This window comes from Pseudomonas sp. P9_31 (genome assembly GCF_034008235.1).
Taxonomy (GTDB): Bacteria; Pseudomonadota; Gammaproteobacteria; order Pseudomonadales; family Pseudomonadaceae; genus Aquipseudomonas.
On sequence record NZ_CP125375.1, the window covers coordinates 2068720 to 2184062 of the forward strand.

Here is a 115343-nt window from a genome sequence, read left to right on the forward strand (position 1 = left end):
GAATTGCGCGACGATCTGCTGCCAGCCGGCGCTTTCGAGCGCGGCGTCAGTCAGATCAGTCGGGGTAGTGAGGGCTTTGCCGCGATTGAGCCAGACGTCTGGAGCATCGTCGTCAGCGGTCAAACGCAACAAAAACGAGCCGGCCACGGTTGGAGTCTGGCTTTGGCCGAAGTAAGCCTTGGCGTCCAGTAACTGCCAGGCATGACCGCCACGGCTGACAGAGCTGGCATCCTGGGCAAACGGCGCGAAACCTTCATCGGCGAGCGTGGCGGGTCTGGGCAGCGCCTGCTGTTCCTGACGCAACAGATGGATTTCATCCAGCGTAACCCGCAGGTCGGCGTAGATGCCTTGCTCGGATGCGCTCAGGTCGCGACGGGCATCCAGTTGATGGCTGCCAACGCTGCTCACCTCCCGGGACTCGCCGCGCCAGGCGACCACCGAGCCGGCAACCGCCTGGATCATCAGGCACAACAGCATTACGTAGAGGGTTTCATGGCCGGCACCGGCCGGGCGAACAACTTGGGTGGTTGGTGTCGTCATGCTCAGGGCGCCTCGATGTCGGCTTGGTCGATCTCGACGACGTGGCCGGGACCGGCGTCGAACAGCACATAGAACTCGGCGCCGGGTTTCTTGAACGTCAGGGTCGAATCGGCACCGAGTTTGCCCGGCACCAGAATGGTTTCGTCGTAGCCGATCACATCCAGGGTCACGCCCGGCGCGCCGCTGCCGTCGGAGAAACCGCCAGTGCAACGGATCTGCTCGGCGTCGATGGCCTTGCATTCGCACATCGGGTTATGGGCCAGAACGCTGGTGCTGAAGGCGGCGCCGAGCACCAGTAAAACGAGGCGAAAAGCGTTGATCATGGTTTGCCACCTTGTGTGTTCAACCACGCGACGGTGGCCGGGGATGCCTGGCTCAGGGGGATGGACGCTTGGTGCATGGCGCCGTCCCAGCCTTCCATGGTGATCCACAGCTCAGCGTCGTTTTTGGTCTTTTCGGCTATCGGCAGCGCGGCGCCCATGCGGTACGGTGTGCCGAAGAAAATCACCCCGGCGGCGCGCAAGCTGCGCGGTTTGCCAATGCGCAGGTAAGTCGCCTTGACCTGATCGCGACAACTGTCGCAGAGCGCTGCGTTGAAGGACTTCAGGTAGCCGGCCGGGCCGTCGGATACGGGGGCTTCGCTGCGCAACTCGGCCAGGCGCAGGCTCCAGGGGCCGACCTGAACCTCACCGATGTCCCGCTCACCCAGGCCGGTGTCACCGCGAAGCAGTGCCGCGTCGGCGAAGTATTTGGGCATGAACCCCAGCGGCACCAGCAACAGCAGCACATTGATGTGGAAGCGCCAGGTGTGCCAGAAACGGCTTAGCGGCGAGCGCGGTTTTTCTGCTGCGACCTGGCTCATCGGCTGACCTGCGTGACTTCGCGGCCCATGGCCGGCTGACTGGCCACCGCAATCCGTGGACGCTTGTTGCTGCGCTTGAGGGCATTGGCCGTGGCCAGGGCGGTGCGTTTGGTCCAGATCAGCAGGCCGCTGAGGACCATCATGCTCAGGATCAAGCCGAAGAAGAACCAGATCAGTTTGATCCAGATGCCGCCGAAATCGCCGGTGTGCAGTGGGCGCATGGATTCGGTCACCAGCTCCAGACCCGAACGGTCCGACAGCAGGCGCGTGGCGGAGATGTCACCGGTGTACGGGTTGACCTCGGCGCTCTGGTAGATCAACGGGTACCCGCTGCGTCCGCTCACCGAAAGGTGGCTATAGGCATTGGCGGGGAGGCTGACAGAGCTGTCTTCCAGACCGGGAATGCGTTCCTTGGCCTCGCGGATCGCGCTTTCCAGACTGATCATCGGCGCCGGTGCACCATCGACGGTGAGCGGCACGCTCTCACGCGGGACGACGGGCGCGACCGGTGCGGTAGAAATCGAAATATGGTTATCGAACAGGATCGCCTCAATCATGAACCAGGTGCTGGTGACGGAAATCACCGCAATGAACCAGATCGACCAGATGCCGCTGAGCCGGTGAAAGTCGCCCCAGAAAATCCGTGCGCCATGACGAATGCGCAGGGTCGGTCGCAGGAAGCCTTTCCAGAACCGTTTGTAGACCACAAGCCCGGTCACCAGCGAAGCCAGCATCGGCAGCCCGAGGAACGACACCAGATACCAGCCCCAGCTGTAGCCGTTGGTGAACGGCACCAGCCACCAGCCATGCAGTGCGCGAGTAAAGGCCTGAAAGTTGAATTGGGGAGCAGTGCCCTGAATCACCCCGCTGTAGGGGTTCACATAGACCGTCACCGAGCGCCCGTCCGGGTAACTGACCTTCACGTCCAGGGCGAAATGCGACTCGTCGGGGCGGTTGATACGCTCGACCAGCGTTTGGGGTTCGGCCTTTTTGATGGCGGCGATGATCTGGTCATAGCTGAGCAGCGGCGCGTCGTCCGAAGGCGGGCTGGCGCGCATTTGCGGGTTGGCCAGCCAGACGATTTCCTGACTGACCACCGCCAGGGTGCCGGTCACACAGACGATCAATACAAAAAACCAGATGGGCAGCGCCAGCCAGCTATGGACCAGAAACCAGAGTTTTGAGCGGGATTTCTTCGACATGATTAAAGGTCTTGTTTCGATGAGAGGACCGCTGCTGTGGGCTTCCCAGCGTTGCGGTCCACGAAAAGTCCGATCGTGGCTTTTGCCTACGCGACCGACTGCATCTAAATAAGACGTATGAGCATCGAAAATCCCGAAAGGGGATATGAAAGTAAATGTTTCGTGTTTCTGCCTGGCGTGGGAGGAGGCTTGTTTGCGAAAGCGGTCTGACAGTCAACATTGATGTTGAATGGGATGGCTCCTTCGCGAGCAAGCCCGAACACTCACTGAAAAACTTAACCCTGTTTAAACATCTCCTTGGCCCGCTGTTCGATCTGCTCCTGAGTCAAATCCTCCTTGCGCGTAGCCAGAAACCACAAATGCCCATAGGGATCCTTCAAGGTCCCCGAACGGTCGCCGTAAAACTGATCCTTGACCTCGGACACCACCGTGGCACCGGCATCGATTGCCTGTTTATAGGACTTGTCCACATCGTTCACATACAAATGCAGCCCCACGGACGGCGATGTGTCCGGGTTGCTCAATGGCCCCTGATCGCACGGTGTGCCCAGCATGATCGGGCAGTCGCCGATGCGCAGTTCGGCATGCCCGATGCCACCATCGGGCATGGCCAGGCGCATGACTTCGGTGGCGCCAAAGGCCTTTTTGTAGAAGTCGATGGCTTCGGCAGCTTTCTGAATGCCCAGGTAAGGGGTGATGCTGTGATAACCCTCTGGAATGGGTTTGACGCTCATGACGGCTCTCCTTTTTATTGTGGGGGGTAAGGTGTTCCTTCGCCGATTTCCGATCGAACAACTATAGGTCAACCCCTCCCCCGCAACCGGGTGCCCGACGAGCAGTAGCGCTACAAAGCGCCGGGATTCTGAAACCTCATTGGCTGACAGGACGCCTTCGCGAGCAAGCCCGCTTGCACTGCACGCTGATCGGCTAGATCGACAACTGCATCAAACGCTCGCCCTGCAGGTTTTCCGTGGGGCGGCGTTTGTTCACCGCCAGTTCGCCGATCTTGATCAGCCGTGTGCGGGTCACATTGCGGCTCAACCCCAGCAGGGCAGCGGTGTGCACCTGGTTGTAGTGGCTGAAGCGATAGGCCGCCCGTAACAACGCATCTTCGACTTTCTCGTGCAGCGCGCCGGCCTGTTCCTCGAAGAGCTTTTGAAAGGCCCGATCGAGCAAGGCTTCCGGTGAGTCGTCGACGCTGGCGTGGTGGTCGTCCTGACGTTCGATGCGCATGTTCGACAGGCGCAGGTCATCGCGCTCGATCACACCGTTGCGGCAGATCAGCAGGGTGTGATGAATGACGTTTTCCAGTTCGCGGATGTTGCCCGGCCAGCTGTAACTGCGCAGTTTGTGTTCGGCTTCCTTGCTGATGGTGATGCTGCCGTAACCCAGGCGCTGGCTGTAGGCTTCGATGAAATGCCGGGTCAGCGGCAGGATGTCGCCGGGGCGCTCGCGCAACGGGCTCAGTTCCAGACTGACCACGTCGAGGCGGTAATACAGATCTTCGCGAAAGTGCCCGGCGTTGATGGCTTTTTCCAGTTGCACATTGGTCGCCGCCAGTACCCGCACATCGATGGGAATGCTCTTGCGCGAACCCAGTCGCACCACTTCGCGCTCCTGTAGCACCCGCAGCAACTTCACTTGAATCGCCATCGGCAGATCGCCGATTTCGTCGAGGAACAAAGTGCCGCCATCGGCCTCTTCGAACCAGCCGGCCTTGGCGCTCAATGCCCCGGTGAAGGCGCCTTTCTCATGGCCGAACAGCTCCGCCTCCACCAGCGATTCGGAGAACGCGCCGCAGTTCACCGCCACGAACGGCCGGTTGCGGCGGGCGCTGAGGTTGTGGATATGCCGCGCCACCAGCTCCTTGCCGGTGCCGGTTTCGCCGATGATCAGCACGCTGGCTTCACTTGGCGCGACCTGCTGCAAGTGCGCGAGCAGGGCTTGGGATTTCGGGTCTTCGAACACCTGCGCCGTGGCGCGGATCGAGGTGGCCAGGGCGGGCGAGGGCGGTAAGGTCAGCAGTTGCATGGGGCAGGCTCCATGAGTTGAAAGCTATGAATAGAAGGTCGGCGTCGGCAGGGACTGGTTCAGTGCCCAGTCACCCAGTTCATGGAGTTTGTAATCCAGCGGATCGTGCAGGGTTTGCGTGCGCAGGTTGCGCCAGTGACGGTCCAGTCGCAGTGAGGCATGCGTCGAGCGGGCGCCGGTCACTTCGAACAAGCGGCTGCACAGCTCCAGACCGTTGCGGGTCGCGGCAACCTTGGCGGTTGCGATGGCGGTGGCCAGATGTCCGCGTTCCTCGGCGCTGAGGTTAGGGCCCTTGGCCCAGGCCTTGTCGAGCAATTCGGCGGCCCGTGCCACCAGCAGCCGAACGCCTTCCAGAGCCACCCAGAATTCGCCGTAATGGCCGAGCACATAAGGATCCTGACGCACATCCGGAGCGCTGGATTTGTGCCACGGACGGGTTTCGGTGAGGGTGTATTGCCGCGCCTCTTCAAAGGCACCTTCGGCGATGCCGAGGAACATATGGGTGAACGTGAGCTGGGCGATCAATGGGCGCAAGCAGGCAAACGGCGTGCTCAACGGGCCGGGGTCTAGCAGCAGTTCCGACTCTTCGACCCGCACCCGTTCGAACGTGGCGCTGCCGCTGTCGGTCTGACGCTGACCCATGTTGTTCCAGTCGTTGTGCAGCGTGATGCCGCTGCGCCCGCTGGGAATCGCGGCGATCAACAGCTTGCCGCCGGCACGCTCGTCGACGGCCGAGGCGATCAGCATTTCCGAGTCGCTGGCGCCGGAGCAGAAACTTTTCTTGCCGGAAAACTCGCGCCAGCCACCGAGATTTTTTACCACGGTGCGGGTATCCAGCGGGTTAAGCGCGTTGCCCCAGAACCAGTTCTTGCGCGCCGTCTGTTCAAACCACGGCTGCCACTGCTCGGGCCGGGCGAACAGGCGCACGGTGGCGAGCATCAGGTGATGAAAGCCGAAGACATGGGCGATCGAACTGTCGACCTTGGCGAACTCGCGCACGATGGTCAGGGTTTCGCTCCAGCTGGCGCCAAGGCCGCCGTATTGGGTGGGAATGCTTAATGCGAGCAGGCCGCTGTGGCGCAAGGCGTCACGTTCGGCTTTTGGCGTTCCGCCGCGTTCATCGCGCTCGACAGCAGTCAGGGCAAACTCGCCAGCCAGTTGGCGGGCGGTCTGCAAAGGGGGCAACAGGGCGCTTAGCGGCTTGGCAGTCACACGGGGTTCCTCATGGAGTTCGGCGCAATCCCCTGTGGGAGCGGGCCGTGGCTTTGGCGGGCAGCACATCATTGGCGATCATTTCGCCAAACGGCCCGGTAAGGTTGGTGACGCCTCGTCCGGCCAGGCTGGCATACGGCTCGGGCAGCAGCGGAAACACCAGTTCGGCAAAGCGATAAGCCTCTTCAAGATGCGGGTAGCCGGAGAAGATGAAACTGTCGATCCCCAGGTCCGCGTATTCCTTGATCCGTGTGGCGACTTGCTGCGGATCGCCCACCAATGCCGTCCCGGCACCGCCACGCACCAGACCGACGCCGGCCCAGAGGTTGGGGGCGATTTCCAGGTTGTCGCGACGGCCGTCATGCAGCGCGGCCATGCGCCGCTGGCCTTCGGAGTCGAAGCGTGAGAACGATTTCTGCGCCGCCGCGATGGTCTCGTCGCTGATGTGCTCGATGAGTTTACCGGCGGCTTTCCAGGCCTCTTCGGCGGTTTCGCGGACGATCACGTGCAAGCGAATCCCGAACTTCACCGTACGACCGTTGCGCGCCGCGCGCTCACGCACGTCGGCGAGCTTTTCAGCCACGGCGGCGGGTGGTTCGCCCCACGTCAGGTAGACGTCGACCTGTTCGGCAGCCAGGTCATGAGCCGCCTCGGACGAACCACCGAAATACAGCGGCGGATAAGGTTTCTGCACCGGTGGATACAGGGCCTTGGCATTCTGCACCCGCAGGTGTTTGCCTTCGAAATCCACCGCTTCGCCTTGCAGCACGCCACGCCAGATCTTCAGGAATTCGTCGGTGACTTCGTAGCGTTCGCTGTGATCGAGAAAACTGCCGTCGCCACGGTTTTCATCCGGATCGCCGCCGGTCACCACATTGATCAGCAAGCGGCCGTTGGACAGGCGATCCAGGGTCGCGGCCATCCGCGCCGAGACCGTCGGCGAGATGATCCCCGGACGGATCGCGACCAGATACCGCAGGCGTTCAGTCAACGGCACCAGGGCCGAGGCGATCACCCACGAGTCCTCGCAGGAGCGTCCGGTGGGAATCAGCACACCGTGGTAGCCGAGACTGTCGGCGGCCTGAGCGACTTGTTTCAGGTAGTTGAGCGTCACCGGGCGCGCGCCTTGAGTGGTGCCCAGGTAATGGCCGTCGCCGTGGGTCGGCAGAAACCAGAAAACATCCATGAAGAGATCCTTAGGCGATTTTCAGCAGATTTTTTGGGTGTACGCCGAACAACGGCGCCGCGCGTTCTGCAGCAAGACGAATGCGGGCCTTCAAGGGCTCACTGGTTATTTGGTAATTGGAGAAGTCGGCTTCGGTGGCGTACACGCCAATCGGCAGGGTCAGGGCCTGGAAGAAGCTGAACAGCGGCCGCAACTGATGATCGAGCACCAGCGCGTGACGTTCGCTGCCACCGGTGGCGGCCAGCAGCACCGGGGTGTCGATCAGCGCGTTGAGGTCGATCAGGTCAAACAGATGCTTGAGCAGGCCCGGGTAGGAACCGCGATAAACCGGCGCGGCGACGATCAGCAGATCGGCGCTTTCGATGGCTTGCAACTCGTCCTCGATGTCGACGCTCAGTTCCTGCCGGGACAACGCCGCGCCCAGTGGTCGGGCGATATCGCCCAGTTCGATCAGCTTGCTTTCGATCGGCAACTGCCCGGCCAGCTCGGCCAACAGCGCCTGGGTCAGCACCAAAGTGCGGGACGGACGCCAGGTACCGCCGGAGAGGGCAACGACTTTCAATGGACGCGACATGATCAGTTCCTTTTTCAACAGTTGCTCAGCGAGCAGTGAGTAGTCACCAGCGTTGAGCAAGAGCTGTACCAATCCTTCGGAGCCCCGGTTTACGTGGCTTTCAGCGCGTTTGTTGGCAGGCGCTGTTCGATTTGACGAGGTGTTTGTTGATTGCCTGTTGCCAGGCAAACAGTTGCGTAGGCAACAGTGCGCGAAGCGATGGAGTTGTTTATAAAGACTCTCTGTTATTCCGTAAAAGACCGTAAATTAATATTTATAGGTTGTTTGGGTATATGAGACTTACTGTAGGAGCTGCCGAAGGCTGCGATCCTTTGATCCGATACCCACTATCGAGAGCATTGATTTCTGCCCTTCAGGGCACGCGGGTAGCCTGTGTTCATTGCCCCGAACCAGATATCCGGACGCCCGAAATGAAACCTCTACTCGCCACTTTCTTGTTACTCGCCGTTTCCGTTCTGGCCGGATGTGCCAGCCATGTCTCACCGGAACTGCGGCCCTACACCGCTGAAGAAACCCGGGAGCTGGCGCTGGAGGCCCTGAATCGTCGCGGTTTGTCCTTTGATGAGTACCACGCGAAGAAAGCCGAATTGCTCGGCCAGCCGGCAAAATCGTTCAGTTTCGACAAACAAGGGGAGATGAACGCCGAACGCGCAGTACAGCTGCATGCTCGCCCAAGCTGAGCAGCGACTGTACCGCTAGAACTTTCACGCAACTGTCCGTGGGTTTCCCTCAAGGCGTGCGATAGGGTCAACACCTGACTGGCCCTGATGGACTGCCTCCATGACACTCTCGCTCGATCTGCTGCTGGGCTTTGCCCTGTTTGCCCTTGTCACCTCGATCACCCCCGGCCCCAACAACACCCTGCTGCTGGCCTCGGGCGTGAATTTCGGCTTTAACCGCACCATTCCCCATATGCTGGGCATCACCTGCGGCTTCTTCGTGCTGGTGGTCGCCGTCGGCTTCGGCCTGGGCGCGGTGTTTCAAACCTATCCAGTGCTTTACACCGTATTGCGCTATGTCGGCGCGGCGTATTTGCTGTATCTGGCCTGGAAGATTGCTCACTCCGGGCCGGTAGCCGAGGGTGAACAGGGCGAGGGCAAGCCGATCAGCTATTTGGGCGCGGCTGCGTTTCAATGGGTCAATCCCAAGGCCTGGATCATGGCCATCGGTGCCATCAGCACCTACACGCCGATGCAGGGCTATTTCACCAATGTGATTGTGATTGCCGCGGTCTTTGCTCTGATCAACCTGCCAAGCGTCGGTGTATGGGCCGGTTGCGGCACGTTGTTGCGCAATGTGCTGCGCGATCGCCGCTGGTTGCGGCTGTTCAATTGGGGCATGGCCTTGCTGCTGGTGGCTTCGTTGTATCCGTTGTTGCTCGAAAGTTTTAGCTGATGCATTGCTTCAACCGGTTGCCCGATGCCTGTTAAGCTCGACTGCAGGAGCGTTCCAACGCACTTTTAAATGAAGTTGTTCTTCTTTAACGGCCTCCGATCAGGTATTGCTGTCGTTCTGAAAGTTCGGCGTCGCTCATGAGGCGGCGCTTTGACATTTCCAGTAACGAGCCTTCTGATCCTGGAACACGCTCTGCGAGTCTTTTATGAATAAACGTCCGTTGTATTTCGACTACGCCGCCACCACGCCGGTGGATGAGCGGGTCATCAAGGTCATGGTCGAGTGTCTGGGGTTCGCGGGTAACTTCGGTAATCCAGCGTCCAGCTCCCACGCCTTCGGCCAACAGGCCCGGCAATCGGTCGAGCAGGCACGGCGCCAGGTCGCCGAACTGGTGGGCGCCCAGGCGGAGCAGATCGTCTGGACCTCCGGTGCCACCGAATCCAACAACCTTGCCCTTAAGGGCGTGGCCCAGGCCCGCGGTGTGTCCGGCGGCCACATCATCACCAGCCAGATCGAACACAAGGCCATTCTCGACACGGCAAAACAGTTGCAGGACGCGGGCATAGCCGTGACGTATCTGGTGCCCGATGCCGAAGGCCTGATTACCCCGCAAGCGGTCAGCGAAGCGATGCGTGAGGACACTTTTCTGGTGTCGCTGATGCTGGTCAACAACGAACTGGGCACCGTCAACGACATCCCGGCCATCGGCCAGGTGGTGCGTGATCGTGATGCGTTGTTCCACGTCGATGCGGCGCAGGGCGCGGGCAAAGTGGCAATCGATCTGGCCCGGTGGCCGGTGGATTTGATGTCGTTCTCGGCACACAAGGTCTACGGTCCCAAAGGCGTTGGCGCGTTGTATGTCGGGCCTCGTGCGCAACAACGTTTGCAGGCGCAGATCCACGGTGGCGGTCACGAGGGCGGGTTGCGTTCCGGCACCCTGGCGACGCACCAGATCGCGGCCATGGGCGTGGCCTTCGCGTTGGCGGCCGCGTCGTTCGATGAGGAAAAAGCCACCATCGTCCACCTGCGCGAACGCCTGCTGGAGCAACTGTTGAGCATTCCCGGCATTCGCCTTAATGGCAGCCCGACCCAGCGCATTCCCCATACCCTGAGCCTGACCTTCAACGAAGGTGAGTTCAATTTCGCGGCGTTGAGCGCTTCGATTGCGTTTTCCGCGACGTCGGCCTGCAACTCCGCCAGCAATGCGCCATCCCATGTGCTGCTGGCGTTGGGGCATAACGCCCGCTCGGCCGGTCGCACCATTCGTTTGAGCCTGGGGCGTTTCACCACCGAGCAGGATATCGACCTGGCGGCACAACTGATTAAAGCGGCAGCCGCCAGTGCTCCGGCATTCTGGGCGACGGGTCCTTAAGCGTCGACACTGATCGGCACCGAACAATAATGATGAAGTGGTTAGCAGGAGACACGATGAGTACGCAGCCTTTGACCAATGGGTCGGTGCCCCGGCACCTGGCGCAAACCCGCGCGGTGATGAGCCGGGAGGGCATTCATGCTCTATTGGTGCCGTCGGCCGACCCGCACCTGTCGGAATACCTGCCGGGCTATTGGCAAGGGCGCCAGTGGCTGTCGGGTTTCCATGGCTCGGTCGGCACCCTGATTGTCACGCCGGACTTTGCCGGCGTCTGGGCCGACAGCCGCTATTGGGAACAAGCGAGCAAGGAACTCAAGGGCAGCGGCATCGAACTGGTCAAGCTGCAACCGGGCCAACCCGGCCCGCTCGATTGGCTGGCCGAGCAAACCCCTGAAGGTGGTGTCGTCGCAGTCGATGGCGCAGTGATGGCCGTGGCCGCGGCGCGTACCCTGAGCAGCAAACTTGAAGAACGTGGTGCATGCCTGCGCACTGACATCGACGTGCTGAGCGAAGTCTGGAGTGATCGTCCGAGCCTGCCGAACGAGCCGATTTATCAACATTTACCGCCTCAGGCGACCGTCAGCCGTGGCGAAAAAATCACCCAGTTGCGAGACGTGTTGAAAGAGCGCGGTGCCGACTGGCATTTCATTGCCACCCTCGATGACATCGCCTGGCTGTTCAACCTGCGCGGCGGCGATGTGTCGTTCAACCCGGTGTTCGTGTCCTTCGCCCTGATCAGTCAGCAGCAGGCCACCTTGTTCGTGGCCCTGAGCAAAGTGAGCGCCGAGCTGCGCGTCATTCTCGAACAGGACGGCGTGACCCTGCGCGATTACAGCGAAGTCGCGGCCGCCTTGCGCGCCGTGCCGAGTGGCGCGAGCCTGCAAGTCGATCCGGCGCGGGTCACGGCCGGTTTGCTGGATAACCTGAACAGTGGTGTGAAACTGCTCGAAGGCTTGAACCCGACCACCCTGGCCAAGTCGAAGAAGAGCCTGGCCGATGCCGAGCACATTCGCCGGGCCATGGAGCAGGATGGTGCCGCACTGTGCGAATTCTTCGCTTGGCTGGACGCAGCATTGGGGCGTGAGCGCGTCACCGAACTGACCATCGACGAACAGCTGACCGCAGCCCGCATGCGCCGCCCGGATTATGTGTCGCTGAGTTTCAACACCATTGCCGCCTTCAACGCCAACGGTGCGATGCCGCACTACCACGCCACCGAAGAAGAACACACGGTGATCGAGGGTGACGGTCTGTTGCTGATCGACTCCGGCGGCCAATACCTGGGCGGCACCACCGACATCACGCGAATGGTGCCGGTGGGTACGCCGACTGACGAGCAGAAGCGCGATTGCACTCGGGTGCTCAAAGGTGTGATTGCACTCTCTCGTGCGCAATTCCCGAAAGGCATTCTGTCGCCGTTGCTGGATTCTATTGCCCGCGCGCCGATCTGGGCCGAAAGCGTCGACTACGGTCATGGCACCGGTCACGGCGTCGGCTATTTCCTCAACGTCCACGAAGGCCCGCAAGTCATCGCCTACCAGGCTGCTGCGGCACCGCAAACCGCGATGCAGCCGGGCATGATCACGTCCATCGAACCGGGCACTTACCGTCCGGGCCGCTGGGGTGTGCGAATTGAGAACCTGGTATTGAACCGCGAAGCGGGCAAGAGCGAATTCGGTGAATTCCTGAAATTCGAAACCCTGACTTTGTGCCCGATCGACACCCGCTGCCTGGAACCGTCGCTGCTGACCGAAGACGAAAAACAGTGGTTCAACGCCTATCACGCCGAGGTGCGCGAGCGTTTGAGTCCGTTGCTCGATGGCACGGCCCTTGAGTGGTTGGACGCCCGGACTGCGGCTATTTGAGTGGCTTGAGTCCAGGCGCTGTTTCCGGCGTCTGGCTCATCTCCAGCTATTGCGCACGCAGGGCTTCAAGGACGAAGTCCAGCCGATCCTGACCGAAGAACATCTGACCACCGACAAACATGCTCGGCGCGCCGAATACACCGCGTTGTACCGCGTTCTCGGTATTTTCCTTGAGCGTGGCTTTGACGTCCTCATCGGCGGTCAGCGCCAGCACCTCATTCGGATCGAAACCGTTTTGCGTCAGCACGGCGGCAACGGTCGCTGGGTCATCGAGGCTGCGTCCTTCCACCCACAGGGCGTGAAACAGGCAATCGATAAACGCCTGAAAGCGCTCGGGATGACGCAGTTGCATGCCCGTGACGGCGCGCATCAGCATCAGGGTATTGATGGGGAAGTGCGGGTTGAACTTCAGCGACACACCGTAGCGTTTGGCATAGCGGTCCAGGTCCTGAAACATGTAGCGACCCTTGGCCGGTATGGTCACGGGGGAAGCATTGCCGGTGGCTTTGAAGACGCCGCCCAGTAGCATCGGTTTGTAGATCAGCCGACTATCGGTCTGCTCGCAGATCTTCGGCAGTTGGGTATAAGCCAGGTAGGTGGCGGGGCTGCCAAGGTCGAAAAAGAACTCCACGGTTTTGCTCATGGTCGATGCGCTCTTCTTATGGTTGTGGGGAAGGGCTTACCAGTGTTCATTCCAGGGGCGCAGATCCAGTTCGAAGGTCCAGGCGTCCCGTGGCTGGCTGTGCAGGTACCAATAGTTGTCGGCGATGTGTTCGGGATTGAGGATGCCGTCCTGATCTTTGGTCGCGTACTTTTCTGGAAAACTGTCGCGAATAAAGTCGGTGTCGATGGCGCCATCGACTACGACATGGGCGACATGGATGTTCATCGGTCCCAATTCGCGGGCCATGCTTTGGGCCAGGGCGCGAATCCCGTGCTTGGCGCCGGCGAAGGCTGCGAAACCCGCAGCGCCGCGCAAGCCGGCAGTGGCCCCGGTGAACAGAATCGTGCCCCGTTGACGGGGGACCATGCGCCTGGCTACTTCACGAGCGTTGAGAAACCCTGAGAAACAGGCCATTTCCCAGATCTTGAAATACTTGCGGGCGGTTTCTTCGAGAATGCTGCACGGGACATTGGCGCCGATATTGAAGACGAACGCCTCGATGGGGCCGATCCCGGTTTCGATCTGCTCGATGAGCGCAATCACGTCCTCTTCCTTGCGCGCATCGCAGGCAAAGCCGTGAGCCTCGCCGCCACTCGCCGTGATGGCATCTACCAATGGCTGGAGTTTGTCTGCGCTGCGACGCGTGACGCAGGCGACGAAACCTTCCTGGGCAAAACGTTTGGCAATGGCGCCGCCGGTGGCATCGCCTGCACCGACGACCAGAACGATTTTCTTGTTATTGATAGCGGTGGTCATGGATGTCGCCCTTTGCTGAACGGTCATTGACTGACGAACGTTAGCAGCATCCGGGCGAAGCGCCTATCGGGCTACGCAAACCCGATAGAAGGGGGAAGGTTACTTGCAAATGACGATCATGCTGCGGCTGGTATAACCGGCCGGGTTGAGGCCGAACGGATAGTCACCGGGTTCTTCCACGGTGTCCCCTGACTTGGCGATCACCTTGTAACCTTTGGGTGCGCACGAGTTGGCGGCGCTGCTGTAGCACTTGTCCCACGAGGACGACAGCCCAGAACAGTTGATATGCAGCCCTTTCTTACCGTGTTTGATCTGGGTTTTCGAGGTCGCCGCGCAGCCCGCAACGGCCAGTACGGCGATCAGTATCAAAATTCGTTTCATTGCTGTCCTTATAGAGGCCCCGGATCTTGCGCCCGGGTCTGCCTGCGTTCGCTTTTGCTTGAAGCGTTCTGATATCCCTATCTGAAAAAATCCATGTCTGACACTGAGTTACGTGGCCTAAACATGGCCTAATTGAGCGGCAAATACCAGACCTTCGTCAAATCTCGTCTCAATCCGCTGCGACCGCAGGTTTGGCGGCACTCCCCATGGTCATGGTCGCGCCGACGGAAGCCAGAATGATGCACAGGATAGCCATCCACTGTGACAGGGAGAGGTATTCATGGAGGAACAACAGACCGGACAATGCGCCGAACGCAGGCTCGATGCTCATCAATGTGCCGAAGGTCCGGGCGGGCATCCGTGTGAGGGCGACCATTTCCAGGGTGTAGGGCAGGGCGGTGGACAGAATGGCGACCCCGATGGCTATGGGAATCAACGAGGGTGTCAGCAGCGCAGCGCCAGCATGGACGATGCCGATGGGGGCTACGAACAGTGCGGCAATCATCACGCCCAATGCGGCGGTTTGCACGCCATTGTCGGCACCGGCCTTCTGGCCGAACAGAATGTACAACGCCCAGCAGGCACCAGCGCCAAGGGCATAACCTGCGCCAACCAGATCAATACCTGCACTCGTGGCGCCAGTCGGAATCAACAGCAGTAAACCCACGGCCGCCAGAGCGATCCACAGAAAGTCGATCGCCCGGCGTGAGGCATAAATAGCGACCGCCAATGGGCCGGTGAACTCCAGGGCTACCGCAATACCCAGAGGGACAGTGCGCAAGGACATATAGAAGAGGAAGTTCATGCCGCCCAGCGCCATCCCGTAGACGATAACGGTGCGCAGGGATTTTGCGGTGAGCTTCGCTCGCCATGGTCGCAATAGCAGCAGCATGATCACGCTGGCGAAGATCAGCCGCAGGGTGGTTGTCCCTTGAGCACCGATAACCGGGAACATGCTTTTGGCCAGAGAGGCTCCGGACTGGATCGATGCCATGGCTATTAAGAGCAGGCCAACCGAGAACAGAGTCGAGGCGAGGCTGCGGGGGTGGTCATTCATTGCGTGGCATCGTCCGAAGTAGGAGGCGAGAGTATTGTTTTACGTGTTGGGCAATATACTGCGCATTCGTTGCGGGCGCGTCTATATATAAGCAGGGATTTTGAACATCCTGATAGAAAAGCGTAATTAACGGTTGACGGCAGATTCTGGACGTCTATAATTCGCCCCACTTCCGGCGCAGTCGAAACGGAAAACTCCTTGGTAAACAATGAGTTACGCAGTTTTCGGCAGCGGTTACGCTTCAGTTCATCGAGGCCAGAAGGAGTTGGTAAGGCAGTGTGTTGTCGCCTTATTGACGGTTCGATCTTCTCGGTCGAAAGCGGAGAAAAACAGGTGTTGACAGCAGCGACTAACGCTGTAGAATTCGCCTCCCGCTAACGAGAGATCGGAAGCGCAAGTGGTTGAAGTTGCAAAGGAAACTTTGAAAGCTTCTGAAAATAACCGCTTGACAGCAACAGAGGCTGCTGTAGAATGCGCGCCTCGGTTGAGACGAAAGATCTTAACCAATCGCTCTTTAACAACTGAATCAAGCAATTCGTGTGGGTGCTTGTGGAGTCAGACTGATAGTCAACAAGATTATCAGCATCACAAGTTACTCCGCGAGAAATCAAAGATGTAACCAACGATTGCTGAGCCAAGTTTAGGGTTTCTTAAAAACCCAAAGATGTTTGAACTGAAGAGTTTGATCATGGCTCAGATTGAACGCTGGCGGCAGGCCTAACACATGCAAGTCGAGCGGCAGCACGGGTACTTGTACCTGGTGGCGAGCGGCGGACGGGTGAGTAATGCCTAGGAATCTGCCTGGTAGTGGGGGATAACGCTCGGAAACGGACGCTAATACCGCATACGTCCTACGGGAGAAAGCAGGGGACCTTCGGGCCTTGCGCTATCAGATGAGCCTAGGTCGGATTAGCTAGTTGGTGAGGTAATGGCTCACCAAGGCGACGATCCGTAACTGGTCTGAGAGGATGATCAGTCACACTGGAACTGAGACACGGTCCAGACTCCTACGGGAGGCAGCAGTGGGGAATATTGGACAATGGGCGAAAGCCTGATCCAGCCATGCCGCGTGTGTGAAGAAGGTCTTCGGATTGTAAAGCACTTTAAGTTGGGAGGAAGGGCAGTTACCTAATACGTAATTGTTTTGACGTTACCGACAGAATAAGCACCGGCTAACTCTGTGCCAGCAGCCGCGGTAATACAGAGGGTGCAAGCGTTAATCGGAATTACTGGGCGTAAAGCGCGCGTAGGTGGTTCGTTAAGTTGGATGTGAAATCCCCGGGCTCAACCTGGGAACTGCATTCAAAACTGTCGAGCTAGAGTATGGTAGAGGGTGGTGGAATTTCCTGTGTAGCGGTGAAATGCGTAGATATAGGAAGGAACACCAGTGGCGAAGGCGACCACCTGGACTGATACTGACACTGAGGTGCGAAAGCGTGGGGAGCAAACAGGATTAGATACCCTGGTAGTCCACGCCGTAAACGATGTCAACTAGCCGTTGGGAGCCTTGAGCTCTTAGTGGCGCAGCTAACGCATTAAGTTGACCGCCTGGGGAGTACGGCCGCAAGGTTAAAACTCAAATGAATTGACGGGGGCCCGCACAAGCGGTGGAGCATGTGGTTTAATTCGAAGCAACGCGAAGAACCTTACCAGGCCTTGACATCCAATGAACTTTCCAGAGATGGATTGGTGCCTTCGGGAACATTGAGACAGGTGCTGCATGGCTGTCGTCAGCTCGTGTCGTGAGATGTTGGGTTAAGTCCCGTAACGAGCGCAACCCTTGTCCTTAGTTACCAGCACGTAATGGTGGGCACTCTAAGGAGACTGCCGGTGACAAACCGGAGGAAGGTGGGGATGACGTCAAGTCATCATGGCCCTTACGGCCTGGGCTACACACGTGCTACAATGGTCGGTACAGAGGGTTGCCAAGCCGCGAGGTGGAGCTAATCCCATAAAACCGATCGTAGTCCGGATCGCAGTCTGCAACTCGACTGCGTGAAGTCGGAATCGCTAGTAATCGCGAATCAGAATGTCGCGGTGAATACGTTCCCGGGCCTTGTACACACCGCCCGTCACACCATGGGAGTGGGTTGCACCAGAAGTAGCTAGTCTAACCTTCGGGAGGACGGTTACCACGGTGTGATTCATGACTGGGGTGAAGTCGTAACAAGGTAGCCGTAGGGGAACCTGCGGCTGGATCACCTCCTTAATCGACGACATCAGCTGCTCCATAAGTTCCCACACGAATTGCTTGATTCATTGAAGAAGACGATAAGAAGCAGCCCGAAATTGGGTCTGTAGCTCAGTTGGTTAGAGCGCACCCCTGATAAGGGTGAGGTCGGCAGTTCGAATCTGCCCAGACCCACCAATTTTGCTTGTGTGGGAACGCCTGTAGAAATACGGGGCCATAGCTCAGCTGGGAGAGCGCCTGCCTTGCACGCAGGAGGTCAACGGTTCGATCCCGTTTGGCTCCACCACTACTGCTTCTGTTTGTTGAAAGCTTAGAAATGAGCATTCCATCGTGATGATGGTGAATGTTGATTTCTAGTCTTTGGCTAGATCGTTCTTTAAAAATTTGGGTATGTGATAGAAAGATAGACTGAACGTTACTTTCACTGGTAACGGATCAGGCTAAGGTAAAATTTGTGAGTTTAATCGCGAATTTTCGGCGAATGTCGTCTTCACAGTATAACCAGATTGCTTGGGGTTATATGGTCAAGTGAAGAAGCGCATACGGTGGATGCCTTGGCAGTCAGAGGCGATGAAAGACGTGGTAGCCTGCGAAAAGCTTCGGGGAGTCGGCAAACAGACTTTGATCCGGAGATGTCTGAATGGGGGAACCCACCTAACATAAGTTAGGTATCTTAAGCTGAATACATAGGCTTAAGAAGCGAACCAGGGGAACTGAAACATCTAAGTACCCTGAGGAAAAGAAATCAACCGAGATTCCCTTAGTAGTGGCGAGCGAACGGGGACCAGCCCTTAAGTGGCTTTGAGATTAGCGGAACGCTCTGGAAAGTGCGGCCATAGTGGGTGATAGCCCTGTACGCGAAAATCTCTTAGTCATGAAATCGAGTAGGACGGAGCACGAGAAACTTTGTCTGAATATGGGGGGACCATCCTCCAAGGCTAAATACTACTGACTGACCGATAGTGAACTAGTACCGTGAGGGAAAGGCGAAAAGAACCCCGGAGAGGGGAGTGAAATAGATCCTGAAACCGTATGCGTACAAGCAGTGGGAGCCCACTTTGTTGGGTGACTGCGTACCTTTTGTATAATGGGTCAGCGACTTATTTTCAGTGGCGAGCTTAACCGAATAGGGGAGGCGTAGCGAAAGCGAGTCTTAATAGGGCGTCTAGTCGCTGGGAATAGACCCGAAACCGGGCGATCTATCCATGGGCAGGTTGAAGGTTAGGTAACACTGACTGGAGGACCGAACCGACTACCGTTGAAAAGTTAGCGGATGACCTGTGGATCGGAGTGAAAGGCTAATCAAGCTCGGAGATAGCTGGTTCTCCTCGAAAGCTATTTAGGTAGCGCCTCATGTATCACTGTAGGGGGTAGAGCACTGTTTCGGCTAGGGGGTCATCCCGACTTACCAAACCGATGCAAACTCCGAATACCTACAAGTGCCGAGCATGGGAGACACACGGCGGGTGCTAACGTCCGTCGTGAAAAGGGAAACAACCCAGACCGTCAGCTAAGGTCCCAAAGTTATGGTTAAGTGGGAAACGATGTGGGAAGGCTTAGACAGCTAGGAGGTTGGCTTAGAAGCAGCCACCCTTTAAAGAAAGCGTAATAGCTCACTAGTCGAGTCGGCCTGCGCGGAAGATGTAACGGGGCTCAAACCATACACCGAAGCTACGGGTATCACTTAGGTGATGCGGTAGAGGAGCGTTCTGTAAGCCTGTGAAGGTGAGTTGAGAAGCTTGCTGGAGGTATCAGAAGTGCGAATGCTGACATGAGTAACGACAATGGGTGTGAAAAACACCCACGCCGAAAGACCAAGGTTTCCTGCGCAACGTTAATCGACGCAGGGTTAGTCGGTCCCTAAGGCGAGGCTGAAAAGCGTAGTCGATGGAAAACAGGTTAATATTCCTGTACTTCTGGTTATTGCGATGGAGGGACGGAGAAGGCTAGGCCAGCTTGGCGTTGGTTGTCCAAGTTTAAGGTGGTAGGCTGGAATCTTAGGTAAATCCGGGATTCCAAGGCCGAGAGCTGATGACGAGTGTTCTTTTAGAACACGAAGTGGTTGATGCCATGCTTCCAAGAAAAGCTTCTAAGCTTCAGGTAACCAGGAACCGTACCCCAAACCGACACAGGTGGTTGGGTAGAGAATACCAAGGCGCTTGAGAGAACTCGGGTGAAGGAACTAGGCAAAATGGCACCGTAACTTCGGGAGAAGGTGCGCCGGTGAGGGTGAAGGACTTGCTCCGTAAGCCCACGCCGGTCGAAGATACCAGGCCGCTGCGACTGTTTATTAAAAACACAGCACTCTGCAAACACGAAAGTGGACGTATAGGGTGTGACGCCTGCCCGGTGCCGGAAGGTTAATTGATGGGGTTAGCTAACGCGAAGCTCTTGATCGAAGCCCCGGTAAACGGCGGCCGTAACTATAACGGTCCTAAGGTAGCGAAATTCCTTGTCGGGTAAGTTCCGACCTGCACGAATGGCGTAACGATGGCGGCGCTGTCTCCACCCGAGACTCAGTGAAATTGAAATCGCTGTGAAGATGCAGTGTATCCGCGGCTAGACGGAAAGACCCCGTGAACCTTTACTATAGCTTTGCACTGGACTTTGAATTTGCTTGTGTAGGATAGGTGGGAGGCTTTGAAGCGTGGACGCCAGTTCGCGTGGAGCCATCCTTGAAATACCACCCTGGCAACTTTGAGGTTCTAACTCAGGTCCGTTATCCGGATCGAGGACAGTGTATGGTGGGTAGTTTGACTGGGGCGGTCTCCTCCTAAAGAGTAACGGAGGAGTACGAAGGTGCGCTCAGACCGGTCGGAAATCGGTCGTAGAGTATAAAGGCAAAAGCGCGCTTGACTGCGAGACAGACACGTCGAGCAGGTACGAAAGTAGGTCTTAGTGATCCGGTGGTTCTGTATGGAAGGGCCATCGCTCAACGGATAAAAGGTACTCCGGGGATAACAGGCTGATACCGCCCAAGAGTTCATATCGACGGCGGTGTTTGGCACCTCGATGTCGGCTCATCACATCCTGGGGCTGAAGCCGGTCCCAAGGGTATGGCTGTTCGCCATTTAAAGTGGTACGCGAGCTGGGTTTAGAACGTCGTGAGACAGTTCGGTCCCTATCTGCCGTGGACGTTTGAGATTTGAGAGGGGCTGCTCCTAGTACGAGAGGACCGGAGTGGACGAACCTCTGGTGTTCCGGTTGTCACGCCAGTGGCATTGCCGGGTAGCTATGTTCGGAATAGATAACCGCTGAAAGCATCTAAGCGGGAAACTAGCCTCAAGATGAGATCTCACTGGGACCTTGAGTCCCCTGAAGGGCCGTCGAAGACTACGACGTTGATAGGTTGGGTGTGTAAGCGCTGTGAGGCGTTGAGCTAACCAATACTAATTGCCCGTGAGGCTTGACCATATAACACCCAAGCAATTTGCTGACTCGAAAGAGCACCAGATTGCGGTGTGTGAAGACGCAATGAACCGAAAGTTCGAGAAACACACAAACTATCGCATACCCAATTTGCTGAAGCGTCGAAAGACGGTTCGGTACCCGAATTTCTTGACGACCATAGAGCATTGGAACCACCTGATCCCATCCCGAACTCAGCAGTGAAACGATGCATCGCCGATGGTAGTGTGGGGTTTCCCCATGTGAGAGTAGGTCATCGTCAAGATTAAATTCCGAAACCCCTATCTGCGTATGCAGGTAGGGGTTTTGTTTTGCCCGCAGGAAAGTGCCTTGGCAACAAAGGGATACCCCGATAGCTATCGCTGGTAACAGCCGCATCGTTAATGAAACTTCGGCAGAACACGCTAAGTGACCGCGCCTTTTTTGGTATGGTGCAGCTCGTTTTTAACGGACTGATTTCAAGCCTACGGATCGGCACCCCTCTACAGTCAAAGAGCTGCTGCAGAAATGCCCGAAGCGATACCGATCAAAGACCACGAAAAAGAGAAGCGCCTGGTCAATAAAAGACTGATGGCTTGCGCCTTGTTCGTCGTCGCTATTACCTGCGCGCTGGTGGTGCGCCTGTATGTCCTGCAAGTGGTCGAGTACGACTACCACTCGACGATCTCCGAAAATAACCGTGTACACGTATTGCCGATCGCCCCTACCCGCGGGTTGATCTATGACCGCAATGGCGTAGTTCTGGCGGACAACCGACCCAGCTTCAACCTGACCATCACCCGCGAGCGTGCCTCCGACGTCAAAGAAGAGCTGGATGAGGTGGTCAACCTCCTGCACCTGCCTGCCGAAGACCGCACGGTCTTCGATAAGGCAATGAAACAAGCTAGACATCCCTTCGTACCAGTCACTTTGTTCTACGAACTCAGCGAAGAACAGATAGCCGTGTTGGCGGTCAACGAGTTCCGTCTGCCAGGGATCGACGTGGAGCCGCAATTCGTTCGCCACTACCCGATGGGCGAGCACTTCGCTCATTCGATTGGCTACGTCGGCCGCATCAACGAAAAAGAATCCAAGGCCCTGGATACGGTGGAATACCGTGGCACTCAATCCATCGGCAAGACCGGCATCGAGAAATTCTACGAGCCCGAGTTGCACGGCCACGTCGGTTACGAAGAAGTCGAAACCAATGCGCAAGGCCGCGTTCTGCGAGTGCTCAAGCACACCGATCCGATCCCCGGCAAAAACATCGTACTGAGCCTCGACGTCAAACTTCAGGAAGCCGCGGAAGCTGCATTAGGCGATCGCCGTGGCTCGGTGGTCGCTCTCGATCCGTCAACCGGTGAAGTGCTGGCCATGGTCAGCAAGCCCAGCTTTGACCCGAACCTGTTCGTCACCGGGATCAGCTTCAAGGAGTACGCGGCGCTGCACGACTCCATCGACCGGCCGCTGTTCAACCGCGTACTGCGGGGGCTCTACGCGCCGGGTTCGACCATCAAGCCGGAGGTGGCGATTGCCGGCCTCGACGCCGGGGTCGTCACCCCTCAGACCCGTGTCTTCGATCCAGGTTATTACCAACTCCCGGACTTCGATCATAAGTACCGTAACTGGAACCACAGCGGCGATGGCTGGGTGGACATGGACGCGGCGATCATGCGCTCCAACGACACCTACTTCTACGACCTGGCCCACAAGCTGGGCATCGACCGTCTGCACGATTACATGGCGATGTTCGGCCTCGGCGAGAAGGTCTCGCTGGACATGTTCGAAGAGTCTCCGGGATTGATGCCATCCCAGGCCTGGAAGCGCGCCACGCGCCGTCAACCGTGGTTCCCCGGCGAGACAGTGATCCTCGGGATCGGCCAGGGCTACATGCAGGTCACCCCTCTGCAACTCGCCCAGGCTACCGCACTGATCGCCAACAAAGGTGTATGGAACCGACCGCACCTGGCCAAGAGTGTGGATGGCGTAGCGCCGGTGGATGAGCATCCGATGCCGAATATCCTGCTCAAGGACCCGCGTGACTGGGAGCAGGTCAACCATGGCATGCAGATGGTCATGCACGATGCTCGCGGGATTGCCCGAGCGGCAGCGGAGGGCGCGCAGTACCGCATTGCCGGCAAAAGTGGGACCGCGCAAGTGGTGGCGATCAAGCAGGGTGAGCGCTACAACCGGGCGAAAACCCTTGAGCGCAACCGCGACAACGCCTTGTTCGTCGGTTTCGCCCCGGCCGAACATCCGAAGATTGTCATCTCGGTGATGATCGAAAACGGCGAGGCCGGAGGTCGCGTCGCCGGTCCCGTGGTGCGGCAGATCATGGACGCCTGGCTGCTCGATCAGGAGGGCCACCTGAAGCCGCAATACGCCGCGCCGAGCAAAGCGCCGGGCGACCCTCACGTCTAAACGATCAAGGCTTCGCAGCACAGGCTCACGAATACTGAGCATGTGCTGGAAGCTTTCCAGAAACACGGTTTCGGCCTGACTCATCTTCTGCTCGCGATTCCACAGCAGCTGGATATCGAAATCCACCACCCCGTCTTCGCTCGCGGCACCAGCCTGCTGACCACCAAGCTGCATGGCCGTGGCGACAGTCAGATCAATCAGCCAATCCACAGTGCCGGCGTCACGGTGAGTCCCGGCGATTTGGTGCTGGCGGACGACAACGGTGTGCTGTTTCTCGACTGGCGAACGGTGGCCGCTGTCATCGATCAGGCCTTGGCTTCGGATCGCGCCGAACCGCGCTTGTTGGAGCGGCTGCGCGCCGGTGAGCCGGTGGCGCAGGTTTTGAGCGTGGATGCCTTGTACGGCGTGGCGCGGATGATTCAGGCGATCGAAGGCCTGGCCACCGATTTCGCCCAGACGTGCGTCAGGGCACCGATGTGTTGCTCAATGCTGTGCTGTGCTGTGCTGTGCTGAGCCACCAACGTCGAATAAACGCAATCCACGTGGGAGCGAGCTTGCTCGCGAAGAGGTCCTCAAAGACACCACAGCATCAAACCCCAGGCACCGGACAACTCATATCGCCTTCCTCACACGTTAGGTAGCGTTTGAAGGTTTCGACGCGCGCCTTGGTCAGGTTGGTGGTGCACAGGCTGTAGATTAGCGGATACACACTGCCCCCCGACACCGTAGAGGTCGAAAACTCACACTCAGCATCACGAAACGCCACCCAGTTGCGTTGCGCGCTGACCAGCAGCTTCTTGGCATCGGGATTGTCTTTCAATCGTTTGGTGATCTGTTGGTAAAGCGTGTTCAGCTCTTTATCAGCCGCTTTGTATTGCTCGGCGGCACACTGATTCATGGTGCCCTGGTCGTTCGCATTGGCACAGTCCACGGCATGCGCCACGGTGGTGAACAGCAGCGGCGTCAACGCCAGGAGAAAACGGGGGGGCATGGGGGGCTCGCTGTGGTGATGGAAAGTTGGGGTGCAGTGTAGCGAAGATGGCGGTTTCAGCTCGTAGCAAGGGCGCCTGAAGCCGCGAAGGCGGCAGCATTCTCGCAAGCTAGCCCCAGCAGGGTTTCGCCTGCTGGCTTCCCTGTTCAACCCAGAACTTATGGCCAGAACCGAGGCCGAATATTTCAGGCATGCTTGATGGCGGCACCCGTTTGATACAACTTTTAGGGTGGTCTTATGGTCTTTACAGGCCTACTGTTCAATACAGGAGGTGACTTATGAACCCAGCATCAGATCGCATCGAAAGGAAGATCCTGCTCAAGGTGCCGCGCTCGCAGGTCTGGCGCGTGCTGGCCAATGCCGAAGCCTTTGGGCAGTGGTTTGGCGTGGCGCTCGAAGGTAAGCGCTTTGTCGCTGGCGAGTGGACCCAGGGGCAGATTACTTATCCTGGTTATGAGCACTTGTTGTGGAATGTACTGGTGGAGCGAGTCGAACCGGAGCGGGTGTTTTCGTTCCGCTGGCACCCCTATGCGGTGGAACCGGAAGTCGATTACTCCCAGGAACCCACCACGCTGGTGAAGTTCGAGCTCCAGGATATGGACGAAGGCACGTTGTTGACGGTCGTCGAATCCGGTTTCGATCACATCCCTCAATCGCGCAGGCTCAAGGCGTTCCGCATGGACAGCCGTGGATGGGATGAGCAGATGAACAATATCGAAGAATTTCTGAGAACAAATACCAAGACCCATTAGAGCCAGGGAGGTTGATGGCTGCAGGCCATGAAATTCGTGGCCTCAGCGCGTGATGGCTGACACGTCTAAGGGGTTTCGGAAAGGTGACTATGGCGAATGTCTTACACGCGATAGTAGCTATGTCGTCTATTGCAGATTGGATCCGAAGCGTAATCTAGCCTCATCAACTGAAGCACAGGAAGTGCTCCAGGGTCACGGATGATCGACCATAAGCAAGGATTGCTGCCGACAGGGAGTCGATATGGTCTTGGGAAAAACCCGCTTCGGCGGGTTTTTTTTCGGCTACAGAAAACTGCAAGTTGCTACAAGGGCGGTTTCAGGCGCTGAGTGGTCAATGGCTTACACGGAGCCGCTGGTATGTCGTCTTTTGAGGCTTCACCGATGGGGTTAATCTGGATCCATCAACTGAAGCACAGGACGTGCTCAGGATCACGGATGATCGACCATACGCCAGGATGGCTGCCGACAGGATGTCGCAATGGTCTTGAGAAACCCGCTTAGGCGGGTTTTTTTTCGTCTGCAGAACACTGAATCCAGATCTCCTGTAGCTGCAGCCGAAGGCTGCGCAGCAGTCGTAGACCCCACAAGCACGGTATGCCTGAAACACCGCGGCATCTGAGAGTGACTGGCTGCGGGGACCTTGGTTCCCGCAGCCATTTCTTTCACCGGCAGTCGAGTTTCGCCGCTGCACGTTCGGTGATTTCCGAGCGCAATTTCAGCGACGCGGCAACGCGTTTGCGGGCTTCCTCCAGCACGCTGACTGGCGCTGTCTCAGGGCTGCCCGAAGCAAACGGCGGTGCCGGGGCGTATTCCAGCTGCAGTTGCACCAGTTGCGCCGTGTCTTCATCGAACAGTTCAGCCGCCAGGGTCAGGGCGAAATCGATCCCCGCCGTGATCCCGCCGCCGGTCAGCAGATTGCCGTCGCGCACCACTCGATCCTTCACCGGAATCGCCCCCAAACGCCCGAGCAATTCGTGATACGCCCAGTGCGTGGTGGCGCGTTTGCCCTTGAGCAACCCTGCTGCGCCAAGCACCAGCGCGCCGGTGCAGACCGAGGTGACATACCGCGCCGTGGCAGCCTGAGTCTTGATGAAGGCCAGGGTTTGGTCATCCTCCATCAATGGCCCGACGCCGGTGCCGCCGGGAATGCAGATCACATCCAGCGGCGGGCAGTCGTCGAAGCTGATGGTCGGTTTCAACACCAGCCCGGTACTCGCGGTGACTGGCACCAGATTCTTCCAGATCAGATGCACCTTCACATCCGGCAACGAGGCCAGCACGTCATAAGGGCCGGTCAGGTCCAGTTGTTGGAGCTGTGGAAACAACAAAAATCCGATCTGCAACGTCATGGCGTTTTTCTCCTGATTGGGGTGGACGGCTTCACTGTAGGCTCGTAGGATCTGGCGTATACGCCAATAACCCCACGAATTACGCCAAATATGCCGAACAACCCGAAAACCATTCATGTGCAGGCCTTTGCCAACGTGCAACTGCTCGACGTTACCGGGCCGTTGCAGGTGTTTGCCTCGGCCAACGACATTGCCCGCCAGCAAGGTTTGCCGCCGCCCTATGCGCCGTCGGTGATTGCCAGTGGTGGCGGGGCAGTGATGTCGTCGGCGGGGTTGGCGCTGTTGGCGGAGCCGCTGCCGGATCGGGGCAGCGACACCTTGATCATTGCCGGTGGCTGGGGCGTTTACGCGGCGGCGCAGGATGAGTCGCTGGTGGCGTGGGTGCGTGAGCATGCGATGGAGTGCCGACGGGTGGCGTCGGTGTGCACCGGGGCGTTTTTGCTGGCGGCCAGCGGCTGGCTCGACGGTCGGCGGGTGGTGACGCACTGGACCCGTTGCGAGCAATTGGCGCAGCAGCATCCCAAACTTCAGGTCGAACCCAACCCAATCTTCATCAACGACGGCCCGGTCTGGACCTCGGCTGGGGTCACCGCCGGCATTGACCTGGCCCTGGCCATGGTCGAAGAAGACCTTGGCCGAACCATGGCCCTGGACGTCGCCCGGCAATTGGTGGTGTTTCTCAAGCGTCCGGGTGGCCAGTCGCAGTTCAGCGTGACCTTGTCTTTGCAGAAAGAAGGTAATCGTTTCGACGAACTTCACGCCTGGATCAGCGAAAACCTCACCAAGGACCTCGGCATCCCGACCTTGGCCTTGCAGGCCGGCATGAGCGAACGCAGCTTCGTCCGTCATTACCGCGCCGACACCGGCCAGACCCCGGCCCGGGCCATCGAGCTTATTCGGGTCGAGACCGCGCGACGGCTGCTCAGCGACACCGGTGTACCGATCAAGCGGGTCGCGGTGCAATGCGGGTTTGGCAGTGAAGAAACCTTGCGCCGCAGTTTTCTGCGGGCGATGGGGGTGACGCCGCAGGCGTATCGAGAGCGTTTTTCCGTCAGCGCTCCAGCAGATCCAGTATTGCCTTGAGGGTCTTGTTCATTCGACACTCCATAGGGCTGTAATGGGTTATCCGAACAGCACCTTTTGCCAATATTCTTCACTGATGATCGCTATCGGCACACCACTTTCTCTCAGTTCGACCGCTCTTTTGATCTTGGTCCCGTAAGTGCTATGCAGCCATTGATCATTGCCGATGCTGCCTACCACTAAATAGTGGATCTTCTTGCTGACGGATCCGCCGATAAGCCCACCACGTTCAATAATCAGTGATTCGCACTCCTTGCGCGGACCGTAAGCCATGATCCCGGTAAACAGGAACACTCGGTCAGCCCAACTTAAAGAGGGCGCCGGGTTGTCGAGAGGAAGGCTGGTCGGCGCAGTGAACGTTTGGGCAGAACCAATCGGCAGGCCTGCGAACTGGTGAAGCATCTCCAGTAGTTCGCCAGACTCCTCGGCATCAAGCACGCCGTCGCTCAGCATGCCGGCGAGGCGTTTGTAGAGGATATTCACCACCGGGTCGCCGAGATGGATCAAATGGGTTTCGATCCAGGTCTTTAGAAACTCGGCTTCCTGCTGGTTGATCGTACCGTCGGCAGCGAGCCCGGCGGCGATTCCCACCAGTGCGTCAGCCGAGCGTCGATCAATCCGGGCTTCGTGGAAGAAACCGCTGTTTTGAAATTCCTGATGTAGGTCGACCAAGCGTTCTGCTCCTTAAGCTTCCACGTCTGCCACCTGATTGAAGTACTTCGACCGATCCGGCGTAAACGTCACCACCATTTTGGTCCTGGAACAGGTCAACGCCCGTTCTGCGCTCAGATCAATATCCAGATCTTCCCCGCGCAACCCCTGCCATTGGGCGAGGTATTTGAGGGATCCGTATTTTTCGAGTTTCTTCAGGCTGCGGCTGACGCCACCTTTCCAGCCCAGCACCGGGAGTTCGCCGGTCAGGCATTGGTGGGCGAGGTCGGGGAAGCGGGCGGCGCGTTGGCGGCCGATTTCCCAGCATTTGATCAGGCCTTTGTCGTGGCCCTCCCACAGTTCAGTCCGGTTCAGGCCTGATCGGAGTGGGGTATCGATGCTGCGATGGATGCGCTGAGTCATTCTGGTTCCTTGAATTCGGGTTTTGTTGGACAGCTCCGCTGTACCCGTTGAGCGTGGATGGTAGGGATGGATGTAGGCGCTGGCAACAAGGTATTTCCGGATGTAGGAATGAGTGACTGCGTGTTGATTGGGTGGGTTTGTTTAGTAAATGTAGGTGTTTGCCCTACACGATCCTGTGGTGAGGGGGCTTGCCCCCGTTCGGCCGCGCAGCGGTCGTTAAGCCAGTAAATACGGTGCTTCTGGTGGAATGTGGTTGTGGATTTCAGGGCCGCTGCGCGCCCCAACAGGGGCAAGCTCCCTCGCCACAGGAGGTCAGCTCTATCAGGCAGAGTGTGTTTAAGTTCATCGCGGGTAAGCCTTGATCCTACAAAAAGTGTCGTAAATGTGGATATTTCTGACGAGTTTTGGCGGTTGTAGGTTAGGAAAGGGAGCCGATAGGCTTTGGGGGTTGCTGCAAATTCAGCGACCGGGTTTGGTCACCCGTGCAATGTCAGGCGTGCAAGCGTCAACGTGAGCATGTCGGCGCTTTTTCTTGTGCTTGTCGGTATGCTTCGCGGTGGGCTGTGCGCGGGGCACTTTCGAGTGCGCCGGGTGCCTGACTTCCCGGTTGACCAACCTGCGTACCGCCCACCACCCATCGTTTGGTCACGACGGCGGTGAGCTTCATGAATGTCAGGAGTTACACCATGATAAAAGACAGTCCCAATCCCCCAGAAACCGACAACGTTTCCCCCTACGAATCCCTCGATTCGAAAAAACTCCACGACGCCGCCGAACGCGCGCTCGACCACTACCTCAAGCCACCGCCCAAACAACCCGAAGGCCGCAAGCCAAGCAAGATGTTTCTGGTTGCGCCGGACATGGACAACGAAAGCCTGCTCGCTCATGTCTGCGAATCACTGGCCTCAGCCAGCGTCATGACCAGCGACATTGCCGCGTATGTCGATGCCCCGCAGCGGCATACGCTCCTGGCGATTCAGCAGGTCATCATGCTGGCCGAGCTGGCGGTGAATCGAGTGCTGGATAACGTCGACGTGCCGAAGCCTGCGCCACACAGCTGATCCATTGTGGGAGCGAGCCTGCTCGCGAAAGCGGTGTGTCAGTCGACATCAATGTTGAATGACCAATCGTCATCGCGAGCAGGCTCGCTCCCACAGGGGTAATGTGTCGGGCACAAATAACCGGGGCAATGCAGGGCTTGCTCCCACAAGGGATGTCGGTTACCAGCCTCTTCCCGAATTCACCCAGAAATTCACCGACAACGACGTCGAGACCGACTCCACCTGATGGAACCAGCCTTCGGGTAGAAACAGCAGGTCGCCGGCCTCCAGGGTCACCTGCAGAAACGTCACGTCTTGCGCGCCGGGGAAGCGCTGGTAATCCGGCGCATCCGGGTTGAAATCACAACCGTCGAGCCCGCCCTGGGGAGCCGTCGACCAGGTGCCGAGGGCTTCGCGGTGATGGGGCGCGGCGAGGGTGAAGGTTTTCTGGCCCCAGACTTGAGCGAACAGGTTGTCGGTATCGTCGCGATGCAGCGGTGTCAGCGTGCCTTTGGGGCCGATCCAGATGCGTGGCGGGATGAACAGCGCTTGATCGAAATAGGGCGGGTACTTGATCTGCTCCATCAACTGCGCGGGCAGGATGTTGTTGCCCATGTAAGCCGGTGGTTCGCCATCGGTGCTTTTAACCGCCGGGGTGTCCAGGGAGGCGATGAACTCGGCCATGGAGGTGGAGCGGAAATCCCGTTCAGTAGAGAAGGTTTTCTTCACGTAATCGCCGTGGCGGGTGATGCCTTGCAGTTCGGCGAAATGCACCAGTGACTCTTCGCGGCTGAGCTTGAACAGGGGCCAGTCTTGCAGGGCATCGCTGATCACCAGCGCAATGCCGTGGGGCAGATAGCGTGTCTCGAACTCCAGCACCGACAGCTCGCTGCGTGGCCGGCGCTCCACCGCGCGTTGGGGCGGCAGGCTCGCAGAGACCTTTTCGCTGAAACGCGGCGGGGTCGGGTAACGCTTGTTCATGTCGACCTTTTCCATCACGCCGCCACCATGGCGGGCGTGATCGATGATCTGCGGCAGCATCGTCGCCAGGCCCATGTTGCCGCCGATTTTCAAGCGGCCGCTGGCGAACAGCTCCTCGACGTTGGCGATGCCGCCCATGATCCCGAGAAAATCCTTTTCCGCGACTTCGATGGTCACGTCGGGGCTGGCATGTCGGCCGGCTGCGGTGCGGCTGCTGGCCTTGACCTCGGACCAGTACGCCTGGTGCGGGCCGAACACGAATTGAAAAACCCCTTCGATGCCGACGGCACCGGCATTGGCAAACAGTTTGCCCAGGATGGTCTGCAGGTCCACGGCGATGCCCCTTGTTGGTCGGTCTGAGCTGTTTTTAGTCTGAACAAGGGACGAGCACCTGCAACGGAAATTTAACCGGCGCTGACTAATTTTCGCCGCTTGCGGGCCGTCCTCCCTTACAGACGACTTTTTGAGGTAAACGTGGTGACCAAGCTGACCCTGCTGTGCCTGCCGTATTCTGGCGCCAGTGCCATGGTCTACAGCCGCTGGCGGCGCAAATTGCCGCAGTGGTTGCAGCTGCAGCTGGTAGAGCTGCCGGGGCGGGGCGCACGGTTCGGCGAACCGCTGCACACCGACATGCGCGCACTGGCGATGCAATTGGCCAGGGAGCTGAGTTCGACGCTCAAGGCGCCCTACGCCTTGTTTGGTCATAGCCTGGGGGCCTTGCTGGCATGCGAGATGGCCCACGCCTTTCGTGAGCTGGGCTGCCCGGAACCGGTGGCGCTGTTTGCCTCGGGAACGGCGGCGCCCACGATGCGGGCCGACTACGACCGTGGCTTTGCCGAACCGAAAACCGATGCGCAGTTGATCGAGCAGCTGCGAACACTCAATGGCACCCGCGAAGAGGTGCTGGCCAATGAAGAGCTGATGAGCCTGACACTGCCGATTCTGCGCGCGGACTTTCTGCTGTGCGGACGTTTTCAGCCGGTGCAGCGGCCATTGCTCAAGTGCCCGGTGCACGTGCTGGGTGGCAAGTCCGACAAGGCCACCACCGAGCAGTTGATCGGCTGGAGCAAGGAAACCCATGGCAGCTTTTCGGTGGACATGCTGGCCGGCGGGCACTTCTTCATTCATGAGCATGAAGCCAAGGTGCTGCGGGTGATCAAGGATCAGCTGGAGGTTCATCATCGGCGGCATGCCTTGGCGGCTGTCGGTTAACACGATGCTCCAGTTTGGTGATCTCTGTGGCGAGGGAGCTTGCTCCCGCTGGGTTGCGAAGCGACCCTAAAACCTGCGACCTCGCTGTGTCAGGAATACCGCATTCGCCGGTTTACGACTGCTGCGCAGCCGAGCGGGAGCAAGCTCCCTCGCCACAGGTCTGTGTTCGGCCGTCATTTCTTCGCCGCACCGCCGATTCCAGCCGCTTCGACCTTCCTTCCTGATACTTGTTCTCAAACGCTAATTTTTCCGGTCTGCATTCGTTTTATAGGGACGACGTGCCTTTGTGCTTCCTGCCTACTGATCCGGATGCTAAGAAATGAATGCTGAAGACTCCTTGAAACTTGCTCGCCGGTTTATCGGGTTGCCCCTGGAAAAGCGCCAGATGTTCCTTGCGGCCTTGCACAAGGAGGGCGTGGACTTCGCCCGTTTTCCGATTCCGCAAGGGGTCGAGGCCCAGGACCGGCAAGCGCTGTCCTACGCCCAGCAACGCATGTGGTTTCTCTGGCAGCTGGACCCGCACAGCGGCGCCTACAACTTGCCGGGCGCGGTACGCCTGACCGGGCGGTTGAACCTGCCGGCCCTGGAGCAGGCGTTCGCCAGCCTGGTGGCGCGTCATGAAACCCTGCGCACGGTGTTCCAGCGTCAGGCCGACGAGACTCTGCAACAAGCGCCGACCCGTGCGCCGCTGGTGATCGAGCAGGTCGATTTCAGCGCGCTGCCAGCCCTTGAGCGCGAGCAGGCCGTGGCCGAGGCCGCCCAGCAGCAATCGTTGCTGCCGTTCGACCTGGCCGTCGGGCCGCTGCTGCGGGTCAAGCTGCTCAAGCTCGCCGAGCAGGAGCACGTGCTGCTGCTGACCCTGCACCACATCGTTTCCGATGGCTGGTCGATGAACGTGTTGATCGATGAGTTCATCCGCTGCTACGACGCCCATGATGCAGGCGCGCAACCGCAGCTCGCACCGCTGCCGATTCAGTACAGCGACTATGCCTTGTGGCAACGCCGCTGGCTGGAAGCCGGGGAGCAGGCGCGGCAACTGGAATACTGGCAAGCCCAATTGGGCGACGAGCACCCGGTGCTGGAGTTGCCCACCGATCACCCGCGCCCGGCGATGCCCAGCTATCGCGGCACGCGTTATGAGTTCGGCGTTGATGGCCAACTGACCGAGCAACTGCGAGCCACCGCGCAGAAGCACAACATCACCTTGTTCATGCTGTTGCTTGGCGCTTTCAACGCCTTGCTGCACCGTTACACCGGGCAGACCGACATCCGCGTCGGCGTGCCGATCGCCAACCGCAATCGCGGCGAAATCGAAGGCTTGATCGGTTTCTTCGTCAACACCCAAGTGCTGCGCACCCGGCTCGACGGCCAGACCCGCGTGGCCGATTTGCTCAGTGACATCAAGGAAACCGCCCTCGGCGCCCAAGCCCATCAGGACTTGCCATTCGAGCGGCTGGTGGAAGCGTTGAAGCTGGAGCGCAGCCTCAGCCATACGCCGTTGTTCCAGGTGATGTACAACCATCAGCCGCAGGTGGCGGACATTTCCACGGTGACCACCGCCTCGGGCCTGGAACTGGGCATGATCGAATGGGAAGGGCGCACCACCCAATTCGACCTGACCCTGGACACCTACGAAAAAGCCGGCACGCTGCATGCCGCGCTGACCTACGCCAACGACCTGTTCGATGCGCCGACCATCGAGCGCATGGCGCGGCACTGGACCCATTTGCTGCACGGTATGGTCAACGACAGCCAGCAGCGCATCAGCGATTTGCCGCTGCTTGAAGCTGCGCAATACCAGCGCATCGTCCATGACTGGAACCGCGCGGACCCAGGCTTCGCCGATGATCTGTGTATTCATCAGTTGATCGACCGCCAAGTCGCCGCCCAACCGGACGCGCTGGCGGTCACCTTCGCCAGCCAACAGCTGACTTACGCCGAACTCGATAGCCGCGCCAACCGTCTCGCCCACAAGCTGATCGAGTTGGGCGTGGGCCCGGAAGTGCGGGTCGGCGTGGCGATGCAGCGTTCCGACAGCCTGCTGGTGGCGCTGCTGGCGGTACTCAAGGCCGGCGGCGCCTACGTGCCGTTGGACCCGGATTACCCGGCCGATCGCGTGGCCTATATGCTCGAAGACAGCCGCGCTTTGGTGTTGCTGACCGAGCAGGCCGTTGCGGCAATCTTGAACGTGGCGGTAGGCACCCAAGTGCTGCTGATGGACACCGCCGAGCCGTGGCTGGCCGCTTACCCGAGCCGTGCGCCGGTGACCCGCGTCACGCCGGATAACCTGGCTTACGTGATCTACACCTCCGGCTCCACCGGCAAACCCAAAGGCGTGGCCATCGCCCATCGCAACGTGCTGGCGCTGATCGACTGGTCGCAGTCGGTGTACAGCCGCGACGATATTCAAGGTGTGCTGGCGTCGACCTCGGTGTGTTTCGACCTGTCGGTGTGGGAGCTGTTTGTCACCCTGGCCAACGGCGGTTCGCTGATCATCGCCCGCAACGCCCTGGAGCTGCCGCAACTGCCGGCCCGGGATCAGGTGCGCCTGATCAACACCGTGCCCTCGGCGATCAATGCGTTGCAGCGCGACGGGCAGATTCCGCCGAGTGTGCGCATCATCAACCTCGCCGGTGAGCCACTGAAGCAGAGCCTGGTGGAGGCGCTGTATCAGCAGCCGACTATCGAGCACGTCTACGACCTCTACGGTCCATCGGAAGACACCACGTATTCCACCTGGACTCGCCGCCAGGCCGGCGGCAGCGCCAACATCGGTCGACCGCTCAAACACACCGCCAGCTATTTGCTCGACGCCGATCTGCAACCGGTGCCGCAGGGCGTATCGGCCGAGCTGTACCTGGCCGGCGCAGGCATCACCCGGGGTTACCTGGCGCGGCCGGGCATGACCGCCGAGAAGTACGTGCCGAACCCGTTTGCCAGCAACGGCGAGCGCCTGTATCGCACCGGTGACCTGACCCGCTATCAGGCAGACGGCGCGCTGCAATACGTCGGTCGCATCGACCACCAGGTCAAGGTTCGTGGTTTCCGGATCGAGCTGGGTGAAATCGAAGCGCGGCTGTTGCAGCAGGACGCGGTACGCGAACTGGCGGTGCTGGCTCAGGATGGCGTTAGCGGCCAGCAACTGATCGCCTATATCGTGCCGACCGATGCCGCGGTGTTGGCGGGCAATGCCGATGCTCAAGCGAACCTGCGCGAAACCCTGAAAGCCGCGCTGCGCCAACATTTGCCGGACTACATGGTCCCGGCTTATCTGCTGTTCCTCGAACAATTGCCGTTGACCCCCAACGGCAAGCTCGACCGCAAGGCCTTGCCTGCGGTCGACGTCACCCGGCAGCAACGCGAGCACGTGGCGCCACGCACGGCCCTGGAAAAGTCGCTGGCGGCGATTTGGCAGGACGTCCTGGCCATCGACAACGTCGGCCTGGAAGACAACTTCTTTGAGCTGGGCGGCGATTCCATTGTGTCGATGCAAGTGGTCAGTCGCGCGCGTCAGGCGGGCATCCTGTTGAGCCCCAAAGACCTGTTCCAGCACCAGACCATCCGCAGCCTGGCGCAAGTGGCCCGCAGCGGCGAGCAGAACCTGATCGATCAAGGTCCGGCGGTTGGCGCGGTGGCCCTGGCGCCGGTGCAGCACTGGTTCTTCGATCAAACCATTGCGCAGCGTCATCACTGGAACCAGTCGCTGCTGCTGGTCCCGCGCGAAACGCTGGATGCCGGGGTGCTGGATCAAGCGTTGGCGCAGTTGCTCACGCATCACGACGGTTTGCGTCTGCGTTATGAAAAAACCGACGCCGGTTGGCAGCAGGCTTATGGCGCAGCGTCCGTTGAGTCGGTGTTGTGGCAACGCTCGGCGCAATCGCTCGAAGAACTGAATGCGTTATGCGACGGAGCCCAGCGCAGTCTTGATCTAAGCACCGGCCCATTGCTGCGAGCGTTGTCGGTGGACATGGCCGATGGCACCCAACGGCTGCTGCTGGTCATTCACCACTTGGCGGTGGACGGTGTGTCGTGGCGGGTATTGCTGGAGGATCTGCAGCAGTTCTATCGCCAGGCACGCGACGGCTCGACGCTGATGACGGCGGCGAAAACCAGTGCCTACCAACGCTGGGTGGCGCGTCTGCAAAGCCACCTGCCAACGTTCCACAACAGTGTCGATTATTGGCAGGCCGAATTGCGCGATGCGCCGCAAAACGATTTGCCGTGCGACCGCCCTGACGGCGCACTGCAAAACCGTTTCGAGCAGAAAGTCGAACTGACCTTCGATGCCGAACAAACCCGCAAACTGCTGCAACAGGCGCCGGCGGCTTATCGCACTCAGGTCAATGATTTGCTGCTGACCGCATTGGCGCGGGCCGTGTGCCGCTGGACCGGGCAGGGCAGCACGCTGATCCAGCTCGAAGGGCATGGCCGTGAAGACCTGTTCGACGACATCGATTTGACCCGCACCGTCGGCTGGTTCACCAGCCTGTTCCCGGTCAACCTGATCCCGGCCGGCGATCTCGGCGCATCGATCAAAACGGTCAAGGAGCAACTGCGCGCGGTGCCGGACAAAGGCCTGGGCTACGGCGTGCTGCGCTACCTGGCCGATTCGCAAACGAGCACCGCGTTGGTGGCCCTGCCGCAACCGCGCATCACCTTCAACTACCTGGGGCAGTTCGACCGCCAGTTCGACGAAGCGGCGTTGTTTGTGCCGTCCAGCGAAGGCAGCGGCGCGGCCCAGGATCCGTCGGCGCCGTTGGCCAACTGGCTGACGGTCGAAGGCCAGGTGTACGGCGGTGAGCTGTCGATGAGCTGGGGCTTCAGCCGTGAGATGTTCGACACCGCGACCATTGAGCAGTTGGTTGATCAATACGCTGTCGAACTCAACGGGTTGATCGAGCATTGCTGCACCCTCGAGGCCCCACAGGCCACGCCGTCGGACTTCCCGCTGGCGCGCATCACCCAGGCGCAACTCGATGCACTGCCGGTGGCCGTCGGCCAACTCGACGACCTCTATCCACTGTCGCCGATGCAGCAGGGGCTGTTGTTCCACACCCTGTACGAACAGGCGGCGGGCGAGTACATCAATCAGCTGCGGGTGGATGTGCAAGGCCTCGAGCCCGAGCGTTTCCGCGCGGCCTGGCAGGCCACTGTCGAGTCTCAAGACATTCTGCGCACAGGTTTTGTCTGGCAGGGCGAACTGGAACAACCGGTGCAGATCGTCCACAAACAGGTGCAGTTGCCGTTCACCGTGCTCGACTGGCGTGAGCGTGGCGATCAGGTTCAGGCCCTGAGTGAACGGGCCGATGCTGAACGCCAACAAGGGTTCGACCTGAGCCAGGCGCCGTTGCTGCGACTGGTGCTGGTGCAAACCGCCTCTGATAGTTGGCACCTGATTTACACCCATCACCACATCCTGATGGACGGCTGGAGCAACTCGCAGTTGCTCGGCGAAGTGTTGCAGCGTTACTGCGGTCGCGCGCCGATGGCCACCGGCGGGCGTTATCGCGATTACATCGGTTGGTTGCAGCGTCAGGATGCGCAATCGAGCCAGGACTTCTGGCGTGAGCCGTTGGCCTCCTTGCAAGAGCCGACCCGACTGGCGCGGGTGGTGTTCGGCAACGAAACCCTGAGCGGGCATGGCGACCACTTCCAGACCCTGGACGTCAGTCGCACCCAAGGCCTTGAAACCTTTGCCCGGCAACAGAAAGTCACCCTCAACACCCTGGTGCAAGCCGCGTGGCTGCTGTTGCTGCAACGCTACACCGGTCACGAAACCGTGGCCTTCGGCGCCACGGTGGCCGGGCGCCCGGCAGACTTGCCCGGCATCGAGCAAGCTGTCGGCTTGTTCATCAACACTTTGCCGGTGATCGGCGCGCCGCGTCCGGACCAGAGCGTCGGCCACTGGTTGCAAGCGGTACAGGCGCAAAACCTCAGCCTGCGCGAGTTCGAACACACGCCGCTGGCGGACATTCAGCGTTGGGCCGGGCAGGGTGGCGAAGCGCTGTTCGACAACATTCTGGTGTTCGAGAACTACCCGATTGCCCAGGCGCTGCAACAAGGCGCGGAGCAAGGCGTGGTGTTCGGCGACGTCGCCAACCTTGAGCAAACCCATTATCCGCTGAGCGTCGCCGTGACGCTCGGCCAGACCCTGGCGCTGCATTACAGCTTCGACCGGGCGCATTTTTCCATGCCGGCGATCGAACGCATCAGTGCGCACCTGCTGCAACTGCTGGAGCAGTTCGCCGAGTCGGCCGCACGCAACCTCGGTGAAATCGCCCTGGCCAGCGCCGCCGAACTCGCGCAGCAACAGGCCAGTAACCAGCCGCAACCGTACCCGGTGAATGTCGCCGTGCACCAGCGCATCGCCGAACTCGCCGCCCAGCGTCCGGAACGCACGGCAGTGATCTTCGCCGGCCAGCGGTTCAGCTATGGCGACATCGACCAGCGCGCCAACCAGTTGGCCCACGCCCTGATCGCCCGGGGTGTCGGCCCGGAAAGCCGGGTTGGCGTGGCCTTGCCGCGCAGCGAAGGGGTGATCGTCGCATTGCTGGCGGTGCTCAAGGCCGGCGGTGCCTACGTACCGCTGGACACCAGCTACCCGCGCGAGCGCCTGGCCTATCTGATCGAGGATTCGGGGCTGGCGTTGTTGCTCACCGATTCGTCTGTTTCTGCGCAGTTGCCGGTGGAGGACTCGGTCCCGGTGCTGGAACTCGACCGTCTCGATCTGCGCGGCCAATCCCTCACTGCGCCCAAAGTGCCGCTCGATCCGCAGAACCTCGCTTACGTCATTTACACCTCCGGTTCCACCGGTAACCCCAAAGGCGTGAGCGTTGCCCATGGCCCGCTGGCGATGCATTGCCAGGCCATCGGCGAGCGCTATGAAATGCGCGACAGCGACTGCGAATTCCACTTCATGTCCTTCGCCTTCGACGGCGCCCACGAGCGTTGGCTCACCAGCCTGACCCACGGCGCCTCGCTGCTGATTCGCGACGACAGCCTGTGGACGCCGGAACAGACCTGTAACGCCATGCGCGAACACGGCGTGACGGTGGTGGCGTTCCCACCGGTCTACCTGCAACAACTGGCCGAACACGCCGAGCGTGAAGGCCACCCGCCGAAGGTGCGGATTTACTGCTTCGGCGGCGATGCCGTGCCCAACGCCAGTTTCGAGCGGGTCAAACGCGCGCTCGATCCGGACTACATCATCAACGGCTACGGCCCGACCGAAACCGTGGTCACGCCGCTGATCTGGAAGGCCGGGCGCGACGTGCAGTGCGGCGCGGCCTACGCGCCGATCGGCAGTCGCATCGGTGACCGCAGCGCTTACGTGCTGGACGCCGACCTGAACCTGCTGCCCCAAGGCATGGCCGGTGAACTGTACCTGGGCGGCACCGGCCTGGCCCGGGGTTACCTGAATCGTCCGGGGCTGACGGCGGAGCGCTTTGTCGCTGACCCGTTCAGCGCGGTCGGTGGGCTGCTGTACCGCACCGGCGACCTGGTGCGGCAGCGTGCCGATGGCACGTTCGATTACCTGGATCGCATCGACAATCAGGTGAAGATTCGCGGTTTCCGCATTGAGCTGGGGGAAATCGAAGCGCGCCTGCAAGCCCTCGATGGGGTACGCGAAGCCGTGGTGGTTGCCCAGGAAGGCACCGCCGGCAGCGGCAAGCGCCTGGTGGCTTATGTGGTCGCCGATGCGCTCAATGCCGAACAGGCTGATTTCGCCGACAGCCTGCGCGAGCAACTTAAAGTCGCGCTGCCGGCGCACATGGTCCCGGCGTATTTGCTGCTGCTTGAGCGCCTCCCGCTGACCCCCAACGGCAAACTCGACCGCAAGAACCTGCCCAAGCCGGATGTCAGCCAATTGCAGCAAGCCTATGTGGCGCCGCAAAGCGCACTGGAGCAGCAACTGGCGACGATCTGGCAGGATGTGCTGAAACTCGATCAGGTCGGTTTGAGCGACAACTTCTTCGAACTGGGCGGCGATTCGATCATCTCGATTCAAGTGGTCAGCCGCGCCCGTCAGGCCGGTATCCGCTTCACGCCCAAAGACCTGTTCCAGCACCAGACCATTCAGGCACTGGCCACGGTGGCGCGGTTGGGTGAGCAGGCTCAGGTCATCGATCAAGGGCCGGTGACGGGCGAACTGGCGTTGTTGCCGGTGCAACAGGTGTTCTTCGAACAGGCCATCCCCGAGCGTCAACACTGGAACCAGGCGGTGATGCTCAAGCCGACGCAAACCCTGGAGGCTGCGCTGCTTGAGCAGGCGTTGGGCGCGCTGGTTACGCACCACGATGGCTTGCGCTTGAGCTTCGTCGAGCAGGCCGAGGGCTGGCAGGCGCAATACCGCGCGCCGGGCAGCCAGACCGAGGCGTTGGTCTGGGCGGTCGACGTCGCCGACGCCACGGCACTGGAAGCGGTGGCCAACGAAGCGCAACGCAGCCTGAACCTGCAACACGGGCCGCTGCTGCGCGCAGTGCTGGCGAACCTTGATGACGGCACTGCGCGACTGTTGCTGGTGATCCACCATTTGGTGGTGGACGGCGTGTCGTGGCGGATTCTGTTTGACGATCTGCAAACCGCTTACCGTCAGCTGTTGACCGGCGAGCCCCTGCAATTGCCGGCCAAAACCAGTGCGGCCAAAGTCTGGGCCGAGCACCTGCAAACCTACGCCCGCCGTGCGGAACTGCGCAGCGAACTGGCCTGGTGGCAACAGCAATTGCAAGGCGCCGACGTGGCGTTGCCGGCGGATAACCCCGAAGGCGGGCAACAGAACAAGCACGCACTGACGGTGCGCACGCAACTGAACAAGGCACTGACCCGGCAACTGCTGCAAGACGCTCCGGCGGCTTATCGCACCCAGGTCAACGACCTGCTGCTCACCGCTCTGGCCCGGGTCATGGTGCGCTGGACCGGCACCGACAGCGCGTTGATCCAGCTCGAAGGCCATGGCCGTGAAGAGCTGTTCGACGGCGTTGACCTGACCCGCACCGTCGGCTGGTTCACCAGCCTGTACCCGGCAAAACTGACGCCGGTCGCTGACCTCGGTGGCTCGCTGAAACAGATCAAGGAACAGCTGCGCGCGATCCCGAACAAGGGCCTCGGTTTTGGTGCCCTGGCCCATCTGGGAGACGACGCCGCACGTCAAACCCTCAGCCAATTGCCGGTCCCGTGCCTGACCTTCAACTACCTGGGCCAGTTCGACGGCAGCTTCAGCGCAGCCGACGGCGCCTTGTTCGTACCGTGCAGTGACGCGGCCGGCGATGAACTGGACGCCCGTGCGCCATTGGCCAACCAGTTGGCCCTCAATGGTCAGGTGTATGGCGGCGAACTGAACCTGGGCTGGACCTTCAGCCGCGAACGGTTCAATGAGTCGACCATTCAAGCGCTGGCCGACGATTACGCCCAGGAACTGCAAGCGCTGATCGCCCATTGCTGCGAGGCCGGGCAGCACGGCGTTACTCCGTCGGACTTCCCGCTGGCGCGCTTGAGCCAGGCACAACTGGACGGCTTGCCGCTGGCGCCGCAGTCGATCGAAGACCTGTATCCGCTGTCGCCGATGCAGCAGGGCATGTTGTTCCATGCCGTGTACGAAGAAACCACCGGCGATTACATCAACCAGATACGCCTGGACGTCGACGGGCTCGACCCCGAGCGTTTCCATCAGGCCTGGCAAGCGGCGGTGGATGCCCACGACATTCTGCGCACGCGTTTTGTCTGGCAGGGCGAACTGGAAAACCCGGTGCAAGTGGTCAGCAAACACGCGCAGTTGCCTTACAGCCTGCATGATGTGCGCAGGCATCCGCAGCGCGATCAGGCCTTGCAGACGCTTGCCGACTCTGAACGCCAAAGCCTGAACTTGAACGCGTCGACCTTGTTGCGGCTGGTGATTGCGCGCATCGACGACCACCGTCATCACCTGATCTACACCAACCATCACATCCTGATGGATGGCTGGAGCAACTCGCAGTTGCTCGGCGAAGTGCTGCAGCGTTACAGCGGCCAGTTCAACGCCGCTCACAGCGGACGTTACCGCGATTACATCGCCTGGCTGCAACGCCAGGACTCAGCCGCCAGCGAAGCGTTCTGGACCCCGGCGCTGCAGGCGCTGGAGGAGCCGACGCGCCTGGCCCAGACCGTCGCGAAGCCTCAAGCGTCTATCGAAGCCCAAGGTTATGGCGATCATTTCCAGGTGCTGGAGGCCGATCAAACCTTGCGTCTGGGCGAGTTCGCCCGGGCCTCGAAAATCACCGTCAACACGCTGGTGCAGGCGGCCTGGTTGCTGTTGCTGCAACGCTACACCGGGAAAAACACCGTGGCCTTCGGCGCGACGGTCGCCGGTCGTCCGGCTGACTTGCCGGGTGTCGAGCAACAGATCGGGCTGTTCATCAACACCTTGCCGGTGATCGCCAGCCCTCGGGCCGAGCAATCGCTCAATAGCTGGTTGCAAGCGGTGCAGGCGCAAAACCTGGCCTTGCGCGAGTTCGAACACACCGCGCTGTTCGATATTCAGCGCTGGGCCGGGCAGGGCGGTGAAGCGCTGTTCGACAACATTCTGGTGTTCGAGAACTACCCGATTGACCAGGCCCTGGAGCAGGGCGCCCCGCAAGGGTTGCGCTTTGGTCCGGTGGCCAGTGTCGAGCAGACCAACTATCCACTGACCCTGCTGGTGAGCCTCGACACCCAACTGTCGATGCACTTCAGCTATCAGCGCGGCAGTTTTGCATCGGCGACGGTGGCGCAATTGGCGGCTCATTTGCAGCACTTGTTGAGCCAGATGATCGACACCGGTGAACGCTGCCTCGGCGAGTTGGTGCTGTTGAATGAGACCGAACAGCAACAGGTCTTGCTGGACTGGAACCGTGCTGACGAAGATTTCGCTCAAGACCTGTGCATTCATCAGTTGATCGACCGCCAAGTCGCCGCCCAACCGGACGCGCTGGCGGTCACCTTCGCCAGCCAACAGCTGACTTACGCCGAACTCGATAGCCGCGCCAACCGTCTCGCCCACAAGCTGAGCGAATTGGGCGTGGGCCCGGAAGTGCGGGTCGGCGTGGCGATGCAGCGCTCGGACAGCCTGCTGGTCGCGCTGCTCGCGGTGCTCAAGGCCGGCGGTGCCTACGTGCCGTTGGACCCGGATTACCCGGTCGACCGCGTGGCCTACATGCTCGAAGACAGCCGCGCCCTGGTGCTGCTGACCGAGCAGGCCGTTGCGGCAACATTAAACGTGGCGGCGCACACCCAAGTGCTGCTGATGGAGCGGATCGAGGCACAACTGGCGGATTATCCGCGCAGCGCCCCGGTCACCCGCGTCACACCGGATAACCTGGCCTACGTGATCTACACCTCCGGCTCCACCGGCAAGCCCAAAGGCGTGGCCATCGCCCATCGCAACGTGCTGGCGCTGATCGACTGGTCGCAATCGGTGTACAGCCGCGACGACATTCAAGGGGTATTGGCCTCGACCTCGGTGTGCTTCGACCTGTCGGTGTGGGAGCTGTTTGTCACCCTGGCCAACGGCGGCTCGCTGATCATCGCCCGCAACGCCATGGAATTGCCGCAATTGCCGGCGCGGGATCAGGTGCGCCTGATCAACACCGTACCGTCGGCGATCAATGCGCTGCACAGTGCCGGGCAGATTCCGCCGAGCGTGCGCATCATCAACCTCGCCGGTGAGCCGCTCAAGCAGTCGCTGGTCGACGCACTTTATGGGCAAGCGACCGTGGCGCATGTCTACGACCTTTACGGCCCGTCGGAAGACACCACCTATTCCACCTGGGCCCGTCGCGAGGCGGGTGGCACGGCGAACATTGGCCGGCCGCTCAAGCACACCGCCAGTTACCTGCTGGATGCCGATTTGCAACCGGTGCCCCTGGGCGTGTCCGCCGAGCTGTACCTGGCCGGCGCCGGCATCACCCGTGGTTACCTGGGGCGGCCGGGCATGACCGCCGAGAAGTACGTGCCGAACCCGTTTGCCAGCCATGGCGAGCGCCTGTACCGCACCGGCGATCTGACCCGTTATCAGGCCGATGGTGTGATCGAGTACCGAGGGCGAATCGACCATCAAGTGAAAATCCGTGGTTTCCGCATCGAACTGGGCGAAATCGAAGCGCGCCTGCTGGCGCAGCCAGCGGTCCGCGAAGTGGCGGTGCTGGCGCAGGAAGCCCTGGGCAATCAGCAACTGGTGGCTTATGTGGTCGCACCACAGCTGGACCTCGATGCCGCCGACGATCAGCAATCTTTGCGCGATGAACTCAAGGCACGGCTCAGGGAGTCTTTGCCGGAATTCATGGTCCCGGCGCACCTGTTGTTCCTCGAACAATTGCCGCTGACGCCCAACGGCAAACTCGACCGCAAGGCGTTGCCGACGGTGGAGGGCGGTCATTTGCAGGTGCGTTATGTCGCCCCGCAGAGCGAGCGGGAGCAGCAGGTCGCGGCGATCTGGCAGCACGTACTGCAAGTCGAGCGTGTCGGCTTGCTGGATAACTTTTTCGAACTGGGCGGCCACTCGTTGCTGGCCGTCAATGTGGTTTCACGCCTGCAACTGGAACTGGGCCTGAAACTGACCCCACAACTGATTTTTCAACACCCCGTACTCACGGATTTCGTCAGCCGTCTGGCAACCGCAGGTGAGCAGGTCGATACGTTGAAACTGAGCAAGCTGGACGCCCTGCTTGACGAAATGGAGGAAGCTTGATGGATACCAATGTCGCTTTGAAGATCGCCCGGCGCTTCATTACTTTGCCGCTCGACAAGCGCAGGGTCTATCTGCAGAAGATGCTCGAGGAAGGTGTTTCGCCGGCGAACCTGCCGATTCCCGAAACCCAGTCGCAGTTCGATCCGGTGCCGCTGTCCTTTGCTCAGGAACGTCAGTGGTTTCTCTGGCAGATGGACCCCGACAGCGCCGCCTACAACATCCCCAGTGCCATGCAGTTGCAGGGCGAGCTTGACGTAGCGGCGCTCGAGCGTGGTTTCAATACGCTGATTACTCGTCATCAAAGCTTGCGCACCACGTTCCGGCAGCAGGATGAGCGGGCGGTGCAGGTGATTCATCCGCACATGAGCCTGACCGTCGCCGTGCATGAACTGGATGAACGCCCCGACGCCCCATCGCCAGACGCGCAGATTCAAGCGTTCGTCGCCGAACAGACCGGGCAGCCGTTCGACCTGGTCAACGGGCCGCTGTTGCGTGTCAGCCTGCTGCGCCTTGGCGCGCAGGAGCACGTGCTGACCCTGACCCAGCACCACATCGCCTCGGATGGCGCCTCGATGCGGGTCATGGTCGACGAATTGCTGCAACTGTATGGCGCCTACCGCCAGGGCCAGGAACTCAGTTTGCCGGCGCTGTCGATCCAGTACGCCGACTATGGCATCTGGCAGCGGCACTGGATGGAAGCCGGGGAGCGCGAGCGGCAGCTGGAGTATTGGCAGACGCACTTGGGCAGCGAGCATCCGGTGCTGGAGTTGCCCACCGATTACCCGCGCCCGGCGATGCAGAGCCTGCGTGGCGCCCGTCATGAGCTGGCGTTGCCGCCGGCTCTGGGCGAGCGCCTGAGGGCGTTGGCCAAAAGCGAAAACGTCACGCTGTTCATGCTGTTGCTGGCGTCGTTCCAGACCTTGTTGCATCGCTACAGTGGCCAGGCCGACATCCGCGTCGGCGTGCCCACCGCTAACCGCAACCGGGTCGAGACCGAGCGGCTGATCGGCTTCTTCGTCAACACCCAGGTGCTCAAGACCGAGTTCGATGCTCAGGCCACGTTCAGCACGCTGCTGGCCCAGGTCCAACAGACCGCGATGGCCGCCCAGGCGCATCAGGACCTGCCTTTCGAGCAACTGGTCGAGGCTTTGCAACCGGAACGCAGCCTGAGCTACAGCCCGCTGTTCCAGGTCATGTACAACCACCAGAGCACCGGCGCCAGCCAAAGTCGGCAGGGCACGGGCGAGTCAGCGCTGACGATCCGCCACTTGCGTCAACCATCGCGCACCGCGCAATTCGACCTGACCCTGGAAACGTTCGACGGCCCCGAGGGCCTCGGCGCACAGCTGACCTACGCCACCGACCTGTTTGACGGCGCGACCATCGAGCGTCTGGCACGGCATTGGCAAAACCTGCTGGGCAGCGTCGTTGCCGATCCGCAGCAGCGGGTGGGGGAACTGGCCCTGCTCGACGAAGCAGAACAACAGCAGGTGCTGGTCGACTGGAACCGCAGCGCCGCCGAATACCCGACTGACCGCTGCATCCATCAGTTGATCGAAGCCCAGGCCCGGCGCACGCCGCAGGCCACCGCGCTGGTGTTCGACGGGCAATCACTGAGCTATGCACAACTCAATCGCCAGGCCAACCAGTTGGCGCACCGGCTGATCGAACTGGGTGTCGGCCCGGATCAGTTGGTCGGTATCGCCATCGACCGCAGCCTGGAAATGCTGATCGGGCTGTTGGCGATTCTCAAGGCGGGCGGTGCCTACGTGCCGCTCGACCCGCAATACCCCGAAGACCGTCTGGCGCACATGATCGAAGACAGCGGCCTGCAACTGCTGCTGACCCAGGCTCATCTGACCGGGCAACTACCGATTCCGGCTGGCGTGCAGACCCTGTTGCTCGACCCGCAAGGCGAGCACGCTCGCGGTTACAGTGAAGCCGATCCGCAGGTATCGATCAACGGTGAACACCTCGCGTATGCGATTTACACCTCCGGTTCCACCGGCAAACCCAAAGGGGTAATGGTGCGCCATCAGGCGCTGGTGAACTTCGTGGTGAGCATGGTCAAGGCGCCGGGCATCGAGGCCCAGGACCGCATGCTGTCGCTGACCACGTTCTCGTTCGATATTTTCGGCCTGGAAATCTACGGCCCGCTGCTCAGCGGTGCCCGCGTGGTGCTGGTGGACAAGCAAACCGCCCAGGATCCGCAAGCGTTGCTGGAGATGATCCGGCAACAGGAAGTCACCGTGGTGCAAGCCACGCCGTCGACCTGGCGTATGTTGCTCGACCACGAACAGGCGCCCATCCTCCAGGGCTGTAAATTCCTCTGCGGCGGCGAAGCGCTGGCCGATGACCTGGCCCAGCGCATGCTCGGCTTGGCGGGGCAGGTCTGGAACCTTTATGGCCCGACTGAAACCACCATCTGGTCGGCGGCCTGGCAACTGACCCGCGAGCAGCGCCAGCCGTACCTCGGCAAACCGATTGCCAACACCACGCTGTACATTTTGGGCGACGATCTGGCGCCGAACCCCGCAGGCTCGATTGGTGAACTGCTGATCGGCGGCGACGGCCTGGCCCGTGGGTATCACGACCGTGCGGCGATGACCGCCGAGCGCTTCCTGCCCGACCCGTTCGGCAACGGCGCGCGGCTGTACCGCACCGGCGACCTGGCGCGCCATCGGCACGACGGCGTGCTCGAATACAGGGGGCGCATCGACCACCAAGTGAAGATCCGCGGTTTCCGCATCGAGTTGGGTGAAATCGAAGCGCGTTTGCTGGAGCAACCAGCGGTTCGCGAAGTGGCGGTGCTGGCGCAGGAAGCCCTGGGCAGCCAGCAACTGGTGGCCTATGTGGTTGCGCCGCAACTGGACCTCAATGCCGCCGACGATCAACTGCGCCTGCGTGATGAACTCAAGGCGCGGCTCAAGGAATGCCTGCCGGAATTCATGGTTCCGGCGCATGTGCTGTTCCTCGCCAGCCTGCCGCTGACCCCCAATGGCAAGCTCAATCGCAAGGCGTTGCCGGCGGTGGACGCCAGCCAGTTGCAGGCGCGTTATGTCGCGCCGCAGAGCGAACGGCAACAGCAAGTCGCCGCGATCTGGCAGGACGTGCTGAAGCTGGATCGCGTGGGCCTGACCGACAACTTCTTCGAGCTGGGCGGGCACTCCTTGCTGGTGACCCAAGTGGTGTCGCGGGTGCGGCGGGTGCTGGACATCCAGGTGCCGTTGCGCAGCTTGTTCGAGTACAGCACCCTGGAGGATTTCGTCCAGGCGCTGGGCGCTGAACCCGGTGAGCAGTCACCGCCGATGACCCGGGTCGACCGTGACCAACCGCTGGCGCTGTCCTTTGCCCAGGAGCGCCAATGGTTCCTGTGGAAAATGGACCCCGACAGCGCCGCCTACAACATCCCGACCGCGCTACGGCTGCGTGGCGAGCTGGACAAAAATGCCCTGCAACGCAGCTTCGAGGCATTGGTGGAACGCCACGAAAGCCTGCGTACGGCGTTCGTCGAGGAAGATGGCCGCACCTGGCAGGTGATCCGCCTGCAAGGTCGCGTGAGCTTTGTCGAGCAACGTCTCGCCGCCAGCGATGAGGCCAGCATCAAGGCCTTCGTCGAGAAGGAGACGCAACGCCCGTTCGATGTACTCGACGGCTCGTTGGTGCGTTTCGTTCTGCTGCAGGTGGGCGAGCAGGATCACGTGCTGATTCTGACCCTGCACCACATCGTCTCCGACGCCTGGTCGTTGCAGGTGATGATCGATGATTTGATGGCCCTGTATGCAGCGATCAGCCAGGGCCGGCCGGCCGAACTGCCACCATTGCCGGTGCAGTACGCCGACTACGCGGTGTGGCAGCGTCAATGGATGGCCGCCGGTGAACGGGATCGGCAATTGATGTACTGGACCGAAAAGCTGGGCAGCGAACAGTCGCTGTTGGAGCTGCCGCTGGATCATCCGCGTCCGGCGCAGCAAAGTTTTCGCGGGGCGCGTCTGCCGATCACCCTCGACGAATCCCTGAGCAATGCCCTGAAGGCGCTGGCCCTGCGCGAAAACGTCACGCTGTTCATGCTGTTGCTCGGTTCGTTCCAGACCTTGCTGCATCGCTACAGCGGCCAGGCGGATATCCGCGTCGGCGTGCCGATTGCCAACCGTAATCGGCTGGAAACCGAGCGGCTGATCGGTTTCTTCGTCAACACCCAGGTGCTGCGTACCGAGTTCGACGGCCAACTGACGGGCGCTCAACTGCTGCAACAGGTGAAGCAGACGGCCATGGCGGCGCAGATGCATCAGGACCTGCCGTTCGAGCAACTGGTCGATGCGCTGCAACCGCAACGCAACCTGAGCCATAGCCCGCTGTTCCAGGCAATGTTCAACCATCGCAGCGAAGCGACCTCAACGCTGGCCGAATCCTTGCCGGGCATCGAGCTTGCAAACCTCAGTTGGGAACACCGCACCGCGCAGTTCGACCTGACCCTGGACACCAGTGATAACCCGCAAGGCCTGCACGCGTCGCTGACCTACGCCACTGATTTGTTCGAGCCATCGACCATCGAGCGCATGGGCCGGCACTGGCTGAATCTGTTGCAAGGCCTGGTCGAGGACATTCACCGTCCGGTGGGGCAATTGCCATTGCTCGATGACCGGGAGCGTCAACTGACGGTCATCGACTGGAACGCCACCGCCGTCGACTACCCGTTGCATCGCAGCGTGCAGGCGCTGATCGAAGAACAGGTCGGTAAAACCCCGCAGGCGTGTGCGCTGGTGTTTGCCGAGCAACGCCTGAGCTACGCCGAACTCAATGCTCGAGCCAACCAATTGGCGCACGCGCTGATCGAGCAGGGCGTCGGCCCGGATGTGCTGGTGGGCATCGCGGTCGAGCGGTCGGTGGAAATGGTCGTGGGCTTGCTGGCGATCCTCAAGGCCGGCGGTGCCTATTTGCCGCTGGATCCGCAATACCCGCAGGAACGCCTGGCGTACATGTTTGAAGACAGCGGCATTCAACTGTTGCTGACCCAGAGCCACTTGCTTGAGCAATTGCCGATCCCGGCCGGCATTCGCAGCCTGGTGCTGGATCAGGACGGCGACTGGCTGGAAGGCCGCAGCGATGCCAACCCTGGCATTGACCTCGACGGCGAAAACCTTGCCTATGTGATCTACACCTCGGGTTCCACCGGTAAACCGAAAGGCGCGGGCAACCGTCATTCGGCGCTGGTCAATCGCCTGTGCTGGATGCAACAGGCCTATCGGCTCGACGCCACGGACAGCGTGCTGCAAAAAACGCCGTTCAGTTTCGACGTGTCGGTCTGGGAGTTCTTCTGGCCGCTGTTGGCCGGCTCGACACTGGTAGTGGCCGCGCCGGGCATTCATCGTGATCCGGCGCAGTTGATCGAGTTGATCACCGCGCAACGCATCACCACGCTGCACTTCGTGCCTTCGATGTTGCAGGCGTTCCTGCAAGACCCTTCGATGGGCGAGTGCACCAGCCTGACCCGGATCGTGTGCAGTGGCGAAGCCCTGCAAGTGGATGCGCAGCAGCAAGTGTTTGCCAAGCTGCCCAACGCCGGGCTGTACAACCTCTACGGCCCGACCGAAGCGGCCATCGACGTCACGCACTGGACGTGCATCGAGGAAGGGCGCGACAGCGTGCCAATCGGCCAGCCGATCGCCAACCTGGGGACTTACATTCTCGATCACGAGTTGTCGCCGGTACCGGTGGGTGTGATCGGCGAGTTGTACCTGGGCGGCGAAGGCCTGGCCAGGGGTTATCACCGTCGCCCTTCGCTGACGGCGGAGCGATTCGCGACCAGCCCGTTCGGTGACGGCCAGCGCCTGTACCGCACCGGCGACCTGGCGCGTTATCGCGCCGACGGGGTGATCGAATACGCCGGGCGCATGGACCATCAGGTGAAAATCCGTGGCCTGCGCATTGAGTTGGGCGAGATCGAAGCGCGCCTGGCCGAACACGACGAAGTCCGTGAAACGGTGGTGATCGCCCAGGACGGCACGCTGTTGGTGGCGTATGTGGTGCCAGCGCGCGGCGCATTGCTGCACGCCGACGATGACGTTCGCAGTGCTTTGCAGCGTAGCCTCAAGGAACACCTGAGCCAGACATTGCCGGACTACATGGTCCCGCAGCATTGGCTGTGGCTGGAAAAAATGCCGGTCAGCCCCAACGGCAAACTGGAGCGCAAGGCGCTGCCCAAGGCCGACACCACGGCCAGCAGCAAGGCTTACGTCGCCCCGATCAGCGCCACCGAGCAGGCGCTGGTGGCGATCTGGCAAAGCGTGCTGGGGCGGCCGCAGGTGGGGATCAGCGACAACTTCTTCGAGCTGGGCGGCGATTCGATCATCTCGATCCAGGTGGTCAGCCGGGCGCGCCAGGCGGGGATTCATTTCAGTCCCAAAGACCTGTTCCTGCACCAGAACGTGCAAAGCCTCGCGGCAGTGGCGAAGGTCGGCGACAGCGGCTTGAGCATCGACCAGGGCCCGGTCACTGGCGACACGCCGTTGCTGCCATTCCAGCAGTTGTTCTTTGAACGCGAGATGGCCGAGCCGCACCACTGGAACCAGTCGGTGCTGCTCAAGTCCGCCAAACCGCTGCACGCCCGACACCTGGAGCGTGCGTTGCAGGCGCTGGTCAGCCATCACGACGCGTTGCGCCTGGCCTTCACCCGCCAGGGCGACAACTGGACCGCGCAGCATCGTTCCCTGGCCGAGCAGCAGGCGCTCTGGCAACAGTCGCCGCTGCTGTGGACCGCCGAGGTCGCCGATGCCGAGGCACTCGAACAATTGGGCGAACAGGCACAGCGCAGCCTCGAACTGGCGAGCGGTAATTTGCTGCGCGCGGTGCTGGCGAACATGGCCGATGGCAGTCAGCGACTGTTGCTGGTGATCCATCACCTGGTGGTCGACGGCGTGTCCTGGCGCATTCTGCTCGAAGACCTGCAACAGGCCTGCGAGCAGTTGCAGGCGGACCAAACGCTCACATTGCCGGCCAAGACCAGCGCCACCCAGGCCTGGGCGCGACGCTTGCAACAACATGCCGACAGCCCGGCGATGCAGGCTCAGCTGACGTTCTGGCAAGGGCAATTGCAGGATTCGCGCAATGACTTGCCCTGCGATCGACCCCAGGGCGAGTTGCACAACCGCCACGCCTTGCATGTACAGACCCGTCTGGACAAAGAGCAGACCCGCCAGCTGTTGCAGGAGGCACCGGCGGCCTATCGCACACAGGTCAACGATCTGTTACTGACGGCGCTGGCGCGGGTGATTGCGGACTGGACGGGTGAAGCCTCGACCCTGATCCAGCTCGAAGGCCATGGCCGCGAGGCGCTGTTCGAAGAGCTCGATTTAAGCCGCAGCGTGGGCTGGTTCACCAGCCTGTTCCCGGTCAGGCTGACCCCGGCGATCACGCCGCAGGACTCGATCAAGACGATCAAAGAACAGTTGCGGGCGATCCCTGATAAAGGCCTGGGCTTTGGCACGCTGCGCTATCTGGGCAATGACAATACCCGGCATGCGCTGCAAGCCTTGCCCGTGCCGCGCATTACCTTCAACTACCTGGGCCAGTTCGATGCCGGGTTCGGCGACGAGGCGGGCGCACTGTTCACCCCGGCCAGCGAATCGGCGGGCGCGGAGCAAAGTCCGCTGGCGCCGCTGGGCAACTGGCTGACCCTCAATGGCCGGGTGTATGGCGGCGAATTGAGTATTGGCTGGACGTTCAGCGGGCAGATGTTCGATCAGTCGACCATCGAGCGATTGGCGCAGGCTTATGCGCAGGAACTGGGTCTGTTAATCGAGCACTGCTGTGAGGCTCGGCATCAGGGGCTGACACCGTCGGACTTCCCGCTGGCCGGGTTGACGCAACGCCAGCTCGATGGGTTGCCCGTGACGCCACGCCAGGTCGAAGACATTTACCCGCTGTCACCGATGCAGCAAGGCATGCTGTTCCACACCCTCTACGAACAGCAGGCCGGCGATTACATCAATCAGCTGTGCGTGGACGTTGAGGGGTTGCAGGTCGAGCGTTTCCGCGAGGCCTGGCAAGCGGCGCTGGATGCCCACGATGTGCTGCGCAGCAGTTTTGTCTGGGACGGTGAGTTCAAGCGTCCGTTGCAGGTGATTCACAAGCAACTGGCCGTGCCGTTCACCTTCCATGACTGGCGCGCCCGGAGCGATGTGGCCCTGGCACTCAGCGAACTGGCGGCCGCGCAGCGCCAGCAGGGTTTTGACCTTGCCGCCGCACCGTTGCTGAACCTGACGGTGGTGCGTCTCGACACCGCGCGTTTTCACCTGATCTACACCAGCCATCACATCTTGATGGACGGCTGGAGCAATTCGCAGCTGCTAGGGGAAGTGCTGCAACGCTACAGCGGCCAGGTGCCGGCGAACACGGCGGGGCGTTATCGCGACTACATCGAATGGCTGACGCAACAGGACGCGCAGGTCACCGAAGGTTTCTGGAAGGGCCAGTTGGCCGAGTTCGATGAGCCGACCCGGTTGGCCAAGGCGCTGGTGTGGACCGGCAGCGATGCCGCCAACACCGCTCAAGGCGAGCACTATCTGACGTTGGACCAGGCGCAGACCGCCGGGCTCAATACGTTTGCACGGGAACAGAAAGTCACCCTCAACACCCTGGTGCAAGCAGCCTGGCTGCTGCTGTTGCAACGCTATACCGGGCTGGACACGGTCAGCTTCGGCGCCACGGTGTCCGGACGTCCGGCGCAACTGACCGGGGTCGAACAGCAGATCGGTCTGTTCATCAACACCTTGCCGGTGGTCGCCAGCCCACGGGCCGAACAGCCGTTGGCGCAGTGGCTGCAACAGGTGCAGGCGCAGAACCTGGCCTTGCGTGAGCAAGAACACACCGCGCTGTTCGACATCCAGCGTTGGGCCGGGCAGGGCGGCGAAGCCCTGTTCGACAACATTCTGGTGTTCGAGAACTACCCGATCTCCGAAGCCCTGCAACAGGGCGCACCGCAAGATCTGCGCTTCGGTGAAGTGGGTAACTTCGAGCAAACCAATTACCCGTTGACCTTGTCGGTCAACCTCGGCGCCGAGTTGTCGTTTCAACTGAGTTTCGATCGTCAGCAGTTCGATGACGCCGCGATTGAACAACTGGCCGGGCATCTCGCGCACCTGCTGTTGCAGATGGTCGAGGCACCTGCAGCCAGTGCCGTGGGCGATCTGGCCCTGGTCTCGACCGCTGTGCGCGAGCCGCTGGCGCTGCCGGTCGATAACGTGTGCGTGCAGCGCTTGTTTGAACTGCAAGCCGAGCGCACACCGCAAGCGCTGGCGCTGATTTTCGACGAGCAACGCCTGAGCTATGCCCAGCTCAATGCTCAGGCCAATCAATTGGCCCGCGTGCTGCTGCAACATGGCGTCGGCCCCGAAGTGCTGGTGGGCATTGCGGTCGAGCGTTCGACGCAGATGATTATCAGCCTGCTGGCGGTGCTCAAGGCCGGGGGCGCCTACGTGCCGTTGGACCCGGAATACCCGGCCGAGCGACTGGGTGCGATGATCGAGGACAGCGGTCTGCGTGTGTTGTTGACCCAAAGTCACCTCGCGGCGGCGTTGCCAGAAGCTGCGGACGTGACCGTCCTGAGCCTGGATCAACTGGATTACCCGACCCAGGCCGACAATCTGCCGGAGCGCAGCGGCCCGCCAAACCTGGCGTATGTGATGTTCACCTCGGGCTCCACCGGGCGCCCGAAAGGGGTCGGCATCACCCACTCGGCGCTGACCCGTCATGCCCGGGTGGCCCTGGATTTCCTCGGCCTCACGCCGCAGGACCGCTCGCTGCAATTTGCCACGTTCAACTTCGATGCCTTTGTCGAGCAGCTTTACCCGGCGCTGATTTGCGGTGCCTCGGTGGTGCTGCGCGGGCCGGACATCTGGGACAGCGAGACCTGGTATCGCGAATTGCTCGACAAGCAGTTCAGCATCAGCGACCTGACCACTGCCTACTGGAATATGTTGGCCAAGGACCTCGCAGCGGCGGGTCATCGTGACTATGGCGCGTTGCGCCAGGTGATCGTCGGTGGCGAAGCCATGCCGCCGGAAGGTGTTGCCGCCTGGGGCCAGGGCGGGCTGGGCCATGTGCGCCTGCTGAACACCTACGGCCCGACCGAAGCGACGGTCAGCGCCACGGTGCTCGATTGCAGCGACTACGTGTCCGGCCGCAGCCCGTTGCCGGTGACCATGCCGATTGGCCGGGCGTTGGGCGGCCGGGCGATTCATGTGCTCGACACCCAGGGCCAACCGGCGCCGGTGGGTGTGGTCGGTGAACTGGTGATTGGCGGTGAGCTGCTCGCACGGGGCTACTTCCAGCGCCCGGAATTGACCGCCGAGCGCTTCATTCCCGACCCGTTCGATCCACTGGGCGGTGGCCGCGTGTACCGCACCGGCGACCTCGCGCGTTATCGCGCCGACGGCGTGATGGAGTACGTCGGGCGGGTCGATCATCAAGTGAAGATTCGTGGTTTGCGCATCGAGCTCGGTGAAATTGAAACCCATCTGCTGAAGGTTCCTGCGGTGCGTCAGGCACTGGTGGTGGCGCAACCGGGTGCCATCGGTCAGCAATTGGTGGCGTACGTGGTGTTCGACGATCCGGCGCACGTCAGTGCCGATTCATCCACGCTGGCGGCGTTGCGCGATGACATCAAGGCACGCCTGAAGGCCAGCCTGCCGGATTATATGGTTCCGGCCCATGTGCTGTTCCTCGAAGGCCTGCCCCTGAGCCCGAATGGCAAGATCGATCGCAAGGCCTTGCCGGGCGTCGATGCCCGTCTGGTGGCGTTGGACTTTGTCGCGCCTGAAGGTGCATTGGAGCAGCAGATCGCTAAGGTCTGGCAGGACGTGCTGGAACTGGATCAGGTCGGCCGCGACGATCACTTTTTCGAACTGGGCGGGCATTCCCTGCTCGCGACGCAAGCGGTGTCGCGCCTGCGCAAACTCACGGCCTGTACGTTGGGCCTGCGCGACCTGTTCAGCCATCCGCGACTCAAGGACCTGGCGGCGTGGATCGCGCAGCAGCAGGGCACAGCTGAGCCGAACGGCCACGGTGTGGTGCTCAAGGCCCATGGCACCCGGCACAGCGCACCGTTGTCGCTGGTGCAGCGTCGCTTGTGGATTGCCGAGCAATTGTCCGGCGGCACCGCGGCCTATGGCATGCCGATGGCCTTGCGTTTGCGCGGTGAGTTGTCGGTGGAACGGCTGATCAGCAGTTTCGCCGAGGTGGTGCGCCGCCATGAAGTGCTGCGCACCGCGTATACCCAGGACGATGAAGGTGACCCGATTGCCGTGATCGCCGAGCAGGTTGAACTGGATTTCCCGGTGATCGATTTGTCCGGTCTGTCCCGCAGTGCCCAGGAAGAGCGGGTGGCACAAGCGGCACTGGAAAACGCGCGCACGCCGATTGATATGGAACACGCACCGCTGTTGCGTGGACGGATCCTGCACCTGGGGCCGACCGAGCATGTGATGCTTTATGCGATGCACCACATCATTTCCGACGGCTGGTCGATGGGCTTGCTGGTCAACGAACTGGTGCAGATTTACCACCGCATCAAGGCCGGTGACCTGACCCCGTTGCCGGCGCTGGACGTGCAGTATTCCGACTTCGCGCTGTGGCAGCAGGAACTGGAGCAGCAAGGCGTGCTGGCGCGTCAGGCCGAGTACTGGAAAGCGCGGCTCGCAGGCTATGACGGGCAACTGAAGTTGCCATCGGACAACCCCCGTGGTTTGACACCGTCCTATGCGGGTGACGCGGTGCAGTTCCAGCTCACCACGCCACTCAGCACGGCCTTGCGCAAGTTGTCCATGGACGCGGGCGTCACGCTGTACAGCACGCTGCTGGCGTCGTTCCAGGTGTTGTTGCACCAGGTCAGCGGCGTTGCGGATGTGTTGGTCGGTGCCGACGTGGCCGGGCGTGAACAGCCGGAGCTTGAGCGGTTGATCGGCTTCTTCGTCAACGTCTTGCCGTTGCGTTCGCAGTTCGACGCCGCCACGCCGTTCGCCCGATTCCTGGGCCAGACCCAGGAATCCCTGCTCGGTGCCATGGAGCGTCAGGACCTGCCGTTCGACATGATCGTCGACGCCTCGGACGTGCCGCGGCACAAGGGCATGAACCCGCTGGTGCAAGTGTTGTTCGTGATGAACAACCTGCCGGGACGCACCCAGGCCATGGGCGGTTTGAGCGTGGAATCGCTGCCGGCGCTGGAGACCCATTCTAAATTCGACATGGCGTTGTTCGTTGACGATGAAGCAGGGCAATTGCTGGGTACTTGGCAATTCGCCACAACCTTGTTCGGACACGAGCGCATTCAGCACCTGGTGAAGGCCTGGATAGCCCTGTTGGAACAGATCGTCGCTGATCAGGACATTCTATTGGGAGCTATCAGCATGCCAGTCGACAATTTAGCGGTGGCCGCCAAGCCTGCCGTCCCCGGACCCAAGGCCGACAAACTCGGCAAGTTCCTCAAGCGCGGTGCCGCCCCGGCGGCCAAGGCCCGACCGGCACCGATACGCGAATCGCTGATCGCCGCGCCACAGCCGTTCCCGCTGCTGCTGGAACCGAACGAGCCGCATTTGGACTTGATCGAGTGGATCAACAACAACCGGCCGCTGATCGAAGAAAAACTCGTCAAGCATGCCGGGATTCTGTTCCGTGGTTTTGAGCTGGATGGCATTCAGGGCTTCGAGGCGTTTGCCGAAGCGATCCAGCCAGGGCTTTACGGCCATTACGGCGATCTGCCGAAGAAAGAGGGCGGCAAGAACACCTACCGCTCCACGCCGTACCCGGAACGCAAGATGATCCTGTTCCATAACGAGAGCTCCCATCAGGACCGCTGGCCGCGCAAGCAGATGTTCTATTGCGAGCAAGCCGCGCCCATTGGCGGAGCGACTCCGGTAGTGGATTGCCGGTTGATGTACGAAAAACTGCCGGCGGACCTGCGCGACAAGTTCGAGGAAAAAGGCCTGCTTTACGTGCGCACCTTCACCGACAACCTCGACGTGTCCTGGCAGCACTTCTTCAAGACCGAAGACCGTGCCGAAGTCGAGGCCCGTTGCCAGGCCGGTGGCATCGAATGGCGCTGGCTCGACAACAACGAATTGCAAACCCGCACCCCAGGCCCGGCCATCATTCGTCACCCGGTGACCGGCGCCAAATCGTTCTTCAACCAGGTGCAACTGCATCACATCTATTGGCTGGAGCCGGACGTGCGGGAAGACCTGTTGTCGATGTTCGGCCTGGACCGCATGCCGCGCCATGTGTTCTACGGCGACGGCACGCCGATCGAAGACGAAGTGATGCAACGCATCGGTGACTTGTACGAAGAATGCGCGGTGCGTTTCGACTGGCAAAAAGGCGACGCCATCCTGCTCGACAACATGCTGGTGGCCCACGCCCGTGATCCGTTCGAAGGCCCGCGCAAGATTGTCGTGGCCATGGGCGACATGTTCGACCGCAGTGCCCTTGAACGCGTAATGAACACCGAGGAAACCGGAGCATGAACGAGGTATCGATGGACCAGCAGGACCTGGGTTACGCCTTGACGCCTGAACAGCAACGGTTGCTGGAGCAGTTGCCCAAGGCCCCGGCCTGTGGCGATGCGCTGCATTTCCTGGAGATCGAGATCCGCGGCGCCCTCGATCCGCAGCGGGTGCAAAACGCACTGGATCGGGTGCTGGCGCAACAGCCAATGCTGGTCGCGCGGCTGGGCAAGGCGCCGGGTTTCCATGGTGTCCGGCAGTTCGTCGGGGGGGCGGAGCGCTTCCCGCTGAGCGTGCAGGCGCGGGTCGATACCCCGGCCGGTATTCAGGCTCAGCTCAGCGAATGGTCGGAGCGTGCTTTTGTCGTCGGTGAGTCCGAGGGCGCGCAAGCGGTGCTCTATCGCCTGGCCGATGATCAATGGAAATTGGTCTTGGGCCTGGCCCGGCACAGCCTCGATGAAAGCGGCGTGCGATTGCTGTATCAGCAATTGGTGCGGGCCTATGGGCAACAGTCGGCGGCGGACGATGAAGAGACCGGTGAGTTCACCCAGTACCTGGAATGGCGCAGTGAAGTGGTGCTCGACGAAGACGCGGCCGATGCACGTACCTACTGGCAGGAGCACCTGCAAGGCGCCGATCCCGATTTGAGTACTCCGTGGCTGGCCTATCGCAACGGGAATCCTGGATTGTCGTCGACCACTGAATTGCTGGCGCTCACACTCGATCCGGCACTGCGCAGCGGTTTGCAGCAAGTGGCCGGGACGTTGGAGCAATCGCCGAGTGTGGTGCTGCAAGCGGCCTGGTGGCTGTTGCTGAGTCGGCTCAGCGGGCATGAACAGGTGCTGGTCGGTGTGCGGCATGACAGTCGCGAAGATTACGAATACTTCAGCGATGCCGTGGGCGTGTTCGAGAAAACCCTGCCGCTGAACCTGCTACTGACGACGAATGCAGCGTTCAGCACCTGGGTGGCGGAGTTGGCGGCGCGTCTGGATGAGCACCGTACTTGGCAGGAATACTGGTCGCCTGAACTGGCGCCGACGGCGGCTCGCCCGGCGTATGGTTTTGCTGTTTGCCGGGCCACGCAAGCCGCGACGTCCGCTGATTTGCAATGGACTCCGCGTTCGACAGTGCGCGATGCACTGTTTGAATTAATGCTTGAACTGGAAACGGACGAGGCGGGCAACGCCCACGCGTTCCACCTGCATTACAACCCGTCCCGCTACTCGGTCCAGGCGATGGAAGGGTTGCTGGCGCAGTTGCGCGTATTGCTCGAAAACATCGTTGCCAATCTTCACGCCGAACTCGGTCAACTGAACGTGTTGGAAGCCGCCGAACAACAGCGCTTGCTGTCGATCAACCCGCCAGCGCGAGCACTGGTCGATAACCGGTTCTTGCCGCAGCGCATTGCCGACTGGGCCCGGACCACGCCGCAAGCCATCGCCCTGACTGACGGCGATCGACGCCTGAGTTACGGGCAGTTGCAGGCGAAGGTCGAGGTGTTGGCCCAGGCATTGAAAGCCCAGGGCATGGCGCCGGGAGCTATCGTCGCGCTGACCTTGCCACGCTCGGCGGAGCTGGTGATCGCCATGCTCGCGGCGTGGCGCATCGGCGCGGCGTACCTGCCGCTGGACCCGCAATGGCCGCAAGCCCGTCAAGCATTGATGCTGGAACAGGCCGGCGCTGCGTTGCTGCTGGTCGACGCCGGGCACATCGCGCAATGGCACGATTATCCGTTGCCTCTGGCGACCGTGGACCGGGTGCTGCAATCGGCCCCGGCGAGCACGTCGGCCATCAGCCTCGACACACAGGGCGATCAGGCCGCGTACGTGCTGTTCACCTCCGGCTCCACCGGTATGCCGAAAGGCGTGGTCATCGAGCACCGGCAATTGCTCAATTACACCGCTCACGTCAGCCAGGCCCTGGGGCTGGAGCAGTGCCAGCAGTTCGGTTTCACCTCCACGGTGGCGGCGGACCTGGGCAACACGGCGCTGTTCGGCGCCTTGTTCAACGGCGCCTCGCTGCATGTGGCCAGCGATGAGCAGATGCAGGACGGCAATTTGTTTGCCGATTTCCTGCAACGGCAAGCCATCGATTGCCTGAAGATCGTTCCGTCGCACCTGGCTGCGCTGCTCGACAGCGAACGCGCGCAACTGCCACGCACGCTGGTGCTGGGCGGCGAGCCGATTGCCCAGGCATTGGTGCAACGGATCGCCGGTTTGCGCAGTGATTGCCGGGTGTTCAATCACTACGGCCCGACCGAGGCCACGGTCGGCGTGCTGGTTCATCCGCTGGATCTGGAGGCGGCGGTGCCTGACGCCGGCGTTCTGTCCCGGGTGTTGGGCAACAATCAGGTGTTTGTACTCGACGATAACCTGCAACTGGCGCCGGTCGGCGTGCTGGGCGAGTTGTACCTCGGCGGCGCGCAGTTGTGTCGCGGCTACGTGAATGTCGAGGCCGATTCGCAAGTGTTTATCCAGAGCCCGTTCAATCCGCAGGAGCGCCTGTACCGCACCGGCGACCTGGCCCGCTATCGCCCGGATCTGGCGATTGCGTTGCACGGTCGGCGCGATCAGCAAATCAAGGTACGGGGTTTTCGCATCGAACTGGCAGAGATCGAAGCCGAGTTACTGCGTTTGCCACAGGTCGCGCAAGCACTGGTGTTGCCGGGGCCGTCCGCGCAAGACGGGATGCTCGCTTTCATCGTGCCGCATCAGGCGCCTTCGGCGACTTTGCTCGATGCCGTTCGCGACGAACTGGCGTTGCGCCTGCCCAGTGTGATGCTGCCGCAGCACTTGCAGTTGATCGACAGCTTCCCGCGACTGGCCAACGGCAAGGTTGACCGCAAGGCCTTGCAACAACTCGCGTCCACCTCGGCTGACGATGGAGGCATGCAGCCCCGCGATGCTCTTGAGCAATTGCTGGTGACGCGCATGGCGCAGTTACTGGGGGGTGAGCGTCTGGGCATCGACCGGGACTTTTTCGCCGCCGGGGGGCATTCCTTGCTGGTGATCAAACTGGTGGCCGGCATTCGCAAGTTGTTGCAGTGCGAAATCCAGCCGGGCGTGGTGTTTGACCATCCGACCGTGGCAGGTCTGGCGGCGGCGTTGCGCTCCCGGGAAAGCAGTCCGGGTCAGTTGGAGAAGATGGCCCAGGCGAGGCTGCGTCTGGACAACATGAGCCCCGAAGAAAAAGCGTTGCTCACCGAAAAAGCCCGGCAACTGCAAAACGCCAAGGCTGCACAAAACGGTTGAAGTAGCAGAAAAAAAAGGCCGACGCCCAATGCGTCGGCCTTTTTTTGAATTTTTTCGCAAATGATAAATAAACTCATTCCGGTTTCTGCACGGTGCTGCGTCTTACTTACGTAAGCAGATAAATCGAGCCGGGCAGGGTAGCCACAGGGTTCAGTTTTTCCCAGCCGTACACATTTTTACCGCTGCCCGGACAAACGATCGAGCCCGGGGAGGGGCCGGTCATCGACTTGCGACGTGTTGTCCGAGATGGCAGCCGATCCAGGCGGTTCACAGGTCCTGGCAGCGGCAGGGCACTCGGTTGCCCATGGATCCTATCCATTTCAATTAAAAATAGAGAGCACGATGTCAGCAATTCATGAGTTGAAACCTCTGTTCAAGGCCTTGGTCATTGCCCGAACCCTGCGATCGCGTCGCTCGTTGGCCGGTCTGGGCATGGCTTGCCTGCTGCCGCTCAGCGCGCAGGTCCACGCCGAAGACTTCACCCTCAACATTCCTGCCCAGCCTTTGCCTCTGGCGCTGCAGGCGTTTGGCACGCAGACCAATCAGCAGGTGATCTACAACGCCGATGACATGGCCGGCCTGCGCAGCACACGCGTCAGCGGCAAGTTGAGCAGCGAAGCGGCGATTGCCCAATTGCTCAAGGGCACGGGCGTGCACTACAGCTTTGAAGGCAACACGCTGATGCTGGTACGCGGCAGTTCGACCGAGGGTCTGGAACTGGGCGCCACCACCATCAACGCGCAACAGGTGGGCGCGACCACCGAAGGTTCGAATTCCTACACCTCGAATGCCGTGACCATCGGCAAGGGCACCCACACCCTCAAGGAAATCCCGCAGTCGGTCACGGTGATGACCCGCAAGCAAATGGATGATCAGGATATCGTCGATCTCAAGGACGCGGCCAACAAGACCACCGGACTGGTCGGAGCCCAAGGCGTTGGCAGAGGTTTGATCCTCTCTTCGCGCGGTTTCCAGATCGATGACTGGCAGTACGACGGTGTGCCGATCCCGCGCAACACTTACGCGCTGGGCAACTGGGCCACGCAGGACTTGATTTTCTTCGACCGCATGGAAGTGCTGCGCGGTGCGTCGGGCTTGCTGCAAGGCACCGGCAGCCCGGGTGGCGCGGTCAACCTGGTGCGCAAGCGCGGTCAGGCCACACCGACCGTGACCCTGACCGGCAAGGCCGGCTCCTGGGATCACTACGGTCTGCAACTGGACGCCGGTGGGCCGTTGAACCAGAACGGCACCATCCGTGGACGTTTCCTTGTCGACCAGGACGACACCCACACGTTCGTTGATTCCGAATGGTACAAGACCACCTCGCTGTACGGCGCGCTGGACTTCGATCTGAGCGAAGCCACTACCGTGGGCGTGGCGGTCAGCCAGTCCGACGGCGAATCGCGCTCGAATGTCCGCGGCTTCCCGCGTTACTCCGACAGTAAACCCATCGACCTGCCGCGCAGCACGTACACCGGGGCGAAGTGGAACCATTCGGATATCGACGTCACCACGCTCTACACCGATCTGGAACACCGTTTCAACGACGACTGGGCCTTCAAGGTCGGCGCCGTGCGCATGACGGAAACCAACAAGGCGAAGAACCAGCGGGTGCAATCCTCCGGCGATGGCATCAATCCCGATGGCAGCGGCGTGCAATACGCTGACTTCGTGACGGACATGGATTCCACCAAAGTCGCTCTGGACATGAACCTCACCGGCAAGTTCGAAGCCTTGTCCATGCCGCAGGAAATCATGGTGGGCGGCAACTATTCCAAATACACCTCGGACGACAAATACGCCCGAACCTTCAATGACAGCTCCGACAATATCTTCGACATTGATCACAACCGTCCGCAGATCAGCTACGAAGGCTTGATCAATAGCCCCGGTGGTCGTGGGACTCCCAGCCAATACGACATCCGCCAGAAAGGCCTGTACGGCAGCTGGCGGGTCAAGCCTGTTGAAGACCTGACCCTGGTGCTCGGCTCGCGGGTCAGTTGGTACGACTACAATTACAAGTCTTCGACCCAGACCGCGACCGGCATTACAGAAGATCCAAAAAGCACCGCCACTGAAACCGGAGAAGTCACGCCCTACGCCGGCATCATTTATGACCTGAGCCGTGAATGGGCGGTCTACGCCAGTTACACCGACGTATATACACCGCAAACCGAACGCGATACCGCCGGCTCGGTACTTAAACCGATTGTCGGCAGTAACTACGAGGTGGGTCTCAAGGGCGAGTTGATGGATGGCCGGATCAATACATCCGTGGCCCTGTTCCGTTACGACCAGGAAAACCGTGCCGTTCTCGATACGCAGGGTGCGCAAACCTGCGACGGTTGGTATTGCTCGACGGCATCGGGCAAAGTGCGAAGCCAGGGTCTGGACGCTGAAATCAGCGGCGAAGTGATCGACAATCTGCAACTGTTTGCCGGCTACACCTACAACACCACCCAATACCTCGACGACCCTGACAACGAAGGCAAAATCTTCAGCTGGTGGACGCCTAAACACATGCTGCGTGTGTGGGGCAATTATCAGTTGAGCGGCGACTGGAGACGTGTGAGTACCGGCCTGGGCTTTACCGCACAAACCCACACGGTAGGTTTCGACCACTCCGTCAACGTTCCGGGTTATACCGTGTGGAATGCCCGAGTCGGTTACCAGCTCACCCCGGAAATCGAGCTGGCGATGAATGCCAACAACCTGTTTGACAAGACCTACTTCGCAGCGGCCTACAACCAGATTAACGGCAACAACAACTACGGTGATCCACGCAACGTGATGTTCAGCGTGAAGTACACGCCGGAGTTCTGAGTCCTTTGCACGAGCGTCAATGTTCCGGCCCGCGCCCTTTTATCAGGGGCGCGGGCTAATGCTTGTAGCAGCTGCCGAGTCCGCGAGGCTGCGATCTTTTTATCGATTACCTGAAGTACAAACAAAAACGCAGAAGCCATGGTTTCTGCGTTTTTTTGCCGTCGCCAGGTCAGCTACATGACTCACCTTGGCAGTCGAGGAACACTTCGGTAAACGACTCGAGTAGCGACTCGGCGTAGATCATGCTGCGGTGTGGCAGCGGTGAGTGGATCGAGGTGTGCAATTGGCCTGTCACGTTGTGGGCCCTGAGCAGTTGTTCCGAATGCAGCACTTGCTCCAGGGTTTTATGCGACAGCGACCACCAGCAACTGGCCTGGACCTTGAGCATCGGCAGCGAGAAAGCGTTGAACGCGTCCACCAGACGATCGTGAATCGCATAGGCCTGGGCGTTCATGATTTCCTGCTTGATGCCTTCCAGGGTCGCGATCATCTGTTGCTCGCCGGTGGCTGTCTGTTCACTGACCCAGCGATAGAAGCCCTTGAGGTCGGTCGTCGGGTTCTGCGCCATGAAGGCGGCCGCCGCTTCTTCCAGGTGCGCAAACATCAGGTTGAAGACTTCGAGGGCCGCCAGCAGTTCGTTTTCCGCGCTGAGGTGGTTCGGGTTGTCTTCTTCCAGGGGCTTGCGTGGCAGGTCAGCGGGCAGGTCATGTTCGGGCAAGGTGGTGTCGACGAGGCCGAGGAAGGTTACTTCCTTGGCCTGGCGTTCCAGGTGAGCGGCGATGTCCATGGCGATCGCGCCACCCAATGACCAGCCCATCAATCGATAGGGGCCGTGGGGCTGTTTTTCGACGATCTGTGCGCTGTAGTCGGCAATCATCTCGGCCCAGGTCTGTGGGTTCGAGTCTTTGTCGGCGAAGCCCTTGTGCATCACGCCGAAGGTCCGGGCGTGGGCGCTGAGTTTTTTCGCCAGCGGCTGATAGCAGAACACGATACCGCCGCTGGGGTGCAGGCAGAACAGTGGCGGTGCCGACGCGGTCGAGGCATTGAGTTCGACCACGCATTGCGCATTCTGCTGATGTTCCAGGGCGATGAATCTGGCCAGCGCCTGGACATTGGGGTGAGCCAGCATTTGTTGCAGCGCCAGTTTGATGCCCAGGCGCGTGTTAAGGGTCGAGATGAATTGAATAGCCAGAATCGAGTGGCCGCCCAGTTCGAAGAAATTGTCGTCCAGGCTGACACGGTCGACCTGCAACGCTTCTTGCCAAAGTTCGGCGAGCGCTTTTTCCAGCGGCGTGTCGGGCGCCATGAAGGGCCGCTGTGTCTGGCTGAGGTCGGGCAGCGGCAGGGCCTTGCGGTCCAGCTTGCCGTTGGGACTCAACGGCATGGCGGCCAGTATCAACAGATGACTGGGCACCATGTAGTCCGGCAGATTGACCTTGAGTTCAGCCTTGAGGGTTTCGCGCAGGTCGAGGTGTTGCTGCTCGTTCAGCGAGTCGCTTTGCGCCACGACATAGCCGATCAACTGCAAACCCGCCGCGCCTTCCCGGGCAACCACCAACGCCTCACGGACCTGGGGCGATTGCAGCAGGCATGACTCGATTTCCCCGAGTTCGATGCGGAAACCACGAATCTTCACCTGGTGATCCAACCGGCCTGCATACTCGATCACGCCGTCGGCGCGGTAGCGCGCCAGATCGCCGGTGCGATAGAGACGGCCGCCGCCCTGAGCATCGAACGGGTCGGGGATGAAGCGCTCGGCCGTGAGCTCAGGTCGCTTGAAGTAACCACGTGCGAGCAGGTCGCCGGCAATCACCAGTTCACCCACGACGCCCACCGGCACCGGCTGGCCGCCGGCATCGAGCAGGTAAATCGCACGTCCGGCCAGAGGTTGGCCGATCGGCATGCTTTTGGGCAGGGCGATATGCCCCGTCACGTAGTCGCTGCAATCGAGCACCGTGGCGCTGACCGTCGTTTCCGTCGGCCCGTAGGTGTTCAGCAGCCGCACGTGCCCGAGCCCGGCCTTGCCCCAGGCCGCCACGCCCTCCGGTGGCATGGCTTCGCCACCGACGATCACTTGCCGCAATGCACCGTAGTCGCGCTGACCGGCTGCGGCGAAGTCCTTGGCCAGCATGTTCCAGTAGGTGGTGGTGAGGTCGCTGACGCTGAACTGTTTGTCGAGCAGTTCGCGGTACCAGGTTGCACTGTCCCAGATATCCGGCCCGCGCAGCACCACCGAGGCGCCGCAGATCAACGCCGGGTAAAGCTGCTCGACGAAGGCATCGAAGTTGAACGTGGCGAACTGCAGGGAACGGTCCTGTGCGGTCAGGCCAAGAAACGCCAATGCCACCTGGGCGTGACGGGTCAACGCCGCCTGGGTGATGCCGACCCCTTTGGGGCGACCGGTGGAGCCGGACGTGAACATCACATAGGCGAGGTTCTTGCCAGTAGTGCGGCAAGGCGGGTTGGGGGCGGGCAGCGTCCCCCGGACATTGATGTCGTCGACGCAAAGTCGCTGGACGCCAGGCAACGACGGCAGCCGATCAAGCAGCGAACGCTGGCTCAGCAACACGCTCAGGCCACTGTCTTCAATCATCCAGGCCAGGCGTTCCCGCGGGTAGTCGGGGTCCAGCGGTACATAAGCGCCGCCAGCCTTGAGCACCGCCAGCAGGCTGATGATCATCTGCGCCGAACGCTCCACGGCGATACCCACCAGCACTTCCGGTCCGACACCCTGTGCAATCAACGAGTGGGCCAGGCCATTGGCGGCGGCGTTGAGCTGGGTGTAGCTGAGCTGAAGATCGTCGCAGATCAGCGCCACCGCGTGCGGTGTGGCCAGCGCCTGGCGTTCGAACAATTGATGCACGCCTTCCTCGGGTTGGGCCGACACGGGCGGGTTCCACTGCTGCAACTGCACTTGTCGCTCATCCTCGCCCAGCAACGGCAGTTCGCCGAGCGCGCGATCAGGATCATCGACCAGTGCCTGTAGCAGATTCTGCCAGTGCCCGGCCAGACGCTCGATGGTCTCGGGGGTGTAGAGGTCGCGGCTGTATTCCAGGCTCGCCGCCAGGCCGTGTGGCGAGTACGCGACGTCTAGCGACAAATCGAACTTGGCCTGACCCGACCCCGCGTCAAGAAACTCCAACACCAGTCCGTCCAGATCGATGTGCGCAGGCTCCGCGCTGTCGGCCCGCCAGTTGAACAGCACCTGGAACAGCGGATTGGCTTGTGCGCTGGCCTGCAATTGCAGGGCATCGAAACTCAACTCCAGCGGGTAATCCGCATGGTCCAGCGCCGCCAGGGATTCGCGGCGCAGGCGCTGCAGGAAATCGCTGGCGGACAGCAACGGATCGAGGCGTACGCGGTACACCTGACTGCTGACAAAGAAGCCGACCAGCGCTTGGGTTTCGCTGCGATTGCGCGTGGCATTCGGCACGCCGACGGTAAAGTCCTGCTGACCGCTGTAGCGGCTCAACAACAGTTGCCAGGCCCCGAGCGCGGTCACGAACGGCGTCAGGCCCTGTTGTTGGCAGAAGCGGTTCAGGGCAGCCGAAAGTGACCCCGGCAGTTCGAACTCATGCTTGCCGGCCGGATGGCGGTGTTGCGCGCTGCGGGGGAAATCCACCGGCATATCCAGGGTCGGCAACGGAGTGCCCAGGTAGTTTTGCCAGTAGTCGGCGCTGTTGGCGCAGGTCGCGCTGTGCAGGTAGTCACCGCGTTGCCAGGCTGCATAGTCGGCGTATTGAATCGCCGGACGTGGCAGCGGCGGGGCGTCTGCGTCGCTGGCCTGGGCGAAGGCACGGTTCAGGTCCTGCATCAGGATCGCATTGGACCAGGCATCGGAGACGATGTGGTGCATGTTCATCAGCAACAGCTGTTCTTCGGTGCCGACCTTGAGCAAGGTCGCGCGCATCAGCGGCGCCTGGCGCAGGTCGAACGGCGTGCCCGCCTGGGACTCGATGCGCAGCGCTATCTGCCGGGCGCGGTCTTCGTCGGCCAGTGCGGTCAGGTCTTCCTGGCCGAGCACCAACTTCGCCTGATCATCGACCACCTGCATGGCCACGCCGTCGATCTCGCGGAACGCCGTGCGCAGGATGTCGTGGCGGTCAAGCACCCGGTTCAGCGCAATTTCCAGACGCTGTGCCTGCAGCGTGCCGGTGATGCGCATCACTCGCGGCAGGTTGTAAGCGGCACTCTGCGGTGACAGTTGCTGTACAAACCACAACCGTTGCTGGGCAAAGGAGAGTGGCGCCGGGGTTTGCCGTGCGCGGGCGGCGATGCCTTGGGGTTGATCACCGGCATCGGCCAGCAGCAGCGCCAGTACATCATCATCGATCATGTCGTTCATCGGTCTCTCTTCGTCGGCGGCCGCCTGGGCGCTGACGGCTTGGCCGGACGTTGCGCCCACACGGGTAAACATTCAGTGGGTAACGGCCGGAACGAGGGCGCTCCGGCGGATTGACAGGCGTTGGCAGAGAGCGTGATCAGACCGCCGCCAACGACGGCTTCTGCGCGACGACCCGTCCGCCCTCCATTCGCACCAATTGGTCGGCGACATCGAAGTAACGGTCGTCGTGGGAAATGACGATGATGGTCTTGCCCAGGTATTTGAGTTCCGGCAACAGCTCGGTGTAGAAGATGCGCCGGAAGGCCGGGTCCTGGTCGGCCGCCCACTCGTCGAACACCAGCACCGGGCGTTCTTCCAGCCAGGCGTTCAACAGGGCCAGGCGTTTGCGCTGGCCGGTGGACAGGTCGGTGGTGCTGAAGGCGCCATCGCGGATGGCGACCTTGTGCGAGATTTCCAGGCGTTCCAGGTAACGGTTGGCGTCTTCGGGAACGTTCTGTTCGCCTTGCACCAATTCGTCGAACAGGTAGTAGTCGGCGAAAATCGTGGTGAACAACTGGCGATAGTCGTCGCGGTTATGCGCCAGGACCGGCTTACCGTTAAGGATGATTTCCCCGCCCTGCGGCGCATACAGCCCCAGCAACAACTTGATCAGCGTGGTCTTGCCGCCGCCATTCTCGCCGACGATAAACACGATCTCGCCCTGGACGATGGACAGGTTGACCGGCCCGAGGGCGAAGGGCTTGCTGCCGTCCACCGCCGGGAAGGCGAAATGCACGTCGCGCAATTCAAGGTGTTCGACCACCGGTTTCGGCGCGTCTTTGTCACTGAGCAGCAGGTGCGGTTCCGGTGAAGAAAACTGCTCCGCCAGATCGGCGATGCGCTTGAACGCAATGTTGGCGCGGCTGACCACCGGCAGGGTGGTGACCAGGTATTCCATCGGGCCCTTCATGTACAGCAGCACCAGCACGAACCCGCTGAGCACCGCTTTATCAGTGCCCAGCCACAGCGATTGCAGGGCCAGCGCCAGGCCGATCACCACGAAAAACAGCATCGAGCCAAGGGTCTTGGCCACCACGAAGGTGTTGACCGCGCGGATGTGCGTGTTGCAGATGAAGTCAGCGGTGCCTTCGATGCGTTGGCTGAACATGCGTTGGCGGCGCGGACGATGGATGCGCAGTTCCTTGGCGCCGGCGGCAATCGCGCTGTAGTGCTTTTGCAGTTCGTCCTCGGCTTCGCGAGCCGCCTGGAAACCCTTGATGCCCTTGGCCCGGGCCACGTATTGCAGCGTGGTGCCGATCACCAAGGCCACCAGCAGCAAGGCAAACATCGGCAACGACAGGTAGGCCAGGTAGCTCAGGCACCCGAGGGTGACGGTGAACGCAATGGCCAGCGGCGCGAAGGAAAAGGCGAAATCACTGACGGTGTCGACGTCATGGGTCAGCACCGGAATCAGTCGATAACTGCGGAAGCGCTCGATCTGTTCGATCGGTGCCAACAGCACTTTTTCCCCCAGGGATTTACGCAGCCCGGCAATGATGTGCTGCCCGACATGGTTGGTGCCGATGTCCGACAGGATCGACGTCAGCAACGCCACCGCGCACAGGGCGATAAACGTTGCCAACACCCGGGTTGACGGGGTGTCGGCGGCGTTCAGCGCGTCATTGATGGTCGCCAGTAATGCGGTGATGCTGAGGCCACCGAGCATGCCGAGCATGATCGACACCACAACGATGACCCGGAAAGGCCTGAGCAGGCCGAGGACTTCACTGAAGGCTCCGCGGGATTTTGAGGTCATGGAAGTTTCCGCTTCAAGTGCCGCTAAAGGGCAAAGGTTCAAGAGTTTGGCTGCTTAAAAGACGAAACCCGTGGGCGGCGATTTAGCCGCGCACGGGTTTGTTGCAGGTCATGCGACAGGAGGTGGGAGCCTCAAAGATCTCGCGCGACGCGAAAACCGATCCAGTCGCCACGGGTGTCGGGGTAGGTGGCATTACGGTTGCCCGAACGCGAGAACACCGGTGCTTCACCCCAGTCATTGCCGCGAATGCGCCGGGCCGTGCATTCGCCGGTCAACCACGCACTGCCATCGCTCGGTGCACCGACGTAATTCTCGTTGTAGCAATCGGCGGTCCACTCATAGACGTTGCCGTGCATGTCGTACACACCGAAGGCGTTGGCCGGGAAACTGCCCGCCGGTGAGGTGAAGTTGTAGCCATCGGCGGCGCCGTAGGTGTTGGCGTGTTTGGCGATGCTGTATTCCTTGCCTTCATCGAACGGGAAGGGGAACGGGCCGCTGCTGCCCGCGCGGGCGGCATACTCACGCAGCGATTCGCTGACCAATCGATAGTGTTTGCCGGTCTTCTTCGAGAGCCAGGCCACGTAGGCATTGACCTCGGGGAAGTCCATGCACACCGCCGGATGCCTGGCCGTGCGCTCATAGCGCGGCACGCCGGCCTTGCACTCGCGGCCCGGCCGGGTATCGCCGTCGGGCATGACGTAACCGCTGTCGCGCAGGTAGGCGTCCCACTCGCCGGCCAGCACCTGAAAGCGGCTGATGGCCAGCGGTTTGATAAAGGTCACCGGGTGCAACGGACCTTCGTCGGGTTCGCGCCCCACTTCATTGTCCGGGGTGCCCATGGTGAAGGTTCCGGTGGGCAGCACGACCATCTCCGGGCAGTCCTTGCAGTCCTTGAACACCTTTCCGGGCGGGGCGGGTGCGGCGGCCTGAGCGATGCCCGGCAGCAGGCCGGCAACCACAGCGGCAAAGGCCAGTGCGGGGAGCGTCTTCAGGGAAAAGCTACGCAGCTCACTGTTCATCATTGCTCTCGATAAAAAGTTGAAAGGAAAGGCGCGAAACCTGTGGGAGCGAGCCTGCTCGCGAATGCGGTGTGTCATTTAACGATGATGTTGACTGACTGGACGCCTTCGCGAGCAGGCTCGCTCCCACATGGATTGCGCTATTCATCATGGGGCTGGGATCAGAGCTGTTTGCCGAGCAACGCGATGAAGCGGTCGACTTCAGCTTCGGTGTTGAGCAGCCCCGGCGCCGTGCGGATCACCGGACCCACGTCGCGCTCCACGGCATCGGCGATCACGCGGTTTTGCATCAACCAGGCGGCGATCTTGTCGCTGTCCTGACCCTTGACCCGAAAGAAGCTGAAACCGGACGACAGTTCGGGGCTCAGGGGCGTGACCAGTTCGATCTGCGGGTGCGCTTGCAGGCGTTTTTTCATATAGCTGTTCAGGGCATGGATACGCGCCTGAACATCGGCCTTGCCCAATTGCAAATGCAGCTTGAAGGCTTCGTTCAGCGCCCAGCGGTGCTCGAACGAGTGGTAGCCGCCCGGCGTCATGGTGGTGGAGAACGCCGTGGCTTCGGAGAAGGTCGGAATGATCGGCGTGACGTATTGGACCTCCTCACTGCGGCTGCACACGATGCCCGTGCCACGGGGGCCGAACAGCCATTTGTGGGTGCCGGCGATGAAGAAGTCGCAGTTCATCGTTGGAAAACTCAGGTCCTCGACACCAAAGCCGTGCACGCCGTCGACCAGGTAAATAATGCGGTCCTGCTCGGCGCGGTGGCGGTTGTGCTTGTCCACCAGCGCGCCGATTTGCGCGATCGGCAGTTTCACGCCGCTGCCAGAGTGCACCCAGGTCATGCCCAGTACGCGGGTTTCGGGTTTGATGTTCTGGTCGATCACGGCAAGGATCTCTGCTTTGGAGGCCGTCTGCGGGTCCTTGAACAACCTGATCTTGCGCACCCGAGTGCCGTCCCGTTGGGTGCGCAGATCGAGGATGGTGTGGGTCGCGTAATGCTCGTGGGCGGTGGTGAGGATTTCCTGATCCGGGCGCACATGAACGCCACCGTAAATCATCGCCAGGCCTTCGGTGGTGCTGCCGGTCAAGGCGATCTGTTTGGCATTGGCTTCCAGGTAACGACCGGCCCAGACGCGCACCTCTTCTTCGCGCGGCTCGATCACACCCAGGTCCCAGTCCATCGCCAGCCCGGGGTTCTTGTCGAGGGCGGCACGGTGCATCTCGATCGCTTCACGCACCGGTTTGGGGTGCGAGGTGATCAGGAAATTGGAGAAATGCAGGTAGTCCGGATCCTGGTCGAACAGCTGCCGCAGCTGCGCCCATTTGTCCCCAGGCTGCGAGGGCTGTGGCGTGGCGCTGGCGACGTTGTCCAGGCCGGCCGTCAAGGGCAGGCCGGCGGCGAGGATCCCGGCCTGTTTCAGAAAGGTGCGACGATCGCTCATGGTTTGCTCGTGCCTTGTTGTGAAATCAGCGCCGGCTTGGCGGCTTTCTGCACCTGATCCCAGACCCGCAGGAAGTTGCCGCCCCAGAGCTTGGCGATGTCCGCCTCGGAGTAGCCACGGGAGATCAGTTCCGCCGTGACATTGCGAATATCACCGACGTTTTCCCAGCCTTTGACGCCGCCCCCTTCGTTGAAGTCGGAGCTGATGCCGACATGGTCGATGCCGATTTTTCGCACTGTGTAATCGATGGCGTCACCGAGGTCCTTGAGGGTGGCTTTGGGTTCTTCTTCAAGAATCGCGTAGAGACGGCTGGCGTACTGGCCGAATTTTTTCTCCGGCCAGGCCGCGATGACCGGATCGCCCGGCATCAATGCCACGGCGAGGTTCGGCAGGGGCGGCAGGTCGAACTCTTTGCGCAATTCGTTGAGTTTGTTCTGGGTGGTCTGGGTCAGCGGGCGCAGGTATTGGGAGAAACCGACCACCTGCACCACGCCGCCGCTGTTCTTGATCAGCTGCATTTCCTTGTCGCTGAGATTGCGCGGGATATCGACCATTGCCCGTGGCGCCGAGTGCGAAGCGACCATGGGTGTACGGCTCAATTGCGCGACTTGTTCCAGGGCCTTGGTCGACATTTGCGACACGTCGATGATCACGCCCAGGTCGTTCAAGCGATGCACCGCTTGCTTGCCCAGGTCGGAGAGGCCGTCGAGGGCGTCTGGCGAATCGTTGAAAAACGGCAGGGGGCGCGAAGAGTCGGCCCAGTCGTTATTGCCGATGTAGCTGAAGCCGAACATGCGCATACCGCGTGCCGTCCACAGGTCCAGCAGGTTCAGGTCATGGCCCAGCGGGTAGGCATTGAGCATGCTGATGAAAATCGCGAACTTGCCTTCACCGTGCAAGCGACGGAAATCATCGGGGGTGTAGGCGATGGCGACCTGGTTGGGGAAGTCGCGGACCATGCCGGAAATAATCTTGTAGCGGATCTCTTGCTGGTTGCGTGCCTCTTCGACGAAACCGGCGGTGGGCCTGTGCGGCGCGTTGGCGCCATTCCACAGTTCCGGCCAGCCGAAAATCGTCAGGGCCGCGCCGGACAGCTGTCCACGGTTGGCCTTGACCAGGTCGAACTGGCCCTTGCCGTCCTTGTCGGCTTCGTTGCCTTGGGTGCCGAAGTTCTGCATCAGGCTGATGTGGCTGTCGAAGGAGAGCATGCGCTCGTGCAACTCGTCGGCCTGTCTCATGACCTTGATCGGGTAGCCGGGGGTGTCCTTGAATCCGTAATACCAGACCGCCAAGCCTGCGCCGGCGCTGATCGCCAAGGCCAGCGGCAGGCCGATGTAAAGAGCCTTTTTCGAACGTGGTTTTGTCATTGCCATCTCTGTCAGGTTCGCCGCCCCGGTGCAGGCGCAGGGGCCTTTGCTATCTGGGAGGAACGAGTGGCTGGCAGAAAAAATTAGGAGACAGCGAGATACCTTGTGGCGAGGGAGCTTGCTCCCGTTGGACTGCGAAGCAGTCCTGAAACCTGCAACCTCGTTCTGCCAGGCACACCGCATGCGCCGGATTTACGACTGCTTCGCAGCCGAGCGGGAGCTAGCTCCCTCGCCACAGGGGATTGTGTTTGGCACGCTTAAATTTCCCCGCGCAACAAACGTTCTAGCTTGGATAAAGCCTGCTTCATGGCTGACACAGGTAGGGCAATGACGATTTCTCGACGATGGTTCATGGCAGGCCTGGCGCTGACTGGCGCTGCCGTGCCTGCGGCTTATTATGGGCATCGCGAATGGACGAAACCCGACCCCACGATCACCCCTGGCGAAGCGACGGTCGACCTGGCGGACACCGCGGGTCAGCAGTTGGCCAACTCGCTGCGAGGGATCTGGGATATCCGCTTTGAAGGATCCCGGGCAGGTCTCGACGGTTTACCGCAGAGCGGGCTGGAGCTGTTTATCGACATCGCCCAGCGTGGCCGTGGCCTGCGTGGCTGCCTCGATACCGCGCAGCAGTTACGCAGCGAAGCCGAACCGCGTTACCGGGTGATCGGCGATCTGGTGTCGCCTGACGCCAGCCAGTTGTACTGGCGCCTGGTCGACACACAATCGGCCAACGGCGCGCCGGCCTATGAGCTGGCGGTCATGCTCGATGAGGTCTGGGCTGATTTCGGCAATGCCGGCAGTGGCACGCTCAGCGGGCGGATTCTGCGTCTGGATCACCCGCTCGGTTTGCCGGAACTGGACAATCGATTTGTCGCGCGCAAACGGCTGTTTCCCGAAGCCCGGGAGCGGGTCGGTCTGAATCCGCCGTTGCTGGCGTGGCTGATTTCCGCCGAACACCGCTTGTTCCATCAGCTCTGGCACGCCACGCGGGACAAATGGCACAAACTCTCCGAAGACCAGCGCGGTGCCTTGCGCGGTATCGGCTGGCAGCCGGGCCCGCGAGGCAATGAGCGCGATGCCCGGGGGCCGCGCAAGGACCGTAATGGTTCGGGGGTCGACTTTTTCTTCATGCACCGGCACATGCTCGGCACGGCGCGTTCGATGCAGGACCTGCCGTCCTGGTCGAGCTTTCCGATGCCGCAGCCGGAGCTTGAACGCGACCGTCAGGGCTTCGCCCGCTATTTCGACAATCACGATGGCACGGCGCTGCCGCCCACCTGGCTGGCCGCCGAAGACACCGAGTACACCCGGTGGGTCAGCGACATCAAGACCGCCGAGACCTACCACAGCAATTTTCAGGTCTGGGAGTCCCGTTATCGCGACCCGCGTTATCTGTCGAAGATGACCCTGGGGCAGTTCGGTTCAGAGGTCGAGCTGGGCCTGCACGACTGGCTGCACATGCGCTGGGCCTCGGTGCCACGCGATCCGTCCAACGGTCAGCCGGTGCCTTTCGCCCGGGATCCGGCGGACTTTTCCGCGCGTTGGTATGCGCCGGAAAACGACTTCCTCGGTGACCCGTTTTCATCCCACGTGAACCCTGTGTTCTGGCACTTTCACGGTTGGATCGACGATCGTCTGGAAGACTGGTTCCGCGCCCACGAACGTTTCCATCCGGGGGAGGTCAGTCGGCTTGAGGTCAATGGCGTGCGCTGGTTCGCGCCGGGGCGCTGGGTTGAAGTCGATGATCCGTGGCTTGGTCCGAGCACCCACGGCTGCAGCACCACGCCGGGATTGCAGGTCGGCAAGTCGGTGGAAATGGACCCGGAAACCATGAAGCTGGCGCTGCGCATCACCTTCGGCACTGATGAAAAGAAACTGGCGGATTTGTTCCGGCGGGTGCCGCAACGGCCGTGGTATGCGCGGAATCTGAAGGTCAAGCCGATTACCAGCTGAGACCGAGTCATCGTTCATTCGCGAGCAGGCTCGCTCCCACAGGTTATGTGTCGTGCCCAAATCATCCGGCAAACACAAACCCTTGTGGGAGCGAGCCTGCTCGCGATGGCGGGCTCACTGACGACGCAAATTACAGCGCCTGCCACCCCCCACCCAGCGCCTTGTACAACGCAATGCTCGCCTGCACCCTCGACAACCGCAGCTGCACATTCGAATCCTGCGCCGCGTACAGCGTGCGCTGGGTTTCCAGCACCGTCAGCAAATCCTCGGCCCCGGCCTGATAGCGGCTTTGCGCAATGTTGAACGCGGTCTGTGCCTGGTTCAGCTCTTCGCGTTGCCACTCCCGCTGCTCATCCAGGCCGCGAATGCTGTTGAGGGCTTTTTCGACGTCGGCAAAGCCATTGATGATCGCGCCCCGATAGGTTTCCAGCAGTTCTTGTTGACGGGCCGTGGCCTTGTCGCGCTCGGCGCCGAGGCGGCCGTTGTTGAAGATCGGCGCGACCAGCCCGGCGGTGAGGTTGTAGAAAGGGCTGCGCAGAATATCGTTGGCGGTGTTGGCGCCCGAGCCGATGCTGGCGCTCAGGGTCACGGCGGGCAGCATGGCGGCGCGAGCGACCGTGACGTTGGCCTGGGCGGCGGCCAGTTGCGCTTCGGCGCGGGCGATGTCCGGGCGGCGGCTGAGCAGTTCGCTGGGCAGCCCGGCACCGATGGCGGGCCACTGCAGTTGATCGAAGGACTCTTGGCCAGGCGGCAGTTGCTGCACCGGCCGGCCAAGCAGGGCGGCCAGGCTGATCCGTGCGTCCTGGGCTTGCTGGCGAATCAGCGGCAGTTGCCGTTGTTGCGCCGCCACCAGGCTTTTCTGTTGCGCCAGTTCCAGTGCGGTGGCCGAGCCTGAGTCGAAACGGGTCTGCACCAGTTTCAAAACGTTCTGTGCATTGGCCAGGTTCAGTTCGGCAATGCGACTTTGTTCACCCAGCGACAAGGCTTGCGCGTAGCTGTTGGCCACCCCGCTGAGCAAGGTCAATTCAACCGTGGCCTGATCGAACTCGCTGGCTCGCAGCCCATAGTGCGCGCTGTCCCGGGACGCGCGTTTGCCGCCCCAGAAGTCGAGTTCGTAACTGGCGCTGAAGTTGGCGTCAAAGTAGTCCACGGCTTTGTTGCTGCTATTGGCATCGAGTTGGCTGTAGCCGTTGCCGCGCAGCAGTTTCTGCCGGTTGGCGTTCATGCCGGCCTTGACCTCCGGCAGCTGCGAGCCGCCGGCAATCACCGTGTCGGCCTGGGCCTGGCGCACGCGAGCGATGGCGGCGGCCAGGTCATAGCTGCCGACGCGGGCCTGTTCGATCAAGCGATCAAGCTGCGGGCTGCCAAACTGCGTCCACCATTGCCGGCTCGTCCGGGAAGCACTTTCGCGGTGCGGCGATTGCCAGGCCAGCGGGGGTTGAATGCCGCTGTCCGGGCGCGGGGCAGGGTGGCCACACGCGCCGAGTAACAGGCAAAGGGTCAACAGGCTCAGTTGCGGTTTCATAGATCGATCATTCACTGGTAAGGGCCGTGACCGGGTCGAGCCGGGCAGCCTTGCGGGCCGGCATGAAGCCGAAGACAACGCCGGTGATCAGTGCGCAGGCGAAGGCACCGATGACGGCCGCCAGGGAAAAGGCGACCGCGACTTCGCTAAGCACCAATACACCGCCGACGATCAGCGCCAGGGCGATGCCGGCGATCCCGCCGACCACCGAGAGCATCACCGCTTCAGTGAGGAACTGGCGCAGGATGTCGCGCTGACGGGCACCGGTGGCCATGCGGATACCGATCTCCCGGGTCCGTTCGCGCACGGTCATGAGCATGATGTTCATCACGCCGATCCCGCCCACCAGCAGCGAAATCGCCGCAATCGAACCGAGCATCAGCGACAGGGTATTCTGCGTGCGCGCCTCGGCTTGAATCATCGCGGCATTGTTGGTGAGTTCGAAATCGTGTTTGCCGTTGTGCAGGCGCAGCATCAACTGTTCGATGGCCTTTTCGGTCTCTTTGACCTTGCGCGCATCGGCCGCGGCAATGGCCACGTATTCGGGGTTGTGGGTGCCGAACAGCCGGACACTGGCGGCCGAGTAGGGCACGGCGATCCGGTTGTCGCTGTCGGAGTCGCCGGAACTGGCGCCTTTTTCAGCGAGCACACCGACGACCTGAAAGGGCACGTTTTCGATCAGGATGTATTGGCCGATGGGGTTGGCGACATCCTTGAGCAATTTGCTGCGCACCTTGTGGCCGATCACCGCGACCGCGGCCGCGTTGCGTTCATCGGCCTCGGTGAAGTAGCTGCCCTCGACCACTGGCCAGTTGAAAATCGCCGGGAAATGGGTGTCGTTGCCGCCGACGTAGCTCAGGTGGTCGAGGTTGCCGAAACGTACCCCGGCTTCCGCTCCGTTGACCGGCATGATCCGCATGACCTGCGGCAGGCTGGCCAGCGCCGCGACGTCATCGAGGGTCACGATGCCCGGCGGGGTACGCGGGTTGGGGGCGGAGCCACTGAGGTAAATGATGTTCGAGCCGAAGGCGCCCATCTGCGCCATGACCTGACGCTTGCTGCCTTCACCGACGGCCAGCATCACCACCACCGAGGCCACGCCAATGATGATCCCCAGCAGTGTCAGGGCGGTGCGGAAGCGGTTGATCCACATCACCCGCCAGGCCGCGTGTACGGCATCCACCAGTTCGCCTTTCCAGGCACCGGTGGCTTCGCTGCCTTCGCTCAGCCGCTTGCGCAAATCCACCGCTTGCAGCGCACCGGGATTGGCCGAAGTCTGGGCGGCAGGGTTGTCGCGGGCGCTGTCGCTGATGATCAGGCCATCGCGAATTTCGATCACGCGTTTGGCCCGGGCCGCGACGTCGCGGTCGTGGGTGATGAGGATCACCACATGGCCTTGGCTCGCCAGTTCGTCGAGCAGTGCCATGACCTCGGCGCCGCTGTGGCTGTCGAGGGCGCCGGTGGGTTCGTCGGCGAGAATGATGTGGCCGCCGTTCATCAAGGCGCGAGCGATGGACACCCGTTGCTGCTGCCCGCCGGAGAGCTGGTGCGGACGGTTGCCGGTGCGCTCGGCCAGGCCCAGGCGGCCGAGCAGGGCGGCGGCGCGGGCGTGGCGTTCGGTCGCTGGGGTGCCAGCGTAGATCGCTGGCATCTCGACGTTTTCCTGGGCCGAGCCGGAGGGAATCAGGTGGTAACCCTGAAACACGAAACCGAACGCCTCACGGCGCAGCCAGGCCAGTTCATCGCTGTCGAGTCGGGCGACGTTTTCGCCGGCGAACAGATACTCGCCGGACGTTGGCCGGTCGAGGCAACCGAGGATGTTCATCAGCGTCGACTTGCCGGAGCCGGAAGCGCCGACGATCGCCACAAACTCCCCGGCGTGGATCGACAGGTCGATGCCGCGCAAGACGTGGACGTGCGGCGCGTCACCGCCACCATAGGATTTACGAATGTCCTGCAGGTCGATCAGGGGCGTTTGCATTCAACCTCCACTGCCGTCGACGGGGCCGATCAACAGGTGATCGCCTTCGTCCAGTCCGTCGAGGATCTGCACCTTCAGGCGATCGCTGATGCCGGTGCGCACCGTCCGTTGTTCGATGGCACCGTTTTGGGCGACCACCCGAGTCGTTTGACGGTCTGCCTGCGGGCCGCCCTGCAGCGCCGCGACCGGCGCGGTCAGGACGTTTTTGGCCTGGTGGGAGACGAAGAACACTTGGGTGGTCATTTCCGCCATCAGCGCGTTGTCGGTGTTGTCGACGTCCAGCAGCACCGTATACAGCACCACGCGACCGGTGCCGCTTTTATTGGAACTGGCCGGGCTGCCGCCGCCCTGGCTGGCCTGGTCCAGCGGTTTGGGTGGTATCGGCAAGATCTGCCGTACCGTGCTGCTCCAGCGCCGGTTGCCGCCGCTGAGTGTGGTGAACCAGGCGGTCATGCCGGGTTTGACGTGACCGATATCAGCCTCCGAGACCTCGGCCCAGACCGTCATGGGCGACAGTTTGGCGATGCGCAGGATCAGCGGCGTTTGTTGCTGGGCGTTGAGGGTCTGGCCTTCCCGGGCATCGAGGGCGACGACCGTTCCGCTCATCGGTGCGTAAATGCGCGTATAGCCGAGTTCGGCCTGATCGCTGCGCAGGTTGGCCTGGGCCTGGCGGATCTGCGCCTCGAACATGTCGATGCGGGCCTGGGTGGTGCGCAGTTCGGCCTGGGCCGTTTGCACATCTTCGTCCCGTGTGGCGCCGCCAGCGGCGAGGTGCTGTTGGCGTTGATATTTCTGCCGGGCCAGGTCGTGTTGTGCCCGTTGCTCCTGAAGCTGTGCCTTGAGGTTGTCGATGGAAAAGCGTCCGGCGTCGAGTTTGGCCTGTTGGGTGGACGGGTCTATTTCCACCAGCAACTGGCCTTCCTTGACCACGTCACCGACCTCCACATGGATCTTGTGAATCTGCCCCGAGGCCTGGGCACCGACATCGACATAACGTCGCGGTTGCAGGGTCCCCAACGCCGTGACGCTGCTTTCAATGTCGCCGCGAGCGACCTGGACCGTGGCGAACCGATCACGGCCGGGAGGCAGAAACTGCCAGGCCGCGACGGCGATAACGGGGATCAGACAAAGGGCTACAAGCAGGGCGCGTCGGGTGTGACGGGGACGTTTCATGCAGGGTTCCGGCCAATAGGATTCGGCCCGTCGCTCAGCCGATAGGCAACATCTGCCGACAGCTGGACGCTGTCGGAGGGCCGACAGACACGGGGAGCTGTCCTGTAAACGATGGAGGAGGCGCGGAATTTAAGCGTGGACGCATAGCGTGACAGGCAAGGGTTACAGGTATAGGACAGCACTATTTATCAGGCAAATGGAAACAGCGCTTTAAATCTATATGAGAATTACTATAAATTACACACTCGAAATCGCCAGCATCGTGCCACTGCCTACCTGGCGGTCGCGGATCTGGCTCAAGGATAGAAACCGCACCCTCTGCGGCCGGGAGTCATGTTGGAAAACTACTATCGCGAGCTGGTGTGTTTCCTGAACGCCAAGCTAGGCAACCGTCAGGTGGCCGAAGATGTGGTGCATGACGCTTATCTGCGGGTACTGGAGCGTTCCAGCGACACGCCGATCGAGCAACCCCGGGCGTTCCTTTATCGCACCGCGCTCAACCTGGTGATCGACGACCACCGCCGCAATGCCTTGCGTCAGGTCGAATCCCTGGACGTGCTCGACAGCGAAGAGCGCTACTTCATCCCCTCGCCCCACAACAGCCTCGATCACGGTCAGCGCCTGGACATGCTCCAGCGCGCGCTGGCGGAGTTGCCACGGCTGTGTCGCGAGAGTTTTCTGTTGCGCAAGATCGAAGGCTTGTCGCACCCGCAAATCGCCGAGCACCTGGGGATTTCCCGGGCGCTGGTGGAAAAGCACATCGTCAATGCCATGAAGCATTGCCGGGTGCGCATGCGCCAGTGGGATGCTCCTTAATCAGGCCGCGTTAAATTTTTTTTCATTGTCCTCGTTCCTATTCAACAGACGATCTGCTGCCGCACAAGGCCGGTCAGGTCACCCAGGCTTTATCCCCGCAGCTGCGGGGTTTATCCAGAGGACACTGGAAATGACACAGGCAATTGCATCGCCCATCGTTCACGACCTGATCGGCGTCGGTTTCGGCCCTTCGAACCTGGCCCTGGCCATCGCCCTGCAAGAGCGCGGGCCGAGCCAGGGCGAGCTGGATGTGCTGTTTCTCGACAAGCAGGCGGACTACCGCTGGCACGGCAACACCCTGGTCACCCAGAGCGAACTGCAGATTTCCTTTCTCAAGGATCTGGTGACGCTGCGTAACCCGACCAGCCCGTATTCCTTCGTCAACTACCTCAAGCACCACGGTCGTCTGGTGGACTTCATCAACCTTGGCACCTTCTATCCGTGCCGCATGGAGTACAACGACTACCTGCGTTGGGTCGCCGGGCAATTTACCGAGCAGAGCCGCTACGGCGAGGAAGTGCTGGCTATCGAGCCGGTGTTGCATAACCAGCAGGTCGAGGCACTGCGGGTGATTTCTCGCGATACCCAGGGTTTGCAGCAGGTGCGCACCACCCGTTCGGTGGTGGTCAGTGCTGGCGGTACACCGCGCATTCCCGAAGCGTTCAAGGCGCTCAAGGATGACGCTCGGGTGTTCCACCACTCCCAGTACCTGGAGCGCATGGCCAGGCAGCCATGCGTGAACAACCAACCGATGAGCATCGCGATCATCGGCGGCGGGCAGAGCGCGGCGGAAGCCTTCATCGACCTCAACGACAGCTTCCCGTCGGTGCAGGTGGATATGATCCTGCGTGGCTCGGCCCTGAAGCCGGCCGATGACAGCCCCTTCGTCAACGAAGTGTTCTCGCCGGAGTTCACCGACCTGGTGTTCCAGCAGGCCAGCAGTGAACGCGAGCGTCTGGTCAACGAGTACCACAACACCAACTATTCGGTGGTGGACATCGACCTGATCGAACGCATCTACGGGATCTTCTACCGGCAGAAAGTCTCGGGCATCGCGCGCCATGCGTTCCGTACCCTGACCACCGTTGAAAAAGCCACCGCCACCGAGCGCGGTATCGAGCTGGCGGTGCGCAACAATGCTACCGGTGAAATCACGGTTCGCCATTACGACGCTGTGGTGCTGGCCACCGGTTACGAGCGCCAGATGCACCGCAAACTGCTGGCGCCTCTGGAACAGTACCTGGGCGATTTCGAGGTCGATCGCAACTACAAGCTGATCACTGACGAGCGTTGCAAGGCCGGCATCTACATGCAGGGCTTCTGCCAGGCCAGCCACGGCTTGAGCGACACCTTGCTGTCGATCCTGCCGATCCGTGCCGATGAAATTGCCGGCTCTCTGTATGACCATGGCAAATCCCGTGGGCATGGCCGGTCGGTGAGGGATTTGTTGTTGGCGACTGCCAGCTGACATTTGTTGCGACAGTAAGGCCGCCATCGCGAGCAGGCTCGCTCCCACATTTGATCGTTGTCTTACACAAACTCTGTGTTCACTGAAGATCCACTGTGGGAGCGAGCCTGCTCGCGAAGGGGCCCGAAAGAGTCCCACAAATCTTGAATCCTGAACACTTCCTGAAGAACCCCGCGATTCCCCCATCACACGCCAGTGCAGCGTTTACTCGGCAGAACCCCCGGCGTAAGCTTCGCGCGTTTTCATCAATAGCGGAGACCCACAGTGGGTACTTGTTCGAGTGACAGTTGTCGGCCGGTCTCGGTAACCGGCATTTTCCCGGCAAGATAACGCGCAGCCTTTTGTGCCGTTATCTCGCCGGAAAGCGAGTAGCGGCATCCCGATCGTGGCCGGTTTTCGGCCCGACTCCCGACGTCCCTCTCATCGACGCTCAACCGCGTGTGATGTTCGACTCCGTGTCGTCATCGCAGCACCTCGACACGCCTGCTCGACGGTTTCCCGGCTGACCCTGGGGGGCACTGCCATGAACCTTACCTTGCTCAAAGAATTCTTCGCCGGATTCCTGCGTACCCGCCATATCGGCAGGCACTTCCGCCGGTTGGCGTTGCTGGAAAGCTTCACTGACACCACGGTCAGTCGTGAAGTCCCGCCGACGCTTGCGCAAACCCTGGTCGTCGCCGCCAACAGCGACACCGGCCAATTGCTGGACGCCCTCGGCAGCCACCCTGACGGCCTGAGTGAACCCGAGGCCGATGCGCTGCGCGAACAATACGGCCTCAATGAAGTCGAGCACGAGCAACCGCTGCCGTGGTGGACGCACCTGTGGCACTGCTACAAAAATCCGTTCAACCTGCTGCTGACCTTGCTGGCGGTCATCTCCTGGCTGACCGAAGACCTGAAAGCCGCCATCGTGATTTTCTCGATGGTGGTGCTCTCGACCTTGCTGCGTTTCTGGCAGGAAACCAAATCCAACCAGGCCGCCGACGCCCTCAAGGCGATGGTCAGCAACACCGCCACGGTGATGCGTCGGGAGCTGGCGGACAACGGTGCGCGACGCCTCGAACTGCCGATCAAACAACTGGTGCCGGGCGACCTGATCGTGCTCTCGGCCGGTGACATGATTCCCGCCGATTGCCGGGTACTCAACGCCAAGGACCTGTTCGTCAGCCAGGCTGCGATGACCGGTGAATCGATGCCGGTGGAGAAATTTCCCCGCCAGCAGGACAACGACACCCACAACCCGCTGGACCTCGACAACATTCTGTTCATGGGCACCAACGTGGTGTCCGGCACAGCGATGGCGCTGATTCTCACCACTGGCAACAACACCTATTTCGGTGCGCTGGCGCAACGGGTCGGTGCCACCGATCGCGCGCCGACCTCGTTCCAGACCGGGGTCAACAAAGTCAGCTGGTTGCTGATCCGCTTCATGTTCGTCATGGCGCCGCTGGTGCTGTTCATCAACGGCTTCACCAAGGGTGACTGGACCGAAGCGTTGCTGTTCGCGCTGTCGATCGCCGTGGGCCTGACCCCGGAAATGCTGCCGATGATTGTCACCTCGACCCTGGCCAAGGGCGCGGTGTTCCTGTCGCGCAAAAAAGTCATCGTCAAACGCCTCGACGCGATCCAGAACTTCGGCGCCATGGACGTGCTGTGCACCGACAAGACTGGCACGCTGACCCAGGACAAAATCTTCCTCGCGCGCAACGTCGATGTCTGGGGCAATGACTCCGATGACGTGCTGGAAATGGCCTACCTCAACAGCTATTACCAGACCGGCCTGAAAAACCTGCTGGACGTGGCGGTGCTGGAGCACGTGGAAATCCACCGTGAGCTGAAAGTCGGCACGGCGTTTCGCAAGGTCGACGAGATTCCATTTGATTTCACCCGTCGGCGCATGTCGGTGGTGGTGGCCGAGCGTGACCAGCCGCACCTGCTGATCTGCAAAGGCGCGGTGGAAGAAGTGCTGGCGGTGTGCACCCGAGTGCGCCACGGCGATGCCGACGAGGCGCTGAGCGATGAATTGCTGGCGCGGATTCGTCAGGTCACTGCCACCTTCAATGCCGAAGGTCTGCGTGTCGTTGCCGTTGCAGCGCGGCCGATGATCGCGGGGCGCGACACTTACAGCCTGGCCGATGAACAGGCACTGACGTTGATCGGCTACGTGGCTTTCCTCGACCCACCGAAGGAAAGCACCGCGCCAGCGCTCAAGGCCTTGGCCGCCCACGGTGTGGCAGTGAAAGTGCTGACCGGCGACAACGAACTGGTGACCGCGAAAATCTGCCGCGAAGTCGGGCTGGAGCAGCAAGGCCTGCTGATGGGCAACGACATCGAACGCATGAGCGACGCCGAACTGGCGGTGGCGGTGGAGACCACCAACGTCTTCGCCAAACTCACGCCGTCGCACAAGGAACGCATCGTCCGTCTGCTCAAGGGTAACGGCCATGTGGTCGGCTTCATGGGCGACGGCATCAACGATGCACCGGCGTTGCGCACTGCTGACATCGGTATTTCGGTGGACAGCGCGGTGGACATCGCCAAGGAAGCGGCGGATATCATCCTTCTGGAAAAGAGCCTGATGGTGCTGGAGGAGGGCGTGCTGGAAGGGCGACGGACCTTCGCCAACATGCTCAAGTACATCAAAATGACCGCCAGCTCGAACTTCGGCAACGTGTTCTCGGTGCTGGTGGCCAGTGCGTTCATCCCGTTTCTGCCAATGCTGCCGATGCACCTGCTGGTGCAGAACCTGCTCTACGACATTTCGCAGATTGCCATCCCGTTCGATAACGTCGATGAAGAAATGCTGAAACAACCACAACGCTGGCAGCCGGCGGACGTCGGGCGCTTCATGCTGTTTTTCGGCCCGATCAGTTCGATCTTCGACATCAGCACCTTTGCCTTGATGTGGTACGTGTTCGATGCCAATACCCCGGACCACCAGACCCTGTTCCAGTCCGGCTGGTTCGTGGTCGGGCTGCTGACCCAGACGCTGATCGTGCACATGATCCGCACGCCGAAGGTCCCGTTCCTGCAAAGCCGCGCTGCCATGCCGTTGCTGGTGATGACCGGCGTGATCATGGCCGTGGGCATCTTCCTGCCGATGGGGCCGCTGGCGCATTACTTCAAACTGCAGGCGTTGCCGTCACTGTATTTCGTGTTCCTGCCGGTGATTCTGCTGGCGTACATGGCGCTGACCCAAGCGGTGAAAGGGTTCTACATCCGGCGGTTTGGTTGGCAGTAATGCTGCCAAACGCAGGAGCTGCCGAAGGCTGCGATCTCTTGATCTTGCTTTAATAAAAATCAAAAGATCGCAGGCTGCGCCAGCTCCTACACAGGCTGTGATCTTTTGATCGTCAAGTCGAACAGAGGCACTCATTTTTTAGGAAAAGTCCTACAGAAAGCACGACAAGTCTTCCGTAGCCTTGCCCCACCACGAATCTGTCACCCTTCAGGGGCCCCACTTTGCCGAACAAAGCCTTGCGTATCCTGATCGCCGACGAGCAGCATCTTCACCGGATGAAAACCGAGCGGTTGTTCAACCAGCTCGGTTATTACCGGGTGGCTCCGGTGCAAAGCCTTGTGGAAATGCTGACCCTGGTCGAATACGGTTGCGAACCGTTCGATCTGGTGCTCATCAATGCCTCGTTGGCGGGTGGGGCGCTGGACCTGTTCGGGTTCTTCCTCGATAACCGTCAGGTTCATCACGCCTTGATCTACGATGGCCGACGGGCACAGTTGCCGCCGGTTTCTACCGTCGCCGGTTTTCCACAGAAGGTTCAGCAGAGGGTTCAGGTAAGCCACGCAGCGCAGCCGGATCTTGCGTCCATTCAACGGCTGATGGCGCTCATCGATTCGCCTGTATGTGAAGCCGCACCGTCCCCGGATCACGAGTGGAATCGACAACGGATCGGTTGATTCCGGGGCTACCGTTCGTCTGAACTGTCATTTCTGACAGGTATATTCTTCCTGCCTCCCATGCCACAGTCGTTGGGTAGCCGTTGCGTCCGGTCCGTCGTTATCCGGAGCGTATTCGTGCGCAATCGTCGAGTCTTTGCACAGGGAGTTGTCATGAAGTCAGTGCTGATTGTGGACGATCATCCGGTGGTACGCGCCGCAGTCAAAATCGTACTGGAGAAGGAGGGTTTCAAACGAATTTACGAGGCCTCCAGCGGTAGCGAGGTGTTGTCGATGCTCCGTGAGCATTCACCCGATCTGGTGGTGCTGGATCTGGTCATGCCCGAAGGTGACGGGCTGGATGTGCTGGAGCGGATCAAGGCCAGTGACTTGCCGTGCCTGGTGCTGGTGTTCACGTCGCTGGACCCGCAGTTTTTTCAGGATCGTTGCATGCGCGCCGGGGCCATGGCGTATGTCGCCAAGAGCAACGTCCTGAGTCAATTGCAAAAAGCCGTGCATGCGGTCATGACCGGCTACACCTTTTTCGCCCGACTGCCTTCGGGATCGCAAGACCCCCTGCAATACAGCGAAAAACAGATGGTCGACAAACTCTCCAACCGTGAGCTGACCATCCTGCGGGATTTGGCCCTGGGCATGCCCAACAAGACAATCGCCGAGCATCGGCATTTGAGTGTCAAGACCGTCAGTACCTACAAACACCGATTGATCGAAAAACTGGGGCTGAGCGCAGCGGTGCACCTGCGGGATTTCGCCAAGCGCAATCATCTGATCTGAGTGAGCCCGACCGTGCGCATCTTTCTGATGGCCTTGATGCTGTGCCTTGTGATTCAGGTTCCGCCGGCGCTGGCCGACGAACCGCAGCGGTTGTATCTGCTGGGGCGCTCCACAGTGGAGGGTTTTGAGGTCAAGCTGGATGAAAAGGACTGGCAATGGCTACGCGATAAACGGGTCCTGCGCCTCGGGGTGACGGGGCCGGACTATCCTCCGTTCGAGGTGACGCGCCACCGCGATGAGCTGGAGGGCATCACGGCCGATTACGCCGAGCTGCTGGGGCAACTGCTGCACGTCAAGATCGACGTGCTGCGCTATGCCACTCGTGAAGCCGCCATGGATGCCCTCAAACGCCATGAGCTGGATCTGCTCGGAACATCGAACAACTTCGAGGCGGCCGACCCCGCGCTGACTCGGTCTCGAGCCTATGCCGAAGATCAGCCGATGCTGGTCACCCGAGTGGACGAGCGAATGCCCGTCGACCTGGCCGGTAAACGTATCGCCATGGTCGAAGACTATCTGCCGGCCCAGACGGTCAAGACCTTCTATCCCGACGCGACCTTGCAGCGCTATCCCTCGGCACTCGATGCGCTCGGCGCGGTGGCATTCGGGCCAGACGATGTGTACCTGGGGGACTTTATCAGTGCCAATTACCTGATCAACAACAACTACCTTAATAATGTTCATCTGACGGGGCCTTCCGGTCTGGATGCCAATCCGTTCGGCTTCGCTTTGGCGGCGGATAACCCGCGTCTCAAAGGCATCATCGACAGGGCTCTGGCGGCGATTCCCATGGACCAGCGCTCGGTCATCACGTTGCGCTGGAGTGCTGGCAGGGCCAGTACGGCGGGGCAGCAACAGGTGCGTCTGAGCGCCAGTGAACAACGCTGGCTGGACCGGCATCCGACGGTCACTGTCGGCGCGATCGACGACTTTGCCCCGCTGACGTTCTACGATGCCCAGGGCCGGCTCAGCGGGTTGACCGCGCAGTTGCTGACGCTGATCAGCCAGCGCAGCGGGTTGACCTTTGAGGTGCAACGCGGCCACTCGCTGGACCGGCAAATCGAGCAACTCCAGGACGGTGAGATCGACCTGTTGCCCGTGGTCACGCCCAGTGTCGAACGTGAAGAAACGTTGCTCTTTACCCGTGCCTACCTCAGCAATCCGTTTGTGCTGGTCAGTGCAACGACCCAGGGTAGCCCCAGGATGCTGGATGATCTGGCTGGTAAGCGCCTGGCGATTTATCGCGGTCATCCGTTGTTCGGGTTCATCCAGGCCCAGGCGCCGCAGGTGCGCCTGGTCGAGGTGCAAAGCCCGGCCGAGGGCATGGAATGGGTGATCGAGGGGCAGGCTGACGCGACGCTCAGTTCATTGATCGTCGCCCGTTACCTGATCGCCCGGCAGTATCGCGAGCGTCTGCGCGTCAGCAGCACCGTAGGCGATCAACCCGCCCACATCGCCTTGGCCACCGCCCGCGATGCGCTGGAGTTGCACTCGATTCTGAACAAGGCATTGCTGAGCATTTCGCCTCAGGAAATGGACGATCTGGTGACGCGCTGGAGCCACGATGTGGTGGTGGATGACAGCTATTGGCTGCGTCATCGCCAGGGCATTCTTCAGGCGTTTGCCGTGGCTGGCGTCTTGCTGTTGCTCGCCCTGGGCTGGATCGCCTGGCAGCGTCGGCAGATCCGCCAGCGCCAGCAATGGTTGCAGCAATTGCAGGACGCCAAGGATCTGGCGGACGATGCCAACCGTGCCAAAACGACCTTTCTGGCGACCATGAGTCATGAGATACGCACGCCGATGAGCGCCCTGATCGGCATGCTCGAACTGGCGCTGAAGCGTGCGGATGAGGGGGTCACCGACCGTTGCGCCATTGAGGTGGCGTCCAGTGCCGCACAACAATTACTGGCGCTGATCGGCGACATTCTGGATATCGCGCGTATCGAGTCCGGGCATTTATCCCTGATCCCTGAACGGGCCAATCTGCGGGCGCTGGTGGCGTCGGTGTGTCGGGTTTTCGAAGGCCTTGCACGGCAGAACGAGCTGGCGTGGCGAATCGATCTGGACGAACACAGCGACTGCGAGGTGTTGATCGATCCCACACGCTTTAAGCAGGTGCTGTCCAATCTGCTGAGCAACGCCATCAAATTCACCCGAGAGGGCGAGGTGAGCCTGACACTGCGGGTGGCGCCCGTTGCGTCGGGGCAGCTGGCGGTCAACGTGCGTATTGAAGACACCGGCATTGGCATCAGTGCTGTCGACCGGCAACGGCTGTTCAGCCCGTTCATCCAGGCTGATAACGGCCGACAGTCAGCTCGAAGCGGTTCTGGCCTGGGGTTGGTGATCAGCCGCACCCTGTGCGAAATGATGGGTGGCCGCTTGCAACTCGACAGCGTCCTCGGACAAGGCACGCAGGTTGATATCAACCTTGAGCTGATCGCGTTGCAACCGTTGCCTTCCAGTGTGGGGGGCAATATCGGGTTGCAGGCGCCGACGCGGCCACTGACGATTCTGGTGGTTGACGATCACCCGGCCAATCGATTGTTGCTTTCACGGCAGCTGAGCCACCTGGGGCATCGTGTTCTGGAGGCTGAAGAGGGCGCGCGGGGGCTTGAGCTATGGCGCGAACATGGCTTCGATCTGGTCGTCACCGACTGCAATATGCCGATGCTCAGTGGTTATGAGCTGGCCGGTGCCATACGCGATGAAGAGCGTGCCCAACGTTTGCCGCCGACGCTGATTCTGGGGTTTACCGCCAATGCGCAGCCCGAGGAGAAGCTGCGCTGTCTGGAGGCGGGCATGGACGACTGCCTGTTCAAACCCATCCTGCTAGCGGATTTGAACGCTTGGCTGGCGTCCAGGTTTGCCAGTCAGGTGCCAGAACCTATTGAGGAACCCTCAACGCCGGAAATGGACCTCAGTGGCTTGGAGCAATACGTCGGTGCGGACCGTACGTTGATTGATTGTCTGGTGCGCGAACTGACGGTGACCAACCGGGTGGATCGGGATGATCTGCTCCAGGCGCACGCCAGTGGCAATCGCCCAGGCCTGCAAGAACTGGCGCACCGCATCAAGGGCGGTGCGCGCATGGTTCGGGCGCAGCGCTTGATCGAGCATTGCGAGCAACTGGAGCGTGTCATCGACGTGGGGGATTCGGCTCTGCTCGACGAAGCTGTCGATCGATTGCAGCTCGCGATGTCAGCGCTGGATAAGCACTTGAGCCAGGGTTGAAACTCAATCCCACTGCGGCGCAATACCCTTGGGGCTGGTCAGCCGCAGGCCGCGATCCAGGCCCGCGATCAGCGCCATGTCGGCGTCGCTCAGGGTCAGGGTGCAGGCGTGCAAATTGCTTTGCAGGTTGGCGTGTTTGGTGGAAGAGGGGATCACCGCGTACCCCAGTTGCATGGCCCAGGCCAGGGTGACCTGGGCCGGTGTTGCCTGAAGGCGATCGGCGATCTGCAAAATGACCGGATCCTTCAGCACTTCGCCGTAGGCCAGGGTCATGTAAGAGGTGATCTGGATGCCCTGGCGTTGAGCGAATTCGACGACCTTGCGGTTTTGCAGGTACGGGTGCAGCTCGATCTGGTTGGTGGCGATGTTCTCGGCGCCAATCGCGGCAATGGCTTGCTGCATCAGGTCGACCGTGAAGTTGGACACGCCGATCTGCCGGGTCAGGCCCAGTCGTTTGGCTTCGAGCAGCGCGTTCATGAATTCTTCGACCGGCACCTGATCTTCCGGCGACGGCCAGTGGATCAGCGTCAGGTCCAGGTAATCGATTTGCAGTTTGTTCAGGCTCTCTTTGAGGCTGTCGATCAACCGGTCTTTGGCAAAGTTGGCGACCCAGATTTTGCTGGTAATGAACAACGCTTCACGGGCAATGCCGCTGGCGGCGATGGCCTGGCCGACTTCGGCTTCGTTTTCGTAGATTTGCGCGGTGTCGACGACCCGGTAGCCCAGTTCAAGACCGGTGCTCACCGAATCGATGACCACCTGGCCTTGCAGGCGAAACGTACCAAGACCGAATGCAGGGATAGACATCAATGACTCCAGGGGTTGCAGTGGGAACAGGCGGGAGTATCCCCGGCCGGACCCTTGAGAAAAACCGCTGGATCGGCAAAGCACTGTTTACCGTAAGTCATGAATGGGTGAGGGTTCAGTGGCATTGATGGTGTGTGGTCTGACGCCTTCGCGGGCTTGCTCGCGAAAGGCGCGACTCGGTGTCGGAATTTAACCCCGCCCCTAAGCCATATCGCTGTGGCTGAATTCCTCGCCCAGAAAGTCGATCAAGGTACGAACCGACGGCAGCAACCCGCGTCGTGAAGGGAAGATCGCATGCACGATCCCGCACTTGGGTGTCCAGCCCGGCACCAGTTCCACCAGCCGACCGGCGGCAATCTCATCACGCACCACCACTTTGGGCAGGTGGGCGATGCCGACCCCGGCGAGCACCGCGTGACGCAAGGCCAGCAAGTCGTCGGTGACCATTCGCGGGGTATGACGAATCAGCGCGCTGGCACCGTCGGCGCCGAACAACTCCCACTGATATTCACGCTGCGCGCCACCCCAATGCAGGCTCGGCAGACCGCTGAGGTCGGCCGGCGTGGGCGGTGACGACAAGCGCTGCACAAGCGCGGGAATGCCCACCAGGCATTGGGTGCTGTTGCCCAGCACTTTCATCACCATGTCGGTGTTTTCCAACGGCGGAAAACGCACCCGCAGAGCGATGTCGAACCCCTCGTGGATCAGATCGACCCGGCGGTTGGTGCTTTCGATGAACAACTCGACCAACGGGTACTTGAGCATGTAACGGGTCAGCATCGGCCCGACCCAGGTGTTCAACAGCGCGGTGGGGCAACTGATGCGCACCAGACCCTGCGGTTCGGAACGGTTGCGTTCGATCAGCTCGGCGGCACTTTCGGCTTCCACCCGCATGGCCAGGCAACGCTGGTAATAAGCCTGGCCGATTTCGGTCAACGAGCAATGCCGGCTGGTGCGGTGCAGCAGCCGCACACCGAGGCGTTCTTCGAGCTCGGCAATGCGTCGGCTGAGCTTGGATTTGGGCATGTCCAGCGCGCGCCCGGCCGGGGCGAAACCGCGGTGTTCCACCACTTGGGTGAAGTAGTAAAGGGTATTGAGGTCTTCCACCATCGTTCTCCAAATAGAACGCTAAGGCTGATTTTTGCAGTCTAGCGCACCAAGTGTCGCGGTTTTAAGCTTTGTTCATCGCGCTACACAACAGTTTCGGAGGAAAGATGAAAAACATCATCGGTATCTACACCAGCCCACGAGCCCATTGGGTCGGCGACGGTTTTCCGGTTCGCACGCTGTTTTCCTACGACAACCTGGGCAAACACATCAGCCCGTTCCTGCTGCTGGATCACGCAGGTCCCGCCGAATTCACCCCCACAACCGAGCGTCGTGGCGTCGGCCAGCACCCGCATCGCGGTTTCGAAACGGTGACCATCGTCTACAAGGGCGAGCTGGAGCACCGCGACTCCACCGGCAGCGGCGGCAAGATCGGCCCCGGCGACGTGCAATGGATGACCGCGGCCTCGGGGATTCTCCATGAAGAATTCCACTCCGAAGGTTTCGCCAAAACCGGCGGCACGCTGGAAATGGTTCAACTGTGGGTCAACCTGCCGGCCAGGGACAAGATGGCCGCCCCCGGTTACCAGACGATTGTCGACGGTGACATCCCGAGCCTCCCGCTCAAGAACAACGCTGGCAGCCTGCGTTTGATTGCCGGTGAGTTCGACGGCCATCGCGGCCCGGCGCGGACCTTCACGCCGATCGACGTGTGGGATGTTCGCTTGAACGCCGGCAAGTTGCTGACCCTGGATCTGCACGAAGGACGCAACACGGCACTGGTGGTGCTGCGTGGCACGGTTCAGGTCAACCAAATGGAACAGGTGCGTGAAGGGCAGTTGGCACTGTTCGAGCGCGACGGCGATCAGCTCAGCCTGGAAGCCAGTTACGACGCCGTGGTGTTGCTGCTCAGCGGCGAGCCGATCGACGAACCCATCGTCGGCCACGGCCCGTTCGTGATGAACAGCGAGCAGGAGATTCATCAGGCCTTCGCCGACTTCCAGTCCGGTCGGTTCGGCCGGATGAGCGGCTGAAATCATTGTTGTAAGGCTGTGGCGTGCCGGGCTTGACTAACTACGCTTGCTTGGCCGCGGTTTAACGAAAAATCAGTGTTCACTCACGCCGGCCCGTTCGGCATCGATAAAAAGCGAGGATTACCCATGACTACTTCCTACAAACGTCTCGACAAGGATAACGCCGCCGTTCTGCTGGTCGATCACCAAGCGGGTCTGCTTTCTCTGGTGCGCGACATCGATCCGGACCGTTTCAAGAACAACGTGCTGGCCCTGGCCGACCTGGCCAAATACTTCAAGCTGCCAACAATTCTGACCACCAGTTTCGAAACCGGTCCTAACGGCCCGTTGATGCCGGAACTCAAGGCGTTGTTCCCGGATGCGCCGTACATCGCTCGCCCTGGTCAGATCAATGCCTGGGACAACGAAGACTTCGTCAAGGCGATCAAGGCCACCGGCAAGAAACAACTGATCATCGCCGGTGTGGTGACTGAGGTGTGCGTGGCGTTCCCGGCGCTGTCGGCCCTGGCCGAAGGCTTTGAGGTATTCGTGGTGACCGACGCCTCCGGAACGTTCAACGAACTGACCCGTCAATCGGCGTGGGACCGCATGTCGTCGGCCGGCGCCCAGTTGATGACCTGGTTCGGCCTGGCCTGTGAACTGCATCGCGACTGGCGCAACGACGTGGAAGGTCTGGCGACCCTGTTCTCCAACCACATCCCGGACTACCGCAACCTGATGACCAGCTACAACACCCTGACTAACAGCAAGTAAACCCTGGCAGCGCATACACACATAACTTGTGGGAGCGGGCTTGCCCGCGATAGCGGTCGATCAGTCAACATCCCGGTGACTGATCAATTGCCATCGCGGGCAAGCCCGCTCCCACAGTGTTTTGTGGTGTTCTGAAGACATCAAATCCTCCTACACTGTGCCCATCCGTACTATTGCTGGAGTCGCTCGATGCTGTCACTGCTCACCGAACACCCATTGATCAGCGCATTGATTCTTATCCTGATCGATCTGGGATTGTGGCGTTTGATCACGGCCAGCGGCAGCAACTGGAAACTGGCGGTGCGGGTGGTGATTTTCGCGCTGTTCAGCATGCTGCTGTTCAACGAAGGCATGAACCCCATGGAGACGGCGCCCTGGGTCGACAACGTCCCGCTGCACCTGGCAGCCACCGGTTTGCAGATTGGCTGGTGGCTGTTTGGTGCGCGCACTCTGACGGTGCTGATCGGTGCGGTGATGATGCAACGGGTCGGGCACACCGGGCGCTTGCTGCAGGATTTGCTTGGCGCGGTGATCTTCCTGATCGCGATTATCGCCGCCCTCGCGTATGTACTCGATCTGCCGGTCAAGGGCGTGCTGGCAACGTCCGGCGCGTTGGCAATCATCGTCGGCCTGGCCTTGCAAAGTACCCTCAGCGACGTGTTTTCCGGGATCGTCCTCAACACCACCAAACCCTATCAACTGGATGACTGGATCTCCATCGACGGCACCGAAGGCCGGGTCATCGACATCGACTGGCGCGCGACGCGCCTGCAAACGGCCCAAGGCAGTATGGCGGTGATCCCCAACTCCCTGGCCGCCAAGGCCAAGCTCATCAACTTCAGCCGGCCCAGTGACATTTTCGGCGTCTCCATCAGCTTGCAACTGAGCCCGCACGCACGTCCGCAAACGGTGATCGACGCGCTGGAACGGGCGATGCAAGGATGCCGCTATCTGTTGAATAAGCCGGCGCCGTGTGTCGCGTTGAAAGGCTCCAGCGCCACGGGCGTGGAATACGAAATCAGTGGTTTCGTCGTCTCGATGGACCAGAAACGCATGGTCCGCAATCTGCTGTTCGACCTGGCGTTCCGGCACTTGCAGGCCAGCGGTGTCAGCCTGTTGTCGAACGTCGAACCGAATGCACCTGCCAACCTGTCGCGGCCACGGGCATTGCTGGACGCCTCGAACATTTTCTCGACCTTGCGTCAGGAAGAGAAAGAAACCTTCAGTCAGAACATGAAGCTGCAAACCTTCCGCGCCGGTGAAATGATCCTGCCGGCGGGGGAGGTCAGCGATCATTTGTTCATCATCGAATCCGGCGTCGTGTCGGTGGAGCTGAGTCGTGGCGGGGTCAAGTTCGAAACCGGGCGCATGGGGCCGGGAGAGGTGATCGGCGAGGGCGGGATTTTGTCCGATATGGCGATGCCGGCGGACTTTAGCGCCAAGACGGTCTGCAATTTGTATCGGATCGAGAGGGAATACCTCCAGCCGTGCCTGGATGCGCGGCATGACATCGGCGAAGCGATGAAGGCGTTGCTGGATTTCCGCTTGAACAAGGCTCAGACACTGATTCAGGAAACACCCAAGGTGGTGGAGAAGAAAGGGTTTTTGCAGTGGTTGCGCAAGCGTAATGGCTGATGTGTGGGTTGCCTGTTCCGGCCCTTCGCGAGCAGGCTCGCTCCCACATTTGATCTTTGGTGTTTATACAACTGATGTCTGACACAAACCCATGTGGGAGCGAGCCTGCTCGCGAAAGCGTCGGCACAGTCACTGAAAAACTTGTGGTCCATTGGCATCCTCAACTTCCCAATAATTGGCTATTTGTTCAACGACAGGTCCGCATTAACGTAGCGCCAACCCCACCTGTGATTGGAGCTCACCATGCAACCTCGTATCGATTTCTACACCGCTTCCCCGGACGGTCTCAAAGCCATGATGGCCCTGGAAGCCGCTGTCTCGAAACTGCCGCTGGAAAAGTCGTTGATTGAACTAGTCAAGCTGCGCGCGTCGCAGATCAACGGCTGTGCCTTCTGCATTGACATGCACACTGCCGATGCCATCAAGGATGGGGAAACGCCGCGCCGGCTGTTCGCCGTGACAGCCTGGCGTGAGGCACCATTCTTCACCGATCGTGAGCGCGCCGCACTGGCCTGGACCGAGTCCTTGACCCAAGTGAGCCTGACCCACGCGCCGGACGAAGACTATGCGCTGCTCAGCGCCGAGTTCAGCCCCAAGGAAATGGTCGACCTGACTGTGGCGATTTCCACCATCAACAGCTGGAACCGCCTGGCCGTGGGTTTCCGCAAAATGCCTCAGGCGTAACGCCTGGCTCTGATGCCAGTCAGTTAAGACGTTGAACACCGCAGCCCTGTGGGAGCGAGCCTGCTCGCGATAGCGGCAAGTCAGCTAACATTGATGCTGAATATACCGCCGTCATCGCGAGCAGGCTCGCTCCCATCTGGATTGCGCGTTATTTACTCGCTGTTAATCAGCGAATCTTCCTACATCCATTTCCACCTTTCCCGACTTCTTTCCTGATCGATCCCCCGCACAGTCCCCGCGCCTAATTTTCTGCGCGAGGGATTGCTCATGTTCGACTCCTTTTCTCCAGCAACTCCGTACTTTTCGGTGCGTTGATGGAGCACGTTATCCGCATCGAGCAGGAACTCGACAGCTTCCCGCACACCCTTTCGCTCTATCGCGAACAGCTCAAGCATTGGTTCAACCGAGCCGCCGACAAGGCCAGCCACGTGGCGGATCTGCCTTCGCTGATGGGCATGGAGCGGATCATCCGCTTCGGAGGCTCCAGCACCGTCGTGAGCAGTGGCGACGACGACTTTTTCTCCACCGTCGTGCAGTGCCCGAAAGGTGGAAAGCTCGAGATCGAGAGCAAGTTCGAATCGGTTTATGACATTCCCGTGGGGAATATTCAGGTCGATGTGATTGCGCAGGAGGGCGGGGAGTCGACGCCGGTCACGCTCGATAAAAATGGCAAGGGAACATTCCGAGGGGAAGAGGGCAAGTTCTACCGCATTCACGTTCACAACGAAGTGACGCCGCAGCAAGTTGAAGATCTTTTCTCTTCCTACGATGGCCTGACGCAGGAACTCGACAGCTGGCTGCGCGATGAATGGCGGACGTTCAAACCGAAGTGGTCGCAATCGTCTTCGGTGGCTGTAGGCAATGGAATGCTCGCGGGCAGTTGGGCGGCCATTGAAGGTGTGTGGGACGGCATCAGCCTGCTGTCAGACATTCTCAAGGATCCGGCGAAGTTCGCAGAGCGGTTGGGTGAAAGCGCCGCAGAGCTGGAGAAGCTCGCCAAAACCGCACCGGATGTCATGGAAAAAGCCCAGTTGCTAGCCAGTGACGAAGCAGCGCTGTGCCTGCTGGTGCGCTGCGCCAGCCTGTGGTTGGACATGCTGCCACCGAGCGAGATCGCCGGCAAAACCGCCGAAGCGGTGTCGATGATGGTGGTGCAGCTGTTGATCGACATCCTGATTGGCATCGTCCTGACGTTCGCCGGGGCGGGCGCCGGCATCGCCTATTTGACGATGCGTTTGGCTGATCGAGCCGCGCAGTTACTCAGTGCCGTTCTGCGTCTCGTGAAGGCGATTTTCACGATCATCAATAACTTCATCAGCTACGTCGACCGCTACAAAAAAGTCGCCGCGCGTGGCATCGCGGCGGGCATGAAAAAAGGCCGGATGCAATTGAGCTGGAGCGCACGTCGCAACGCTGCGCTGAAGAAAGACGAACACCACGACGACTCCCCCGATCAAGCGAAAAACCCCAACGGTGACAGCGCCACTTGCGCGCCGTCGACCTGCAAGAACGGTTGCCCGGTATCGATGGTTACCGGTGAAGAACTGCTGACCCTCACCGACGGTTCGCTGGACGGCATCCTGCCGTTCGACTTCACCCGGCTCTATCGCACCAGCGCCGCCGAGATCGACTGCGGCCTCGGATTTGGCTGGAGCCATTCGCTTGCCCATCGACTGGAAATCGATGGCGACACCGTCATCTGGAGCGACCACGAAAACCGCCGCACCACGTTCCCGCTGCCGAACCACGAACGCCCGGCGATCCACAACAGCCTCTCGCGCGCCGCGATTTATCTCGGCAATGACCCCGAGGAACTGATCCTCGCCCAGGCTGGCGACGACGCGCGTTTTTACCACTTTCATAACGGCCGGCTGACCACGATCAGCGACGCGTACGGCAACCGCTTGCGCATCACCCGCGACCGCCAGCAGCGCATCCAACGCCTCGACAACGGTGCCGGTTGCGCCTTGCTGTTGCGCTATGACCGCGCGCATCTGATCGCCGTCGACTATCAGGTGTTTGTCCCGGCGCAGACCCTCGACGAGGCCTGGCACACCGAGCAGACGCTGGTCAGTTACCGCTACGACGAATGCGCTCAACTGATCGAGGCGAGCAACGCCGCCGGCGAGAGCGAACGTTACGACTACGACGACCAGCACGTGATCCTGCAGCGACAATTGGCCGGTGGGGCGAGTTTCTTCTGGGAGTGGGAACGGTCTGGCAAGGCGGCCAGATGTGTTCGCCACTGGGCGTCGTTTTCGCAGATGGACACGCGTTATGTCTGGGATGACGAGGGCAGCGTCACCGTCCAGAACATCGACGGCAGCGAAGAGGTTTATGTCCACGACGACCATGCGCGGCTGGTGCGCAAGGTCGAGCTGGATGGTGGCGAACACCTCAAGGCCTACGACGACCAAGGTAGGCTGATTGCCGAGCAGGATCCGCTCGGGGCTGTCACTGAATACCGTTACGACGAAGTCGGACGGTTGGTGGCGCTGATTCCGCCGGAAGACGAGCCAACGGCCTACGAATATCGCAACGGTTTCCTGCATGCGCGCTCTCGCGGCAAAGCGGTGTGGAAATATCAGCGCAATGCCCAGGGGGATGTCACCGAAGCCACCGATCCGGACGGGCAGGTCACCCATTATCACTACGACGCTCAGGGACGCTTGCTGTCGATCCGCTACCCGGACACCAGCCGCCATGTGTTCGTCTGGAATGCCTTGGGCCAGTTGCTCGAGGAAACGCTGCCGGACGGTGGGCAGCGGCGCTTTTCCTACGATGTATTGGGTCGGCAGATTACCCGTCAGGATGAACATGGTGCCGTCACCCAGTACCAATGGGATGCCGTCGGCCGACTGATCCAGACGACGTTGCCTACCGGCGCCACTCGCGCCTTCAGCTACAACGCCTACGGCAAGATCACCGCCGAGCGCGATGAACTGGGCCGCGTCACCCGTTATGAATACGTCGACGACCTGCACCTGGTCAGCCGCCGGATCAACCCCGACGGCACCCAGCTCCAGTACCGCTATGACAACGCGCAGCTGTTGCTCACGGAAATCGAAAACGAATCCGGCGAACACTATCAGCTGGACTACACGCCCAACGGCCTGATCCGACAGGAAACCGGCTTCGACGGCCGCCGCACCGCGTACGCCTACGACCTCAACGGTCATTTGCTGGAGAAAACCGAGTTCGGCGATGACGGCTCGCAGCGGGTTACCGGGTATCAACGGGATTCGGCCGGACGGTTGCTAACCAAAACCCTGCCCGATGGCATCCAGGTCGACTATCGCTACGACTCGCTGGGCCGACTGATCAGTGTCGACGACGGCCACGACCATCCGCTGGAATTCGAATACGACCAGCAGGATCGCCTGATCACCGAGCACCAGGGCTGGGGCACCTTGCGCTATGGCTACGACGCCTGCGGCCAGCTCAATCGCCTGCGCCTGCCGGACGGCAGCAAACTCGATTACCACCACGCCAAGGGTGGCGCGCTGACGGCCATTGACCTCAACGGCGCGCGGCTCACCACCCACCAATTCGCGTTCGGTCGCGAACAGCAGCGTCAACAAGGTCAGCTCACCAGCCAATATCACTACGACGAACAAGGCCGGTTGCAAGCCCACGCCATCAACCAGCAATCCCGTCCGTTTTACATGCGTCACTACAGCTACGCAGTCAATGGCAACCTGGCAACCATCGCCGACAGCCGTCATGGCCAGCGCAGCTATTACTACGACGCACTCAACCGCCTGACCTGCGTGCGCCACACCCGCGACGACCCACCGGAAACCTTCGCCCACGACCCCGCCGGCAACCTGCTGATGCAGAACCGGCCCGGCGTTGCGAAGGTGCTGGGTAATCGCCTGCTGATGCAAGGCGACCGTCATTACGACTACGACGCCTTCGGCAACCTCATCCGCGAACGCCGCGGCACCGCGCAGAAACTGGTCACCGAATACCGCTACGACTGCCAGCATCGGCTGATCGGCGTCACTACTCCGGACGGCAGTTGTTCAAGTTACCGCTACGATGCCTTCGGCCGCCGCATCAAGAAAGCTGTCGACGGTAAGACCACCGAGTTCTTCTGGCAGGGCGACAACCTCGTCGCTGAAAGCAGCCGCGAGCACTACCGCAGCTACGTCTATGAACCCGGCAGCTTTCGTCCGTTGGCGATGCTTGACGGCAAAGGCCCGAAAAAGGCTTGCCCGTTCTACTACCAACTCGATCACCTCGGTACGCCGCAGGAACTGACGGATTACGGTGGTGAGATCGTTTGGTCGGCGAAGTACAACGCCTATGGCAAGGTCACGCGTCTGGCGTTCGGTGGGGGCGAGCAGCTCGACCAGCCGCTGCGCTTTCAGGGGCAGTACTTCGACGCCGAGAGCGGCCTGCACTACAACCGGCATCGCTACTGCAATCCGGATATTGGTCGGTACCTGACGCCGGACCCGATCAAGCTGGCGGGCGGACTTAACCCGTACCAGTACACGCCGAATCCGACGGGGTGGGTTGATCCGTTGGGGTTGGCATGTCTACCGTGTCCTGGAGAAGTAGAGGCTGATGGGCCGTTCAGCGAAATTGTTCCGGGTGGTGGTTTGGGGGCTCATGAAGCTCGAGGTGGGCATTTGATCGAGAAGCATATTGGTCGGACCCAAGCGCAATTGGCGGAAAGGCTTGCTGACGAAACATGGCTCGGAAGGGCATCTACTTTCTATGATCAAGCGACAGCGGAAAAAGCCATATCCAGTGTGTTGGCGACAAATAAGGGGCAGATAGCGAAATTCATTAAGGGAAAGGATAGTCAGATCATTATTAAAGATTCTGTTCCCTATCCAGTCGGCGTCGTTTTAAAACGCAATGCGTCTACTGTGACGCCTGCCTCCGGGGTGCTCCTGATTTTACGCAGGGATAAGCATTTGCCTGACGGTTATCGAATACATACGGGGTATGCAGAGTGATGAGCAAAAGATTTCCAGCGTTATTCCAGTTCTTGGCTGGTTACTTTCATCAAGATTGGGCCTGTGATCACGAGACCGAAGACGATGTTATTCGATCATTCGTTTTCGAATCATCTCGAGAAACCATTTTGCAAGTGAAGGGCGAGTTGGAAGTCGTTTTGCGGACTATCCAAAGTGAAGAGGAGTTGCAGGCATTTTTGTTTGAGGAAATCGGATGTGATTACTATTACCCCTATGCGTGGCCCTCAGGAAAAGCTTGGTTGGAACATATTTGGAGCATGCTCTAGCTATGGATCTTGACTGGCGCCCGTAATGTCTGGGAGAGGCGATCAACGAAATTTCTGGACAAGGTCGTCGGAAGTTTCCTTCAAGTTGTAGCGGTTTCCATGAACTGGTGTGAAATGTTTTCCATCGATAGTCTCTGGTGGTCACTGAAGATTCAGTGGCAGGGTGTAGGAACCCTTCAATACCGTTAGAGCTACATTGACGTCGATGCTTGGTTTGCGGCCGTTAACGTGCGTCCGTAATATCTGTTGCGGCGGCTATGCGCGGGCACGCTTCGGCGTGGTCGAGTTTTGCTCTAAGGGTCTCGATATTCCTACCCCGTGCATAGCTGCCACCCTAGCCTGTAGGAAGGCCTAAGGCAGCTCCATTTCTTCCTTGGAGCATCTCAAATGAAAAATCTTCACCCCGATCCACCCTACGAAAAACCAATTCCCCACCCCAAAAGCCGCTTCATGGCGCTCACCAGCAACTGCACCGACATGCCCACTCTGTTCGTCGATACCCAAGCGCCGTTGGATATCCTGACCGATGCCGCCAGCTATCGAATTCGTGCCGTAACGCAGGTGCTCGAAAACATGTCCATGCGCGGCTCGGTCGAGTGCGATTCGATGATTCTCAGTGACTTTGCCTTGCTCTGCGCCATTCCATTACGGGATGGGTGTGATGTGCTGGATGTGATTGGGCGGCGGTTGAGGGCGCAGTCAGCAGCGGATTAGTTTCAGAGATTTCGGGTGTCTGAGCCGGCGTCTTCGCGGGCAAGTCGGATCGCCGCTTCGCGACCCAACGGGGGCAAGCCTCAATGAGCATCAGCACTCGGCGCGGCCGGTGGTTGTACCTTGTGCATCAAGGGCACCATCGCCGTGGCGAGGATGAAACAGACCATGATCATCAGGAACGCGTCGCCGTAGGTTTGCGTCTGCGCTTCGCGGTAGGTCAGCAGCCACAGCTGATGCAGGCTGGCGGTGACGCCGATGTCACCGCTTTGGCCGAGGGCGGCAAAGTTATGGCCGACCTGGGACAGCCACTGATTCAGCGCTTCGTTGGTGCTGTTGAGGTTCTCCGCCAACCGGGTGAAGTGCAGGTTGGTGCGGTCGTTGAGGATGGTCGCGCACGCGGCGATACCCATCGCGCCGCCAAGGTTGCGCATCAGGTTGAACAACCCCGACGCATGTTTGAGCCGCGCTGGCGCCAACCCGCCGAGGGTCAGGGTCACCGCAGGCGGCACTGCCAGTTGTTGCGCGATCCCGCGCAAGGCTTGCGGCAGCATCAGTTCTTTGGCCCCCCAGTCGTGGGTGATCGGGCTGAAATCCCACATCGACAAGGCGAACAGCCCAAGGCCGGTCATCATGATCCAGCGCAGGTCGACGCGGTTGGCCAAAAAGGCGTACAGCGGAATCGCCAGAATCTGGAACACCCCTGTGGAAAAAACCGCGAGGCCAATGTCCAGCGCGCTGTAACCGCGCACGCGGCCGAGAAACAATGGCGTGAGGTAAATCGTCGCGAACAGGCCGATCCCCGTGACGAACGAAAAGAAACAGCCGAGGGCGAAGTTGCGGTCCTTCAAGGCACGCAAATCGACGATCGGGTTGGCCACGTACAGGGTGCGACCAATGAAGGCTAATCCAGCCAGGCCGCTGATCCAGGCGGTGCTCAGAATCGTGCTATCGCTGAACCAGTTCCAGCGTGGGCCTTCTTCGAGGGTGTATTCCAGGCAACCGAGAAACACTGCCAGGAACAGCATGCTCAGGTAGTCGGCACCTTTGAGCAGCGACAATTCCGGCTGGTCGATTTTCACCAGCATCGGCACCGCCACCGCAACGAAAATCCCCGGCACCAGGTTGATGTAGAACAGCCAGTGCCAGGACGAAATGTCCGTGATCCAGCCACCGATTACCGGCCCCAGCGTCGGTGCCAGCGAGGCCACGGCACCAATGGTCGCGGCGGCGATTACCCGTTGTTTGCCGGTGAAGAAAAAGAATGCCGTGGTAAACACCAACGGAATCATCGAACCACCGAGAAACCCTTGCAGGGCGCGGAAGGCGATCATGCTCTGGATGTTCCAGGCCGCGCCGCAGAGCAGGCTGGCTAAAGTGAAGCCCACCGCCGAAGCGCAAAACAGCCAACGGGTCGAGAACACCCGGGACAGCCAGCCCGACAGCGGAATCACGATGATTTCGGCGATCAGGTAACTGGTCTGTACCCAGGCGGTTTCGTCGGTGCCGGCCGAGAGCCCGCCGCCGATGTCACGCAGCGACGCCGAGACGATCTGGATATCCAGCAGCGCAATGAACATGCCGATGCACATCGTGGCGAAGGCGAACACCTTGGTCGCCGTCGCCATGTTGGCGGCGTTGAACGGCTGCGCGGGGGCGGCGAGGGCGCGGTTCATGGCGCGCTGGCCACGGTTGGGGATTCAGGCTCGGCGCGGGTGTCCACTTCGGCAGTCACCGACAGACCGGGACGCAGATGACCGAGCACGCCATCGGCCGGGTCGAGCAGGATCCGCACTGGCACTCGCTGGACGATTTTGGTGAAGTTGCCGGTGGCGTTTTCCGGTGGCAGTACGCTGAACTGCGAACCACTGGCCGGCGCGAGGCTGTCCAGATGCCCGTGGAATTCACGTCCCTTGAGCACGTCCGCATGAACGATCACGCGCTGGCCCGGCGTCATCCGCGCCAGCTGATCTTCCTTGAAGTTGGCATCGACCCATAGCCCGCTGGCGGGGACCACCGACAACAGTTGCGAACCGGCCTGGGCGTAAGCGCCGGCGCGTGCGCGACGATTGCCGATCACGCCGTCGACGGGGGCCCGCAACTCGGTGTAGCCGACGTTCAACTGCGCCAGATCACGCTCGGCCCGCGCCTGTATCAGCGCGGCACTGGCTTGCTGTTTCTGGGTTTCGATCACGTTCAATTGGCGTTGCGCGGCCAGCAGTTCGGCCTGGGCCCTGGCACTCTGTGCCTGGGCAGTCTTGAAGGTGGCGTCGGCCCGTTGCGCGCTTTCCACCGAGACGGCATTGCTGCTCACCAAGCGCTTGTAGCGGGCGTTGTCGTCCCGCGAGCGGGCGGTTTCGGCGCCTGCGGCATCAATGCCGGCACGGGCCTGGCCGATCACCGCGTGTTGCAGCTGTTCGGTGGCGTCGAGGTTGGCGAGCAGCGCTTCTTCAGCGGCCACAGCGCCTTCGGCCTTGGCCAGGTTGGCGCGGTAATCGCGGGCGTCGAGCCGGATCAGCACATCCCCGGCCTTGACCTTCTGATTGTCGGTCACCAGCACTTCTTCGATATAGCCTGCGACCTTCGGCCCGATCACCGTGACGTCGCCACCGATGTAGGCATCGTCGGTTTCTTCGATGAAACGCCCGGCGGTCCACCAATGGGTCGCGTACAGCCCGATAAACACCAGCGCCGCGATGGCCGCAGTCAGCAGCACCAGCCGTTTGAGCAGGGGAGGCTTGGGTGGGTTCACCGTGACAGCGAGGTCGGGTTCAAGGCTGGGCATGCTGGTCATGGAGATTACCTGTGAGAAACGCTGCTTTATTACGGTCATAATATGTCGCAGGTAATATTTACTGGCAATGGGTATCTGCTGCCGGTCGTCGTTTATTTAATCCACGCGCCAGGGGGGATGCCGGTCATGTCCTTGAAGAACGCCATGAATCAGTTTGCGACGTCTCAAACCTTCAACACCTTCCCGCCAATCGCCACGGCCACCAGCAACACCGCCATCAACCCAAAGGCAAAACTCAAACTGCTGCCATGGGCGATAAAGCCGATCACAGCGGGCCCGGCGAGAATTCCTGCATAGCCCAACGTGGTAATGGCCGGCACGGCGATGCTTTCCGGCATGACGGTCTGTTTGCCCACGGCGGTATAGAGCACCGGCACAATGTTCGAACAGCCAGCCCCCAGCAGCGCATAACCCACCAGCGCCGCTTCCCAGCTCGGTGCAAGTGTCGCCAATGTCAGGCCCGCCGCGGCCGTCAGGCCACCAAACACGATCACTCGTGTGGCACCGAGGCGCCGGACAATGGCATCGCCGGTCAAGCGCCCGACGGTCATGGTCAGCGCAAACGCTGCATAACCCAGCCCGGCATACGCGGTGTCGATCCCGCGCTCCTGCGCCAGGAACACCGCGCTCCAGTCGAGCGCCGCGCCTTCGGCCAGGAACACGATGAAGCACATCCCGCCAATAAACAGCACGATGCCATGGGGCACGGCAAACGCCGGGCCGGAGCTTTCACTGCCGTAAGGCAACAGGTGCGGCGCGGCTTTAAGCAATGCCAGCACTAGAACCACGATCACCACCAACATCGCCCCCAGCGGCGAAAAACCCAAACCGAGCAGGGCGCTGACACCCGCCGCGCCGACGATCCCGCCGAGGCTGAACAGCCCATGAAAACCCGACATCATGGTTTTGCCGCTGGCCCGCTCGACGATCACCGCTTGCAGGTTTACCGTCGAATCCACTGTGCCCAGGCCCGCGCCGAACATGAACAACGCCGCGATCAGCGCCGGAATCGAAGACACCGTCGCCAACAGCGGCAGGGCCGCGCAGATCAACAAAGTCCCGCCGCTCAACACCCGGCGGCAGCCGAAGCGCGTCGCCAGAATGCCGGCCATGGGCATCGCCAGAATCGAGCCCACCCCCAGACACAACAGCAACAGCCCGAGGGTGCCTTCATCCAGCCCCACCCGCGCCTTGGCGTAAGGCACCAGCGGAGCCCAGGCCGCGATGCCGAACCCGGCGATGAAGAAGGCGATGCGCGTGGACATCTGCTCCAGACGTCCGGGAACGAAGGTGGCTTGGGTGTTGAGGTTGGTCATATCGATCCTTGGCAAAAAACGTCGCGTCCCCAAAGGACAGTGAGCAACCGCATAGGGTTCGATCGTCACGTCCGGGTGGGTCGCAGTCAGGCAGGGTGACATCCTTGCACAGCCAGCCGTTGTTTCGCGATATTGTCGACGGATCAATTGTTCATGCAGGGGGGGCGCCATGACGCGGATGTACGATGCTCGGGGCAATATCTACGCGGTGGTGGCGCCTGACGCCCTGCGCAGTAGCGGTATCAAGCTGCCTGAACAGGCTAGCCAGGCCGCACAAACCCGTGAGGCCTGGGCATTGTCGGCCATCGAGGCATTCTGCGCCTGGGCGCCCGGTACGCAACCGCCCGGCAGCAAGGCGCATCGCTGCGATGGCCTGCTGGTGGGGCCGTTCCAATCGTCTCCGCCCTTTGACCTGTTGATCGTCAACACTGACGGCACCCTGGCCGAGCGCAGTGGCAATGGCCTGACGATTTTTTCCCAGGCCCTCAGCGAGCAAGGGCTGATGCCGAGGGAAGGGGCTTGTTTGCTACGGGTTCATCACGACAAGAGCGATACGATATCGCCGGTGGAAACGTCCGTGAAACCCGCTGAAATCGATGGCGTGAACGGGTTCTGGCTGGACCTGGGACAGCCATCGTTCGGGCCACAAGCGGTGGGTGCGCAAGGCGTTGAGCCCGTGACGTTGACGGGGCGCGAAGTCAGTCATGTGCGCCCGTTGTCGGCGCTCGATCCTGCCTGGAATCACAGCCAGTTTGTGCGCATCGGCAATCCGCATTGCGTGACATTGGTAACAGGCGCCGATGCGTTGCCGAGTAACGCGCAGATGCGCGAGCCAGAATTGGCCGAAGGATTGACCCGCGTCGCCTATGCCATGCCGACCGGGGCAGGGCAGCCGTGTGTGGCAGGGGTGAACCTGCAATGGGCAATGCTTGAATCCGCGGGGCGAATCGTTGCGCGGGTGTTCGAGCGCGGCGAAGGGCCGACCGCATCGTCGGGCACCAGCGCCAGTGCGGTGGCGTGCGCCGCGTGGCGTGTGGGGTGGGTGGCGGCCGGGGAGGTGAAGGTGATCATGCCTGGCGGCACGGCGCCGATTTTGCTGGAAGAACGGGGTGGTGAATTGAGTCGGGTGAGGTTGTTTGGTACGGCGCGGTTGATGGGTTGAATTCAAGATCGCTATCGCGAGCAGGCTCGCTCCCACATTAGATCTTCGGTGGACACGGTATTTGTGTACGCAACGATCCAGTGTGGGAGCGAGCCTGCTCGCGATGGCGTCAGTCCAAACAACCTGAACTTCAGCTCATGTCGCTGCAGAACTCCACCACCGGCATCTGCCGCTTCATCAACACCTTGCCCCCACGAATCGAATACAGCGGCAGACCCTGACTACGGATCACCTCGTAATCGCTGTCCGCCGACAGAATCAGCAGATTCGCCGGTCGCCCTTGTTCCAGCCCATACCGATCTCCCAACGCCATGGCCTTGGCACTGTTGTCGGTCACCAGATCCAGCGCACTTTGCAGATTGCGATAACCGAGCATGTGGCAGATGTGCAACCCAGCCTCCAGCACCCGCAGGATGTTGCCGTTGCCCAGCGGATACCACGGATCGACGATCGAATCCTGGCCGAAACACACGTTCATCCCCGCTTCGAGCAACTCATTGACCCGGGTCACGCCCCGGCGTTTCGGGAAGTTATCGAAGCGTCCTTGCAGGTGAATGCTTTCGGTGGGGCAGGAGACAAAGCTGATCCCCGAATGCCCGAGCAGCCGAAACAGTTTGGCGCAGTAGGCGTTGTCGTAAGAGCCCATGGCCGTGGTGTGGCTGGCGGTGACGCGCGAACCCATGTCGCGGCTGCGGGCCTCTTCGGCCAGCACTTCAAGGAAGCGTGAGTGCGGGTCGTCGGTTTCGTCGCAATGCACGTCCACCAGACAACCGGTGCGCTCGGCCAGATCCATCAGGAACTTCACTGAACTCACGCCCTGATCGCGGGTGTACTCGAAATGCGGAATGCCCCCGACCACATCGGCGCCCAGGCGGATCGCTTCTTCCATCAGTTCCCGACCATTGCGGTACGACTCGATGCCTTCCTGAGGAAACGCGACGATTTGCAGGTCGATCAGATGACGGCTTTCCTCGCGGACTTCGAGCATTGCCTTGAGCGCGGTCAGTTCCGGGTCGGTGACATCGACGTGGGTGCGCACATGCTGGATGCCATGGGCGGCGAGGGTCTGGATGGTCTTCTTGGCGCGGGTCTTGGTGTCTTCCTGGGTGATCGTTGCCTTGCGCTCGCCCCAGCACTCGATGCCTTCGAACAGCGTGCCGCTCATGTTCCAGCGCGGTTCGCCGGCGGTCAGGGTGGCATCGAGGTGAATGTGCGGCTCGACGAAGGGTGGCACCACCAGATTGCCGCCAGCGTCCAGATCATCAGGCCCCAGGGACGGGGCTTCGGTTTGCCGGGCGATGGTGTGAATCAGGCCGTTTTCCAGGTGCAACTCATGCAGGCCTTCTTGGTTGCGCATGCGGGCGTTGATGATGTGCATCAGGCGAATCCTTTTAGAGATCTTGGAGTGGTGCGTCGGCGGTACGGGCACCCAGTACCCCGGTCAATAGCACATACGTTAGCGCGGCGGCGGCAATCCCTACCAGTGGCGCGACCCACGGCGAACTGAATGCCGCCACTGTGCCGACCGCGTAAGCGCTCAGCCCCGGCCAGTTGAACGCGGGCAACTGTGTGTCGGCCAAGCGAGGGTAGCGGCCTCGATAGCGAAAGAAAAAGTCCGCCATGATCACCCCGCCAATCGGCGGAATCACCGTGCCCAGCAGAATCAGGTAAGGCACCAGCATGTCGTACATGCCCAGCAGTGCCAGCAGCGTGCCGATCACCGCACCGGCCAGGGTCACGGTTTTGCGCCGGCTGGTGCGCAGCAGGTTGCAGCCAGCGACGGCGAAGTTATAGATGGTGTTGTCCTGGGTGCTCCAGATATTGAGCAGCAACATCGCCATCGCGGCCATGGCGAAGCCCTGCAACAGCAGCACTTCGACCACGTCCGGTTGTTGATAGACGATGGCGCCGTAGGCACCGATCAACACCATCAGACCGTTGCCGACGAAAAAACCGATCAGGCTCGCCAGCACCGCCACCCGCGCCGAACGGGAGAAGCGCGTCCAGTTCGTTGCCTGCGTCGCGCCACTGACGAACGTGCCGAACACCAGGGTAATGGCGGTCGACCAATCCAGGGTTCCCGTCGGAACCACCGCGAGCAAACCCTCGAGGCCGCCGACTTTCACCGTCGCGGCCCACATCGACAGCATCAGCAGCAACATCATGGCCGGCACGGCGATGTACGACAGAATTTCCAGCCCGCGATAGCCGATGTACGCCGTGGCGCAGAAACCCAGGCCGAACAGCGCCATCAGCCCCAGAACGGTGCCCTCGCTCAGTTCGAAATATTTGCCGAGTACGACGGCGGCGGTCGCGGTGCCCCAGGCGTACCAGCCAATCTGGGTGAAGCCGAGGATCAGGTCGCTAAGCTTGCTGCCCACTTCACCGAAGCAGAAACGTCCCATCAGCACCGAGTTGAGGCCGCTCTTGAAGGCGATGTAGCCAAGGCCCGCAGCGTAGATGCCCAGCAGCAGATTGCCGAGGATTATCACTGTCATCATCTCGCCGAAACTGAATGCCACACCGAGTTTGCCGCCGGCAAACATGGTCGCGGTGAAGAAGGTAAAACCCAGCAGCACCATGGCCGTGGAGGCGAGCCCTTTGCGGGCATGCATCGGGACTTCGCTTAAGGGGTAATCGTTGCCCGGATCGTTCTGCGTCATGTGGCGTTCCTTGCTGGATGGAGGACGCGGAGGGTGTTGCAGTGCTCGTGCCAATGGCGCGAGGGTGCTGTTACTTATAGCCGAGCAGGCGAATTTGGCCGCAGAAGGGCTCGAAAGCGGTGCACCTGAAGGAACACAGGACTCATGTGGGAGCGAGCCTGCTCGCGATAGCGGTCCGCCAGTCACCCTTGATGCTGGATGTGCCATTGCTATCGCGAGCAGGCGCGCTCCCACAGTCAATGCGGTTTTTTCAGGGGGATGGGTGTTGCGGTAAAAACCGCAAAAGAGCCGCCACAATCACCTCCGGGGCATCCTCCTGAACCAGATGCCCCGCATTCGCAATGGCATGAAACTGCGACCCGGCAATCATCTGATGCAACGCCCGTCCGCGCTCAATGGGAATCCACTGATCGTCCTCCCCCCAAAGAATCTGCACCGGGCAGCGAATCGTCGGGTACAGGCCTTCAACCTCGCGGGTATAACGTTCATCCATCTGCGCGATCTGCCGGTAGAACGCCGCTTGCCCCGGCTCCCCCAGCCAAGGCCGCACGTAGGGCGCGAGTTCATGATCGGGAATCTCGCGCTTGATCGCGCCACGAATATAGGCCGGCACAATCGCCTGCTGAATGTAATCGGGCAATCCGCTGAACGCCGCTTCATGCTCACGCACATGCTGCACGAACGGTGACCCCCAGGGCGACAGCGCCACCGGGTCAATCAGAGTCAGGCTGCGGTAATCCTTGCCGTTCAGCAGGTGTGCGCGCAACACGGTGGCGCCGCCGAAATCGTGGGCCACCACGTCTGGCCGTTCCAGGCCCCAGTGCTCCAGCAATTGCGCCAACAGCTGGTTTTGTACGCCCAGCGACACATCGCCGTCCGGCTGTGCCGATTGCCCGTAGCCCAGCAGATCGAAGTAGTGCACTCGGTGAGTGGTGATGAAGTGCGGCGCAATCCGGTGCCACACATAAGAAGAGAAGGGCGTGCCATGCACGAACACCAGTGGCGGACCGTCGCCACGTTCGGCGTAGCGCACGGAGTGCCCGTTGAAGCGATAGGTCTGAGCCAGCGGCCAGTCAGCCATGGTTGCGTCCTCTTGGCGTGTGCGAGCCAAGCATAGGCATAAAAAAACAGCCATTGAAGGCTGTTTCTATGTTCACTGACGAAACGCATTTCCCCTTTGTGGGAGCCCTGTGGTGAAGGGGCTCCCACAAGGAGATTTATGTTGTGCTTGGGATCGGTTTATTCGCCGCGATAGATGCAGCCGCTGGTGCAGGTCTCGTGGATACGAATCGCGCTGAGTTCGGGCAGCAGGGGCTTCAATTCATTCCAGATCCACTTGGCCAGTACTTCGCTGGTCGGGTTTTCCAGGCCGGGAATGTCGTTCAGGTAATTGTGGTCCAGGCGCTCGTAGAGCGGCTTGAAGATCTCTTTGATCTGCGAAAAGTCGCGGATCCAGCCTGTGTGTGGATCGAGGTCGCCGCTCAGGTGAATCGCCACTTTGAACGAGTGACCGTGCAGGCGGCCGCACTTGTGGCCGTCCGGCACATGGGGCAGGCGGTGGGCGGACTCGAAGGTAAATTCTTTGAAGATTTCCACAGTGATGTTCAGCTCTTTCAGGTGGCGATCGCCGCGGCGATGCAGGCAGGTGGCGAGTTTACCAGAGCTCTGGGCAAAACACTGACTAAAGGGTCAGCAAGCGCTCGCCGAGGCGACCGTTGGCGGCCAGTTCAAGGAACTCATCGCCCAGGCGACGGCTTTCGTCCATCGTCGCGCGCCAGTACTTCTGCCGGCTCGGGGCATCGCCCATGAAACGCTTGAAGTCGTTACGGTCCGGCAGTTTGCCGTAGGGCAGGCGCGACAGGTATTCCTTCGAAGGCGCCAGCAGCAGAACATCCTGCAAGCGCGCCGGGCAGGCGCGGCGCCACGGCAGCGTCTTGTCGAACCAGCCGGGAATCACCCGGTCGGTGAAGTGCGGGTACAGCACGATGTCGTTGCCGCTGTAGGGCAGGTCGAGGTGATAGTCCAGCAGACCGCCATCGCGGAACGTCCCCGCGCCTGCGCCCGGCAGGTCGCGCACACCTTGCATGACCATCGGGATCGAGCCCGAGGCGAGCAAGGCCTGGCGCAGGTTCCCGGCATCCAGCGAGATGAAGCGCGACGGGAAGTCATTCAGCGCGTTGACCGGTGGTGACAGGCGAGGGTCGTGGATGATCAGCCGCTCGAAATGCCGTGACAGCCGTGCCCGCCCGCGCAGGTTGTCGGCGATCACCGACGACAGGCCCAACCCCAGTCGGCCGCGATGATCGTCGGCCAGCAGGCCGTGGCTTTTGACCACCATGATGTTCAGTCGGTAGTGGGCATTATCCAGAATCGAGGCATCGCGGCCGTCGAGCAAGTCATCGAGCATGCGCCGGGAACTCTGGCTGATCTGCGCCATGGTCACGCCCTTGGCGAAGTTCTGCTCGGTGTACAGATGACCGAGGCGGCGCAGGCCTTCGGCGGCATCCGGCAGGCAGGCGCTGGCGAACCGCCAGGCACCCACCGACGCGCCGATCAGCGAGCGCTCCCGGGGCGCCGCCGGCAGCCACTCGCCGAACAGCGCCAGGTCCAGACCCTGAATCCCCAGCGCTTTCGGACCACCGGCGGCGCCTGGCAGCGTACCGACATCGGCAGCGCTCAAACCGTTGGCACGGATGCGCGCCAGGGCACGTGGGCCGGCCTTGAGGGTCAGGGACGGGAACTTGATGTGGAACGCGGTCATACCGGTCTCGATGTCTGGCAAGCGGGGGATTATGTGGGAGCGGGCTTGCTCGCGAAAGCGCTGTAACAGTCGACATTTTTGTTGAATGTTGAACCGCCTTCGCGAGCAGGCCCGCTCCCACAGGTTTTGTATCGGGCTGTGATGTCGTGTTGCCATCTTTGATGATGGCAATTCAGTTTCAATTAAGTTCGAATCGCTAAGGTAGCTCCCGTAGGCAACACATAAAAAATACGGAACCACCCCATGAAAATCCTGACTGCCCTGTTCACCGCCTCCATCATTGGCCTGACCGCCAGCATCGCCCACGCGCGTGACCTGGGCCCCGACGAAGCCCTGAGGCTGCGCGACGCTGGTACCATTGTGTCTTTCGAGAAGCTCAACGCTACCGCATTGGCCAAACATCCCGGTTCGACCGTCACCGAAGCCGAGCTCGAAGAAGCGTACGGCAAGTACATCTATCAAGTGGAATTGCGCGACGCCCTGGGCATTGAGTGGGACCTGGAATTGGATGCCGTCAGCGGGCAGATTCTCAAGGATCATCAGGATACGTAATGAAGGTGTTTTTTTTAAATCGACGTGCCAGCAGTCGCATGGCGCTGGTACTTCTGGCTTTTTGCTCGACGGTCATGGCCCGCGACCTGGATCAGGACGAGGCCCTGCGCCTGCGCCAGCAAGGGGTGATCCTGCCGCTGGAGCAGCTGTTGCAGCAAGCGCTGGACCGTTACCCCGGGGCCAAGCTGCTGGAAGCCGAGCTTGAAGAAAAACACGACGTTTATATTTATGAGGTCGAGCTGCTGACCACTGAAGGCGTGGTGCGCGAACTGGACCTGGACGCCATCACCGGCCATTTATTGAAAGACAAGGAAGATTGACCGATGCGTTTGCTCCTGGTGGAAGACCACGTGCCGCTGGCGGACGAATTGATGGCCGGCCTCAACCGGCAGGGTTACGCCGTGGACTGGCTGGCCGATGGCCGCGACGCGGTGTACCAGGGCAGCAGCGAACCGTATGACCTGATCATCCTCGACCTCGGCCTGCCGGGTTTGCCGGGGCTCGAGGTGCTGGCGCAGTGGCGGGCCGGTGGCCTGGCCACGCCAGTGCTGATCCTCACGGCGCGGGGTTCCTGGGCCGAACGGATCGAGGGCCTCAAGGCCGGCGCCGACGATTACCTGAGCAAACCCTTCCATCCGGAAGAACTGCACCTGCGCATTCAGGCGTTGTTGCGCCGCTCCCACGGCCAGGCCAATCAGCCGACGCTCAAGGCCGCCGGGCTGCACCTGGACGAAGGTCGCCAGTGCGCGACCCGCGACGGCGCCGACATCCAGCTCACCGCCGCCGAGTTCCGCCTGCTGCGCTATTTCATGCTGCACCCCGAACAGATCCTTTCCAAAAGCCACCTCGCCGAACACCTTTACGACGGTGAAACCGAGCGCGATTCCAACGTGCTGGAAGTCCACGTCAACCACCTGCGCCGCAAGCTCGGCCGCAATGTGATCGAAACCCGGCGCGGTCAGGGTTACCTGTTCGGCGGGCAAGCCCAGTGAGGTCGATCCAGCGCCGTTTGAGCCTGGGCCTGATCAGCGTAATGGTGATCGTCGGCCTGGTGCTGGCGCAAATCAGCCTGTGGCTGTTCGAAGTGGGTTTGCAGCGCTACCTCAAAGCCGGGTTGCGCAACGACAGCGAAAACCTGCTGGTGGCGCTGGTGCGTGGCCCGCAGGGGTTGCAACTGGATGAGCGGCATTTGGCGCCGGCCTATCAGCGACCGTTTTCCGGGCATTACTTTCGCATCGACTTTGCCGACAGCCATTGGCGTTCCCGCTCGTCATGGGATCAGGACCTGCCGCGGCTCGACCATCCCGGCTTGCACAGCAATTTGCAATTGGGGCCGGGAGGGCAGCAGTTGTTGGTGTTGCGTTCGGACTATCGTCGGCTGGGCCAGGCGATCTCCATCAGCGTCGCCCAGGATTACACCCCGGTGCGTGAGAGTTTCCGGCGCATGCAACAGGTCGGCCTCGGGCTGGGGCTGGCGGGGTTGCTGCTGATTTTGCTGTTGCAGCGGATCAC

The 115343-nt window shown here is 60.9% G+C and carries 68 protein-coding genes, 2 tRNA genes, 3 rRNA genes and 3 pseudogenes (2 of these 76 only partly in view); 38 read left to right on the forward strand and 38 right to left on the reverse strand.

Annotated features, from left to right (window positions below; all coding sequences use genetic code 11):
* The 9 genes from QMK51_RS09400 to msuE all read right to left on the reverse strand — a co-directional run.
* Positions 1–540: the 5' portion of a DUF6162 family protein gene (locus QMK51_RS09400; protein WP_320393841.1), read on the reverse strand. Its footprint begins 33 nt before the window's first position; the window shows 540 of its 573 coding nt (coding positions 1–540); its start codon is at positions 538–540; the stop codon falls past the left edge of the window.
* 2 nt (positions 541–542) lie between these two features.
* Positions 543–863 carry a hypothetical protein gene (locus QMK51_RS09405; RefSeq protein ID WP_320393842.1) on the reverse strand — a complete coding sequence of 107 codons (321 nt, stop codon included), beginning with the start codon at positions 861–863 and terminating at the stop codon, positions 543–545.
* Entirely contained in the window at positions 860–1402 is a 543-nt protein-coding gene (locus QMK51_RS09410) for a thiamine pyrophosphate-binding protein (RefSeq protein ID WP_320393843.1), read from the reverse strand. The genes QMK51_RS09405 and QMK51_RS09410 overlap by 4 nt, the downstream gene beginning before the upstream one ends.
* A complete protein-coding gene (locus QMK51_RS09415) occupies positions 1399–2604 on the reverse strand; it encodes a PepSY-associated TM helix domain-containing protein (protein WP_258699868.1) in 1206 nt (401 codons plus the stop codon). Before QMK51_RS09415 ends, QMK51_RS09410 begins: the two co-directional genes overlap by 4 nt.
* Positions 2605–2879: 275 nt before the next feature.
* Positions 2880–3338: a VOC family protein gene (locus tag QMK51_RS09420; RefSeq protein ID WP_320393844.1), complete on the reverse strand. Its 459-nt coding sequence runs from the start codon at positions 3336–3338 to the stop codon at positions 2880–2882.
* Positions 3339–3531: 193 nt separating this feature from the next.
* Positions 3532–4635 (reverse strand): sigma-54 interaction domain-containing protein, encoded by a 1104-nt coding sequence (locus tag QMK51_RS09425; RefSeq protein WP_007934229.1) that lies wholly within the window; start codon positions 4633–4635, stop codon positions 3532–3534.
* A 24-nt stretch (positions 4636–4659) separates the two neighbouring features.
* On the reverse strand, positions 4660–5847 hold the full coding sequence (locus QMK51_RS09430) for an acyl-CoA dehydrogenase family protein (protein ID WP_320393845.1): 1188 nt from the start codon (positions 5845–5847) through the stop codon (positions 4660–4662).
* A gap of 10 nt (positions 5848–5857) precedes the next feature.
* On the reverse strand, positions 5858–7033 hold the full coding sequence (gene ssuD, locus QMK51_RS09435; RefSeq protein WP_320393846.1) for an FMNH2-dependent alkanesulfonate monooxygenase: 1176 nt from the start codon (positions 7031–7033) through the stop codon (positions 5858–5860).
* 10 nt (positions 7034–7043) lie between these two features.
* Positions 7044–7607 carry an FMN reductase gene (gene msuE, locus QMK51_RS09440; RefSeq protein WP_320393847.1) on the reverse strand — a complete coding sequence of 188 codons (564 nt, stop codon included), beginning with the start codon at positions 7605–7607 and terminating at the stop codon, positions 7044–7046.
* 410 nt (positions 7608–8017) lie between these two features.
* Between msuE and QMK51_RS09445 the strand changes: the two genes are divergently transcribed.
* From QMK51_RS09445 to QMK51_RS09460, 4 genes are all read left to right on the forward strand, one after another.
* Positions 8018–8287 (forward strand): hypothetical protein, encoded by a 270-nt coding sequence (locus QMK51_RS09445; RefSeq protein WP_320393848.1) that lies wholly within the window; start codon positions 8018–8020, stop codon positions 8285–8287.
* 100 nt (positions 8288–8387) lie between these two features.
* On the forward strand, positions 8388–9002 hold the full coding sequence (locus tag QMK51_RS09450; protein WP_258699874.1) for a LysE family translocator: 615 nt from the start codon (positions 8388–8390) through the stop codon (positions 9000–9002).
* A gap of 205 nt (positions 9003–9207) precedes the next feature.
* Positions 9208–10374, forward strand: coding sequence for a cysteine desulfurase family protein (locus QMK51_RS09455; RefSeq protein WP_320393849.1), 1167 nt, complete (start codon positions 9208–9210; stop codon positions 10372–10374).
* A 56-nt stretch (positions 10375–10430) separates the two neighbouring features.
* Positions 10431–12239, forward strand: coding sequence for an aminopeptidase P family protein (locus QMK51_RS09460; RefSeq protein ID WP_320393850.1), 1809 nt, complete (start codon positions 10431–10433; stop codon positions 12237–12239).
* 46 nt (positions 12240–12285) lie between these two features.
* On the opposite strand, the gene QMK51_RS09465 is transcribed toward QMK51_RS09460, so the two are convergent.
* The 4 genes from QMK51_RS09465 to rhtA form a co-directional block, all read right to left on the reverse strand.
* Positions 12286–12882 (reverse strand): 2-hydroxychromene-2-carboxylate isomerase, encoded by a 597-nt coding sequence (locus QMK51_RS09465; RefSeq protein WP_258699877.1) that lies wholly within the window; start codon positions 12880–12882, stop codon positions 12286–12288.
* A 36-nt stretch (positions 12883–12918) separates the two neighbouring features.
* Positions 12919–13659, reverse strand: coding sequence for an SDR family oxidoreductase (locus QMK51_RS09470; protein ID WP_320393851.1), 741 nt, complete (start codon positions 13657–13659; stop codon positions 12919–12921).
* A 99-nt stretch (positions 13660–13758) separates the two neighbouring features.
* Positions 13759–14040, reverse strand: coding sequence for a hypothetical protein (locus QMK51_RS09475; protein ID WP_320393852.1), 282 nt, complete (start codon positions 14038–14040; stop codon positions 13759–13761).
* A gap of 169 nt (positions 14041–14209) precedes the next feature.
* On the reverse strand, positions 14210–15097 hold the full coding sequence (gene rhtA, locus QMK51_RS09480; protein WP_258699880.1) for a threonine/homoserine exporter RhtA: 888 nt from the start codon (positions 15095–15097) through the stop codon (positions 14210–14212).
* Positions 15098–15767: 670 nt separating this feature from the next.
* Here rhtA and QMK51_RS09485 point away from each other — a divergent pair.
* From QMK51_RS09485 to mrdA, 6 genes are all read left to right on the forward strand, one after another.
* Positions 15768–17306: ribosomal RNA gene (locus QMK51_RS09485) — 16S ribosomal RNA — on the forward strand.
* A gap of 82 nt (positions 17307–17388) precedes the next feature.
* Positions 17389–17465: transfer RNA gene (locus QMK51_RS09490), tRNA-Ile, on the forward strand.
* Positions 17466–17498: 33 nt separating this feature from the next.
* A tRNA-Ala gene (locus QMK51_RS09495) sits at positions 17499–17574 on the forward strand.
* Between the two features lie 236 nt (positions 17575–17810).
* Positions 17811–20702: ribosomal RNA gene (locus QMK51_RS09500) — 23S ribosomal RNA — on the forward strand.
* 143 nt (positions 20703–20845) lie between these two features.
* Positions 20846–20961, forward strand: a 5S ribosomal RNA gene (gene rrf, locus QMK51_RS09505).
* Together the 16S, 23S and 5S rRNA genes with 2 tRNA genes alongside form the textbook arrangement of a ribosomal RNA operon.
* Before the next feature lie 242 nt (positions 20962–21203).
* Positions 21204–23096 carry a penicillin-binding protein 2 gene (gene mrdA / locus QMK51_RS09510; protein WP_320393853.1) on the forward strand — a complete coding sequence of 631 codons (1893 nt, stop codon included), beginning with the start codon at positions 21204–21206 and terminating at the stop codon, positions 23094–23096.
* A 15-nt stretch (positions 23097–23111) separates the two neighbouring features.
* On the opposite strand, the pseudogene QMK51_RS09515 reads toward mrdA, so the two are convergent.
* A pseudogene (locus tag QMK51_RS09515) lies at positions 23112–23234 on the reverse strand (LysR family transcriptional regulator); the annotation flags it as partial.
* Between QMK51_RS09515 and QMK51_RS09520 the strand changes: the two are divergent.
* A pseudogene (locus QMK51_RS09520) lies at positions 23226–23486 on the forward strand (RraA family protein); the annotation flags it as partial. The pseudogenes QMK51_RS09515 and QMK51_RS09520 sit on opposite strands and share 9 nt — an antisense overlap.
* A gap of 199 nt (positions 23487–23685) precedes the next feature.
* Here the strand turns inward: QMK51_RS09520 and QMK51_RS09525 are convergent.
* A complete protein-coding gene (locus tag QMK51_RS09525) occupies positions 23686–24087 on the reverse strand; it encodes a lysozyme inhibitor LprI family protein (protein WP_320393854.1) in 402 nt (133 codons plus the stop codon).
* Between the two features lie 278 nt (positions 24088–24365).
* Here QMK51_RS09525 and QMK51_RS09530 point away from each other — a divergent pair, with 278 nt between their 5' ends.
* On the forward strand, positions 24366–24839 hold the full coding sequence (locus QMK51_RS09530; protein ID WP_258699883.1) for an SRPBCC family protein: 474 nt from the start codon (positions 24366–24368) through the stop codon (positions 24837–24839).
* A 662-nt stretch (positions 24840–25501) separates the two neighbouring features.
* Here the strand turns inward: QMK51_RS09530 and inhA are convergent.
* A complete protein-coding gene (gene inhA / locus QMK51_RS09535) occupies positions 25502–26188 on the reverse strand; it encodes an isonitrile hydratase (protein WP_320393855.1) in 687 nt (228 codons plus the stop codon).
* 90 nt (positions 26189–26278) lie between these two features.
* On the opposite strand from inhA, the gene QMK51_RS09540 reads away from it, so the two are divergent.
* Positions 26279–27271, forward strand: a complete 993-nt coding sequence (locus tag QMK51_RS09540; protein WP_320393856.1) for a GlxA family transcriptional regulator — start codon at positions 26279–26281, stop codon at positions 27269–27271.
* 39 nt (positions 27272–27310) lie between these two features.
* Here the strand turns inward: QMK51_RS09540 and QMK51_RS09545 are convergent, their stop codons facing one another.
* Together QMK51_RS09545 and QMK51_RS09550 are read right to left on the reverse strand one after the other, a co-directional pair.
* A complete protein-coding gene (locus QMK51_RS09545; RefSeq protein WP_320393857.1) occupies positions 27311–27943 on the reverse strand; it encodes a BRCT domain-containing protein in 633 nt (210 codons plus the stop codon).
* A 12-nt stretch (positions 27944–27955) separates the two neighbouring features.
* Positions 27956–28345, reverse strand: coding sequence for a hypothetical protein (locus tag QMK51_RS09550; RefSeq protein WP_007933140.1), 390 nt, complete (start codon positions 28343–28345; stop codon positions 27956–27958).
* A gap of 686 nt (positions 28346–29031) precedes the next feature.
* Between QMK51_RS09550 and QMK51_RS09555 the strand changes: the two genes are divergently transcribed.
* Positions 29032–29406 (forward strand): DUF6124 family protein, encoded by a 375-nt coding sequence (locus QMK51_RS09555; RefSeq protein WP_320393858.1) that lies wholly within the window; start codon positions 29032–29034, stop codon positions 29404–29406.
* A 159-nt stretch (positions 29407–29565) separates the two neighbouring features.
* On the opposite strand, the gene QMK51_RS09560 is transcribed toward QMK51_RS09555, so the two are convergent.
* On the reverse strand, positions 29566–30699 hold the full coding sequence (locus QMK51_RS09560) for a cupin-like domain-containing protein (protein ID WP_320393859.1): 1134 nt from the start codon (positions 30697–30699) through the stop codon (positions 29566–29568).
* Positions 30700–30840: 141 nt separating this feature from the next.
* Here QMK51_RS09560 and QMK51_RS09565 point away from each other — a divergent pair, with 141 nt between their 5' ends.
* The 5 genes from QMK51_RS09565 to QMK51_RS09585 all read left to right on the forward strand — a co-directional run bounded on the left by QMK51_RS09565 (position 30841) and on the right by QMK51_RS09585 (position 63848).
* The gene (locus tag QMK51_RS09565; protein WP_258699888.1) at positions 30841–31578 is read left to right on the forward strand and encodes a thioesterase II family protein; all 738 of its coding nucleotides are present in this window, start codon (positions 30841–30843) and stop codon (positions 31576–31578) included.
* 319 nt (positions 31579–31897) lie between these two features.
* Positions 31898–44278, forward strand: a complete 12381-nt coding sequence (locus tag QMK51_RS09570; protein ID WP_320393860.1) for a non-ribosomal peptide synthase/polyketide synthase — start codon at positions 31898–31900, stop codon at positions 44276–44278.
* Positions 44278–57795, forward strand: a complete 13518-nt coding sequence (locus tag QMK51_RS09575) for a non-ribosomal peptide synthase/polyketide synthase (protein WP_320393861.1) — start codon at positions 44278–44280, stop codon at positions 57793–57795. Before QMK51_RS09570 ends, QMK51_RS09575 begins: the two co-directional genes overlap by 1 nt.
* Positions 57792–61025, forward strand: coding sequence for an amino acid adenylation domain-containing protein (locus QMK51_RS09580; RefSeq protein ID WP_320393862.1), 3234 nt, complete (start codon positions 57792–57794; stop codon positions 61023–61025). Before QMK51_RS09575 ends, QMK51_RS09580 begins: the two co-directional genes overlap by 4 nt.
* A 342-nt stretch (positions 61026–61367) precedes the next feature.
* The gene (locus QMK51_RS09585) at positions 61368–63848 is read left to right on the forward strand and encodes a TonB-dependent siderophore receptor (protein WP_320393863.1); all 2481 of its coding nucleotides are present in this window, start codon (positions 61368–61370) and stop codon (positions 63846–63848) included.
* A 169-nt stretch (positions 63849–64017) separates the two neighbouring features.
* Here QMK51_RS09585 and QMK51_RS09590 read toward each other — a convergent pair whose 3' ends face one another.
* The 6 genes and pseudogenes from QMK51_RS09590 to pvdM form a co-directional block, all read right to left on the reverse strand.
* Positions 64018–68193, reverse strand: coding sequence for an amino acid adenylation domain-containing protein (locus QMK51_RS09590; protein ID WP_320394495.1), 4176 nt, complete (start codon positions 68191–68193; stop codon positions 64018–64020).
* Positions 68194–68329: 136 nt separating this feature from the next.
* Positions 68330–69988 carry a cyclic peptide export ABC transporter gene (locus QMK51_RS09595; RefSeq protein WP_320393864.1) on the reverse strand — a complete coding sequence of 553 codons (1659 nt, stop codon included), beginning with the start codon at positions 69986–69988 and terminating at the stop codon, positions 68330–68332.
* Positions 69989–70119: 131 nt separating this feature from the next.
* The gene (locus QMK51_RS09600; RefSeq protein WP_320393865.1) at positions 70120–71007 is read right to left on the reverse strand and encodes a formylglycine-generating enzyme family protein; all 888 of its coding nucleotides are present in this window, start codon (positions 71005–71007) and stop codon (positions 70120–70122) included.
* A gap of 34 nt (positions 71008–71041) precedes the next feature.
* Positions 71042–71158 (reverse strand): annotated as a pseudogene (locus QMK51_RS09605) (metal ABC transporter ATP-binding protein); the annotation flags it as partial.
* 10 nt (positions 71159–71168) lie between these two features.
* Positions 71169–72449, reverse strand: a complete 1281-nt coding sequence (locus QMK51_RS09610) for an aminotransferase class V-fold PLP-dependent enzyme (RefSeq protein WP_320393866.1) — start codon at positions 72447–72449, stop codon at positions 71169–71171.
* Complete coding sequence (gene pvdM / locus QMK51_RS09615) at positions 72446–73816, reverse strand: pyoverdine-tailoring dipeptidase-like protein PvdM (protein ID WP_320393867.1); 1371 nt, start codon at positions 73814–73816, stop codon at positions 72446–72448. Before pvdM ends, QMK51_RS09610 begins: the two co-directional genes overlap by 4 nt.
* Before the next feature lie 327 nt (positions 73817–74143).
* On the opposite strand from pvdM, the gene QMK51_RS09620 reads away from it, so the two are divergent.
* Positions 74144–75772, forward strand: a complete 1629-nt coding sequence (locus QMK51_RS09620; RefSeq protein ID WP_320393868.1) for a PvdJ/PvdD/PvdP-like protein — start codon at positions 74144–74146, stop codon at positions 75770–75772.
* Between the two features lie 130 nt (positions 75773–75902).
* Here QMK51_RS09620 and QMK51_RS09625 read toward each other — a convergent pair whose 3' ends face one another.
* From QMK51_RS09625 to QMK51_RS09635, 3 genes are read right to left on the reverse strand one after another with little or no spacing between them, the layout of a single operon-like run.
* Entirely contained in the window at positions 75903–77297 is a 1395-nt protein-coding gene (locus QMK51_RS09625; protein ID WP_320393869.1) for an efflux transporter outer membrane subunit, read from the reverse strand.
* A gap of 7 nt (positions 77298–77304) precedes the next feature.
* Positions 77305–79278: a MacB family efflux pump subunit gene (locus QMK51_RS09630; protein ID WP_320393870.1), complete on the reverse strand. Its 1974-nt coding sequence runs from the start codon at positions 79276–79278 to the stop codon at positions 77305–77307.
* Positions 79279–80451, reverse strand: coding sequence for an efflux RND transporter periplasmic adaptor subunit (locus QMK51_RS09635; protein ID WP_258699900.1), 1173 nt, complete (start codon positions 80449–80451; stop codon positions 79279–79281).
* A gap of 333 nt (positions 80452–80784) precedes the next feature.
* Here QMK51_RS09635 and QMK51_RS09640 point away from each other — a divergent pair, with 333 nt between their 5' ends.
* From QMK51_RS09640 to QMK51_RS09665, 6 genes are all read left to right on the forward strand, one after another.
* Positions 80785–81267, forward strand: a complete 483-nt coding sequence (locus QMK51_RS09640) for a sigma-70 family RNA polymerase sigma factor (protein WP_309475868.1) — start codon at positions 80785–80787, stop codon at positions 81265–81267.
* A 130-nt stretch (positions 81268–81397) separates the two neighbouring features.
* A complete protein-coding gene (locus QMK51_RS09645; RefSeq protein WP_320393871.1) occupies positions 81398–82735 on the forward strand; it encodes a lysine N(6)-hydroxylase/L-ornithine N(5)-oxygenase family protein in 1338 nt (445 codons plus the stop codon).
* 523 nt (positions 82736–83258) lie between these two features.
* Positions 83259–85976: a magnesium-translocating P-type ATPase gene (gene mgtA / locus QMK51_RS09650; RefSeq protein ID WP_320393872.1), complete on the forward strand. Its 2718-nt coding sequence runs from the start codon at positions 83259–83261 to the stop codon at positions 85974–85976.
* 221 nt (positions 85977–86197) lie between these two features.
* Positions 86198–86650, forward strand: a complete 453-nt coding sequence (locus QMK51_RS09655; RefSeq protein WP_320393873.1) for a response regulator — start codon at positions 86198–86200, stop codon at positions 86648–86650.
* Positions 86651–86803: 153 nt separating this feature from the next.
* Positions 86804–87424: a response regulator transcription factor gene (locus QMK51_RS09660; RefSeq protein WP_258699904.1), complete on the forward strand. Its 621-nt coding sequence runs from the start codon at positions 86804–86806 to the stop codon at positions 87422–87424.
* Positions 87425–90655: a transporter substrate-binding domain-containing protein gene (locus QMK51_RS09665; protein ID WP_320393874.1), complete on the forward strand. Its 3231-nt coding sequence runs from the start codon at positions 87425–87427 to the stop codon at positions 90653–90655.
* Positions 90656–90658: 3 nt separating this feature from the next.
* Here the strand turns inward: QMK51_RS09665 and dkgB are convergent, their stop codons facing one another.
* Both dkgB and QMK51_RS09675 read right to left on the reverse strand, forming a co-directional pair.
* The gene (gene dkgB / locus QMK51_RS09670; RefSeq protein WP_320393875.1) at positions 90659–91462 is read right to left on the reverse strand and encodes a 2,5-didehydrogluconate reductase DkgB; all 804 of its coding nucleotides are present in this window, start codon (positions 91460–91462) and stop codon (positions 90659–90661) included.
* 201 nt (positions 91463–91663) lie between these two features.
* Complete coding sequence (locus QMK51_RS09675) at positions 91664–92572, reverse strand: LysR substrate-binding domain-containing protein (protein ID WP_258699907.1); 909 nt, start codon at positions 92570–92572, stop codon at positions 91664–91666.
* Positions 92573–92676: 104 nt separating this feature from the next.
* On the opposite strand from QMK51_RS09675, the gene QMK51_RS09680 reads away from it, so the two are divergent.
* The 7 genes from QMK51_RS09680 to QMK51_RS09710 all read left to right on the forward strand — a co-directional run bounded on the left by QMK51_RS09680 (position 92677) and on the right by QMK51_RS09710 (position 102586).
* Positions 92677–93543: a pirin family protein gene (locus tag QMK51_RS09680; protein WP_320393876.1), complete on the forward strand. Its 867-nt coding sequence runs from the start codon at positions 92677–92679 to the stop codon at positions 93541–93543.
* 126 nt (positions 93544–93669) lie between these two features.
* Complete coding sequence (ycaC, locus tag QMK51_RS09685; RefSeq protein WP_258699909.1) at positions 93670–94296, forward strand: isochorismate family cysteine hydrolase YcaC; 627 nt, start codon at positions 93670–93672, stop codon at positions 94294–94296.
* Between the two features lie 189 nt (positions 94297–94485).
* Positions 94486–95931 (forward strand): mechanosensitive ion channel domain-containing protein, encoded by a 1446-nt coding sequence (locus QMK51_RS09690; RefSeq protein ID WP_320393877.1) that lies wholly within the window; start codon positions 94486–94488, stop codon positions 95929–95931.
* Between the two features lie 243 nt (positions 95932–96174).
* A complete protein-coding gene (locus QMK51_RS09695) occupies positions 96175–96615 on the forward strand; it encodes a carboxymuconolactone decarboxylase family protein (RefSeq protein ID WP_320393878.1) in 441 nt (146 codons plus the stop codon).
* A gap of 314 nt (positions 96616–96929) precedes the next feature.
* Complete coding sequence (locus QMK51_RS09700) at positions 96930–101585, forward strand: RNase A-like domain-containing protein (protein WP_320393879.1); 4656 nt, start codon at positions 96930–96932, stop codon at positions 101583–101585.
* Positions 101585–101872 carry a contact-dependent growth inhibition system immunity protein gene (locus QMK51_RS09705; protein ID WP_320393880.1) on the forward strand — a complete coding sequence of 96 codons (288 nt, stop codon included), beginning with the start codon at positions 101585–101587 and terminating at the stop codon, positions 101870–101872. The genes QMK51_RS09700 and QMK51_RS09705 overlap by 1 nt, the downstream gene beginning before the upstream one ends.
* A gap of 387 nt (positions 101873–102259) precedes the next feature.
* Positions 102260–102586 (forward strand): hypothetical protein, encoded by a 327-nt coding sequence (locus tag QMK51_RS09710; RefSeq protein ID WP_320393881.1) that lies wholly within the window; start codon positions 102260–102262, stop codon positions 102584–102586.
* Positions 102587–102666: 80 nt separating this feature from the next.
* Here the strand turns inward: QMK51_RS09710 and QMK51_RS09715 are convergent, their stop codons facing one another.
* The 3 genes from QMK51_RS09715 to QMK51_RS09725 form a co-directional block, all read right to left on the reverse strand.
* A complete protein-coding gene (locus QMK51_RS09715) occupies positions 102667–104259 on the reverse strand; it encodes a DHA2 family efflux MFS transporter permease subunit (protein WP_320393882.1) in 1593 nt (530 codons plus the stop codon).
* A complete protein-coding gene (locus tag QMK51_RS09720; protein WP_320393883.1) occupies positions 104256–105377 on the reverse strand; it encodes an HlyD family secretion protein in 1122 nt (373 codons plus the stop codon). The genes QMK51_RS09715 and QMK51_RS09720 overlap by 4 nt, the downstream gene beginning before the upstream one ends.
* Before the next feature lie 164 nt (positions 105378–105541).
* Positions 105542–106693 carry an MFS transporter gene (locus tag QMK51_RS09725; RefSeq protein WP_320393884.1) on the reverse strand — a complete coding sequence of 384 codons (1152 nt, stop codon included), beginning with the start codon at positions 106691–106693 and terminating at the stop codon, positions 105542–105544.
* 169 nt (positions 106694–106862) lie between these two features.
* Between QMK51_RS09725 and QMK51_RS09730 the strand changes: the two genes are divergently transcribed.
* Positions 106863–107855, forward strand: coding sequence for a diaminopimelate epimerase (locus tag QMK51_RS09730; protein WP_320393885.1), 993 nt, complete (start codon positions 106863–106865; stop codon positions 107853–107855).
* A 130-nt stretch (positions 107856–107985) separates the two neighbouring features.
* Here the strand turns inward: QMK51_RS09730 and codA are convergent, their stop codons facing one another.
* The 5 genes from codA to QMK51_RS09755 form a co-directional block, all read right to left on the reverse strand.
* The gene (gene codA, locus QMK51_RS09735; protein WP_320393886.1) at positions 107986–109233 is read right to left on the reverse strand and encodes a cytosine deaminase; all 1248 of its coding nucleotides are present in this window, start codon (positions 109231–109233) and stop codon (positions 107986–107988) included.
* A 13-nt stretch (positions 109234–109246) separates the two neighbouring features.
* The gene (gene codB, locus QMK51_RS09740) at positions 109247–110518 is read right to left on the reverse strand and encodes a cytosine permease (RefSeq protein ID WP_320393887.1); all 1272 of its coding nucleotides are present in this window, start codon (positions 110516–110518) and stop codon (positions 109247–109249) included.
* A 250-nt stretch (positions 110519–110768) separates the two neighbouring features.
* A complete protein-coding gene (locus QMK51_RS09745; protein WP_320393888.1) occupies positions 110769–111599 on the reverse strand; it encodes an alpha/beta hydrolase in 831 nt (276 codons plus the stop codon).
* Positions 111600–111757: 158 nt separating this feature from the next.
* Complete coding sequence (gene queD, locus QMK51_RS09750; protein WP_320393889.1) at positions 111758–112114, reverse strand: 6-carboxytetrahydropterin synthase QueD; 357 nt, start codon at positions 112112–112114, stop codon at positions 111758–111760.
* Between the two features lie 85 nt (positions 112115–112199).
* Entirely contained in the window at positions 112200–113279 is a 1080-nt protein-coding gene (locus tag QMK51_RS09755; RefSeq protein ID WP_320393890.1) for a patatin-like phospholipase family protein, read from the reverse strand.
* A 243-nt stretch (positions 113280–113522) separates the two neighbouring features.
* Here QMK51_RS09755 and QMK51_RS09760 point away from each other — a divergent pair, with 243 nt between their 5' ends.
* The 4 genes in view from QMK51_RS09760 to QMK51_RS09775 are tightly spaced (at most 3 nt apart) and all read left to right on the forward strand, a layout consistent with a single transcriptional unit that may run on beyond the window.
* Complete coding sequence (locus tag QMK51_RS09760) at positions 113523–113831, forward strand: PepSY domain-containing protein (RefSeq protein WP_320393891.1); 309 nt, start codon at positions 113523–113525, stop codon at positions 113829–113831.
* A complete protein-coding gene (locus tag QMK51_RS09765) occupies positions 113831–114151 on the forward strand; it encodes a PepSY domain-containing protein (RefSeq protein WP_258699923.1) in 321 nt (106 codons plus the stop codon). The genes QMK51_RS09760 and QMK51_RS09765 overlap by 1 nt, the downstream gene beginning before the upstream one ends.
* 3 nt (positions 114152–114154) lie before the next feature.
* Positions 114155–114823 carry a response regulator transcription factor gene (locus QMK51_RS09770; protein WP_320393892.1) on the forward strand — a complete coding sequence of 223 codons (669 nt, stop codon included), beginning with the start codon at positions 114155–114157 and terminating at the stop codon, positions 114821–114823.
* A protein-coding gene (locus tag QMK51_RS09775) for a sensor histidine kinase (protein WP_320393893.1) crosses the window boundary here: on the forward strand, positions 114820–115343 show its beginning. 790 nt of this gene lie beyond the right edge of the window; only the first 524 of its 1314 coding nucleotides appear in the window; the start codon lies at positions 114820–114822; its stop codon lies off the right edge, out of view. Before QMK51_RS09770 ends, QMK51_RS09775 begins: the two co-directional genes overlap by 4 nt.

Coding starts and splice junctions, on each gene's coding strand:
- QMK51_RS09405 (WP_320393842.1), bottom strand. CDS start 863: ATGATCAACGCTTTTCGCCTCGTTTTACTGGTGCTCGGCGCCGCCTTC.
- QMK51_RS09530 (WP_258699883.1), top strand. CDS start 24,366: ATGAACCCAGCATCAGATCGCATCGAAAGGAAGATCCTGCTCAAGGTG.
- QMK51_RS09700 (WP_320393879.1), top strand. CDS start 96,930: ATGGAGCACGTTATCCGCATCGAGCAGGAACTCGACAGCTTCCCGCAC.
- QMK51_RS09450 (WP_258699874.1), top strand. CDS start 8,388: ATGACACTCTCGCTCGATCTGCTGCTGGGCTTTGCCCTGTTTGCCCTT.
- QMK51_RS09600 (WP_320393865.1), bottom strand. CDS start 71,007: ATGAACAGTGAGCTGCGTAGCTTTTCCCTGAAGACGCTCCCCGCACTG.
- QMK51_RS09585 (WP_320393863.1), top strand. CDS start 61,368: ATGTCAGCAATTCATGAGTTGAAACCTCTGTTCAAGGCCTTGGTCATT.
- QMK51_RS09710 (WP_320393881.1), top strand. CDS start 102,260: ATGAAAAATCTTCACCCCGATCCACCCTACGAAAAACCAATTCCCCAC.
- QMK51_RS09525 (WP_320393854.1), bottom strand. CDS start 24,087: ATGCCCCCCCGTTTTCTCCTGGCGTTGACGCCGCTGCTGTTCACCACC.
- QMK51_RS09730 (WP_320393885.1), top strand. CDS start 106,863: ATGACGCGGATGTACGATGCTCGGGGCAATATCTACGCGGTGGTGGCG.
- ycaC (WP_258699909.1), top strand. CDS start 93,670: ATGACTACTTCCTACAAACGTCTCGACAAGGATAACGCCGCCGTTCTG.
- QMK51_RS09770 (WP_320393892.1), top strand. CDS start 114,155: ATGCGTTTGCTCCTGGTGGAAGACCACGTGCCGCTGGCGGACGAATTG.
- QMK51_RS09570 (WP_320393860.1), top strand. CDS start 31,898: ATGAATGCTGAAGACTCCTTGAAACTTGCTCGCCGGTTTATCGGGTTG.
- QMK51_RS09755 (WP_320393890.1), bottom strand. CDS start 113,279: ATGACCGCGTTCCACATCAAGTTCCCGTCCCTGACCCTCAAGGCCGGC.
- QMK51_RS09680 (WP_320393876.1), top strand. CDS start 92,677: ATGAAAAACATCATCGGTATCTACACCAGCCCACGAGCCCATTGGGTC.
- codA (WP_320393886.1), bottom strand. CDS start 109,233: ATGCACATCATCAACGCCCGCATGCGCAACCAAGAAGGCCTGCATGAG.
- QMK51_RS09765 (WP_258699923.1), top strand. CDS start 113,831: ATGAAGGTGTTTTTTTTAAATCGACGTGCCAGCAGTCGCATGGCGCTG.
- QMK51_RS09420 (WP_320393844.1), bottom strand. CDS start 3,338: ATGAGCGTCAAACCCATTCCAGAGGGTTATCACAGCATCACCCCTTAC.
- QMK51_RS09705 (WP_320393880.1), top strand. CDS start 101,585: ATGAGCAAAAGATTTCCAGCGTTATTCCAGTTCTTGGCTGGTTACTTT.
- inhA (WP_320393855.1), bottom strand. CDS start 26,188: ATGACGTTGCAGATCGGATTTTTGTTGTTTCCACAGCTCCAACAACTG.
- QMK51_RS09635 (WP_258699900.1), bottom strand. CDS start 80,451: ATGAAACGTCCCCGTCACACCCGACGCGCCCTGCTTGTAGCCCTTTGT.
- QMK51_RS09555 (WP_320393858.1), top strand. CDS start 29,032: ATGATAAAAGACAGTCCCAATCCCCCAGAAACCGACAACGTTTCCCCC.
- QMK51_RS09575 (WP_320393861.1), top strand. CDS start 44,278: ATGGATACCAATGTCGCTTTGAAGATCGCCCGGCGCTTCATTACTTTG.
- QMK51_RS09645 (WP_320393871.1), top strand. CDS start 81,398: ATGACACAGGCAATTGCATCGCCCATCGTTCACGACCTGATCGGCGTC.
- QMK51_RS09695 (WP_320393878.1), top strand. CDS start 96,175: ATGCAACCTCGTATCGATTTCTACACCGCTTCCCCGGACGGTCTCAAA.
- QMK51_RS09470 (WP_320393851.1), bottom strand. CDS start 13,659: ATGACCACCGCTATCAATAACAAGAAAATCGTTCTGGTCGTCGGTGCA.
- QMK51_RS09620 (WP_320393868.1), top strand. CDS start 74,144: ATGACGATTTCTCGACGATGGTTCATGGCAGGCCTGGCGCTGACTGGC.
- QMK51_RS09445 (WP_320393848.1), top strand. CDS start 8,018: ATGAAACCTCTACTCGCCACTTTCTTGTTACTCGCCGTTTCCGTTCTG.
- QMK51_RS09625 (WP_320393869.1), bottom strand. CDS start 77,297: ATGAAACCGCAACTGAGCCTGTTGACCCTTTGCCTGTTACTCGGCGCG.
- QMK51_RS09610 (WP_320393866.1), bottom strand. CDS start 72,449: ATGAGCGATCGTCGCACCTTTCTGAAACAGGCCGGGATCCTCGCCGCC.
- QMK51_RS09580 (WP_320393862.1), top strand. CDS start 57,792: ATGAACGAGGTATCGATGGACCAGCAGGACCTGGGTTACGCCTTGACG.
- QMK51_RS09465 (WP_258699877.1), bottom strand. CDS start 12,882: ATGAGCAAAACCGTGGAGTTCTTTTTCGACCTTGGCAGCCCCGCCACC.
- rhtA (WP_258699880.1), bottom strand. CDS start 15,097: ATGAATGACCACCCCCGCAGCCTCGCCTCGACTCTGTTCTCGGTTGGC.
- QMK51_RS09460 (WP_320393850.1), top strand. CDS start 10,431: ATGAGTACGCAGCCTTTGACCAATGGGTCGGTGCCCCGGCACCTGGCG.
- QMK51_RS09590 (WP_320394495.1), bottom strand. CDS start 68,193: ATGAACGACATGATCGATGATGATGTACTGGCGCTGCTGCTGGCCGAT.
- QMK51_RS09660 (WP_258699904.1), top strand. CDS start 86,804: ATGAAGTCAGTGCTGATTGTGGACGATCATCCGGTGGTACGCGCCGCA.
- QMK51_RS09720 (WP_320393883.1), bottom strand. CDS start 105,377: ATGACCAGCATGCCCAGCCTTGAACCCGACCTCGCTGTCACGGTGAAC.
- QMK51_RS09630 (WP_320393870.1), bottom strand. CDS start 79,278: ATGCAAACGCCCCTGATCGACCTGCAGGACATTCGTAAATCCTATGGT.
- codB (WP_320393887.1), bottom strand. CDS start 110,518: ATGACGCAGAACGATCCGGGCAACGATTACCCCTTAAGCGAAGTCCCG.
- QMK51_RS09745 (WP_320393888.1), bottom strand. CDS start 111,599: ATGGCTGACTGGCCGCTGGCTCAGACCTATCGCTTCAACGGGCACTCC.
- QMK51_RS09595 (WP_320393864.1), bottom strand. CDS start 69,988: ATGACCTCAAAATCCCGCGGAGCCTTCAGTGAAGTCCTCGGCCTGCTC.
- QMK51_RS09760 (WP_320393891.1), top strand. CDS start 113,523: ATGAAAATCCTGACTGCCCTGTTCACCGCCTCCATCATTGGCCTGACC.
- QMK51_RS09675 (WP_258699907.1), bottom strand. CDS start 92,572: ATGGTGGAAGACCTCAATACCCTTTACTACTTCACCCAAGTGGTGGAA.
- QMK51_RS09715 (WP_320393882.1), bottom strand. CDS start 104,259: ATGAACCGCGCCCTCGCCGCCCCCGCGCAGCCGTTCAACGCCGCCAAC.
- QMK51_RS09690 (WP_320393877.1), top strand. CDS start 94,486: ATGCTGTCACTGCTCACCGAACACCCATTGATCAGCGCATTGATTCTT.
- QMK51_RS09550 (WP_007933140.1), bottom strand. CDS start 28,345: ATGACTCAGCGCATCCATCGCAGCATCGATACCCCACTCCGATCAGGC.
- QMK51_RS09425 (WP_007934229.1), bottom strand. CDS start 4,635: ATGCAACTGCTGACCTTACCGCCCTCGCCCGCCCTGGCCACCTCGATC.
- QMK51_RS09540 (WP_320393856.1), top strand. CDS start 26,279: ATGCCGAACAACCCGAAAACCATTCATGTGCAGGCCTTTGCCAACGTG.
- QMK51_RS09640 (WP_309475868.1), top strand. CDS start 80,785: ATGTTGGAAAACTACTATCGCGAGCTGGTGTGTTTCCTGAACGCCAAG.
- QMK51_RS09455 (WP_320393849.1), top strand. CDS start 9,208: ATGAATAAACGTCCGTTGTATTTCGACTACGCCGCCACCACGCCGGTG.
- QMK51_RS09410 (WP_320393843.1), bottom strand. CDS start 1,402: ATGAGCCAGGTCGCAGCAGAAAAACCGCGCTCGCCGCTAAGCCGTTTC.
- msuE (WP_320393847.1), bottom strand. CDS start 7,607: ATGTCGCGTCCATTGAAAGTCGTTGCCCTCTCCGGCGGTACCTGGCGT.
- mrdA (WP_320393853.1), top strand. CDS start 21,204: ATGCCCGAAGCGATACCGATCAAAGACCACGAAAAAGAGAAGCGCCTG.
- ssuD (WP_320393846.1), bottom strand. CDS start 7,033: ATGGATGTTTTCTGGTTTCTGCCGACCCACGGCGACGGCCATTACCTG.
- mgtA (WP_320393872.1), top strand. CDS start 83,259: ATGAACCTTACCTTGCTCAAAGAATTCTTCGCCGGATTCCTGCGTACC.
- QMK51_RS09725 (WP_320393884.1), bottom strand. CDS start 106,693: ATGACCAACCTCAACACCCAAGCCACCTTCGTTCCCGGACGTCTGGAG.
- QMK51_RS09415 (WP_258699868.1), bottom strand. CDS start 2,604: ATGTCGAAGAAATCCCGCTCAAAACTCTGGTTTCTGGTCCATAGCTGG.
- QMK51_RS09475 (WP_320393852.1), bottom strand. CDS start 14,040: ATGAAACGAATTTTGATACTGATCGCCGTACTGGCCGTTGCGGGCTGC.
- pvdM (WP_320393867.1), bottom strand. CDS start 73,816: ATGACAAAACCACGTTCGAAAAAGGCTCTTTACATCGGCCTGCCGCTG.
- dkgB (WP_320393875.1), bottom strand. CDS start 91,462: ATGTCTATCCCTGCATTCGGTCTTGGTACGTTTCGCCTGCAAGGCCAG.